The following is a 113,672-nucleotide window of genomic DNA, read 5'->3' as shown; positions in this document are numbered from 1 at the left end:
CACCATGTGCTTGCCGCCGTCGATGAAGTACGAGGCGCCGTTGACGAACCCCGCCTCGTGGCTGGTCAGGAAGGCGACGAGGGCGGCCACGTCCTCCGGCTGCCCGACGCGGCCGGCGGGGATGCCCGCGGACATGGCGGACTTGCGGTCCTCGGTGAGCGCCCCGCCCATGATGTCCGTGTCGATGGGGCCCGGGACGAGCGCGTTGCAGGTGATCCCGTGCGCCCCCAGCTCCCGGGCGCCGCCGCGGGTCAGACCGAGGACCGCGGCCTTCGCCGCGGCGTACCCGGTCTTCGAGAACGTCCCGCCGCCGTCGTAGGCGGTGATCGAGGACGTGTTGACGATCCGGCCGCCGTGGCCGCCCTCGACCATGCGCCGGGCCGCCGCCTGCATCATGAGCAGCGTGCCCGTGGCGTTGACGTCCATGACCCGGGTCCAGACGTCCCTCGTGAGCTCGAAGAAGGAGTGGGGGCTGGCGATGCCGGCGAGGTTCACCTCGGCGAGCACGGGCGGCAGGTGGGCGTCGATCTCCTCGAACGCGGCGTCCACGGAGGCGGGGTCGGCGACGTCGACCGGGATGCCGCGCACCGGGCTCTCCGTCCGTCCGGCGAGCTCGGCGGCGAAGGAGCGGACGCCGTCGGCGTCGACGTCCAGCACCGCCAGGGCCCACCTCTCCCGTGCCAGGCGGCGGGCGACGTGGCGGCCGATGCCGCGCTCGGCCCCGGCGCCGGTGACCACCGCCGTCCGGTGCGCGGGGAACTGTCCATCGGTCATGAGAACTCCTTCGGGGCGATCAAATGCGGGGCGATCAAATGCGGGGCGTGGTGCCGGTTGCCGGCTCACGCGGCCAGGGCGTAGACGACCCAGGCCAGGGCGAAGGCCATGAAGCCGATCGCGGTGCCGACCACCGACCAGGTCTTCAGCGTGGTCAGGGTGTCGAAGCCGCAGAACTTGCCGATGAGCCAGAAGCCCGAGTCGTTGACGTGCGAGAAGGTGATGGAGCCCGCCGCGATGCCGACGACGATGGCGGCCAGCCCGACGCCGGACAGGCCCAGCTCCGCGACGGCGGGCGCCATGATGGAGCCTGCCGTGGTCGCGGCCACGGTGGCCGAGCCCTGGGCCACGCGGAAGGCGATCGCCACGAGGAAGCCGGCCAGGATCACCGGGAGCCCCATCGCGTCCAGGCCGCCGGCGATGGTGCCGCCGATCCCGGTCTCGGTGAGCACCCGGCCGAAGGCGCCGCCGGCGCCCGTGATGAGGATGATCGAGCAGACCGGGGCGAGGGCGTGGTCGACCAGGTCCTCCAGGGCGCCGCCGATCGAGCCGCGGCCGCGCCGCGGCCGCAGGTACAGCAGGTACATCGCGAACAGCGTGGCGATCAGCAGCGCGATCGGGGTGTTGCCGATGAGCCGGGACAGGCGGAACAGGACGTTGTCCTCGCCCACGGACCCGCTGGCCTCCAGCGTGGTGAACAGCGTGTTGAAGAAGATCAGCACGAGCGGCAGCAGCAGGACGAAGATGATCGTCCAGAAGCCGGGCCGGGGCATGTCGTCCTCGAGCTCCACCTCGCCCAGGAGGTTCGGCACGGGCATGTCCGGGTAGCGCTTGGCGATGACCAGGCTGAGCCGGTAGCCGGCGAGGTACCACGTGGGCAGGCCGACCAGGAGCGAGACGAGCACGACCATCCCGACGTCGGCGCCCATCACCGTGGCGGCGGCGGTGGGGCCCGGGTGCGGCGGGGTGAGGGCGTGCATCATCAGGAAGGCGCCGATGGAGGGCAGCACGTAGAGCATGAAGGAACCGCCCAGACGCCGCGCCACCGTGTAGATGATCGGCAGCATCACGATGAAGCCGGCGTCGAGGAAGATCGGGAACGCGTAGAAGAGGGAGGCCACCGCCAGGGCGAGCGGGGCCCGCTTCTCCCCGAACCGCCGCAGCATCGCGTCGGCGAGCACCTGGGCGCCGCCCGAGACCTGGACCAGGCGGCCGAGCACCGCGCCGAAGCCCACGAGCAGGGCCACGTTGCCCACGGTGGTGCTGAACCCCGCGACCACCACGCCCACGACGTCGGCCACGCCGATGCCGGCGGCCAGCGCCGTGAGCAGGCTGATGATGATCAGGGAGAAGAACGCGTGGACGCGGAGCTTGATGATCAGGAAGAGCAGCGCGGCGATGGCCGCGACCGCGATGGCGAGCAGGGCCCACGTGGGCCTCTCCGCCAGGACGAGCGCGTCCGCCGTGGCGGCGGGAAGAAGGATGTGCATAGCTGAATCACCTTTGATCAGAACGCGGGCGGGCCACCCTGTGCTGTGGCGTGGACCACATTCGACGGGCCATTGGCCAATACCCTATAGGATATTGGTGGACTGTCCAGTGGGTGGGGCGTCGTCCGGAGCGGTCCGGCCGCCCTCCGCGCCCGCTACTGCGTGGGACAATGCCTGTTACGGCGGACGCGAGTGAGGAAATCGGCATGGACACGACTGTTCCGGGCGGGACGTGGGTGCAGCGCAGCATCCTCGCGGACCAGGTCTACAAGGAGATCCTCGCGCGCCTCATGGACGGTGACCTGAAGTCCGGGGACCCCATCAGCATCGACGGCACGGCGCGCGCGCTGGGCGTCTCGCCGACCCCGGTCCGGGAGGCCCTGGCGCGGCTGGAGTCCACGAACATGGTGGTCCGCGCCGCGCTGCGCGGCTACCGCGTGGCACCCCTGCTCACGCACGAGGAGCTGCTGGACCTCATGGACGCGCGCCTGCTCATCGAGCCGTACAACGCCGAACTGGCGTGCGGCCGCGCGGACGCAACCTTCCTGGAGTCCCTCGAGCGGTCCATCGACGACCTCCGCGAGGCGCCGAACGGGCCCCACTTCTCCGACTACCGCTCCTACTGGGAAGCGGACGAGCGCTTTCACCGGCTCATCGCGGAGCAGGCCGGCAACAAGTTCGTCCTCGGCGCCTACGAGTCCCTCGGCGGGCACGTGCACCGGTTCCGGCTCTTCAGCGGACTGGGGGTGCAGGACGCGCGGAGCGCCATCGAGGAGCACGCGCGGATCCTCCAGGCGCTGCGCCGCGGCGACCCCGCGGCCGCGCGGATCGCCATGGCCGGGCACATCTGCGGCGTGCGGGAGCGGGCCATCCACGAGCACGAGAGCGCCGGCCAGGACGCCCGGAGCGAGAGCGCCTGAGGCCCCTCCCGCACCCCTCGACACCTCCCGGTGTGGTTGACACCACACTCCGGTCCGTGGATCCTATAGGAAACACGGCGAAGACCTGATCCGGTTCCCGCGGTCGCTCGCGACCCGCGCTCCGATGCCGCCGTGTCCCACGGACAGAACATGTGCACATCAGAGGAGATGGGGATCATGGCTCAGCGCTCGGTAGCAGTAGTCGGTTCGGGATACATGGGCGGGGGCATCGCCCAGGTGCTCGCCCTCGGCGGCGCGCGGGTCGCGCTCGCCGACATCTCGCAGGAGATCGCCGAGAAGAACCTCGAGCGCCTGCTCGGGGAGGCGGAGCAGTTCGTCGCCGACGGGCTCTTCCCGGCGGACGCGGTCGAGCGCCTGCGGGAGAACCTGTGGGCCGCTCCCAGCATCGAGGAGGCCGTCGCGGACGCCTCCTACGTGGAGGAGGCCGTCCCGGAGAAGCTCGACATCAAGCACGGCACCCTGCGCCGGATCAGCGACGCCGCTCCGGCGGACGCCGTGATCGGCTCCAACACCTCCACCATCTCCATCGCCCAGCTCGCCGAGGTCGTCGAGAACCCGGGCCGTTTCCTCGGGGTGCACTTCTCCAACCCCGCGCCGTTCATCCCCGGCGTCGAGGTCATCCCGCACGCGACCACCACGCCCGAGACGGTCGCGGCGGCCCAGGAGATCGTCGAGCTGACCGGCAAGAAGTCCGCCGTGGTCAAGGACGTCACCGGTTTCGTGCTCAACCGCCTGCAGTACGCCCTCTTCCACGAGGCCGCCCAGCTGGTCGAGGAGGGCATCGCCACCGCCGAGGACGTCGACACGCTGGTGCGCACCACCTTCGGCTTCAGGCTGCCGTTCTTCGGCCCCTTCGCGATCGCGGACATGGCTGGACTGGACGTCTACTCCTTCTGCTACGCCTCCCTGCAGACCTCCTTCCCCGAGCGCTTCGCCACGCCCAAGGCGCTCCAGGACCTCGTCGACGCCGGGAAGCTCGGCACCAAGTCCGGCGCCGGCTTCCTGCAGATCCCCGCCGAGCGCTCGAACGACCTCGTCGCGTACCGCAACAAGGCGTACGTGGCCATGGGGCAGCTCCTGGACGACCTGGGCCCCAGCCCGGTCGACGAGGAGACCGCCCAGCAGGGCGGCGCGTCCGCCCCCGCCGGCTGAGCTGGCGCCACCGCACACCCCGCCGGCCGGAGCGGCGCTCGACGTCGATCGCCGCTCCGCCCGGCCACCCTTCCGAGACCACGAGGCTGGAACGATGACTTTTCTTGTGAACGATCCTGCGGAGTTCGCGTCCGACGCGCTGCGGGGCTATGTGGCCGCCCATCCCGAGCACGTGGTGGCCGCCCACGGCGGGGTGGTGCGCGCCTCCGAGACGCCGGCGGGTCAGCCGGCGCTGGTGATCGGCGGGGGGTCGGGGCACTACCCGGCGTTCGCCGGGTGGATCGGGCCGGGGATGGGCCACGGCGCCCCGTGCGGCAACATCTTCTCCTCGCCCTCGGCCTCCCAGGTGTACTCCGTGGCGCGCTCGGCGGAGAACGGCGGGGGCGTGGTCCTGGGCTTCGGCAACTACGCCGGGGACGTGCTGCACTTCGGGCAGGCCGCGGAGAAGCTGCGCGCCGAGGGCGTAGACGTGCGGATCATCCGGGTCTCCGACGACATCGCCTCGGGTCCGGCCGGGGCCCACCGTGAGCGCCGCGGCATCGCCGGGGACCTGCCGGTGTTCAAGATCGCCGGGGCGGCGATCGAGGCCGGGGCCGATCTGGACGAGGCCGAGCGGGTGGCGTGGAAGGCCAACGACGCGACCCGGTCCTTCGGGGTGGCCTTCGAGGGCTGCACCCTGCCCGGTGCCGGGGAGGCGCTGTTCCACGTGCCGGCCGGGGAGATGGCGATCGGGCTCGGGATCCACGGCGAGCCCGGCGTGCGCGAGGTGCCGATGGGCACCGCCGACGAGGTCGCCGACCTCCTGCTGGACGGTGTGCTGGAGGAGGAGCCCGAGCGGACCGAGGGCGGCTACCAGGGGCGGGTGGCGGTGCTCGTCAACGGTCTGGGCACGGTCAAGTACGAGGAGCTGTTCGTGGTCTACGCCCGGGTGGCCGCCCGGCTGGCCGAGAAGGGACTCACCGTGGTGGCCCCGGAGGTCGGGGAGCACGTCACCAGCCTGGACATGGCAGGGTGCTCGCTGACCGTGGTGTTCCTCGACGAGGAGCTCGAGCGCTACTGGCTGGCCCCGGCCGACACCCCGGCGTTCCGCCGGGGTGCCCCGGACACGGCCGGGCGGCCGGCGCGGACCGGGGTGCACACCCCCGGCGCGGAGGAGGTGCCCGAGGCCACCGCGGAGTCCCGGTCGGCGGCCGAGCGGGTCGTGGCGGCCCTGGCGGTGCTGGAGGCGACCGCGGCCGAGCACGAGGAGCACTTCGGCAAGCTGGACGCCATCGCCGGCGACGGCGACCACGGCCAGGGCATGGCCTACGGGACCCGGGGCGCGCTGGCGGCCGCCCGGGACGCGGCCGCGGCCGGTGCCGGGGCGCGGACCGTGCTGCTGCGCGCCGGGGACGCCTGGGCCGAGGAGGCCGGCGGCACCTCCGGTGCCCTGTGGGGCGCGGCGCTGACCGCGGCCGGCGGGGTCTTCGACGACGCCGCCGGGGCCGGGTCGGACGAGGCGGTGGCCGCCCTGGTGGCCGGGATCGACGCGGTCGTGCGGCTGGGCGGGGCCCAGCCGGGGGACAAGACCATGGTCGACGCCGCCCTGCCGTTCCGCGAGGCGCTGCTGGCCGAGTTCGAGACCTCCTCCGACCTGGCGGGCGCCACGAAGAAGGCCGCCGCCGTGGCGCGGGAGGCCGCCGAGGCCACCGCGGACATCACCGCCCGCCGCGGGCGCTCAAAGGTGCTGGGCGACAAGAGCCTGGGCACCCCGGACCCCGGGGCGCTGTCCTTCTCCGTGCTCATGGACGCCCTGGGCGATCTCTTCGCCCGGACCCCGGACGCCCGGTAGGAGGCGGTCGTGACGGTGTGGGTCGGCACGAGCTGGAAGATGAACAAGACCCTGGCCCAGGCCACGGACTGGGCCCGGGGCCTGGCCGAGGCCCTGGCCGGGCGGGACCTCGGGGACGTGCAGCCCTTCGTGATCCCCCCGGCCACGGCGATCGCCGCGGTGGCCCAGGTCCTGGCGGAGGAGCCCCGGGTGCTGGTCGGGGCGCAGAACGCGCACTGGGCCGAGGCCGGTGCCTGGACCGGGGAGGTCTCCGTGCCCCAGGTCGCCGACGCCGGGGCCCGGATCGTGGAGATCGGCCACTCCGAGCGCCGCGAGCACTTCGGCGAGACGGACGAGACCGTCCGCGCCAAGGTCGCCGCGACCCTGGGCCACGGGCTCGTCCCGCTGCTGTGCGTCGGGGAACCGGCGGAGGTGCAGGCCGCCGGCGGGTCCGGCGCGCACGTCCTCGGCCAGGTCGAGCGCGCCCTGGCCGGCCTCGAGGCCGAGCAGCTGTCCCGGGTGCTGATCGCCTACGAACCGATCTGGGCGATCGGCGAGCACGGCCGCCCGGCCACCGTCGCGGAGCTGGCCGAGCCCTTCGCCGCCCTGGGTGCGCACTGGGGGTCCCGGGTGCGCGGGCTGCTCTACGGCGGGTCGGTCAACCTGGACAACGCCGCGGACCTGCTCGGCATCGACCACGTGGACGGCCTGTTCGTCGGCCGCACGGCCTGGCGGCTGGAGGGCTACCTGCGCCTGCTCGAGATCGCGCGGAGCGCTGAGGCGGCCCGCGCGAGGACCACCAACGACGAGAACGACGACAAGGAAAAGGTGAAGTGATGAGCGAGAAGAAGCTGCGGATCGTGATCGGCGGCGACGACGCCGGGTTCGACTACAAGGAGGCCCTGCGCCGGGACCTCGAGGCCGACGACCGCGTGGAGAGCGTGGTCGACGTCGGCGTCTCGAAGACCGAGAACACGGACTACCCGCACGTGGCCGTCGAGGCCGCCCGGAAGGTCGCCTCCGGGGAGGCCGACCGGGCGCTGCTGATCTGCGGCACGGGCCTGGGCGTGGCGATCTCGGCGAACAAGGTCCCCGGGATCCGGGCGGTGACCGCCCACGACTCCTACTCGGTGGAGCGCTCGGTGCTCTCCAACAACGCCCAGGTGCTGTGCATGGGCCAGCGGGTCGTCGGCCTGGAGCTGGCCCGGCGCCTGGCCAAGGAGTGGCTGGGCTACACCTTCGACACCACCAGCGCCTCGGCGGCCAAGGTCGAGGCCATCACCGGCTACGAGAACGGCTGACCGCACCCCGGCACCAGCCCCGCCGGGCCCCGGCACGGGACACCGTGCCGGGGCCCGGCGCGTGTCCGTGCCGGGGCCCGGCGCGTGTCCGTGCCGGGGCCGCGACTACGTCCGCGCAGCACGCAGGTGCGCCAGGACGGCCGCCCCCACCTCCTCCGGCCGCTCCTCGGCGAGGAAGTGGCCCGCGTCCACGGCCCGCCCCGTGGCCCGCGGGAACTGCCGCCGCCACAGCGCGAGCGGGTCCTCCCGCGCGCCGACCCGCCCCCGGGCGCCCCACAGGACGAGGGCGGGCAGGTCCCGCTGCTCGTGCTCGTCCGCCTCGTCGATCTCCCGGTCCGGGCCGGCGGCCGCGCGGTAGTCGCGGCACCAGGCGTCGACCACGGCGGGATCCCGCGCCGCGTCCTCGTAGGCGGCGAGCGCCGCCGGGTCGAACGGGACCTGCGTGCCGCTGAGCCCCTGGAGCGTCCGGCGCACGAAGTACACGGGGTCGTGGCCGATCAGGGTCTGCGGCAGGCCCTCGCCCTGGGCGAGGAAGGCCCAGTGGTAGTACTGCAGGGCCATCCACGCGTCCATCGACCGCCACACCTCCAGGGTGGGCAGGATGTCCAGCAGGGCCACGGACGCCACCGCGCCGGGGGCGTCGAGCGCCATCCGGTGGGCGGTCCGGGCGCCGCGGTCGTGCCCGACGACGGAGAACCGCTCGTGGCCCAGCGCCCGCATGAGCTGCACCTGGTCGGCGGCCATCGCCCGGAAGGTGTGGTCCTCGCTGCTCGTGCGCGAGCCGCCGTAGCCGCGCAGGTCGGCGGCGACCACGGTGAACTCCTCGGCCAGCACGGGGGCGAGGTGGTGCCACATGGCGTGGGTCTGCGGGAAGCCGTGCAGCAGGAGCACGGGCGGGCCGTCGCCGCGCGTGCGGGCGTGGATCGTGCCGTCGGCCACGGGGACGTCGTGGGCGGTGAAGTCGGGGAACACGGTTCCTCCTGCAGGTCGGGGACGGGCCGCGCGGCGCGGGGCCGGGACTGTAATGCGGGCCCGGCGGCGTTGTACGTGATGGGCTGGACCGCACACGCTCCAGACAACACCAGCGAGGAACCGGGAGAAACCCCATGAACCACGCCCCGACGCAGTTCGTCGACCCCGCGGCCGGCACCGCTCACGGCACGAGCACGCGGGAGCTCGTGGAGACCGCCGAGCGGTACACCGCGCGCACGTACTCCCCGCTGGACGTGGTGGCGGCCCGGGCCCAGGGCACCACCGTCACGGACGTGGAGGGCCGGGAGTACCTCGACTTCCTCGCCGGCTACTCGGCGCTGAACTTCGGCCACGGCCACCCGGCGGTCCTCGAGGCGGCCCGGACCCAGCTGGAGCGCGTGACGCTGACCAGCCGGGCCGTCCACAACGACCAGCTCGGCCCCTTCGCCCGGGAGCTGTGCGAGCTGCTCGGCCAGGACATGATGCTGCCGATGAACACCGGCGCCGAGGCCGTGGAGTCGGCGATCAAGGTCGCCCGCAAGTGGGGCTACGAGCGCAAGGGGGTGGCCCCGGGCCGGGCGCAGATCGTGGTGGCGGCGGGGAACTTCCACGGCCGCACCACCACGGTCATCAGCTTCTCCGACGACGACGAGGCGCACCGCAACTACGGCCCCTACACGCCGGGCTTCGTGACCGTCCCGTTCGGGGACCTCGCCGCCCTCGAGGCGGCCGTCACCGAGGACACCGTCGCGGTGCTGCTGGAGCCCATCCAGGGCGAGGCCGGGGTGATCGTGCCGCCGCCGGGGTACCTGCAGGGCGTGCGGCGGTGCACGGCCGAGCGCGGCGTCCTGCTCGTCGCGGACGAGATCCAGTCCGGGCTGGGCCGCACCGGCCGGACGCTGGCGTGCGAGCACGAGGACGTGGAGGCGGACCTCTACCTGCTGGGCAAGGCCCTGGGCGGGGGAGTCCTGCCGGTGTCCGCGGTGGTGGGCCGGGCGGACGTGCTCTCGGTGCTGCGGCCCGGCCAGCACGGCAGCACGTTCGGCGGGAACCCGCTGGCCGGCGCCGTCGGCCGCGCCGTCGTCGCCCTCCTCGCCACCGGGGAGCCCCAGGAGCGGGCGCGGGTCATGGGGGAGAAGCTGCACGCCGGCCTGGCGGAGCTGGCGCCGCTGGGCCTGACCGAGGTGCGCGGGCGCGGGCTGTGGGCCGGGATCGACATCGATCCGCGGCTCGGCACCGGCCGGGAGTGCTGCGAGCGGCTGGTGGCCCACGGGATCCTCGCCAAGGACACCCACGGCTCCACCATCCGGCTGAGCCCGCCGCTGGTGATCACCGACCGGGAGCTGGAGCGGGGCCTGACCGCGCTCGCGGACGTGCTGCGGGAGATGGCCGGCCGCTGACCCGTCTCAGCCCGTCCCGGCGGACTCCGTCCCGGCGGGCGCCTCCCCGTGGGCCAGCGCCGACTCGATGCTGCCGGCGAGCTGCGCCGGCGAGGTCTTCGGGGCGAAGCGGCGGATCACCCGCCCGTCCCGGCCCACGAGGAACTTGGTGAAGTTCCACTTGATGGCGTCGCCCATGATCCCGCCCCGCTCCTCGCGCAGCCACGACCACAGGGGGTGGGCGCCGGGGCCGTTGACGTCGACCTTCTCGAACATCGGGAACGTCACGCCGTAGTTGCGGCTGCAGAAGTCGGCGATCTCCTCCTCGCTGCCCGGCTCCTGGTGCCCGAACTGGTTGCAGGGGAAGCCCAGGACCACGAGCCCGTCCTGCCGGAAGTCCCGCCACAGCTGCTCGAGGCCCTCGTACTGCGGCGTGAACCCGCACTCGCTCGCGGTGTTGACCACGAGCACCACCTTCCCGGCGTACTCGGACAGCGGCTGCTCGCGCCCGTCCAGGGTGGTGGCGGTGAAGTCGTGCAGCGTGGTCATGGGAGCCTCCGGAGCGGTCGGGGACGACGGTCTGCTCCCATTCTGCCGCCGACGCGCCGCCCGCGCCCGCGAGAGCGCCCGCGATCCCGCGGGTCAGTGCTGCGGCCCCTTCATCCGGGCCAGGAAGCGGAACCTGTCCCCGCGGAACACCGAGCGGGTCCACTCCACGGGGGAGTCGTCAGCCGTGAACCCGAGCCGGTGGATCAGCAGCAGGGGAGCCCCCATCTCGATGCCCAGGAGCCGGACGTCGTCCGGGCCGGCGAGCCGGGTCTCCACGGTGTCCTCGGCCGCCACGATGTCGATGCCGTAGTCCTGGCGCAGCGCGGTGTACAGGGAGCCGGTCCGGTCCAGGTGCGCCGCCAGGCCGGGCAGCGCTCCGGCGAGCAGGGCGACCTCGTGGGCCAGCGGCTCGCCGTTGATGAGGCGGATCCGCTCCACCCGCGCGAGCTCGGCGCCGACGGGCACGCGCAGCCGGGCCGCTGCGTCGTCGTCGGCGGCCGTGCGGCTCACGTCGAGGACCGTGGAGGAGCTCACGAGGCCCTGGGCGTCGGCGTCGTCGCTGAACGAGGTGAGCTGGCGGACGTAGGTGAACCGCGGCGGGGCCACGAAGGTCCCCCGGCCCTGGGCCCGGCCCAGCACCCCTTCCGCCACGAGCTCGCCGATGGCCTGGCGGACCGTGGTCCGGGAGGTGGCGTACTGCTCGGCGAGCGCCCGCTCCGTGGGGATGAGCGCGCCGGGGGTCGCGTCCCGCACGAGCGCCCGGAGCTGCTCCTTGAGCAGGTAGTACTTCGGGACGGCCCGCGGCTCCGCGCTCATGGGGCCAGCATATCGACCGCGCCGCCCGGTCCTGCGGGCACCGTTTCCCGAGGTGTGAGCATTGACACACAAATTGGTCTAGTCCAAGCTGGGGGAACGACAGCTGTGACGATCGCGAACACTGCGGCCGAGAGAAGGGGAACTGCTCATGAGTGCACGAACGAGGCGCCGGTCCCGGGCCGTGGTGCTGGGGACCGGCCTGTCGATGGCCGTGGTGCTGGCCGCCTGCGGCGGCGGTGGGGAGAGCGCGAGCGGCAGCGGGGAGGGCGACGGCGTGATCGAGGTCTGGGCCCACAGCGGCCAGGCGGCCGAGGCCGAGGCGCTCGAGGCCCTCGTCGCCGAGTACAACGACTCGCAGGAGGACGTCAGCGTCGAGCTGACCCTCATCCCCGAGCCGGACTACACCAGCACCGTCCAGGCGACCGCCGCGGAGGACCTGCCCGACGTGATGGAGATGGACGCCCCGACGATGGCGTCCTTCGTCTACGACCGCAAGCTCGTGCCCCTCGACGACGTGGTGTCGCAGGAGACCCTCGAGAACCGGATCGAGGGCGTGCGGGAGAGCGGCACGTACCAGGACCAGACCTACGCCGTCGGCATGTTCGACGTCGGGCTCGGGCTGTGGGGCAACCAGCAGCTCCTCGACGCCGCGGGCGTGGAGGCCCCGGCCACCGCCGACGAGGCGTGGACGGCGGAGGAGTTCGAGCAGAACCTGCAGAAGCTGGCGGAGGTCAGCCCGTCGGGCAACGCGATCGACCTGGGCGAGGCCAACGGCTTCGCCGCCGAGTGGGGAACCTTCACCACCTCCCCGGTCCTGTGGTCCAACGGCGGCACGCTGATCCGGGACGGCGCGGCGGAGGGTGTGCTCAACAGCGCCGAGAACGTGGAGGCCCTCGAGGAGTGGGCCTCGTGGAAGGAGCACACGGACCCGAACACCAGCGGCACCGCCTTCCCCGACGGGGACGTCGCCCTGACCTGGACGGGCAACTGGATGTACCCCACCTTCAGCGAAGCCCTCGGCGAGGACCTGGTCCTCATGCCCCTGCCCGACCTCGGCAACGGCACCAAGGCGGGCCACGGCTCCTGGCAGTGGGGCGTGACGCCGGCGGCCGGCGGCGACCAGGCCGCGGCCGGTGCCTTCCTCGACTTCCTGCACTCCGACGAGAGCATCGCCACGATGGTCGAGGCCAACGCGGCGGTGCCCGGCACCACGAGCGCCCTCGAGGGCAGCGAGCTCTACGGCGAGGGCGGGCCGCTGGAGCTGTTCGCGTCCAACCTGGCCTCGGCATGCAGCTCGGAGGAGGTCACCCCGGAGTGCATCGCGGTGGCGCGGCCCATCACCCCGGGCTACCCCACGGTCACGAGCTCCTACGGCAGCGCCCTCGCGGCGATCTGGGGCGGGGCGGACCCGCAGGAGGAGCTCGACAGCGCGGCGCGGGCCATCGACGCCGACTTCGAGGACAACAACGGCTACCAGGACGAGTGACCGCCGCGGCGGGGCCGCCCAGCGGCCCCGCCGCGCACCTGCGAGGAGTGCACCATGACCACCACACCGGGCCTCGCGGCCCCCGCGTCCGCCCCGGCTGACGTGCTAGAGGCTCCACCGCCCCGCAGGGGGCTCCGGCGGGACGGGCTCGCCGGGGTCCTCATGGCGGGTCCCGCCGTGCTGCTGCTCGTCCTGTTCGTCGCGGTCCCGTTCGTCGCGGCCATCGGCTTCTCCTTCCACAACGTCCGGCTCGGCGACCCGCGCGATCCCGCCTTCATGGGGCTGACCCAGTACGCCCGGATCTTCACCGACCCCGACGTGTCCAGCCGGTTCCTCAGCGCGCTGCTCCACAACCTGGTCTTCGCGGCCGTGGTGGTCCCGGTGCAGACCGCCCTCGCGCTCGCGCTGGCCCTGCTCGTGCAGAAGACCGTCCGGGGGGTCGGGATCTTCCGGTCCGTCTTCTTCCTCCCCGTCGTCTTCCCCATCGCCCTGGTGGCCCTCATCTGGCGGCTGATCCTCGCCCGCGGGGACGACGGCCTCCTCAACTCCCTGCTCGGGTTCTTCTCGGGCGGTGCCTTCGGGGCCCAGGACTGGCTGGGCTCCGAGCTCACGGCGCTGGCCTCGGTCATCGTCCTGTCGATCTGGCAGGGCGTCGGCTTCCAGATGGTGATCCTGCTGGCGGCCCTGCAGCAGGTGCCCGCCGACCTCTACGAGGCGGCCCGCCTGGACCGGGCCGGTGCGTGGCAGCGCTTCGTGCACGTCACCCTGCCCGGGATCAACACCACCCTCGTCTTCGTGGCGCTCTACACGATGATCCTGTCGCTGCGCGTGTTCGACCAGATCTACGTGCTGGCCCGCTCCGGCGGGGGGCTCAACGAGGACGCCACCCGCACCGTGATGTACGAGGCGGTGACGTCGGCGTTCGACGCGAACAACATCGGGCGCGCGAGCGCCATCTCCGTGGTGTTCTTCGTGATCGTGGTGGTCCTGTCCCTCGTCCAGCGCCGCGCCACCCGCGAACGGGAGGACTGACATGACGCAGACCGCCGCCCCCGCCGCCCGCCGCCGCAGGACGGACGTGCCCCGCTACGCGGTGCTCGTCGTCACGAGCCTCCTGTTCTTCGCCCCGGTCGCCTACATGGTGGCGGCCTCGCTGGCCCCCGCCTCCCGCACGCTCGCCGGCTTCGAGGTCTTCGACCCGCGCGAGTGGGGCCTGCACAACTACACCGGCGTGGCCTCGAGCCTGTCCTCGGACAGCACCGGCCACCTGTGGCGGTTCTTCTTCGTGTCCGTCACCGTCACGGTCTGCGTGGTGGGGCTCGGGCTGGTCGTGAACTCGATGGCGGCCTTCGCCCTGTCGCGGCTGACCTGGCGGGGCAGGAACCTGGTGCTCCTGGGCGTCCTGCTGCTGCTCATCGTCCCGTTCGAGGCCGTGGCCGTGCCCATGTTCTACCTCTACAACGACGCCCGGAACACCCTGTGGATCCAGATCGTCCCCTTCATCGGCAACGCCCTGTCGATCTTCCTCTTCTACTCGTTCTTCTCCGGCATCCCCCGCAGCATCGACGAGGCCGCGCGGATGGACGGCGCCGGGCCGCTACGGGTGTTCTGGCAGATCATCGCGCCCATGAGCAAACCCGCGTACGCGTCGGTGGCGGTGCTGACCTTCCTGACCCAGTGGGGGGCGTTCCTGTGGCCGGTGCTGATGATCTCCGAGCCGAACCTGCGCCCCCTGCCCCTCCAGATCAGCGTCTTCGCGGGCCAGCTCCCCCCGGCGTGGGGCGAGGTCATGGCCTTCGGGGTGCTCCTGGTGGTGCCCGTGATCGTCGTGTTCCTCGTCTTCCAGCGCTGGTTCATCGAAGGCGTGGCGAGCTCCGCCGTCAAGGGCTGAGCCGGACCGCCCCGGCACCGCCCACCTCCACCCGTCGTCCGGAAGGACCCCCATGCAAGTGCTCGTCCTGCCCACGGCCGGCGACGTCGACGCGCGCGCGGCGGACCTCGTCGCCGAGCAGGTCTCGCGCCGGCCGGACACCGTGCTGGGCGTGGCCACGGGCTCGTCCCCCCTGGGGGCCTACCGGGAGCTCGCCCGCCGCCAGGCCCACGGTCTGCTGGACCTCACGCGGCTCCGCTGCTTCGCCCTCGACGAGTACGTCGGGCTGCCCTCCGGGCACCCGGCCGGCTACGCCGCCGTCCTGGAGCGCGAGCTCGCCCGGCCCTTCGGCCTGCCCCCTTCCCGGGTGCAGGTCCCGGACGGCTCCCGGGGCGACCTCGGAGCGGCCTGCCGCGACTACGAGGAGGCCGTCGCCCGCGCCGGCGGCATCGACCTCCAGATCCTGGGCATCGGCGCCAACGGCCACATCGGCTTCAACGAACCGGGGTCCTCGCTGTCCTCCCGCACCCGGGTCAAGGCACTGTCCGCGCGGACCCGTGCCGACAACGCCCGGTTCTTCGAGGCCCCCGACCACGTCCCCACCCACTGCGTGACCCAGGGGCTGGGCACGATCCTCGACGCCCGCCGGGTGCTGCTCGTCGCCCAGGGCGAGCGCAAGGCCGCCGCGGTGGCCGCAGCCGTGGAGGGGCCCGTGTCCGCGATGTGCCCGGCGTCCGTCCTGCAGTTCCACCGGGCGGTCACGGTCGTGGTGGACGAGGCGGCGGCGAGCCGGCTCGTCCTGACCGACTACTACCGGTTCGTGGCCGAGGCCGAGCACCGGCTGCCCCGGGAGGAGGGATGACGTTCCGCCTCGCGGACCACTGGGTCTGGGACAGCTGGCTGGCCGACGACGGACAGGACTACCACCTGTTCTTCCTGCGGGCCAGCCGCGCCCTGCGGGACCCCGACCGGCGTCACCGCCGGGCCTCGATCGGGCACGCCGTCTCGTCCGACCTGGAGAACTGGACCCTCCTGCCGGACGCCCTCGTGGCCGGCGACGAACCGTCGTGGGACGACATGGCGACCTGGACGGGCAGCACCGTCCAGGGCCACGACGGCCGCTGGCACCTCTTCTACACCGGTGTCAGCCGCGCCGAGGACGGGCTGCGGCAGCGCATCGGATCGGCCGTCTCGGACGACCTGATCAGCTGGGAGCGCACCGGTGCGGGCCCGCTCGAGGCGGACCCCCGCTGGTACGAGAAGCTCGGGGAGGGCACGTGGCCGGACGAGGCGTGGCGGGACCCCTTCGTCTTCTACGACGACGACAGCCGGCAGTGGCAGATGCTCGTGACGGCACGGGCCGCCACGGGGGAGCCGGACGCCCGCGGCGTGGTCGGCCACGCCGTGAGCGACGACCTGGAGCACTGGATGGTCCGCCCCCCGCTGACCGCGCCCGCCGGCTTCGGGGAGATGGAGGTCGTCCAGTCCCAGGTCGTGGACGGGACCGCAGTGCTCATCTTCTCCTGCCTCCCGCGGCTGGCGCCCGGCATCCCGTTCGCGGAGACGAGCACCGGGACCTGGATCGCCCCCGGCGCCGGCCGGCTCGGGCCGTGGGAGCTCGAACGGAGCTCCAGCTTCTTCGTGCCCGGCGTCTACGCCGCCCAGCTGGTCCGCAGGCGCGACGGCCAGTGGGTCGTCTTCGGCTTCCAGAACGGGGTGGACGGCAGCTTCGTCGGCGAGATCGCGAGCCCGGTGCCCCTGGCGGACCTGCTGACGGAGGGGCGGCTCTTCCCCGTCCACGAACGACCACCCATCCCCACCCCCTGCACAAGGAGCACCTCATGATGAAGAAGCTGATGGCCGTGGGATCCGCGGCCGCCCTGCTCGTGACCGCCGGCGCGCTCGGCGCGTCCCCCGCCGCGGCGGCCCCGGGCCACGGCCCGGACCGCAGCACCGACCTCCGCGTCATGTCCTTCAACATCCACCACGGCGCGGACGGGGACGACGTGCTGGACCTCGAGCGCACCGCCGCCGTGATCGAGGCGTCGGGCGCGGAGGTGATCGGGCTGCAGGAGGTCGACGACGCCTGGTCCTCGCGCAGCGACTTCGAGGACCAGGCGGCCCGCCTCGCGGAGCTCCTGGACATGCACTACGTCTACGGCGCGAACCTGGACGCAGCGCCCGCCGAGGGGCGGACCGAGAACAGTCGGTACGGCAATGCGATCCTCAGCGAGCACCCGATCATCGACTCCGAGAACCATCTGCTGACCAGCATCGAGTACGCGGAGCAGCCCACCGAGCAGCGCGGTCTGCTGGAGGCGGTGATCAACGTGAAGGGTCACCACGTCGGGTTCTACAGCACCCACCTCGACCACCAGCGCGCCGAGCAGCGCGAGCTGCAGGCCCGGGAGATCCTGCAGATCACCGGCGAGAGCTCGCGTCCGGCGGTGGTCGTCGGGGACCTCAACGCCGAACCCGACGCCCCGGAGCTGCAGGGCCTGTTCGAGGTGTTCACGGACGTCTTCGCGGCCCTGGGCCAGGACGACGCCTACACCTTCGCTCCCGACGGCGCCCCGGGCGAGGACGCCGGCCTGCGGATCGACTACGTCCTCGTGTCCGAGGACGTGCGGCCGCGGGCCGCGCACGTGGTGCGCACCTCCGCGTCGGACCACCTGCCGATCGTCGCCGACCTCGCGATCCCGCGGTCCCCGAACGGGCTGGTCCGGTAGCCCCCCGCCGGTTCGACGTCCCGCACCACCGGAAGGAGGAGAGGCCCTTGGTCACCGAGGACTCCCCGCGCAGGACGGTCCTCTCGGGCCGCGTGCACACGGGGCGCACCGAGCACCCGGACGGTCTCGTGGTCGTCGAGGGCGATCGTATTCTCCACGCCGGCCCGCGGTCCGGCCACCCCGGCGGCGACCCGGGGGAGCACCACGTCCTGGGCCCCGGACAGATGGTGCTGCCGGGGCTCGTGGACGTGCACTGCCACGGTGGTTTCGGCGCGGACTTCTCCTCCTCGGAGGAGGAGGAGATCCGCGCCACCCTGGAGCACTTCCACCGCCAGGGCACCACGACGCTCGTGGCCAGCCTGGTCACGGCCTCGCGGGAGGACCTGCTGGGCGCCGTGCTGCTGCTGGCGGCGCTCACCGGGGAGGGGCTGATTGCCGGGATCCACCTCGAGGGCCCGTTCCTGTCCACGGCCCGGTGCGGGGCGCAGGACCCCGCGTGGATGCTGGAACCGGACCTCGGGCTGGCCGCCGACCTCGTCGCCGCCGCGGCGGGGACGCTCCGGACGATGACCTTCGCCCCGGAGCTGCCCGGTTCCCGGGACCTGGCCGAGCTGCTCGTCGCCCACGGCGTGGTCCCCTCCCTCGGGCACACCGACGCGGACACCGCGACCGTCGACGACGCGCTGCGCCACCTGCAGGGCCTGCTCCGCGACGCCCCCGGGGACGGCCCGCCCCGCTCGCCCACGGTGACGCACCTGTTCAACGCCATGCCCGCCATCCACCACCGGTCGCCCGGGCCGGTGCCGGCCTGCCTGCGCGCCGCGGCGCAGGGCCGGGCCGTCGTCGAGCTCATCGCGGACGGCACCCACCTGGATCCCGGCATCGTGCGGTGGGCGTTCGAGCTGGCCGGCGCGGACAGCATCGCGCTGGTCACCGACGGGATGGCCGCGACCGGGCTGACGGACGGCACCTACACGCTCGGTGCGGCGGAGGTGCGGGTGCAGGACGGGGTGGCCTCCCTGGTCTCTAACGGCTCGATCGCCGGAGGCACGGCCACGATGCTGGAGGTCCTGCGCCGGACGGTCGCGGCGGGTGTCCCCCTCGGGGACGCGCTGCGCTCGGCCACCGTGGTCCCGGCCCGCGTCCTGGGCCTGGCCGGGGAGGCCGGGAGCCTGACGGCGGGCGCGCTCGCGGACCTCCTGGTCGTGGGGGAGGACCTCCGGCTGGAGGCCGTCATGCGCCGGGGCGAGTGGATCTCCGGGGACCCACCCCGCTGAGTCGGCCCCGGCGGCGCCGAGGTCGCAGCCGACGGCCACGCAGCCGGGCGCGGTGGCCGTCGGCTGCGACCTCGCGGGGCAGGGGCGGGGCGCGGGCGCAGGTGGGTAACGATCCCCCGGGCGGCTCCTGTGGGCCCCGGGGGAGCGGCGTACCCTGGCCGTGTCGGAAGGAGCCCGTCATGACACAGCGCAACGAAGCGTGGCCCGCCGGAACCCCCTGCTGGGCCGATCTGACCGCGTCCGATCCGGTCCGCACGCAGGACTTCTACCGTGCGGTGCTCGGCTGGGAGTACGGCGAGCCGCGGCCGGAGCACGGCGGGTACCGCAACGCCCTGGTCGGCGGGAGGCCCGTGGCCGGGCTCTCCCCGGCGGCCCCGGACCTGACGGGCGTCCCGCACGTGTGGCAGGTCTACCTTGCCTCGGACCGGATCGACCTCTGCGCCGAGCGGGTCCTCGCCGCCGGCGGCACCCAGCTGATGGAGCCGGTGGAGGTGGGCGGGGCCGGCCGGATGGGCGTCTGGCAGGATCCCACCGGGGCGTCCTTCGGGATGTGGCAGGCCGGGGAGCACATCGGCTTCGCCGTGCTCGACGTGCCCGGCAGCGTCGCCTGGTGCGACCTCATGACCCCCGACCACCACACCGCCCGCGACTTCTACGCGCACGTCTTCGGCTACCACTACGAGGACATCGGCGAGGACGGCGTCGCCTACGCCACGTTCACGGTGCCGCACGGGGACCGCCCGGCCGGCGGCATCGGCGGGACCGACCCCGCGGCGGAGAACGCTCCCGCGGTCTGGTCGGTCTGCTTCCAGGTCGACGACGTCGACGCGGCCGTCCAGCGGGTGCGCGACGCCGGCGGAGCGGTCATGGAGGACCCCTTCGACTTCGCGTACGGGCGGCTGGCGGTCGTGGCCGGCCCGGACCGGGAGTCCTTCGCGATCATGACCCCGGGGGAGCCGATGTAGGTCGTCGGCGCGCCCCGCTCCGCCCCCTGCGGGACCGTGGCGGAGCGTGCGCGGGCGGTCCGTGATCCCGGTCACCCGGCGGTAGCATGGTGATCCAGCGGACATCCACCCACCTCCCCAGAGATCGGAGCGACATGAACTCGATCGTCCTCGCCGTGGTCGGTGTGGCCATGATGATCCTCGGGTACATCCTGTACTCGAAGTTCGTGGCCCGCCGGATCTACCAGCTCCAGGACTCCTTCGTCACCCCCGCCCACGAGCTCAGCGACGGCGTGGACTACGTCCCCACCAACAAGTACGTGCTGTGGGGCCACCACTTCACCTCCGTGGCCGGTGCGGCGCCCATCGTGGGCCCCGCCATCGCCGTCATCTGGGGCTGGGTGCCCGCCTTCCTCTGGGTGACCCTCGGCACCGTCTTCTTCGCCGGCGTGCACGACCTCGGCGCCCTGTGGGCGTCCAACCGGCACCGTGGCAAGTCCATCGGCTCGCTCTCCGGGCAGTACATCGGCCACCGCGGCCGCAACCTGTTCCTGGTCGTGATCTTCCTCGTGCTGCTCATGGTCAACGCCGCGTTCGCCGTGGTGATCTCCAACCTGCTGGTCGGCACCCCCACCTCGGTCATCCCCACGTGGGGCGCCATCGTGGTCGCGCTGCTCATCGGCCAGGCGGTCTACCGCTACAAGTGGAACCTCGCCGTCGTGTCCGTGGTCGGCGTCGTGGCGCTCTACGCCCTCATCCTGCTCGGCGACCGCTTCCCGGTGGTCCTGCCGGAGACGGTCCTGGGCCTGCCGGCCAACGCGTTCTGGATCGTGGTGCTCTTCGTCTACGCGGGCATCGCGTCCGTGCTGCCCGTGTGGATGCTGCTGCAGCCGCGCGACTACATCAACGGCCTCCAGCTGTTCATCGCCCTGGGCATCCTCTACGGCGCCGTCCTGATCTCCGCCCCGACCGTGGTGGCGCCCGCGTTCAACACCTCCGTGCCCGAGGGCACGCCGAGCATCGTGCCGCTGCTGTTCGTGACCATCGCCTGCGGCGCGATCTCCGGGTTCCACGGGATCGTGGCCTCGGGCACGTCCTCCAAGCAGCTGGACAAGGAGACGGACGCCCGCTTCGTCGGCTACTTCGGCGCCGTGGGCGAGGGCCTGCTGGCACTCGGCGCGATCATCGCGACCACCGCCGGGTTCCGCACCCTCGCCGACTGGGAGGCCGTGTACAGCGCGTTCGGCCAGGGCGGCGTGGCCGCGTTCGTCCAGGGCGGCGCCTCGGTCGTCAACTCCGGGCTGGGCATCCCGCCGTCGCTGAGCGCGACCATCCTCGCCACGATGGCCGTGCTCTTCGCGGCCACCACGATGGACACCGGCATCCGCCTGCAGCGCTTCGTGGTGCAGGAGGCCGGGCACATCATGGGCGTCAGCATCGGCAAGGTGGTCTCCACCCTCATCGTCCTCGCGGTGGCCATGGGGCTGACCTTCAGCGCCGGCGCGGACGGCTCCGGCGGCATGCTGATCTGGCCGCTGTTCGGCACCTCCAACCAGCTGCTGGCCGGTCTGACGCTGTCGATGATCGCGGTGATCCTGCTGCGCAAGGGCCGCCCGGTCCTGCCCGTGCTGGTGCCGCTGGTGTTCCTGCTGGTGATGTCCGTCTACGCGCTGATCGTGCAGCTGGGGCAGTTCTGGGCCGCCGAGAACTGGTTCCTGCTCGTGCTCGACGTAATCATCCTGATCGCGGCCCTGTGGGTCATCGTGGAGTCCGTGGCCGCCATGAACGCGGCCCGGAAGAGCCCGCCCGAGCTGGACGAGGAGACCGTCAGCACCTCGGCCGGGGAGAACCGCTCCCTGTGAGCCGGTGAGGGCCCTCGACCGGCTGCGCTCCGTGCAGGCCCGCCTCGGTGCGGGCCTGCACGAGTTCTACGTGGCGCCCTACCGTCGCACCTTCGCCCGCGCCCAGCGCGACGAGGAGGACCTGTTCATGATGCTGGTCCTCTCCGAGGCCCTGGGCGTGCCCAACCCCGTCAGCTACTACACCGTGGAGCTGCTGCCCGTGGTCTACGACCGGTTCCACGACTGGCACCGGCGGATGGGCATGGAGCGCTCGCCCCTGGAGCACATCTCATGCTGCTAGAGCTCGCCGCCGCCCGCCGGGTCCTGTTCGTGGGCGGCAAGGGCGGTGTCGGCAAGACCGCCGTCGCCTCCGCCACCGCCCTCGCCCAGGCCCGCGCCGGCCGCCGGGTGCTCGTCGTCTCGACCGACCCGGCCCACAACCTCGGGCACCTGTGGGAGCGCCCGGTGGGTGACCGGATCACCCCGCTGGCCCGCGATCTCGGCGGCGGCGCCCTCGACGGCATCGAGGTGGACCCGGTCGCCACGACCGACGCCCACCTCGCCGCCGTGGGCGCCACCATCCGCCGGCTGATGCCCGAGCACCTCGCCGCCGAGGTCGACAAGCACATGGAGCTCGCCCGGGACTCGCCCGGCACCCACGAATCGGCGGTGCTCGAGCGGATCGCGGAGCTCGTGGACACGGGCCTGGACGACTACGACCTCATCGTCTTCGACACCGCACCCTCCGGGCACACCGCCCGGCTCATGGCCCTGCCCGAGATCATGTCCGCCTGGACCGAGGGGCTGCTGCGGCGCCGCGGGAGGGCGGAGAAGTTCGGGGCCGCCCTGCGCGGCCTCGAGGACCGGGACGCCGCGAGCGAGAGCATCGTGGGCACCGGCCGGCCCCGGGACCCCCGCGAGGAGCGGGACCTCGAGATCCGGCGGATCCTGCTGCGCCGCCGCGAGCGCTTCGAGGCCCTGCGCGAGGTGCTGGTGGACGCCGAGCGCTGCAGCTTCGTCATCGTCCTCGCGGCCGAACGGCTGCCCGTCCTCGAGACCGTGGAGCTGCACGAGCAGCTGGTCCGCGCCGGCGTGCACGTGGGGGCCCTCGTGGTCAACAAGCGCTCCCCGGCGGACGCCGGGGACTTCCTCGCCGAGCGCCGCGCGCTGGAGGAGGTGCACGTCGCCACCCTGCGCGGCGCCCTCCCGGGCGTCCCGCTGCTGCAGGTCCCCCTGCTGCCGGGGGACGTCGTGGGCCAGGAGGCGCTCGAGCGGTTCGGGGACGCCCTCGCCCAGGCGGATCTCAGGGCCACGTGACACGCTGACGCGCATGACCTCCACCGCGGACCGTCCGGACACCGGGCGACGACGACGGGCCCCCGTCGACCTCGGCCCCTGGATCCTCGCGGGCGTCGCCGCGACCGCGCTCGCCGTGGGCCTGGCCGAGCTGCTCGCCTGGGTGACCGGGCCGGTCGGCGCGCCCCTCACGGCGGTGGGCGGGGTGATCGTGGACGCGGTCCCGGCGCCGGTCAAGGACGCGGCGATCGCCCTGTTCGGCACCGCGGACAAGCTCGTGCTGCTGCTCGTCATGGCCGCCGGGCTCGTGGCGGTCGGCACGGGCATCGGGGCGGCCCAGCGCGCCAACCCGCCGATGGGCACGGTGCTGCTCGGCGTGCTGGGGCTCCTCGGGCTGCTGGCGGTGCTGACGCGGGCGGGGCCGACCGTGGCGGACACGGTCCCCGTCGTCGTCGGCACGGGGGCAGGGGCGCTCTTCCTGACGGTGCTCACCCGCCGCACCGCTCCGTCCGCACAGCCCGGCGCCGCCCTCGACCGCCGCGGCTTCGTCCGGGTCTCCGCGGCCGCCGCCGTGCTGGGCGCCGCCGCCGGTGTCGCGGGACGCTGGGCGGCCGCGGCCGCGGCCCGGGTCCCCGCCGCCCGGGACCTGCTGCGGATCCCCGCCCCGGCCGTGCGGGACCCGGTCCCCGCCGGGGCCGACCTCGGCGTGGCGGACGTGGAGCCCTGGCTCACGCCCGCCGACGACTTCTACCGCATCGACACGGCCCTGTCCGTGCCGCGCATCGACGTGGACGCGTGGGAGCTGCGCATCCACGGCATGGTGGAGCGCGAGCTGACGCTGCGTTTCGACGACCTCACGGCCCGGCCGCTCCTCGAGCGGATCGTGACGCTGGCGTGCGTGTCCAACCCCGTGGGCGGCGACCTCGTGGGCAACGCGGTGTGGACCGGCGTGCCGATCCGGGACCTGCTCGCCGAGGCCGGGCCCTCCGCCGAGGCCGACATGGTGCTCTCGACCTCCGAGGACGGGTTCACGGCGAGCACCCCGCTCGAGGCCCTGACCGACCCCGGCCGGGACTCCCTGCTCGCGGTGACCATGAACGGGGAGCCGCTGCCGTTCGAGCACGGGTACCCCGTGCGGATGGTCGTGCCGGGGCTCTACGGCTACGTCTCGGCGACCAAGTGGGTCGTGGACCTCGAGGTCACCCGCTTCGACCGGGCGGAGGCGTACTGGACCTCGCGCGGCTGGACGGCCCGGGGACCGATCAAGATGTCCTCCCGCATCGAGGTGCCGGCCGAGGGCGGGCGCACGGAGGCCGGGCCCGCGGTCCTCGCCGGCACGGCCTGGGCCCAGCACACCGGGATCGCCGCCGTACAGGTCAGCGTGGACGAGGGGCCGTGGCAGGACGCCGAGCTGGGCTCCGTGGGCACGGACGACACCTGGCGGCAGTGGGTCCTGCGCGCCGATCTCCCGGACGGCCGGCACACCGCGCGGGTGCGGGCCGTGGACCGGGACGGGACCGTCCAGACCGCCGAGCAGGCCCCGCCCGCCCCGGACGGCGCCTCCGGGTGGCACGAGCGGACCTTCACGGTGGCCTGACCGGCCCGTCCTGCGCTCCCTCCGCGCCGACCGCCGGGTCAGGGGCGGTCGGAGGCCGGGGCCGGGCCGGTGGAGGAGCGGGCGACGAAGTGGGCCGGGAAGAGCTCGTTCGACGGTTCGCGGCTCCCTCCGGCGAGGTGCTCGAGGAGCCGCTCCACAGCGCGGGTGCCCTGCTGCCGGGCGTGCTGGTCCAGGGTCGTCAGGCCGAAGGCCTCCCCGATCGGGTGGGCGTCGACGCCGATGACGGACAGGTCCCCGGGCACGGTGAGTCCGAGGTCCCGCGCCGCCAGGATCGTCCCGGCCGCCATCTCGTCGGACGAGGCGAAGATGGCGGTCGGGCGGTCGGCGGGGTCCGCCAGGAGGTTCTTGGCCTGCTGGTACGCGTCGGTGAACGTGTAGTCCGCGATGAGCGACCACGCGGGTTCCACGGCCAGCCCGGCGTCCGCCATCGCCTGCTCCCAGCCGTCCCGGCGGTCGCTGGACATGGGGAAGTAGCGCCTGCCCTCCTCGGCCCCGCCGAGGTGCGCGATCCGCCGGTGGCCCAGCCCGATGAGGTGCTGCGTCGCGCGGCGCCCGACGTCGAGGTCGTCGATGCTGATGGTCGGCGCCCCCACCAGGGGCCCCCCGACCCCGACGAGGGGGATGCCGGCGGCGAACATCTGCTCCGTCTCCGCCGGGTCCAGGTGCAGGGACACCGCCACGGCCGCGTCCAGGCGCTTGCGCAGCAGGAAGTCGGTCAGCACGGTCTCCCGGTAGCGGTCCCCCTCGAAGTTGTAGAGGGTCAGGTCGTACCCGGCCTCCATGAGCGCGCCGGCCACTCCTTCGAGGACGGTGGAGAAGTACCACCGGTCGACGTGGGGGAGGACCACCCCGATGTTGCGGCTCCGGCCGCTCGCCAGGCTCGAGGCGTGGTAGGACACGACGAAGCCCAGCTCCTGCGCCGCCTCGCGGACCCGGGCCCGGGCGCGGGGCGAGACGTGCCCCTTGCCGCTGAGCGCGCGGGAGACGGTCGCGGTGGACACGCCCGCCCGCGCGGCGACGTCCTGGAGCCGGGGTGGGTTCATCGTCCGGTCGTGCCGGGGTCCTCCGTCTGCAGCCATGCGCACTCCTCCGGGTCCAGGATATGCGGCGCGGAGGCCGGGGACCCGCTGCGGAGCAGGACCGGCAGGTCCGGCAGCTCGACCGGGGCGGAGCCCGTGTTCAGCAGCACCAGGACGCCGTTGTTGACGAGCCCGAGACAGTCCGGGCCCGTGAGGTCCTCCGCCCACGCGAGCGAGCCCGAGCCGAGCCCGTGCTCGCGCCGCAGCGCCAGCGCGGAGCGGTAGAGGGACAGCGTGGACGCCGGGTCGTGGCGCTGCGCCTCGCGCGAGAGCTCCGCCCAGCCCTGGGGCTGCGGGAGCCAGGCCTCGCCCGTGGCGCTGTAGCCCAGGGACGCCCCGGTGCTGGTCCAGGGCAGCGGCACCCGGCAGCCGTCACGGCCGAGCCGGCTCCCGCCGGTCCGGTGGTAGGTCGGGTCCTGGCGGACGTCGTGGGGGAGGGTCGTGTGGTCCGGCAGGCCCAGCTCCTCCCCCTGGTACAGGTACACGCCGCCCGGCAGGCCGAGCATGAGCAGGGACGCGGCACGTGCCCGCCGCGTGCCCAGCACGTGGTCCGGCTGCTCGTCCTCGGGCCCGCGGCCGTCACCCGGGCGCGGGGAGTCCGCGGTCAGCGCCAGGCGGGTCGGGTGCCGCACGACGTCGTGGTTGGACAGCACCCAGGTGGTGGGGGCCCCGACCGCGTCGAACGCCTCGAGGGAGGAGGTGATGATCCGGCGCAGCTCCGCGGCGTCCCACGGCGCCGCCAGGTAGGAGAAGTTGAACGTCTGGTGCATCTGGTCGGGGCGCACCCAGTCGGCCAGGCGGTCCAGCGGGTCCACGCTCGCCTCGGCGCAGAGGATCCGCTCGCCGTCGTACTCCGCGAGCACCTCGCGCCAGCGCCGGTAGATGTCGTGGATCTGCGGCTGCCCGAACATCGGGGCGTCGGTGAACGGGTAGCCCGGGATGCTCCCCCCGTCGGCCCGCCCGTCCCAGTCCGGGAGGCCCTCCGCCTTGATGAGCGCGTGCGCCACGTCCACCCGGAAGCCGGCGACGCCGCGGTCGAGCCAGAAGCACAGCACCCGCTCGAACTCCTGGCGGACCAGCTCGTTGTCCCAGTTGAAGTCGGGCTGCGACGAGTCGAACAGGTGGAGGTACCACTGGCCGGGCTGCCCGTCGGACTCGGTCACCCGGGTCCAGGCCGGGCCCCCGAAGTGGGACTGCCAGTTGTTGGGGGGCAGCTGCCCGGACGCGCCGCGGCCGTCCCGGAAGACGAACAGGTCGCGCTCCGGGGCGTCGGGACCCGCCGCGAGGGCCTGCCGGAACAGGACGTGCTCCTGCGAGCAGTGGTTGGGCACGAGGTCGATGATCACCCGGATCGACAGGGCGTCCGCGGCCGAGACCAGTGCGTCGAAGTCCGCGAGGGTGCCGAAGGAGGGGTCGACGTCGCAGTAGTCGCTCACGTCGTAGCCGCCGTCGAGCTGCGGGGAGGGATAGAAGGGGGAGAGCCAGATCGCGTCGATGTCCAGCTCCGCCAGCTGTCCCAGCTCGGCGGTGATGCCGGCGAGGTCGCCGACACCGTCCCCGTCGAGGTCCCGGAACGAGCGGGGATACACCTGGTAGATCACCGAGGAGCGCCACCACTTCGGCTCCTGGTCGCGGTCGTGGACGGGTGTGAGGCGCAGGGACTGCAGCGCACCGTAGGTCGTGGACATGCGGTCCATCGTAGAGCGGATCCCCACAGACTGGAAGCGCTATCACATCGAGTGCATTGGCAAGGCGGGTGCTGTATCGGGTGTGGACAGCCGTGGTGGTAACGCTTACAGTAGTGAGCCAACTCACCTCCCGGGTGAAGCCCCCGGCGGCAGCAGCCCCACCGACCCGCACCACCCCCGCAGACCGACGGCCGTCGCGACCGCGCGACCACGGAAGACATCGAGGAACCCCACCATGAAACACCTCCACCGGGCGGCCTGCGCCGTCGGTGCCGTGCTCCTGCTCGCGGGGTGCTCGTCGGCGCCCACGGCCGGGGTCGCCGGCCTGGCCGGCGGGCCGGGCAGCATCAAGATCCAGGCGGGGTCCGACGAGATCCCCGCCCTCCAGCAGATCGCCGAGGAATTCACCGCCGACACCGGGGTGGAGGTGGAGTTCGTCCAGCGGGAGATCAACGCGCAGGCGATCTCCAACTTCATCTCCCAGTCGCCCACGGGGCAGGCCCCCGACATCATCGTCTCGCCGCACGACAACCTCGGGCAGCTGGCGTCCAACGGCGTCGTCGTCCCCGTGGAGATGGGGGACCGGGCGGAGGACTTCACCGAGAACGCCCGGGAGGCCGTGGTCTACGACGGGGTGAGCTACGGGGTGCCGTACGCGATCGAGAACGTGGCGATGCTGCGCAACAACGAGCTCGCTGCCCAGGACCCCGCCACGTTCGACGAGCTGCGGGCGATCGGTCACCGGCTCATGGAGGAGCGGGGCATCGAGTACCCCTTCACGGTGAGCCAGTCGCCCGAGGCCGGCGACCCGTACCATCTCTACGCCCTGCAGACCTCGTTCGGGGCCGAGGTGTTCGAGCGCACCGCGGAGGGGGAGTACACCGGCAACCTCACCATGGGGGGCGAGGACGGCAACGAGTTCGCCCGCTACCTGCAGGAGCTCGGAGCCTCCGGGGACCTGCGCACCTCCATGACCCCGGACATCGCCAAGGAGTCCTTCCTCAACGGCGAGTCCGCCTTCCACCTGGGCGGCCCGTGGGAGCTGACCGATGTCGAGGCCGCCGGGATGGACGTGAGCGTCCTGCCCGTGCCCCCGGCCGGGGACGAGGAGGCCCGCCCGTTCGTGGGCGTCCAGGCGTTCTTCGTCAACGCCAACGCGCAGAACCCGATGGCGGCCCAGGACTTCGCCGCCAACTACCTCACCCGCCCCGAGGCGCAGACGGCCATGTACGAGAGCACGGGCCGGCCCCCCGCCAGCCAGGTGGCCGTCGACCGCATGCAGGGCGACCCGCTGCGCTCCGCCTACGCGGAGATCGCCGAGACGGGTCTGCCCATGCCGGCCATCCCCGAGATGGGCGCGGTGTGGAGCTTCTGGGGCACGACGCAGAACGCCGTCGTGGACGGCCGCGGGGACCCCGTGGAGCTGTGGAACCGCATGATCGACAATATCGAAGGACAGATCTGATGAGCACGCGCACCCCCATCCGGGGCGGGACCGCCGCCCCCGGAGCGACCGGCGGGGGCGCCGGCCTCGGCGCCCCCCTCGAGCTCCAGCACGCCCATTCCCGCGGATTCGGCGTGGGCTTCGTGGTCAAACTGGTCCTGATGGCGCTGATCAACGCGTTCGGCCTCTTCGGCATCCTGGCGGCCTGGGCCGCCGGCAGCTGGGGCATCCTGGCCTTCCTCGTCGTCGCCCTGATCGCAGCCGATCTCGTGTACTTCCTGCCGACCAGGAAGCTGCTGCCCGCGAAGTACCTGTTCCCCGGGCTGATCTTCCTGCTGGTGTTCCAGATCTTCGTGCTGATCTACACCGCCGCCACGGCGTTCACGAACTACGGCGACGGCCACAACGCCACGAAGGACGCGGCGATCACGCAGCTCACCACCACGTACGAGCAGAGGATCGAGGGCTCCGGGGCCTACCCGGTCACGGTGCTCGAGGGCGCCGACGGCCTGGCCCTGGCCACGGTGCGCGACGGCCAGGTGCTCGTGGGCACCACCGGCGAGCCGCTCGCGCCGCTCGAGGGGGCGACCGCCGCCGACGGGCGCGTCGCTGAGGCGCCCGGCTACGAGATCCTCGACTACGGGGGCGTCGTGGCGGCCGCCGGCGAGCTGGCGGACCTGCGGGTGCCCGTGGGCGAGCAGGAGGCCGAGGGCGTGCTGCGCACCGACGACGGCCGGACGGCCTACGCCTACGAGCCCACGCTCGTGCACGACGAGGCGGCCGACGCCATGGTCGCCGACGACGGCACCGTGTACGCGAACAACGGCGAGGGCGCGTTCGTCAGCGCCGACGGCGAGGCCCTGCGACCGGGCTGGCGGGTCTTCGTGGGCCTGGACAACTTCGGGGCGATCTTCGACCCGGAGGTCCTGGGCGGCCCGTTCGTCTCCGTGACCCTGTGGACCTTCGCCTTCGCGATCCTCTCGGTGGCGCTGACCTTCTTCCTGGGGCTGCTCCTGGCGATCCTGTTCAACGACGAGAAGCTGAGGTTCCGCAACGTCTACCGGGCCGTCATCTTCCTGCCGTACGCCTTCCCCGCCTTCCTGTCCATCCTGATCTGGGCCGGTCTGCTCAACGCGGACTTCGGCTTCGTCAACCAGGTCCTGCTGGGCGGCGCCGGGGTGCCCTGGCTCGAGAACCCCTGGCTGGCCAAGCTCTCGCTGCTGCTGGTCAACCTCTGGCTGGGCTTCCCGTACATGTTCCTCGTGACCACCGGCGCCCTGCAGGCCATCCCGGGAGAGCTCTACGAGTCGGCCGAGATGGACGGTGCGGGGCCGGTGCGCCAGTTCGGGGCGATCACCCTGCCCATGCTCATGGTGGCCGTGGGCCCGCTGCTCATCGCGTCCTTCGCCATGAACTTCAACAACTTCAACGTGATCTACCTGCTCACCGGCGGCGGTCCCCAGGACCTGGAGTCCACCACCGGGGTGGGCGCCACGGACATCCTCATCTCGTTCGTCTACAAGATCGCGTTCGCCGGCGGCACCAACGACTACGGTCTGGCCTCCGCCCTGTCCATCCTCATCTTCATCATGGTGGCCGTCATCTCCGCGCTGACGTTCCGCCGCAGCAAGGCTCTCGAGGAGATCAGCTGACATGTCCACTCCCACCGCACCCACCCCGGGCGACCGCCCCGGCCCCGACGGCACGGACCGCGCCCCCTGGGCCGCCGCCGCGGCCGCGCCGTCCGCCGGAACCCCGACCACCCTCCAGCCGACGGACACGCTGCGGCCTCCCGGCGCCGCACCCGGGGCTCCCCGGCCCCGCCGGCGCCGCCGCTCCGCCCGCGGCGGGTGGAAGCACCTCGCCGCGATCGCCGCGTGCGTCTTCGCCCTCTTCCCGCTGGTCTACGCCTTCTCGGCCTCGCTGTCCGCCTCGGGCTCCCTGCTCGGGTCCAACCAGCTGTTCTCGGACGTCACCGGCGCCAACTACACCAACCTGCTCAACGACCCGCAGAACCCCTACCTGACCTGGTTCGGGAACTCGCTGTTCGTCTCGGTCACCACGGCCGTGGGCACCGTGCTCATGGGTGCGGCCGCCGCCTACGCGTTCTCCCGGTTCCGCTTCCGCTCCCGCAAGGGCGGGCTGCTGGCACTGCTGGTCATCCAGATGTTCCCGCAGCTGCTGGCGTTCGTGGCGATCTTCCTGCTGCTGTTCGCGATCTCCGGGGTCTACCCGTTCATGGGCCTGAACTCCCGGCTGGGACTGGTGGCCGTCTACCTGGGCGGGGCGCTGGGCGCCAACACGTTCCTGATGTACGGCTTCTTCAACACCATCCCCAAGGACCTCGACGAGGCCGCGGAGATCGACGGCGCCTCGCACGCCCAGATCTACTGGACGATGATCCTGCCGCTGGTGACCCCCATCCTCGTGGTGGTCGGGATGCTGTCCTTCATCGCGTCCTTCTCGGACTTCCTGCTGGCCCAGATCGTGCTCCAGGACCCGGACAAGTACACGCTGGCCGTGGGGCTGTACCAGTTCGTCTCCGTGCAGTTCGGGGAGAACTGGGGCGTCTTCACCGCCGGGGCGATCCTGGCGGCGATCCCGGTGGTCGCGCTGTTCCTGTTCCTCCAGCGCTACATCGTCTCCGGGCTCACCGGCGGCGCCGTGAAGGGCTGACCACCCGCCCGCCACCTGCGCCGCACCCACCGGTCCGGCCCGGGGGACGGGCCCTGTCATGATGGGGCGGGACGGGCGACGGACAGAACGGGAGGTAGCACGCGGTGACGCTGGTGGACAACGTGGTGTACGTGGAGGGCCGGCGCACGTCGACCCCGGAGGACCTCGACGAGACCTACGCGGCGCTGCGCGGGCGCGGCGGGATGGCCTGGATCGGTCTCTACCGCCCCGAGCCGGCCGAGGTGCAGTCCGTGGCCGCGGAGTTCCGGCTGCACGACCTCGCGGTGGAGGACGCCCTGAAGGGCCACCAGCGCGCCAAGCTGGAGCGCTTCGGGGACACCCTCTTCGTGGTGCTGCGCCCGGCCCGCTACCTGGACGACGTGGAGAAGGTCGAGTTCGGGGAGCTGCACGTGTTCGTGGGCCGCGACTTCGTGGTCACGGTCCGCCACGCCGAGTCCCCCGACCTGGCGGCGGTCCGGCGCCGGCTGGAGGCCGCGCCGGAGCTGCTGGGCACAGGCCCGCAGGCGGTGCTGTACGGGATCCTGGACGAAGTGGTCGACGGCTACGCCCCCGTGGTCGCGGGACTCGAGAACGACATCGACGAGATCGAGGACGAGATCTTCGGCGCAGACCGGGACGTCTCCCGCCGCGTCTACGAGCTCTCCCGGGAGGTCATCGAGTTCCAGCGCGCCGTCCACCCGCTGGTGGCCATGCTGGAGGCCCTGCAGCACGGGGCGGAGAAGTACGGGCTCGACCTCGAGCTGCAGCAGCGGCTGCGGGACGTGCAGGACCACGCCATCCGGGTGGCCGAGCGCGCGGACGCGTTCCGGGTGCTCCTGCAGAACGCCCTCACGGTGCACGCGACCCTGGTGGGCCAGCGGCAGAACGACGAGATGCAGCGGCTCACCGAGTCGGCCCTGGCGCAGAGCGAGGAGGTCAAGCGGATCTCCTCCTGGGCCGCGATCCTCTTCGCCCCGACCCTGGTGGGCACGGTGTACGGGATGAACTTCGAGCACATGCCCGAGCTCGCGTGGACGCTGGGCTACCCGCTCGCGCTGCTGGCCATGCTGGGCATGGGGGTGGCCCTCTACGGGGTGTTCAAGTGGAAGCGGTGGCTCTGAGCGTCACCGGGCGACCTCCGCGGCGACCCTCCCGGCGACCTTCCCGGCGACCTTCCCGGTGGGCCCCTCAGATGCTGTTGCGCATCGCCCGGATCCCCACGGTCAGCCCCAGCGCGGCCAGCACGACCGCCGCGAGGGCCCCGGCGGCCACGGCCGGATCACCGAACTGGCCGTTGAACAGGGCCCGCTCGGCGTCGACCATGTAGGTGAGCGGGTTGAACCGCGAGAGCACCTGCATCCACCCCGGACCGGCCTCGAGCGGCAGGAGCATCCCGGAGAGCAGCATGAGCGGGAACAGCAGCCCCTGCTGCACGGTCCAGAACATCCAGTCCCGGTTCCGGGAGACGATGGCGAGGGCGTAGCTCAGCGCCCCGAGCCCCACCCCGAAGACCGCGAGGATCGCCAGGCCCACCACCATGCCGGGCAGGGACGGGCGGAAGCCGAAGAACGCGGCCACCCCGGAGAGCACCAGGGCCTGCAGGACCAGCGGCACCATCTCCTTGCACGCGCGCCCCACCATGAGCGCGGAGCGGGTCACCGGCGCCACGAGCATCCGCTCGTGCGCCCCGGACTGGATCTCGAACAGCAGGTTCGAGCCGGTCATCGCGGTGCCGAACAGCGCGATCATCACCACGATGCCCGGCACGAACCACTGGAACGCCTGGTCGAGGGGCCGCCCGGTCATCCCGCCCAGGAGCGGGCCGAAGAAGGCCAGGAACATCAGCGGCTGCATGAGCGAGAACACCAGGCTGAAGGGATCCCGGACCACGGGCCGGAGCTCGCGGACGAAGACGCTGACGGAGTCGTGGACGATCCCTGCCGGGCGGGCCCGGTCGGTGCCGCCGGGGGACTCGCGGGTGGTCGGAACGGCGGTCATCGGGGTGCTCCCACGCTCGTGGCCTCGGCGGCCGGGTCGGTCTCGGACGCGTCGGCCCGCTCCTCGCGCAGGCTCCGGCCGGTGAGCCGGAGGAAGACGTCGTCGAGGGTCGGGCGGGTCAGCTCGGCGGTCCGCACGGCGTGGCCGGCCCGGTCGAGCTCGCGCAGCAGGGCGGGCAGCACGCGCTCGCCGTGCTCGACCGCGACGACCACGCGGGTGCCCTCCCCGGCGGGGACCGCCTCCGGCTCGGCGCCGCCGGCCCCCGCCGCGGCGGCCGCGCGCCGGACGGCCGCCGCGGCGGCGGGCGGGTCGGCGTCCAGGGTGAGGGCGATCCGGTCGCCGGCCAGGTCCGTCTTGAGCCGGGACGCGGTGTCGTCGGCGATGATCCGTCCCCGGTCCACGACCATGACCCGCTCGGCGAACTGGTCGGCCTCGTCGAGGTAGTGGGTGGTGAGGAACAGCGTGGTCCCGTAGCGGCGGCGCAGCTCGAGGATGTGCTCCCACAGGTGCGCACGGGACTGGGGGTCCAGCCCGGTCGTGGGCTCGTCGAGGAAGAGCAGCTGGGGGCCGGGGATCAGTCCCAGGGCGATGTCCACGCGGCGGCGCTGGCCGCCGGAGAGCTTCATCGTGGGCCGGCGGACGAGGTCGCCGAGGCCGAGGGCCTCCACGAGCTCGTCCACGCGGCGCCGCGTCTCCGCCCGGCTCAGCCCGTACAGGGCGCCCTGGCTGAGCAGCTCGTCGCGGACCCGCTGGTACTGTCCGGCCCCGTTCTTCTGCCCGATGTAGCCGATGCGGGCGCGCACCTCGGCCGGCTGCCGGGCGACGTCGAACCCGCACACGGTGGCGGTGCCGCCGGTGGGCCGCAGCAGCGTGGTGAGCATGCGCAGCGAGGTCGACTTGCCCGCGCCGTTGGGCCCGAGGAACGCGGTCAGCGTGCCGGGCGCCACGTCCATGGTCAGGTCGGCCACCGCTTCGACGGTCCGGCCGCCGGGCCCGCGGAAGCTCTTGCTCAGCCCGCGGGCGCTGATGATGGGTGGGGTGCTCATGGGTCCACGGTAGAGCGCATTCAGGCCACCAGCTGTCCGCAGGGGGGCATAGATTGCGGGTCATGTCCGATCCGACGTCGCGGGTGCTCCGGCTGCTGTCCCTGCTGCAGACCCACCGCTACTGGTCCGGGCCCGAGCTCGCCGAGCGGCTGACGGTCTCCGAGCGGACGCTGCGCCGGGACATCGACCGGCTGCGCGAGCTCGGCTACGAGGTCACGGCCCGCCCCGGCACGGCGGGCGGGTACCAGCTCGCCGGCGGCACCAGCATCCCGCCGCTGCTGCTCGACGACGACGAGGCCGTGGCCATCGCCGTGGGGCTGCGCACCGCCGCGGTGCACGGCGTCGGCGACGGCGAGCAGACGTCGCTGAGCGCCTTGGCCAAGGTCCAGCAGGTGCTGCCGCGGCACCTGCGCCGCCGGGTCGCCGCGCTGCAGGCGCACACCGTCCCGGTGGCCCGCACGGACGCGCACGTGGCCACCGAGGTCCTCGCCCAGCTCGCCCTGGCCTGCCGCGACCACGAGCGGGTGCGCTTCCGCTACGTCGATCGGCAGGGCCGGGAGAGCGCCCGGCTGGTCGAGCCGCACTCCCTGGTCCCGCGGGACCGGTGGTGGTACCTCGTGGCCTGGGACGCCGACCGCGCCGACTGGCGCACGTTCCGCATCGACCGGCTGCGGAGGCTGGCGGGCACCGCCGTGCGCGTCGCGCCGCGGGAGCTGCCCGCCGCGGACGCCGCCGAGTTCGTCCTGGCCGCCCACGGCGCGGACGCCGCGCGGCACGAGCTGACGGTGCGGATGACCGTGGGCCTGGACCGGGTCCGGGAGCACTTCGGGCCGTGGGCGGCCACGGCGGTGCAGGGTCCCGGGGACACCGTCGACTGGACCGTCACCGGCGGCTCCGTCCCGGAGCTGCTGATGGCGCTGCCCTGGATCCCGGCGGACGTGCCGTGGCGGCTGCTGTGCTCGGACGAGGTGGCCGAGGCCGTGCGCGGGTTCCGGGACCGCCTCGGCGACGCCCTGGACGGCCCGTCGCCCCCTGACTCCAGCGGGCCGGGGGCGGAGGCGGGGGAACCCAGCCCTTAGAGTCGTGGACGTGACCGTCCAGACCACCGCCCTCGACCCCGCGCGGGTCCGGCGCGCCCGGATCGCGGTGTCCGCGTTCTTCCTCACCAACGGCGCCCTCTACGCCAACCTGCTGCCGCGCCTGCCGGAGGTCAAGGACGCGTTCGGGCTCTCCAACACCCTCTACGGCCTGCTGGTCGTGGCGTTCCCGCTCGGGGCGATCCTCGTGGGCGCCCTCCCCGCTCGGGCGATCCGCCGCTTCGGCTCCGGCCGGGTGGCGGCCCTGGGCACCGTCCTGCTCTCCGTGTGCCTCGCGGCCGCCGGGGCCGGGGCGGGCCTGGGCGCCGGCACGGGGCTGGGCGCGGGGGTGTTCCTCGCGGCGATGTTCCTGGGCGGCGCCCTGGACGCCCACGTGGACACCGCCCAGAACGCCCAGGGGATGGAGGTCCAGCGCGCCCGCGGCCGCTCGATCATCAACTCCCTGCACGCCCTGTGGAGCCTGGGCGCCGTGGTCGGCGGGCTCATGGGCACCGCGGCGCTCGCCCTCGGCGTGCCCCTGGGGTGGCACCTGCCGGCGAGCGGGCTCGTGTGGAGCGCGGTCGCCCTCGTGGCGCTGCGCGCCGCGCTGAGCCCGGCCGAGGGGCAGGAGCTGCGCACGGTCAGCTCGGACGACCCGCCGCCGGAGGATCCGCTTCCGGACGGCACGACGACGACGGGCCTGGGCACCACCGGCTCCCGGCCGGACCCCGGCTCCGGGCCCGCCGGGACGGGGCGGCGGTCGGCGGGGCGCATCGTCGTCGTCAGCCTCCTGCCCGTGGCCGTGATCGCGATGGCCGGGGTGATGGTCGAGGACGCCGGGCAGAACTGGTCGGCCGTGTACCTGAACGCCGAGCTGGGCGCCCCACTGGCCACCGCGGGGCTCGGGCTCGTGGCGCTCATGGCGGCGCAGTTCGTGGGCCGGATGCTCGGCGACCCCATGACCGACCGCTGGGGCCGGGCCGCGGTGGTCCGCGCCGGGGCCGCCCTGAGCGCGACCGGGATGCTGCTCGTGGTCCTCGCCCCGGCGCCGGGCCCGGCCGTCGCGGGCTTCGCGCTGGCCGGCTTCGGCTGCGCCACGCTCGTGCCCGCGGCCTTCCACGCCGCCGACGACATCCCCGGGCTGCGGACCGGGACGGGCCTGGCCCTGGTCAGCTGGCTGATGCGGATCAGCTTCCTCGGCCTGTCCCCGGCCGTCGGGGTGCTCTCCGACGCCGTGGGGCTGCGGGCGGCGCTGCTCGTGGTCCCGGTCTTCGCGCTCGTCGCGGCCCTGATGGCCGGCGTCCTGCGGGAGCGCCGGACCCCCTGACCTGGGGCCCCACGCCCACCTTGCCCTGAGCGTCGAGTCCCCCGTGTGGGGGGCGGGTGCCCCCCCCCGCCGGGGGGGGGGGGGGCCCCGCCGGGGGCGGGGGGGGGGGGGGGGGGGGGGGGGGGGGGCGGGGGCGGGGCGCAGCCGGACACCGGCGCGCACGAGCTCGCGGACGCCTTCGAGGAGGAGCCCGGGGACGGGCGACCACACGGGGGACTCGACGGGGTCGGCGGGTAGGGAGCAGGGCAGGGCAGGGAAGTGTGTCAGCCGTTCCACTGGGTCAGCTGCGCGAAGACCAGGAACAGCGCGCTCAGCACCACCCAGATGCCGAACAGCGGGAGGAAGAACCGGACCCACTTCTCCCACCGCACGCCGCCGATCGCGAGGGCGGCCATGAAGTACCCGGAGGTGGGGTAGAGGATGTTGGACGGGCCGTCGCCCAGCTGGTAGGCGAGCACGGACGTCTGGCGGGTGACACCGACCAGGTCGGCCAGCGGCGCCATGATCGGCATGGTCACCACGGCCTGGCCGCTGCCCGAGGGGACCACGAAGTTGAAGAGGGTCTGCACCGCGAACATGCCCAGCGCCGCGAGCGCGGCGGGCAGCGCGTCCACGGCGTTGCCGAGGGCGTGGACGACGGTGTCCAGGATGTTGCCGTCCTCCAGCACCACGGCGACGGAGCGGGCGACGCCCACGATGATCGCGCCCTCGAGCACGTCCCGCATGCCCTCGGTGAAGGCGGCGCAGACCTCGTTGACGGACAGGCCCGCCACGAGCCCGACGACGACCGACAGGACGATGAACATCCCGGCCATCTCGAGGAAGAACCAGCCCTGGGTGAGCACGCCCCACACCAGCACGCCGACGATCGGCGCGGCGGTGAGCAGCGCGGCGCCCTGGCGCCGGGCGAGGACGAGGGGCTCGCCGGAGTGCCCGTCGGCGTAGAGGCGGCGCTTCTCCGCCTCGGCCGGCTCGTCGTGCAGCAGGCCCCGCTCCGGGGAGCGGCTGATCCTCCGGGCGTAGCGCATGACGTACACGGAGCCGGTGACGACCAGGGCCAGGAGCGCGAGGAGACGGAGACCGAGTCCGGAGAAGGGCTCCAGACCCGCGATCTGCTGGCCCAGCCCCGTGTTGATGGGGTTGAGGACGCCCGCCGTGAAGCCGGCGGTGGTGCCCACGAGGGCGACGGCGACGGCGGTCAGGGAGTCGTAGCCGAGGGCGATCATGACCGGCAGGATCACCGGGATGTAGACGAGGGCGAGCTCCTGGGTGCCGATCAGCGAGGCGATCACGGCGAAGGCGGTGATGAGCACGGGGATCAGCAGCGTCCGCCGGGACGCGAAGCGCCGGCTGGTGCGGTCGAGGGCGGCCTCGATGATGCCCGTGCGCCGGAGCACCATGAACGTCCCGCCGATGACGAACGTGAAGAACACGACCTCCGAGGCGTCGACGAGCCCCCGCGGGATCGCGGTGACGAAGTCGACGAGGGAGGTCGGCGAGGACTCGACGGCGCCGTAGCTGGACGGGTCGATCATCTCGCGGTCGTCCGGTCCGAGGACGCGTTCGTACCGGCTGGCCGGCACGAGGTAGGTGGCCAGGGCGGCGAGTCCGGACAGGACGAAGAGCACCACGTACACGTGGGGCATCCGGAACCGCGGGCGGTCGCCGGCCGGTCGCCGGTCGAGCGGGGTGGCTGTGGTGGCCATGGGAGTTCCTTCGGTGGCGCGGGAGGAGGGCGACAGCCACGGTATGGAACCCGCGTTTCATCGACGCCGCCACAAGATGTCGCAATCGTTTAATGCAATTCGGTTTGTGCTGGAACGATCGTTTCATCCGGGCGGGGCCCCCCGGTGGTTGCCCACCCGGGCTATCCTGGGGCGACCATGTTCCACCACTTCTTCCTCTGACGGGTTCCGGATCCCGCCGCGCGTCCGCCGCGGCGTTCCGTCGTCCTGCCCACCCGTCCCCTCGTCAGGAGCCCCGGCCGTCCGGCCGCGCGCGGCTCCGCACCCCGGAGGAAGCATGTCCGCCGTTCCCATCCACCGTCCCGCCGTGCCCGCGGGCGAGCACGCCCAGCTGACCGCCACCGGGATCCGCGTGGTCCGCGGGTCCCGCACCGTCCTGGACGGGCTCGACCTCACGATCACCCCCGCCACCCGCCTCGGCGTGGTGGGGGAGAACGGCCGCGGCAAGACCTCGTTGCTGGAGGTGCTCTCGGGCGCCCTCCTCCCGGACGCCGGCACCGTCCGCCGCACCGGCACGCTCGCCGTGGTCGACCAGGAGCTGCCCGTGCCGCCCGAGGGCACCGTGGGGGACCTCCTGGACCTCGAGCTCACCGCCGAGCACACCGCGGTGGCGCAGGTCGAGGCCGCAGCCCGCGCCCTCGCCGCGGACCGGCCGGGCGCCCCGGAGCAGTACGCACAGGCGCTGGCGGTCGCCCAGGCCCTCGACGCCTGGGACGCCGACCGGCGGGTGGACCTCGCCCTGCAGGCCCTGCACGCCGTGACCGACCGCTCCCGGGTGCTCGGCACCCTCTCGGTGGGCCAGCGCTACCGGGTGCGCCTGGCCTGCCTGCTCGGCACCGTCCACGACCTCCTGCTGCTGGACGAGCCCACCAACCACCTCGACGCCGCGGGGCTGGCCCACCTGGGGGCGGCGCTGCGCGAGTTCCGCGGCGGCGTGGTCCTGGTCAGCCACGACCGGCGGCTGCTGGGCCAGGTCGTGGACACCGTCCTGGACCTGGACCCCAGCCGGGACGGCCGCCCGCGGTGGTACGGGGGCGGGGTGGCGGGCTGGCGCGCCGGCCGGACCGCCGAGCGCTCGCGGTGGATCCACGACCACCGGGAGCAGCAGGCCGAGCACGCCCGGCTGGCCGGGAACCTCCAGCGCGCCCGCTCCCGCCTGGTCGACGGATGGCGCCCGGACAAGGGCACCGGCAAGCACACCCGCGCCACCCGCGCCCCGGGGCTCGTCCGCTCGGTGCACCGCCGGCAGGAGGACCTCGAGCGGCACCGCGTGGACGTCCCCGAGCCCCCGCTGGAGCTGTCGGTGCCGGAGCTGCCGGCGCTGCCCGGTGTCGAGCTGGTGCGCGCCGAGGGCGTCGCGGTCACGGGCCGGCTGCTCCGGCCCGTCGACGTGCTGCTGGAGTCCGGGGACCGGCTGGTCGTCGCAGGCCCCAACGGGGCGGGCAAGTCCACCCTGCTGCAGGTGCTCGCCGGTGCGCTGGCTCCCGACGTGGGGCGGCGCACCGCAGCCCCCGGGGCGCGGATCGGCCACCTGCTGCAGGACGGGGTCCGGCACGGGGCGCGCTCGGCCCAGGAGGTCTACGAGCAGGAGCTCGTCCGGCTCGTGCTCGCGGACCGGCTGGCCGAGCACGAGGTGGCCCCCCTGGAGTCCCTGGGACTGCTGGCGGCGCGGGACCGCGGACGCCCCGTGGCGGAGCTGTCGGCCGGGCAGCGGCGGCGCCTCGAGCTGGCCGTGGTGCTGGCGTCCCGGCCGCACGTGCTGCTGCTGGACGAACCGACCAACCACCTCTCGATCGCCCTCGTGGACGAGCTCACCGAGGCCCTCGCCGCCACGGCCGCGGCCGTGGTGCTGACCACCCACGACCGGCAGCTCCTGCGGGACACGAAGGGCTGGCCGCGGCTGACGCTCTGACGGCCCCGCCGTGGGCGGGGGCAGGACGGGCCGGCCCCGGACCGCGGAGCAGAGGGTCGGTCGGACGTCGTCACAGAGAGGCGCGGAGGCGTCACACCTCTTGCTCCCGCATACCCCCTGGGGTATGTTGTGATCGGCGTCACCGCAGACCGTCGAGCCGAGCGACCCCGCCGGGCCGCTCCTCCCAGGATGGAGAACGGATCATGCACCAGAGACTGATCGTCCCGGCCGCCGCGGTGCTCCTCGTGACGGCCGTCAGCGCCTGCGGTCCGCAGGCTTCCCCGCCGACCGGGGACGGCACCGTCCCGACGTCGAGCCCGTCGAGCCCGTCGAGCTCGGCGACGACGAGCCCCGCGTCGCCGGGCCCGACCACGACGGGCCTGACCACGACGGGCCCGACGACGCAGCCCGGAACGGCGCCCGCCCCGGGCGCTGCCGGGGCGGTCCCCTCGGTGTCGATTCCTCCGGCCGCGGCCGACCCCATGGCCGCGGCCGCGTGGGAGGCCCTGATGTCCCCCGAGGGCGAGTACGCCGCCTCGGCGCAGTACCGGGCGGTCGTGGACGAGTTCGGACCCGTCGAGCCGTACGCGAGCATCCAGGCCGCCGAGGAGCAGCACGTCGACGCCCTGACCCGCCAGCTGGAGCGGCTCGGTGTCACGGTCCCGCCGAACCCCTACACCGGGCGGATTTCCGCGCCCACCGACCTCGAGGCCGCCGCCACCGCCTGGGCGGCCTGGGAGACCGACAACATCGCGCTCTACGACCGGCTGCTGGAGGAGGTCCGCGGGGACGAACCCCTGACCCGCGTCTTCACCAACCTGCGCAGCGCCTCCCAGGAGATCCACCTGCCGACGTTCGAGGCCGCGGCGGCCAACGGGGGCCGGCTCACCCCGGAGCAGATGCGGGACCTGGGCCACGGCTGACCCGTCGCTCCTCCTGCAGGAGGAGTGCGCCGCGGCCGCCCGCGGGCCGTCCGCCGCCTCCCGCGCGGATCGGCTCCGGGCGGACTCGTCATGTCCGGTCGGGACTGACCTCCCCCGGAGACCGTGCCCGCCCCTAGACTGCCGAGCAGGGGGCGCGTGAGCCGCGTCACCGCACCGGGAGTGCCGAGGAGGACACCATGAGGATCCGCGCCGCCGTCGTCGAGGGGATCGGGGCCCCGTTCGAGCTGGAGGACGTCGAGCTCGCCGAGCCCGGCCGCGGGGAGGTGCTGGTCCGGATCGTCGCGACCGGGGTCTGCCACACCGACGCCATCACCCGTGCGGGTGACATGCCGCTGCCGCTGCCGGGGATCCTGGGCCACGAGGGCGCGGGGATCGTGGAACGGGTCGGCGAGGGCGTCGGCGCCGTCGTGCCCGGCGACCGGGTCGTCATCGGGTGGCCCTCGTGCGGAGCGTGCCGCAACTGCCTGGACGGGCAGCCCCGCTACTGCGCCCGGACCGGGGAGGCTCTCGTCTCGGGCCGCCGCTTCCGGGGCGAGGACGCAGGGACCTCGGCCTACACGCGGGCGGACGGCTCGGAGGTCTCCGGGCACTTCTTCGGCCAGTCGTCCTTCGCCACCCACTCGATCGTCCTCGCCGACGCCCTCGTGAAGGCGCCCGACGACGTGCCGCTCGAGCTGCTCGGACCCCTGGCCTGCGGGCTGGGCACGGGCGCCGGCGCGGTGCTCAACGAGGCCCGCCCGGAGCCGGGCTCGTCCCTGGTGGTCTTCGGCGTCGGGGCCGTGGGGCTGGCCGCGATCATGGCCGCCCGCTGCACCGCCGCCACCACGGTCGTCGCCGTGGACCTGCACGACTCCCGGCTCGAGCTGGCCACCCGCTACGGGGCCACCCACGTCATCAACTCCCGGGACACGGACGTGGTCGCGGAGGTCGCCCGGATCACGGGCGGCTCCGCCGACTACGCGTTCGAGTGCACCGGGGTGGTCCCCGTCGTGGAGCAGGCCGCGGACTGCGTGGGCATGCTGGGCACGCTCGTGCTCATCGGCGGCGCGCCCGCCCAGGCGCGCTTCAGCCTCGACCACATGCACGCGCTGTGGGGCAAGCGGATCGTCGGGGTCCTGGGCGGCGGCAGCCGCAGCGGAAAGTTCATCCCCGCCCTGATCGACCTCCACCGGCAGGGGCGGTTCCCCTTCGACGAGCTGGTGCGCTTCTACGAGCTCGACGAGATCGAGCAGGCCCTCGCCGACAGCGGGTCCGGCGACGTGGTCAAGCCCGTCATCCGCATGCCCCGGTGAGACGGCGCCCCCACCGCCGCGGCGGCTCCGGCGGGCACGGGCACCCGGTTCAGTCGATCCGCAGCTCGTGGACGCCGCGCTCGAGGCCGCGCTCCACCGCGGCGATGACGTCGTCCACGTTGTGCCCCGGCGGCAGCCGGGGCGGCAGGCCGGTGAGCGCCCGGTCCACGAGCCCGGTGTCCATGTGCGGCAGCCGGGCGTCCATCACCGCGATCCGACGACGGCGCAGCTCCCGCCGCAGCGACCCCAGCCACGAGGCCATGGCCGCCTTGCTGGCGGCGTAGCCGGCCATCCCGGCCAGCGGCAGCTCCGCGACCACCCCGGTGAGGACCGCGACCGCGCCGCCGTCCGCGACGTGGGGCAGGGCCGCCCGGATGACGGCCATGGGGCCGAGGGCGTTGACCTCGAACAGCTCCTCCACGACGGCCTCGTCCTCGTCGGCCGCCGGGCCGAACGCGGCGACCCCGGTGGCGATCACCACGGCGTCGAGCCCGCCGAGCTCCTCGGCCGCACGGCGCACCACCTCCGCCGCCTCGTCGTGGTCCACGAGGTCGAGGGCGTGGGCCGCGCGCAGGCCGAGGCCGCGCCGCAGCTCCTCCGCCGCAGAGGCGGAGCGGCCCGTCACCACGATGTCGGTGGTGCGCTCGCTCAGCCGTTCGCACAGCCGCCGCCCGAGGACGCCGGTCGCCCCCACCACCAGGATCCTCGCGCCGTTCAGGTCCATGGCCCCACTCCTGTCCCCGGTGCGACCCCGGAGCGGGCCGTGCCCCGAGCGTACCCACGCTCTCCGACAGCGCCCAGGAATTTGCGATCCCACAACGATCGCCGGGCGCCCGCCGCCCGCCGTTGCCGACCGCGAACCGGGCGGCGTAGCCTGCAGTCCTCGGAGCCGGGCCGGGCGCACGCCCGGGGCGCTGGTGCTCCGCGATCGGGGGGCCGTCCACATGTCACCGACCACGTCACGATCGACCCGGGCGCTGGGCGCGGCCGCCGCGGCCCTGCTCCTCCTGGCCTCCTGCGGCACCCCGTCCGGAGGGGACTCCTCCGCCGAGGGCACGAGCCCGGCCGCGTCGCCGGCCGCCACGGCGGCGGAGTCCCCGACGGCCACGGAACCAGCCACAGAACCAGCCACGGAGAGCCCGTCGCCGACCGCCGAGAACCCGACGGCCGGTCCGACGGAGGCCCCGACCAGCACGCCCACCGCGAGCCCGACGGCGAGTCCGACTGGGGCTCCCGCGGAGCTCGTGACCTACTCCGGCACGGCCGCGGACGCCGCCTTCGCCTTCGAGCTGCCCGCGACGTGGAGCGTGGACGGGGACTTCTCGGACGTCGGCGGCACGGTGACGGTGCTCGGGCCGGACGGTGCTCCCGTCGGCCACCTGTCGGTCCTCATCGCCTGGGGCGCCGAGTGCGGCCCCGACTGCTCGATGCCGCCGGTGGCCCACCTCGGGGACGTCCCGGGGAGCGTGCCGCTGTCCAGCAGCGGGGAGTTCGTGGTGCGCTCCGTGGCCATGGACCTGACGTCCTCGCCGGAGCTGCGCAACGCGTACGGCTGGCCGGACGCCGTGCGGCTCGTGACCTCGCTGACCGATGCGGACGCCCCTCCGCCCACCACGATGCTGCCGCACGTCCTGTACGGCCTGGGGCTGGTCGAGACCGGGGTGGTCGCGCCCAACGGCATCACCTACCGGACGGTGATCTTCAGCTCGGTCCACGACTTCCCCACGCTCGAGGCCGCCCGGGAGTACGCCGGATCGGAGCAGCACCGGCAGGTCGAGGCGATGATCGCCTCCTTCCGCGCCTGAGTGCTCGAGAGGCCGTCCCGGGCGCCGTGGACCACGTCGTGCCAGGGGCGAGGCGGCGCGGATGCTGCTACGCGGAGTCGTCGAGGGGGGCGTACCCCATGCGCCGGCTGACCCGCAGGCCGGCCTCCTTGAGGTCCTCGACCAGGTCGGCCATGTGCTGCTCCGTGAACCGGAACGCCGGTCCCGAGACGCTGATCGAGGCGATGACCGTGCCGAGATGGTCCCGCACGGGCACGGCGACGGAGTTCAGCCCGATCTCGAACTCCTCGCACACGGTGGCGTAGCCCCGGGCGACCACGTCGATCAGCTGTCGCTCCAGCTGCTCCCTCGACGTGATCGTGCGCGCGGTGAGGGCCGGCATGCCCTGGTCGCGGAGGACGTGGGCCCTCTCGTCGGACGGCAGCCCCGACAGCAGCACCTTCCCGCTGGCGGTGGCGTGCAGGGGGGTCAGGCTCCCGATCCAGTCGTGGGTCGCGACCGAGGAGGGGCCCATCTCCTGGTCCACGTTGACGGCGTGGCCCTCCCGCAGGACCGCCAGGTTGACCGTCTCGGAGTGGGTCCGGGCCAGGCCGCGGACCTCGTCGCGCGCCTCGGCCACCACGCTCAGCCGGCCGGGGATCGCGTGCGCCAGCCGAAGGATGCCGAACCCGAGCTGATACGGGCTGCCGTCGCTCGGGTGGTGCACCAGGCCCCGGGACTCCAGGGCGCCGAGCAGCCTCGACGCGGTGGACTTGTGCACGCCCAGCTCCGCGGCCACCTCGGTCACCGTGGAACCACCGGTCCGGGCGAGGACCTCGAGCACGGTGATGGCCCGGTCCACCGACTGCACACCCCCCGGGGTGACCCCGTCCGTGCCGGGCTGCTCCTTGGCGGCGTCGGGGGCGGTCGGGGGTCTGGGGCCGGGGGAGGACATGACTCCATGGTAGTCAATCGTCATTGTCGCGCTCCGTCCGCTCCGCCCGCTCCACCCCGGCTCGCCGGGGTGGAGCGGGCGGGGCGCGCGGTAACGTGCCGTGCGGGCCGGGCGCGTCCCGGACCGTCCCGCGGTGTCATGGGCGGGCCGCCTTCTTCTTCCGGACCTGGCCGTTCTCCTGGCCCTTCACCCGGGCGTAGATCGGCTGACCGGCGGCCGTGGCGTCCACGGCCTGGATCTGGCCCGTGGGCGGATCCGTGCTCTCCTGGGTGACCAGGGTGAACTTCTGGTGCCCGTACTCGTCCACGGCGGTGCGGATGGCGCGGCGCACCACGGAGTCGGACAGCCGCTGGCGCAGCCACATCGGGTCCGCGCGCAGGTCGCGGGTCAGGGCGATGCACAGGACGCACATCACGAGGACGAACGGCAGCGCGGCAACGATGGTGAGCCGCTGCAGACCCCCCAGCGCCTCCGCGGGGGTGTCACCGCCGGCCAGGAGCATGACGGCCGCGACCCCGCCCATCAGCACGCCCCAGAAGATCACGACGGGCTTCGACGGCTCGAGACTGCCCCGGGAGCTGAGGGAGCCCATCACGATGGACGCCGAGTCGGCACCGGTGACGAAGAAGATGGCGGTGAGCACCATGGCCAGCACCGCCAGGCCGATGGTCAGCGCCTGCGGCGTGCCGAGGCTGTTGAACATGTCGTAGATCGCGCCGTCGAAGGAGATGGTGGGGACGCCGTCGACGACCGTGGCGATCCCGTCGCCGGGGTCGGGGGTCGCGTTCGCCGTCCGCTGGATGTGGATGGCGCTGCCGCCGAAGACGGCGAACCACAGCAGGGACACCAGGGAGGGCACCAGCAGCACGCCGGTGACGAACTGGCGGATGGTGCGACCGCGGCTGATGCGAGCGATGAACATGCCCACGAACGGCGTCCAGGAGATCCACCAGGCCCAGTAGAAGATCGTCCAGCTGGACAGCCACGCGCGCATGTCCTCGCCGCCGGAGGCCTCGGTGCGGGCGGCCATCTCCGGCAGCTGCTGGAGGTAGGAGCCGATCGCGTTGGGGATGAGGTTGAGGATGAACAGGGTGGGCCCCACGACGAAGACGATGAGGGCCATGACCACCGCGAGCACCATGTTGGTGTTGGCCAGGAACTGGATGCCGCGCTCGATGCCCGACACCGCCGAGGCCACGAAGCAGAACGTGAGCACCGCGATGATCAGCACGAGCATCGGGGTGGCCACCTCGCCCACCACGCCGTTGAACTGCAGGCCGCTGCCGATCTGGAGGGCGCCCAGCCCGAGCGAGGCCGCGGAGCCGAAGAGCGTGGCGAAGATGGCCAGGATGTTGATGATCTTGCCGCCGGCGCCGTCGACCGCCCGCCGCCCGAAGAGGGACACGAACGCCTCGGAGAGCAGGTTCTTGCGGCCCAGCCGGAAGGTGCCGTAGGCGATGGCGATGCCGAGCACCGCGTACATGGCCCAGGGGTGCAGCGTCCAGTGGAACAGCGACGTGGCCATGGCCGTCTCGACGGCTTCGGCCGTGCCGGCGTCGACCGTGGCCGGCGGCGGGGAGATGTAGTAGTAGAGGGGCTCGGCGACGCCGTAGAACATCAGGCCGATGCCCATGCCGCAGGCGAACATCATGGAGATCCACGAGACGGTCCTGAACTCGGGCCGTTCGCCGTCCTTGCCCAGCGGGATGTTGCCGAACCGGCCCAGGGCCAGCCACAGGACGTAGGCGACGAACAGGGAGGACAGCAGCACGAAGATCCACCCGGTGTTCTCCAGGACCCACCCGAGCGCCGCGGTCGAGACGGTGGACAGGTTCTCCGTGCCGACGAAGCCCCAGACCACGAAGGCGACGACCAGGGCGCCGGTCACACCGAAGATCACCTTGTCCAGGCCCCGGGGCTCTCCCTGGAGCGCGCTGCGCCGTTCCTGGACCCCCTCCCTGAGCTCGCCGAGGATCTGGGTCTCCTCGGCCTCCGCCTCGTGGAGGTGCGTCGTGTCGTCGACGGGACAGGCCGGCGGGGCCTCCGCGTCCGACGACGGAACCAGTGGTGGATTCTCAGTGCTCATCGTGATCCCCTCCCGGGAACAGGTGCTGCGGCCCGGTCCCGGAGGACCGGGGTGGCGCCGTCCCGACGACGTCGCCGACCTTGTCGGTGATCCAGTCGTGGAAGGCGCCGATGTGGTGCTCGGAGGGGACGAGGACCCCGCCCTTGGCGTAGATCTTGGAGTTCATGGCGGGCTGGCAGCGTTCGCAGGCGTCGAAGTCCTGCTGGTTGACGCGGTGGAAGAGCTCCACGGAGGTGGAGACGTCCTTGCCGGAGTCCACGACCGAGGGGAGGTAGAGCCAGTCGCACTCCACGACGGTGTGGTCCGGAGCCAGCGGGAACATGCGGTGGATGATGACGTGGTCGGGGACGAGGTTGACGAACACGGTGGGCTTGACGGTGATGGCGTAGTAGCGGCGGTCGTGGTCGTCGTCGACGCCGGGGAGCTTGTCGAGGCCCTCGGAGCCGTCGATGGTGAAGCCGCGCACGTCGTCGCCGAACTCGGCGCCGTGGCCGACGAAGTACTGGGCGGCGAGGCCGTCGGCGAACTCGGGCAGCACCTCCGTGAGCTCGGGGTGGATGGTGGCGCAGTGGTAGCACTCCATGAAGTTCTCGATGATGAGCTTCCAGTTGGCCTTCACGTCGTAGGTGATCCGCCGGCCCAGGGAGAGGTTGGCGATGTCGTAGCCCTCGATGGCCTGGGTGTCCCCGAGGCGCTCCTGGATGTCGCCCATGACGTCCTCCTCGAAGGACGGAGGGTTCTCGGCCAGGCAGACCCAGACGTAGCCGAGGTACTCGCGGACCGGGATGGTGACCAGGCCGTACTCCTGGCGGTCGATGTCGGGCATCTTGGTGAGGTTGGGGGCGGCGATGAGCTTGCCGTCGAAGTCGTAGGTCCAGGCGTGGTACGGGCACTGGAAGGAGCGCGCGGCTTCGCCGGCGTCCTCCATGCACAGCTTCACGCCGCGGTGGCGGCAGATGTTGTAGAACGCCCGGATGCCGTGCTTCCGGTTGCGGGTGATGATGATGGACTCCCGCCCGACCTGGACGGTGCGGAAGGCTCCGGGCTTGTCCAGGTCGGCGGCGCGCACGGCGCAGAACCACATCTGCTCGAAGATGCGCTCCTGCTCGGCGCGGAAGACTGCCTCGTCCACGTAGGTGGAGCCGGGCAGGGTGGAGATCAGGGACTCCGAGACAACGTTGATCGACAACACGAACTCCTGGGTTCGGACAGTGCGCAGAGCGCGGGGTGGGAGAGGGAGGAGGAGTGGCAGGGCTGCGTGGGCGGTCAGGCCGCGAGCGACTGGACCGCGGCGACGGCGAGCTTCTCGAGGGTCTTGCGCCAGCGGCAGAAGAGCCTCGTCTGGTTCCAGGCGAGCACGGCGACCGGCTCGTCCCCGGCGTAGTAGACGGCGAGCAGGGAGTCCTGGTCCGGGCCGCCGTGCTCGTAGGCCACGCGGTCGGCGCGGGAGGCGTCGCCGGCGAACTGCAGGCGGGTGCCGTACTGGTCGGACCAGAAGTAGGGGGGCTTGACGGCGGGCAGCCCGGCCGGGTCGGCGCCCAGCAGGGCGCCCACGGCCACCGCCGGGCGCTCGGCGGCCCCGGTCCAGTGCTCCACCCGGTGGTGGCGGCCGGTGCCCGGCTCCCACCACGCGGCGCAGTCGCCCACGGCGACGACTCCGGGGATGCTGGTGGCCCCGACGGCGTCGCACAGCACGCCGTTGCCCAGCTCGATCCCGGAGCCCTCCAGCCAGGCGGTGTTCGGCGCCGCGCCGATGCCCACGACCACCACGTCGGCGGGCAGCACCCGGCCGCCGGCCAGGCGCACCGCGCTGACCGACCCGCCGGTGAACTCGAACTCCTCGATGTCGACGCCGCAGATCAGCTCCACGCCGGCGCGTTCGTGCAGCCCGGCGACCACCCCGCCCAGCTCGGTGCCCAGCGGGCCGCACAGGGGGGTGGGGGACTTCTCCAGCACCGTGACGTCCAGACCGAGGGCGTGGGCGGTGGAGGCGACCTCCGCGCCGATGAAGCCGGCGCCCACGACCACGAGCCGCCGCCCGGCAGCCAGCAGCCCGCGGAGCCTCTGCGCGTCGGCGACGGTGCGCAGGCTCACCACGTTCGCGCTCCCGGCGAGCTGCGGCAGCGACCGGGGCGAGGCCCCGGTGGCGATCACCAGGCCGTCGGCGCGCACCGACCGCCCGTCCTCCAGGTGCACCAGGCGGGTGGTCGCGTCGAAGGACACCGCCCGGGTCCCGAGGATCCACTCGGCCTCCAGGGCCTCGTCGTCGGTCTCCAGGGCCAGGTCCTCGAGCTCGATCCGGCCGGCGAGGAAGTCCTTGGACAGCGGTGGGCGGTCGTAGGGGCGCTGGGGATCATCACCGATGATCACCAGTCGTCCGGCGAACCCGAGGTTCCGGGCGGCCCGGGCGGCGGACAGGCCCGCCAGCGACGCTCCGACAATGACGAGGGACTCCATGAGGGACCCCTTTCAGATCTTCGTCCTGAATGACCCGGAGCAAGGGCGGGGAGGTCCGAGGTCCGGACGTCCTGTGCGCTTCGTGCAACACGGCTCACAATGTGAGAATCAGCGTGAACCTCGTCACCGGCCCCGTCAAGGGGTCCGGCGAATTCGACCCGGGGAATTTACATTGCGTCCCCGTGCGGCCCCGCGCGGGTTCCGGGTGGGCCCCGGCTCTTGACAGGGTTCGGTGGAAGTCCTCACGATGTTGCACATTGCAACACTTGTTGCTCATCGTGAGGCAGTGCGGTCGAGGTGGCAACGCTCGGCACAGCAGGCCCGAGCCACCTCAGGAAAGGATCCGCTCCGATGCACCAGGCCTGCCCCCTCAAGGACCTCGCCCCCGGTGACGCCCTGCGCCTCGACACCGTCCCGCCCATCGCCGTCTTCCACACGGAGGAGGGCGAGCTGTTCGCCATCGACGACACCTGCACCCACCAGGACGCCTCGCTCGCCGACGGCTGGGTGGAGGGGTGCGAGGTGGAGTGCCCGCTGCACGCGTCCAAGTTCGACCTGCGCACCGGCGCGGTGGACGCCCCTCCGGCCAAGCTGCCGGTGCGGGCCCACGAGGTGAGCGTCGTGGACGGCATCATCATGGTCGAGGAGTCGTCCGAGGCACCGAACCTGCCGCCCGGTCTCACCGTCAACGGCCACGAGTCCCGGCCGAGCTGAACCCGGCCGAGCCCCCGCACGACATCCGCAGGTCAGGAGAACCGCCCCATGAGCACCACCCCTCGCGTCGTCATCATCGGCGCCGGCATCGTCGGCACGAACCTCGCCGACGAGCTCGTCCAGCGCGGCTGGACGGACGTCACCGTCCTCGAGCAGGGTCCGCTGCCCCTTCCCGGGGGCTCGACGTCGCACGCGCCCGGACTCGTCTACCAGACGAACCCGTCACGGACGATGACCCACTTCGCGCGGTACACCGTCGAGAAGCTCGTCTCCCTGGGCTGCTTCAACCAGGTCGGCGGTCTCGAGGTGGCCACCACGCCGGCGCGGCTGGAGGAGCTCAAGCGCAAGGTGGGCTACGCGGCCTCCTGGGGGATCGAGGGCCGGCTGCTCACCCCCGAGGAGGTGCTCGCGCAGCATCCCCTGGTCAATCCCGAGATGGTGCTGGGCGGCTACCACGTGCCGACGGACGGGCTCGCCCTGGCGGCCAAGGCGGTGCAGGTGCTCATCGAGCGCACCACGCGCGCCGGCGTGACCTACTGCGCCGAGACGATCGTCACCGGCATCGAGCGCTCGAACGGCCGCGTGACCGGCGTGACCACGTCCGACGGAACCGTGCCGGCGGACATCGTCGTCTCCTGCGCCGGATTCTGGGGACCCGCGATCGGCGAGATGGCCGGCATGCCGTGCCCCCTCCAGCCGCTGGCCCACCAGTACGTCTTCACCTCCGCGGTCCCGGAGCTGGTCGGCAAGCACGACGCCCCGAACGGCGCGACCCTGCCGATCCTCCGGCACCAGGACGCGGACCTCTACTACCGGGAGTGGGGGGACCGGATCGGCATCGGCTCCTACGCCCACCGCCCGATCCCGGTGGACCTCGCCGACCTGCCGCACTACGCGCCCCGCGACATCGCCCACGACCGGATGCCCTCCCGCCTGGACTTCACGCCCGAGGACTTCACCGAGCAGTGGGCCGAGAGCCGGCGCTTCCTGCCGAGCCTGCGCGGCAGCGAGGTGGCCGAGGGCTTCAACGGCATCTTCTCCTTCACCCCGGACGGGGGCCCGCTCATCGGTGAGTCCCCGGACCTCGCCGGGTTCTGGGTGGCGGAGGCCGTGTGGGTCACGCACTCCTCGGGTGTGGCCAAGGCCATGGCCGAACTGCTGGTGGACGGCGCTCCGGAGACGGACCTGCACGGCTGCGAGGCCACCCGGTTCGACGACGTGCAGCTCTCCCCGGAGTACGTCGAGGAGACGGGCAAGCAGAACTTCGTGGAGATCTACGACGTCCTCCACCCCCTCCAGCCCCGGGAGTCGCCGCGCAACCTGCGGGTCAGCCCCTTCTATCCCCGGGAGCTGGAGCTCGGCGCGTTCTTCCTGGAGAGCCACGGGTGGGAGCGCCCGCACTGGTACGAGTCCAACGCCGCGCTCCTGGAGCAGCTGCCCGAGGAGTGGCGCGAGCCGGAGCGCGAGCCGTGGGCGGCCCGGTTCCACTCGCCGATCGCGGCGGTCGAGGCCTGGAAGACCCGCACCGCCGTGGCGATGTACGACATGACCCCGCTCAAGCGCGTGACCGTCGAAGGTCCCGGGGCCGCCGCTCTGCTGCAGCGGCTCACCACCGGCAACGTCCTGCGCAAGCCGGGCGCCGTGACGTACTGCCTCCTGCTGGACGAGAAGGCCGGGATCCGCAGCGACATCACCGTGGCCCGGCTCGGCGAGAACCTGTTCCAGGCCGGCATCAACAGCAGCGTGGACGTGGCGTACCTGTCCGCCGAGGCCACCCGGCAGAGCGCCGCGGACCCCACGGCCTGGGCCCTGGCCCGGGACACCACCGCCGAGACCTGCTGCATCGGGCTGTGGGGGCCGAAGGCCCGGGAGGTCATGGCGAAGGTCTCCCGCGACGACCTGTCCAACGACGGCCTGAAGTACTTCCGCACCAAGCAGATCCGGGTGGGCGGCCTGCGGGTCACCGCGATGCGCCTCTCCTACGTGGGCGAGCTCGGTTGGGAGCTGTACACCACCGCGGACCAGGGACTGCGGCTGTGGGACCTGCTGCACGAGGCGGGCCAGGAGTTCGGCATCGTCCCCGCGGGGCGCGCCGCCTTCAACAGCCTGCGCGTGGAGAAGGGCTACCGGTCCTGGGGCACCGACATGACCACGGAGCACACCGCCCTGGAGGCGGGACTGGACTTCGCCGTCAAGAAGGACAAGGGCGAGTTCGTGGGGTCGGCGGCCGTGGCCTCCGACGGCCAGGTGCGGCGCCGGCTGCGCTGCCTGACGGTCGACGACGGCCGCTCCGTGGTGATGGGCAAGGAGCCCGTGTACGTGGACGGCGCCGCCGCCGGCTACGTCACCAGCGCCGTCTTCGGCCACACCGTGGGCCGCCCGGTCGCCTATGCCTGGCTCCCGCCGGAGCTCTCCGAGGGGGACGGCGTCGAGATCGAGTACCTCGGCGAGCGCGTCCCCGCCACGGTCAGCGCCGAGCCGCTCGTGGACCCCGGCATGGAGCGCATCCGCGGCTGAGGCCCCTGCCGTCGCGGCCGGGGCGTGCGCCGCTCCGGCCGCGGCTCTTCGTCCCGACCTCGGGACTTCCCAGTACGACTTCTGCGATCGAGCACCGTTACCGGTGCCGACGACGACGAAAGGCAGTTCCAGCATGCACAAGGTCAAGGGCGTGGTGTCCAAGGGCAAGAACCAGCCGGTCAGTGTGGAGACCATCCTGGTGCCGGACCCCGGACCGGGAGAGGTACTGGTGGACGTGCTCACCTGCGGGGTGTGCCAGACCGACCACCACTACGTCCAGGGCGGGGTGGGCGACGACTACCCGTTCCTGCTGGGCCACGAGTCCTCGGGCGTGGTGTCGGCGATCGGGGAGGGGGTGACGGAGGTCGCCGTGGGCGACCACGTGATCCTGAACTGGCGAGCGGTGTGCGGCGAGTGCCGGGCCTGCCGCAGGGGCGAGCCCTGGTACTGCTTCGCCACCCACAACGCCACCCAGAGGATGACGCTCGAGGACGGCACCCCGCTGACCCCGGCCCTGGGCATCGGGTCGTTCGCCGAGAAGACCCTCGTCGCCGCCGGGCAGTGCACGAGGATCGAGGCCGACCTCGAACCGCACCAGTACGCGGCCGTCGGGCTGCTCGGGTGCGGCGTGATGGCCGGCATCGGCGCGGTGCTCAACACCGGCGCCGTGAAGCGCGGGGAGTCCGTGGCCGTGATCGGCTGCGGTGGGGTCGGGGCGGCCGCGGTCGCCGGTGCCGCCCTGGCCGGGGCCACCACGATCGTGGCCGTGGACCTCGACGACGAGAAGCTGGCCACCGCGGAGCATTTCGGCGCCACCCACGTGGTCAACTCGAAGGAGCAGGACCCCGTGGCGGCGATCCGGGCGCTCACGGGCGGCAACGGCGCCGACCTGGTGATCGACGCCGTGGGCATCGCCCCCACCTTCAAGCAGGCGTTCGAGGCCCGTGACCTGGCCGGCCGGATGGTGCTGGTCGGGGTGCCCGCCCCCGGCACCACGTGGGAGATCCCGCTGGACGAGGTCTTCGGCCGCGGCGGGTCCATCAAGTCCGCCTGGTACGGCGACACCCTCCCCTCCAGGGACTTCCCGATGCTGGTGGACCAGTACCGGCTCGGCCGGCTGGACCTCGACGGGTTCGTCACCGAGCGCATCGGCCTGGACGACGTCGAGGAGGCCTTCGCGAAGATGAAGGCCGGCACCGTCCTGCGCTCCGTCGTGGAGCTGGACCGCTCGGCGACCGGCGCGGAGGAGCGTGGCCTGGAGACCGGCGTGACCGCCCCGGCCGGAGCGGCCCGATGACCGCGCGGCAGGATGTGGGGCAGCGCACGGACGCCACGGGCCGGGTCCGGGTGGAGCACCTGGTGACCTCGGGGACGTTCTCCCTGGACGGGGGCACCTGGGAGGTCGAGAACAACGTGTGGATCGTGGGCGACGACGAGCAGTGCGTGGTCATCGACCCGGCCCACGCCCCGCAGCAGGTCGTGAACGCCGTCGGCGGCCGGGCAGTGGTGGCCATCCTGCTCACCCACGGCCACGACGACCACATCCGCGCCGTCGTCGAGGTCGCCGAGCAGCTGCGGGCACCGGTGCACCTGCACCCGGACGACACGATGCTCTGGGAGCAGGTCCACCCCGCCCGCCGCTTCGACCGCATCATCCGCGACGGTGACGTCTACTCGGTGGGCGGGGTGCGCCTCACCGCGCTGCACACCCCGGGCCACTCGCCGGGCTCGGTGTGCTTCTGGGCGCCGGACCTGGGCGAGGGCGGAGTGCTGTTCTCCGGGGACACCCTCTTCCAGGGCGGTCCCGGCGCCACCGGCCGCTCGTACTCGGACTTCCCCACGATCGTCGACTCCATCCGGGACCGGCTGCTCACGCTGCCGGGGACCACGGAGGTGCTCACCGGCCACGGGGACACCACCACGATCGGCGCGGAGGCCCCCCACCTGCAGGAGTGGATCGACCGCGGCCACTGAGCCGGCAGGAGGCCGGCCCGGGTGACGTTCCGGAGCACGCACGACGTCCCGGAGCACCCACGACGGAGCGCCGCCCCCGGGATCCCCGGGGGCGGCGCTCCGTCGTGCGTGCTCAGCGCAGGACGACCGTGCGGTTGCCGTGCAGGATGACCCGGCCCTCGCAGTGCCACTTCACGGCGTTGGACAGGGCCTTGCACTCGGTGTCCCGCCCCGCGGCCACGAGGTCCTCCGGGCCGTAGGTGTGGTCCACGTCCACGAGCTGCTGCGCGATGATCGGGCCCTCGTCCAGCTCGGCGTTGACGTAGTGCGCCGTGGCGCCCACGGTCTTCACCCCGCGCTCGTAGGCCTGGTGGTACGGCTTGGCGCCCTTGAAGGACGGCAGGAACGAGTGGTGGATGTTGATCACCCGTCCCTCCATCCGGGTGGCCAGCGAGTCGCTGAGCACCTGCATGTAGCGGGCCAGGACCACGAGGTCCACCTCGAAGCGGTCCACGAGCTCCAGCAGCCGGGCCTCGGCCTCGGGCTTGGTGTCCCGGGTGACGGGCACGTGGAAGAACGGGATGCCGTGCCACTCGACGAGGCGCTGGTGGTCGCGGTGGTTGGAGACCACCGCGACGATGTCCACGGGCAGGTCCCCGGTCCGGGCGCGGAAGAGCAGGTCGTTGAGGCAGTGGCCGAACTTGGAGACCATCACCAGCACCCGCCGCTTCGCCCCGTGCTCGCTGAGCTCCCAGCGCATGTCGAACCGCTCGGCCACCGGGGCCAGGTCCGCCCGGAGGGCCTCGGGGTCGAGGCCGTCCTCCGTGGCGGAGGCGACGTGCACGCGCATGAAGAAGTGGCCCAGCCGCCGGTCGTCGAACTGGGTGAGCTCCACGATGTTGCACCCGTGCTCCAGGAGCACCCCGCTGACGGCGTGCACGATCCCCGGTCTCTCCGGGCAGTCGAGGGTCAGCACCAGCTCCGTCGTGGGTGGAGCGGTGGTGACGGCCTGCGGCTGCAGGCGCTGCTCAGCATTCGATGACGTTGACGGCCAGTCCACCACGGGAGGTCTCCTTGTACTTGATCTTCATGTCGTTGCCGGTCTCGCGCATGGTCTTGATGACCTGGTCGAGCGAGACCGTGTGCTCGCCGTCGCCCTGGAGGGCCAGGCGTGCGGCGTTGATGGCCTTGACGGAGGCGATCGCGTTGCGCTCGATGCACGGGATCTGCACGAGCCCGCCCACGGGGTCGCAGGTCAGCCCGAGGTTGTGCTCCATGCCGACCTCGGCGGCGTTCTCGACCTGCTCCGGCGTGCCGCCGAGGACCGCGCACAGGCCCGCGGCGGCCATGGAGCAGGCCGAGCCCACCTCGCCCTGGCAGCCCATCTCCGCGCCGGAGATGGAGGCGTTCTCCTTGATCAGGATGCCGACGGCCGCCGCCGTCAGCAGGAACTCCACCACGCCGTCCTCGTCCGCCCCGGCGACGAACCGGTCGTAGTAGTGCAGCACGGCGGGGATGATGCCCGCCGCCCCGTTGGTCGGGGCGGTGACGATCCGCCCGCCGGAGGCGTTCTCCTCGTTGACCGCCAGGGCGTAGAGGTTGATCCACTCCATGGCCTGCAGCGGATCGGACGCCGGCCGGACGGCGCACGCGTCGGCGGCCGCCTCGGCCTCGCGCAGCCGCGCCCGCAGGCCCGGCGCCCGGCGGCGGACCTTCAGCCCGCCGGGCAGCCGGGCCTCCGTGCGCGTGCACCCGTTCTCCACGCACTCCTGCATGACGGCCCAGAGGCGCAGCAGGCTCGAGCGGAGCTGCTCCTCGCTGCGCCAGGACAGCTCGTTGGCGAGCATGATCCCGGCGATCGAGGTCCCCTCCCGCCGGCAGTGCTCCAGGAGCTGCCGGCCGGTGGTGAACGGGTACGGCACCTCCGTGGTGTCCTGGACGATGCGGTCCTCCCCGGACACGTCCCCGTCCACCACGAACCCGCCGCCCACCGAGTAGTAGGTCCGCTCCCGCACCGGCTCGCCGTCCGCCCCGAAGGCTGCGAACGTCATGCCGTTGGGGTGCGCGGGCAGCGACCTGCGCCGGTGCATGACGACGTCCTCGGCGCGGTCGAAGGGGATCGGCCGGACCCCCGCCAGGCACAGCTGCCCGCGCTCCGTGCTCGTCCGCACCCGGTCGTCCGCCGTGTCGGTGTCCACGGTCTCCGGGTCCTCGCCCTGTAGCCCCAGGATCACGGCCTTGTCCGAGCCGTGCCCGTGACCGGTGGCGCCGAGCGAGCCGAACAGCTCGGCCCGGACCCTGGCGACTCCCTCGAGGAGACCGGCCCCGGCCAGCCCGTCCGCGAACAGCCGGGCGGCCCGCATGGGGCCCACCGTGTGGGACGAGGAGGGGCCGATGCCGACGGAGAACAGGTCCAGGGCGGACAGCGCCATCAGGGCACCTCGGGAGAGGCGAACTCCGTCATGCCGTCCAGCAGCCACCGGGCGGTGTACTCGGCGAAGGAGGCCCGCGGCATGATCCGCCACGTCAGCTCCTCCGTGCGCCACAGCAGCACCTGCACCGGGCCCAGGGTCGTGGCCACGGCGGTGCCGACCGCGAAGGCCCGCGGGTGCAGGTCCAGGTGGCAGCTCTTCTCGAGCACCGCGCGGGCCGAGGGCCCGGACAGCTCGAGGGTGGTGCGGTTGGCGGACAGGTCCACGGCCTGCCCGGGCTCGGTGCCGAGGGCCCCGGCCAGCCCGGCGGCGGTGCCGGCGTCGTCGGTGCCCGCCGCTCGGAGGTCGCTCCCCGCAGGGCCGATCTCCGCGGGCCCCACGCCCTCGGGGCCGACGAGCAGGAACTCGTCGGGCCCGATCCACAGGATCGCCGTGGCCCCGGCGGTGCCGGTGACCCGGCCGTGGCCGGTCGGCAGGGGCATCCCGGCCGCGGCGGCGACCGCCTCGGCGGCCGGAGTGCCGGGCGCCACCCGGATCCCGACCATGGTCAGGAACGGGATCTCGCGCAGGGCCACGCCCCGCTCGCCCGTCACGGTCTGCTCGTGCATCTGCTGCGCGAGGTGGGCGAGGGGACTGCGGCGCAGGGCGGTGGTGTCGGTCAGGAGCTGCTCAGCCATCACGGCGGTTCCCTTCGGGGTCGTAGAGCACGGGTTCTGCGATGACGACGTCCACGAGCCGCCCGTCGAGCGGGGCCTGGAGCGTCTCACCGATGCGGTTGCGGCCGTTCTCCACCAGGGCGAGCCCGAAGGTCCGGTCCAGGGCGGCGCTGCGGTAGCTGGAGGTGACGTGGCCGACCATGGGCACGGGGGCAACCTCCGGGGTGATGGGCGTGCCGTGGTCCACCAGCTGGGCGCCCTCCGGCAGCCGGAACGTCCGGTCCACCGGCAGGACCGCGACCAGCTGCTTGCGGTCCGGGCTGGTGGCGGACGGGCGGTCGTAGGAGCGCCTGCCGATGAAGTCCTTGGTCTTGGACACCACCCACTCCATCCCCAGGTCCTGCGGGGTGACCGTGCCGTCGGTGTCCTGGCCCACGATGGGGAAGGCCTTCTCCGCGCGCAGCACGTGCATGGTCTCGGTGCCGTAGGGGGTGATGCCGTACTCGGCGCCGGCCTCCGCGACGGACTCCCAGACCGACAGGCCGTACCAGGAGGAGACGTTGATCTCGAAGGCCAGCTCCCCGGAGAAGGAGATCCGGCAGATCCGTGCGGGCACCCCGGAGGCCAGGACGGTCTCGCGGAAGGCCATGAACGGGAACGCCTCGTTGGACAGGTCCAGCTCGGGGGCGAGCTTCTCGACGACGGCCCGGGACTTCGGGCCCACGACGGCGACGGTGGTGTACTGCTCCGTGACCGAGGTGAAGGTGACGTCGAGCTCCGGCCACTCGGTCTGGGACCACTCCTCGAGCCAGTCCAGGACCTTGGCCGCGCCACCGGTGGTGGTGGTCATGAAGTACCGGTCCTCGTCCAGGCGCAGGGTCACGCCGTCGTCGAAGACCATCCCGTCGGGGGTGCACATGACCCCGTACCGGCCCATGCCGGGCTTGAGCTTCTTGAAGGCGTTGGTGTAGACGCGGTTGAGGAACTCCCCGGCGTCCTTGCCCCGGATCTCGATCTTGCCCAGGGTGGTGGCGTCCATGAACCCCACGGACCCGCGCACGGCCGCGCACTCGCGCAGCACCGCCGTGTCCATGTCCTCCCCGGCCTGCGGGTAGTACCAGGGCCGCTTCCACTGCCCGACGTCCTCGAACAGGGCCCCGTGGGCCACGTGCCAGGGGTGGACCGAGGTCAGCCGCGCCGGGTCGAACAGGTGGCCGAGCCGTCGTCCGGCCAGGGCCGTGAAGGCCACCGGGGTGTAGGGGGCGCGGTAGGTGGTGGTGCCGATCCCGCCGACGTCGGTGCTGTTCAGCGCCGCGGCGATGACGCCGATGGCGTTGACCCCGGAGGTCTTGCCCTGGTCGTTGGCGGTCGAGATGGAGGTGTAGCGCTTGACGTGCTCCACGGACCGCATGCCGGCGCCGGTGGAGCGCAGCACGTCCGCGACCGTCTGGTCGCGCTGGAAGTCGACGAAGTGGCGGCTCCAGCCGGCGGACGCGCCCTCGGGCCCGGGCACCAGCCACAGCGGGCGGACGGGCGAGGACTCGACGCTCTCCGCGTGCGGGGTCTCGGGCTGGGTCTCGAAGCCGGCCCGGCCGGCGGCCTCGGCCCCGGCGAGGGCCCCCTCGGTGAGGCACCACGCCAGGTCGGTGGTGCCGTTGACCGAGCCCGCGGTGTGCTGGTCCCGCACGGGGGCGCCCGGCACGAACGCCGCGAGGCGCTCGTCCCAGGTCAGCTTGCCCTGCCGCTGGCTGTGCAGGTGGACCACCGGGGTCCACCCGCCCGAGACGGCGAGCAGATCCGTGTCCACGGTGGTGGTGGGGCCGGTCAGCGCGCCGGAGCCGTCGATCCCGCCGATCGTCACGGCGCTGATCCGCCCGTGCTCGCCGTCGCCGGCGGTGTCCACCACGGCGCTGCCGGTGATCAGGCGAACCCCGGTGGCGGCGGCGATGTCGGCGGCCCGGCCGTGGAGCTCCGGACGGGAGTCGACCACGGCCGCGACACGGACCCCGGCGGCGGCGAGGTCGGCCACGAGGTCGTAGGCGGAGTCGTTCGTGGTGGCCACGACCACCGACGTGCCGGCGGCGACGGCGTAGCGGTTGAGGTAGGTGCGCACCGATCCGGCGAGCATGATGCCGGGGCGGTCGTTGTTGGCGAAGACGACCGGCCGCTCGTGCGCGCCGGTGGCGAGCACGATCTGCTGCGCCCGCACGTGCCAGATCCGCTCCCGCGACACGCCGGGACCCGGGGCCTCGGCGAGGTGGCCGGTGCGCCGCTGGACGGCGACGACGTAGTTGGCGTCGTAGTTGCCGAACGCCGTGGTGCGGTGCAGGACAGTGACCTCGGGCCCGGCCTCCAGGGCGGTGAGGGTGCGGGCGACCCAGTCGCGGGCGGGCAGGCCGTCGACGACGTCGTCGCGGCCCGACAGCAGGGAGCCTCCGGCCTCCGGCTGCTCGTCCATGAGGATGACCCGGGCCCCTGACTTCGCGGCCTCCCGGGCCGCGGCCAGCCCGGCGGGGCCGGCGCCGACGACGAGGACGTCGGTGTGCACGTGCTTGTGGTCGTAGACGGCCTCGTCCTTGCGGGGGTCGAGCTGTCCGAGACCGCGCAGGTAGGACGCCTGCAGACCGTCGGTCAGCTCGACCGTGGTGGCCGGGAGCATGGACTCGTCGACGTCGGCCTCCGTGCGCGCGGCGACCTTGACCAGCGCGTTGGGCTCCTCCACCCCGGCGGACACGATCCCGCGCGGACGGCCCAGGTACATCGAGTCGCCGCAGTGGATGCGCCCGGCGGCGAGCAGGGCCGAGGCCAGGGTGTCGCCGGCGTACCCGGTGTGCTCCTGCCCGTCGACGGTGAAGCGCACCGGCGTGGTGCGGTCGATGCTGCCGGGCGCACTCTGCTGCGCCGGCAGGCGGTGGGTCTGCGCGCTCACTTGACGCCTCCGATCTCGGGCTTGGGCTCGTCGATCCTGTAGACGGCCTTGATGTCGTAGGTCACGGTGTCGCGGACGACGTTGAACCAGCGGCGGCAGCCGACGGCGTGGGCCCACCGTTCCGCGATCAGACCCTTGGGGTTGTTGCGGTAGAAGAGGTACTCCGCCCACTCCTTGTCGGAGAGCCGGCTGGGGTCCTCGGGGTAGGGCACGTGCGCCTCCCCGCCGTACTGGTACTCGGTCTCGTCGCGCGGCCCGCAGTTGGGGCACTCGATCAGCAGCATGGTGTTCCGGCCTCCTAGTGGGCCACGGCGGCGGCGCCGTGCTCGTCGATGAGGACCCCGGTCTCGAACCGCTCCAGGGCGAAGGGCTCGTTGAGGGGGTGGGGCTCGTCGTGGGCGATGGTGTGGGCGAAGGAGTAGCCGGCGCCGGGGGTTCCCTTGAACCCGCCGGTCCCCCAGCCGCAGTTGACGTACATCTGGTCCACGGGCGTCTTGGAGACGATCGGGGAGGCGTCCAGGGTGACGTCGACGATGCCGCCCCACGTGCGCAGGACGTGGGCGCGGGCGAAGATCGGGAAGAGCTCCACCGCTGCCGCCATCTGCTCCTCGATGACGTGGAAGGCGCCGCGCTGGCCGTAGCCGTTGTAGGCGTCCACGCCGGCGCCCATGACCAGCTCGCCCTTGTGGGCCTGGGAGACGTAGACGTGCACGTGGTTGGACATCACCACGGTCGGGTGCACGGGCTCGTGCAGCTCCGAGACCAGGGCCTGCAGCGGGTGGGACTGGATCGGCAGCCGGAACCCGGCGAGCTCCGCCAGGACCGAGGAGTGCCCGGCCCCGCAGAGCCCGACCTTGCCGGCGTTGATCCGCCCGCGGGACGTCTCCACGGCCACCACCCGGTCGCCGTCCTTGACGAAGCCGGTGACCTCGCAGTTCTGGATGATGTCCACGCCCATCTCGTCGCACTTGCGGGCGAAGGCCCAGGCCACGTGGTCGTGCTTGGCGATGCCCGCGCGCGGCTGGTAGGTCGCCCCCATCACCGGGTAGCGGATGTCGTCCCCGATGTTGATGATCGGGCACAGCTCCTTGACCTGCTCCGGGCTGATCCACTCCGCGTCGATGCCGTTGAGCTTGTTCGCGTTGACCCGGCGCATCGACTCGCGGACGTCCCCCAGGGTGTGCGCCAGGTTCATCACGCCGCGCTGGGAGAACAGGAAGTCGTACTCCAGCTCCTCGGGCAGGATCTCCCAGAGCTTCAGGGAGTGCTCGTACATCGCCGCGGACTCGTCCCACAGGTAGTTGGAGCGGATGATCGTGGTGTTGCGGGCCATGTTCCCGCCGGCCAGCCAGCCCCGCTCCAGCACGGCGATGTTGGTCATGCCGTGGTTCTTGGCCAGGTAGTAGGCGGTCGCCAGCCCGTGTCCGCCGCCGCCGACGATCACGGCGTCGTAGGAGGACTTCGGGTCCGGGTTGCGCCACAGGAAGTCCGGGTGCTCCGGCAGCAGGTCGGCCATCAGAAGGCTCCGTTCAGGGCGGGGGCGGACAGGTTCGGGTAGAGCGGGAACCGCTCGGCCAGGGCGGTCACGCGATCGCGCAGCTGCTCGACGAGCTCGTCGGTCAGCTCCTGGATCAGCGCCTGGGCGATGATGTCGGCCACCTCCGTGAACTCCTCGGCCCCGAAGCCGCGGGTGGCCAGGGCCGGGGTGCCGATCCGCAGACCGGAGGAGACCATCGGCGGGCGGGGGTCGAAGGGCACGGCGTTGCGGTTGACCGTGATCCCGATGCGGTGCAGCCGGTCCTCGCCCTGCTGTCCGTCGAGCTCGGAGTTCCGCAGGTCCACCAGCACCAGGTGCACGTCGGTGCCGCCGCTGACCAGGTTGATCCCGGTGGCCATGACGTCCGGGGACAGCAGCCGGGTGGCCAGGATCTTCGCGCCCTCCAGGGTGCGCACCTGGCGGTCGGTGAACTCCTCGGCCGCGGCGTGCTTGAAGGCCACGGCCTTGGCGGCGATCACGTGCTCCAAGGGGCCGCCCTGCTGACCGGGGAAGACCGCGGAGTTGATCTTCTTCGCGTGCTCCTGCTTGCACAGGATCACCCCGCCGCGCGGGCCGCCGAGCGTCTTGTGCGTCGTGGAGGTCACCACGTCGGCGTGGGGCACCGGGTTGGGGTGCAGCCCGGCGGCGACGAGCCCGGCGAAGTGCGCCATGTCGACCATCAGGTACGCCCCGACCTCGTCGGCGATCGCGCGGAACGCGGCGAAGTCCAGCTGCCTCGTGTAGGCGGACCAGCCGGCGATGATGAGCTGCGGGCGGTGCTCGCGGGCGAGCCGGGCGACCTCGTCCATGTCGACCCGGTGGTCGTCCTCGGAGACCCCGTAGGCGGCGACCTGGTAGAGCTTGCCGGAGAAGTTGAGCTTCATCCCGTGCGTCAGGTGCCCGCCGTGGGCGAGGTCCAGACCCAGGATGGTGTCGCCGGGCTGGAGCAGCGCGGACATGGCCGCGGCGTTGGCCTGCGCCCCGGAGTGCGGCTGGACGTTGGCGTGCTCGGCGCCGAACAGGGCCTTGAGGCGGTCGATCGCCAGCTGCTCGATCACGTCCACGTGCTCGCAGCCGCCGTAGTAGCGCCGGCCGGGGTAGCCCTCGGCGTACTTGTTCGTGAGCACCGAGCCCTGGGCCTCCATGACCGCCGCGGGCGCGAAGTTCTCGGAGGCGATCATCTCCAGCGTGGACTGCTGGCGCCGCAGCTCGGCGTCGACGGCCGCGGCGACCTCGGGGTCGCTCTCGGCCAGCGGCTGGTACAGGGAGTGGTCCTCGTGCACGGTCATGTGCCCTCCTGGGAAGTCTTCTGTGTGCAACTGATATATCAGTTGTTCAGGCCTAGTATGTGACGAGGGGCACGGCGGGTCAAGCATGACGTCCCGTCCCGTCGTCATCCGGCGCTCGGGCCCCGTCACACACGCCGCAGGAAGGGCCCGCATGCTGCAGCACACCGACGAGACCGCGGCGGGCGGCCGGTCCCTGGCCGACCAGGCCTTCCTCCGGCTGCAGGACCGGTTGATCCTGCTCGACATCCCGCCCGGCAGCCCGCTCAACGAGGCCCGCCTGAGCGAGGACCTGGGCGTGGGGCGCACTCCGCTGCGCGAGGCGCTCAAACGGCTGGAGTCCGAGCACCTCGTGGTGACCTATCCGCGCCGGGGGACGTTCGCGACCACGGTGGACATCACGGCCCTGTCCGAGATCTCCCAGGTGCGCGAGGTGCTGGAGCCGCTGGCGGCCCGTCTGGCCGCCGCGCGGCGCGGGGGTGCCGCCCGCGAACGGCTGGAGCGGCTGCGGGAGCAGCTCGAGGAGCCGGCCGCCGAGGACCGCGAGGACACCCTGCGCTGGGACGTGGCCATCCACCGGGCCGTGTACGCCGCCGCCGGCAACGCGCACCTGGAGACGACCCTGACGCGCTACGGCAACCTCGCCACCCGCATCTGGTGCGTGGCCGCCGACCGGATCCCGCAGCTGCAGGAGCACATCTCCGTGCACGCGGCCCTGCTCACCGCGGTGCTGGAGGGCAGGGGCGACGAGGCCGCCACGATCATGCTCGAGCACATCCGCGACTTCGAGGAGCAGGTGCGGCGGGTCCTCTGAGCGGCCAATTGTTGCGCTGATCACAACTTCGATGCGTCGCCGCCGCACCACGGGCGGCTGAATGTCTCCCTGTGTGACCGGGTTTAACCTCGCAGTAACACGAATTAACGCCACGGCCATTGACGGTGAGCTGGATCACTCCCTACATTGAGGCAACGCTGTTGCATTGAAAGCAACGCACTTGCGCCAAGAGGCACTCCTCTTCCCCGGCTCCCAGGCCGTTCGGCACGGATCCGTTCCGTGCCACCAGGAGCACCCACGAAAGGACGACCATGACCACCTCGCCCATCACCGCCCCCGCTGCCTCCGTCGCCGAGCTCGAGCGTCTGAAGACCCTGCACAACGGGCAGAAGGAGCAGCTGACCTTCTCCGACGCCGAGTTCGAGCGCCGTCTCACCGGCCTGCGGGCGATCATGGCGGAGCAGCAGCTCGACGCCGTCATCCTCACCAGCTACCACGGCATCAAGTACTACTCGGACTTCCTCTACACCACGTTCGGGCGCAACTACGCCCTGGTCGTCACCGCCGACGACTCCGTGACGGTCACCGCCAACATCGACGCCGGCATGCCGTGGCGCACCAGCTACGGCGACAACATCGTCTACACCGACTGGCGGCGCGACAACTTCTACTACGGCCTCCAGGAGGCCCTGCGCCGGCGCGGTGTGCAGGCCCGGCGGATCGGCGTCGAGGACGACGCCCTGCCGCTGCTGACCCGCCGGCGCATCCAGGCCGCGTTCGAGGGCGCGGAGCTCACCGACGTCTCCCAGGACGCCATGCGCCAGCGCATGATCAAGTCCGCCGAGGAGATCGAGGTCATCAAGCACGGCGCCCGCATCGGCGACCTCGGCGGCGAGGCCATCCGCGCGGCGATCCGCGAGGGCATCACCGAGTACGAGGTCGCACTGGCCGGCACCGAGGCGATGGTCCACGAGATCGCCCGCACCTTCCCGCACCGGGAGGTCCGCGACACGTGGGTGTGGTTCCAGTCCGGGATCAACACCGACGGCGCCCACAACTGGGCCACCACCCGGAAGCTGCAGCGCGGAGACATCCTGTCCCTGAACTGCTTCCCGATGACGTCGGGCTACTACACCGCCCTGGAGCGCACCCTGTTCCTCGGCGAGCCGGACGCCCGCTCGCGCGAGCTGTGGGAGATCAACGTCCAGGTGCACGAGCGCGGCCTCGAGCTGATCAAGCCGGGCGCGGTGTGCAAGGACATCGCCGCGGAGCTCAACGAGATCTTCATCTCCCACGGCCTGCTCGCCAACCGCACCTTCGGCTACGGCCACTCCTTCGGCGTGCTCAGCCACTACTACGGCCGCGAGGCCGGCCTGGAGCTGCGCGAGGACATCGACACCGTGCTGGAGCCGGGCATGGTCGTGTCCATGGAGCCGATGATCACGGTCCCGGAAGGCGAGCCGGGCGCCGGGGGCTACCGCGAGCACGACATCCTCGTCGTCGGCGAGGACGGCGCGGAGAACATCACCAAGTTCCCGTACGGCCCCGAGCACAACATCATCTCCGCCTAGGCACGGAACGACGACGGCGGCGGCGCCCCGGTGCGCCGCCGCCGTCCTCCCCGGCAGCTCCTCTGCCGCAGCCGCACCCCGCGGCACCGCCACATCCACTGCACGGAAGGACCACGGTGGTCACCACCCGTTCGCTCGAAGACCTCGACGCCCACAGCTACCAGGAGTACGTGGCCACCGGTCAGGGGCTGGTGCTCATCCCCACCGGGGCCACGGAGCAGCACGGGCCGCACATGCCGCTGGGCGTGGACGCCATGCTCTCCCGCGCCGTCTCCCTGGCTGCGGCGGAGGACCTCGACGCCCTCGTGGCGCCGGCCTTCTGCTACGGCTACAAGTCCCAGCCCCGCTCCGGGGGCGGCAACCACCGCGCCGGCACCACCAGTCTCTCGGCCCAGGCCCTCATCACGCAGACGAAGGACGTGGTCCTGGAGTTCTTCCGCCACGGCGTCCGCCGGATCGCGGTGGTCAACGGCCACTTCGAGAACTACCAGTTCCTCTACGAAGGACTCGACCTCGCGGTGCGCGAGGCCCGGGCCGGCGGCCTCGACGACAGCCGGGCCCTGCTGCTCTCGTACTGGGACTTCGTCGACGAGCAGACCCTGGCGGCCGTCTTCCCCGACGGCTTCCTCGGCTGGGACATCGAGCACGGAGGCGTCCTCGAGACCTCGCTGATGCTCCACCTGCACCCCGAGAAGGTCGACATGTCCCGGGCCCCCGACCATCCCCCCGCTGACCTGGCCCCCTACGACGTTTTCCCCGAGGACCCCGCTCGCACCCCGAGCTCCGGGTGCCTCTCCTCTCCAGCAGGCGCGACCGCCCAGCGCGGCGAACTGCTGCTCTCCACCGTCCGCACCGGCATCGTCCGGGCGGTCACCAGCGAGTTCGGGAAGTGAGAAACACATGAAGAAGTCACACGCCTCCGCGGCGGCCGCCACCGAGGCCGTGACCGTGCCGCGGTTCCGGGGGCGGCACCTGCCCGCCCTGGACCGGCTCGTCATCACGGTCCTCCCGCCCCTGCTCATCATCGCTGTGCTGGTGGTGGTGACCATGGACCCGGGCGGCGCCGCCGAGGCCATCTCCACGGCGCGCACCTTCGTGACCGGGAACTTCACGTGGCTGTTCATCCTGTACTCGCTCGTGGCGGTCGCCGTGTGCGTGTGGCTGGTCGTCAGCCGCGTCGGCTCGATCCGCCTCGGCGGCCCGGACGCCCGCCCGGAGCACGGCAAGTTCGCCTGGTACTCGATGCTCTTCGCCTGCGGACAGGGCATCGGCCTCATCTTCTGGTCGGTCGCCGAGCCCATCCTGCTCCGGGACGAGAACCCCGTCGTGCCCGCGGGACAGGACGGCGCGGCCGAGGGCGCCATGGTGTGGTCCTACTTCCACTGGGGCCTGACGGCCTGGGCCATGTACTGCGTGGTGGCCGTCTGCCTCGCCTACTCCCACCACAACCTCGGCAAGACCCTCACCTTCCGCGAGGCCACGGTCGACATCCTGCCGAAGTGGTCGCAGCGCGGGGCCGGCGTGGTCGTGGAGCTGCTGGCCATCATCGCCACCGTCCTGGGCCTGGCCACGTCCTTCGGCTTCGCCGCCATGCAGTTCAGCTCGGGACTCGCGTCCTTCACGGGGCTCTCGCCGAGCTCGGGCGTCTGGCTGCTGGTCATCCTGGGCCTGGGCGGGCTCACCGCCGTCTCCGCGTTCTTCGGCATCAACAAGGGCATGAAGCGGATCAGCGAGCTCAACTCGGTGCTGAGCATCGTGCTGCTCGTGGCCGTGTTCGTCTTCGGCCCCACGATCTTCCTCATCTCCAACATCACGCAGACCTTCGGCTCCTTCTTCACCAACTTCCTCCCGATGAGCTTCTGGACCGACGCGGGGACCGCGGGTCAGGACATCGCCACCTGGCAGGACAGCTGGAACGGCTGGTGGACCGTGTTCATCTGGTGCTGGGTCATCGCCTTCAGCCCGTTCGTCGCCGGCTTCATCGCCCGCATCTCCCGGGGGCGCACCATCCGTGAGTTCGTCATCGGTGTAACGGTGGTCCCCTCCCTGATCGTGATGGCGTGGATCGGCGTGATCGGCTCGGCGGCGCTGCACTACGACGACCGCAGCGACCGCGGCATCTCCGCGGCGGTCGCGGCGGACACGTCCAGCGGACTGTTCGTCATGCTGGAGTCCGTGCCCGTCGTCGGCTCGCTGCTGCTCGTGGTCGCCACCGTGCTCGTCGCCACCTACTACGTCACCTCCCTGGACTCCGGCGCCCACGCCCTGGCCGAGTTCGTCTCCGCGCCGCGGAGGGCCGGGCCCCTCTTCCGCGTGGTGCTCGTGGCCAGCATCGCCGCCGTGGCGGTCACGCTGCTCACGCTCGGCGGCACCGCGGTGGTGGACACGGTGCAGACCGGCACCATCATCGGGGCCTTCCCGTTCTCCTTCGTCATCCTGTTGATGATCGCGAACCTGGTCCGGCGGCTGCTCACCCGCACCCCGGAGACCGAGCGCCTGGAGCGCGAGGTCAACGACCCCTCGCCGGACGCGCCCGGCGGCGGGGACGCCACGGTGGTGGAGCGGGCGGTCCCGCAGCCCCCGGCCCGGCCGGCCGCGGTGCCCGCCGGACGGGAGCCGGTCCCGGACGCGCTCGCGCGGCCGTGATCCCCGCCCGCGGGACGGTGGCCCTGACCGCGGTCGCGGCGTGCCCACCGTCCCGCGGTGCGAGCGCCGGCGCACGGCCTTCGGGCGGCGGGGCCGCGACACACGGCCCCGCCGCCGGGACGGCCGTGCACGGCGGACCCGCCCCCGTGCAGGAGAATGGAGAGTCCTATGACTGAATCACCGGCCAGCGCCTCCTCGAGCGAAGCCCGCGCGGCGTCCGTCGTCTCCCACGCCCTGCGGGTGCTGCGGTGCTTCTCCGCGGCCGAGCCCACGCTCGGGGTGACCGAGATCGCGGCGCGCGTGGGCCTGCACAAGAGCACCGTCTCCCGGCTCCTGACCACCCTGGAGCGGGAGGACGTGGTGGAGCGGGACCCGCAGACGCGGCGCTACCGCCTGGGGCTCGGCCTGATCTCCGTGGCCGGCCCGCTGCTCGCGGAACTGGACGAGCGGCGGGTGGCGTACCCCGTGCTGCTCGAGCTGACCGAGCAGACCCAGGAGACCAGCGCGCTGCTGGTCTGGAACGGCGACCAGGCCGTGTGCGTGGAGCAGATCCCCAGCCCGCGGCAGATCAAGCACACCACCCCGCTGGGCACCCGGTACGACACGGCCCTGAGCGCCTCGGTGCAGATCTTCCTCGCCGAGCAGCCGCCGGAGCGGGTCCGGGCGCTGCTGCTGTCCGGGATCGTCGAGCTGCCCGATCCCACCGAGGCGGGCATCGAGCTCTACCTGGAGTCCCTGCGGCAGGTCGCCGAGGACGGGGTGGCCCTCAACTACGGCAAGACCTCCGTGGAGGAGGTCGGGGTCGCCGCCGCCGTCCGCGACCACCGGGACCAGCTGGTGGCGGCCGTCATGGTCGCCGCGCCCCGCTACCGGGTCACGCCGGAACAGGCCGAGCTGCTCGCGGCCGCCACCGTGGCGGCGGCCCGGGAGGTGTCCCAGCGGCTCGGCGCGGCACCGGCGGCCCGCCGGGCCGGGCGGGCGTCCCTGGAGGTGCGCTGACCGGGGCGCTCCTCACGCCTCGTCGGCCACGGCCCGCCCGATGGTCTCCCGCAGGATCTCGCTGGTGCCCCCGAAGATCGTCAGCAGCCGGGACGCGAGATAGGCCTGCGCCACCGGGTAGTCGAGGATGTACCCGTAGCCGCCGTGCAGCTGGAGGCACCGGTCGGTGACGGAGCGCGCCCGCTCGCCGGCCCAGTACTTGGCCTTGGACGCCCCCACCACGTCGAGGGCCCCCGCGTTGAACGCGTGCACCGCCCGCTGCACGTAGGCCTCGACGACCTCCACCTCGACCGTCAGCTCCGCGAGCTCGAACCGGGTGTGCTGGAAGTCCAGCACCCGGGAGCCGAAGGCCGTGCGCTCGCCGGTGTACCGGAGGGTGTCCGCCAGGGTCGAGCGGGCGACGGCGCTCGCGGCCACGGCGACCGCCAGCCGCCCCTGCGGCAGCACCTGCTGGATCTGCCGCAGCCCGCCGCCCTCGGCGCCGACGAGGTTCGCCGCCGGGACCCGGACGTCCTCGAAGAACAGCTCGGCGGTGTCCGAGGCCCTGACCCCCATCTTGTCGAGCTGTTTGCCCGTCCCGTAGCCGGGGGAGTCCGCCTTGTGCACCAGGAACAGGCTGAGGGCGTCCTCCCCGGCGCGCCCGGTCTCCCCGTCCGTGCGCGCCAGGACGAGGGCGGCGTCCCCGCTGATCCCGTTGCCGATGAACGTCTTCTGACCGGTGAGCACCCACTCCTCGCCGTCGCGCACGGCCCGGGTGCGCACCCCGCGCAGGTCGGAGCCCGCGCCCGGCTCGGTCCAGGCCACGGAGGTGACGAGCTCCCCCGTGAGCATGCGCGGCAGCCACCGCCGCTTCTGCTCGTCGGTGCCGTGGGCGAGCAGGTGGGGCAGCACCCAGTCGTCGTGCAGGTGCAGGGCCAGGGCCACGCCGAGGGCGCCCTGCCGGACCAGCTCCTCGTCGAGCACGGCGCGGAACCGGTAGTCCGTCAGGCCCATGCCGCCGAACTCCTCGGGCACGGCGAGGCCGAGCAGGCCGGCCCCGCCGGCGGCCGTCCACAGGCTGCGGGGCATCATGTGCTGGGCGTCCCACGCGGCGTAGTGCGGGGCCACCTCGCGGGTCGTGAACTCGCGGGCCACCTCGCGGAACTCCTCGTGCTCCTCCTCGTAGAACGCCGGGGTCTCGGTCACGGGGTGCCTCCTGTGCTGGTGGGGGTCGGGGCGAACGCGGTGCGCAGCGCGGCCCAGGTCATCTCCTCGAGGGCGGCCCGGGCCGCGTCGAGCCGCCCCGCGTCCTGCGGGGCGCGCAGCCGGTGGGCCGTCCGCAGGGAGTGGGGGGTCGAGTTGATGAGCCCGAAGGCGGCCTGGGCGCGCAGGGTGAGCTCCGCGACGTCGCGCGCCGGGGCCAGCTCCTGCAGGGCGTCCACCCACAGCGTCACGTAGCCGCGCTGCAGGACGCGGACCGCGCGGCGGTCCTCCTCGGTCAGGTTCGGCAGCTCCCGGTCCTGCACCACGATCACGGCGGGACGGTGCAGCGCGAACTCCACCTGGAAGGAGATCAGCGCCCGCAGCCGCCGGGCCGGATCGGGGGAGCGGGCCACCACCTCGCGGCCCCGGTCGAGCAGGTCGTGGCTGACCTCGAGCAGGATCGCGCCCAGGACCGCCTGCTTGCTCGGGAAGTGCCGGTAGACCGCGGGCCCGCTGACCCCCGCGGCGGCGCCGATGTCGTCGATCGAGACGCCGGCGAAGCCGCGCTCGGCGAAGAGCGTGGCGGAGGCGGCCAGGAGGTCCTGGCGCCGCCGGGCCTTGGCCTGCCCGCGCACGGTGGTGGACGGGCCGGGGCCGCGCTGGGTCTGGGTCACGGGTCCTGCTCTCGGGGTCGGATTCCTGGACATTCTAGTGAGCCACCACTAACCTGAACCCCAAGTTAGTCGTGATTAACCGAAATGGCATCCCCGGACGGCCGGCCCGGAGCGGAGGGAACCCATGCGCGTGCTGAGCACCCAGGTCGATCCGGGCGGCGCGGAGTTCGCCGCCAACGCGGCCGCCCAGCAGGGGCTCGCCGAGGAGCTGACCCGGCGCCTGGAGCGGGCGGCGCAGGGCGGGCCCGAGGCCTCCCGGCGGCGGCACGTGGCGCGCGGCAAGCTGCTGCCGCGCGAGCGGGTGGATCACCTGCTGGACGAGGGCAGCCCGCTCCTGGAGCTCGGCGCCCTGGCCGCGGAGGGGATGTACGACGACGAGTGCCCGGGGGCCGGCCTGATCGTCGGGATCGGCCTGGTCCACGGCCGGCAGGTGATGGTCGTGTGCAACGACGCCACGGTCAAGGGCGGCACCTACTACCCCGTGACGGTCAAGAAGCACCTGCGCGCCCAGGAGATCGCCCTGGAGAACCGGCTGCCCTGCGTCTACCTCGTCGACTCGGGCGGGGCGTACCTGCCGCTGCAGGACGAGGTCTTCCCGGACCGGGAGCACTTCGGGCGGATCTTCTTCAACCAGGCCCACCTCTCGGCGGCGGGCATCGCGCAGATCGCGGCCGTGCTCGGCTCCTGCACCGCTGGCGGGGCCTACGTCCCGGCGATGAGCGACGAGACCGTCATCGTGCGCGGGCAGGGCACGATCTTCCTGGGCGGCCCGCCGCTGGTGAAGGCCGCCACCGGCGAGGAGGTCACCGCCGAGGAGCTCGGCGGCGGAGAGCTGCACGCCCGGACGTCCGGGGTGGTCGACCACCTCGCCGAGAACGACGCCCACGCCCTGCAGATCGTCCGGGACATCGTGGCGACCCTGCCGCCGCCGGGCCCGCGGGCCTGGCCGGTGAGGGAGCCCGCGCCCCCGGCCGTGGCCGAGGACGAGCTCCCCGGGGCGGTGCCGGTCGACCCCAACTCCGGCTACGACGTGCACGAGGTCATCGCCCGGCTCGTGGACGGCAGCCGCTTCGCCGAGTTCAAGGCCGAGTACGGCACCACGCTGGTCACCGGCTTCGCCCACGTCCACGGCCACCCGGTGGGCATCGTGGCCAACAACGGGGTGCTCTTCGCGGAGTCGGCGCTGAAGGGCGCCCACTTCGTCGAGCTGTGCGACCAGCGCGGGATCCCCCTGCTGTTCCTGCAGAACATCACCGGCTTCATGGTGGGCCGCGACTACGAGGCCGGCGGCATCGCCAAGCACGGCGCCAAGATGGTCACGGCCGTGGCCACCACCCGGGTGCCCAAGCTCACCGTGGTGATCGGCGGCTCCTTCGGGGCCGGCAACTACTCCATGTGCGGGCGGGCCTACTCCCCGCGCTTCCTGTTCCTCTGGCCCCAGGCGCGGATCTCGGTGATGGGCGGGGCCCAGGCCGCCTCGGTGCTGGCCACCGTGAAGGCCGACCAGCTGGCCGCCCGCGGGCAGGAGTGGGACCCGGCCGAGCGCGAGGCGTTCATGGCGCCCGTCCGGGCCCGGTACGAGGCCCAGGGCAGCCCCTGGTACTCCACCGCCCGGCTCTGGGACGACGGCGTGATCGCCCCCACCGACACCCGGGAGGTGCTCGGGCTGGCCCTCGAGGTCTGCTCCCGGACCCCGCTGCCCGAGCCGGCCTTCGGCCTCTTCAGGATGTGATCCCCGTGACCGCCGGCACGCCGCCGCGCCGCTTCGACGTCGTCCTCGTGGCCAACCGCGGGGAGATCGCCCGCCGGGTCCTGCGCACGCTCCGGGCGCTGGGGATCCGCTCGGTCGCGGTCTACAGCGAGGCCGACCGGGACGCGGTGCACGTGCGGGAGGCCGACACAGCCGTGTGCGTGGGCCCGGCGGCCCCGGCCGAGAGCTATCTGCGCATCGACGCCGTGATCGGGGCGGCGCGGGCCACCGGCGCGCAGGCGATCCACCCCGGCTACGGGTTCCTGTCCGAGAACGCCGCCTTCGCCCGGGCGTGCGCGGACGCGGGGATCGTGTTCATCGGCCCCGGCGTGGAGGCCCTCGAGACGATGGGCGACAAGATCCGCGCCAAGCGGCACGTGTCCGCCGCCGGGGTGCCCACGGTCCCCGGGGTCTCCGAGCCCGGTCTCGACGACGACGCCCTGGCGGCCGCGGCCGCCGGGATGACGTACCCGATCCTGATCAAGCCCTCTGCCGGGGGCGGCGGCAAGGGCATGCACGTGGTGGCGGCCCCGGGCGAGCTGCCGGAGGCCCTGGCCACGGCCCGCCGGGTGGCCGCGGCGGCCTTCGGCGACGACACCCTGCTCCTCGAGCAGCTCGTCGAGTCCCCCCGGCACATCGAGGTGCAGGTCCTCGCCGACGCCCACGGGGCCGTGGTCCACCTCGGGGAGCGGGAGTGCTCCCTGCAGCGGCGGCACCAGAAGGTCATCGAGGAGGCGCCCTCGCCGCTGCTGGACCCCGCCACCCGGGAGCGGATCGGGCAGGCCGCCTGCCGGGTGGCCCGCTCCGTGGGCTACACCGGTGCGGGCACCGTGGAGTTCCTGGTGCCCGCCGCGCAGCCCGGCACCTTCTACTTCATGGAGATGAACACCCGCCTGCAGGTGGAGCACCCCGTCACCGAGCTGGTCACCGGCACGGACCTCGTGGCGCAGCAGATCCGCGTCGCCGCGGGGGAACCGCTGGACCTGGTGCAGGAGGACGTGGTGCTCACCGGCCACGCGGTCGAGGCCCGGCTCTACGCCGAGGACCCCGCCCGCGGCTTCCTGCCCACCGCCGGCACCGTGCTGGCCCTGGAGGAGGCCTCCGGCCCGGGGATCCGCGTGGACTCCGCGCTGGCACCGGGGCTGACCGTGGTCTCGGACTACGACCCGCTGCTCGCCAAGGTCGTCGCCTGGGGCGCCGACCGGGCCCAGGCCCTCGACCGGCTCGACCTGGCCCTGGCGGACACCGTGGTGCTCGGGGTGGGCACCAACACCGAGTACCTGCGCGCCCTGCTGGCCGATCCCGGGGTGCGCGCCGGGGTCATGGACACGACCCTCATCGAGCGGTGCCTGCCGGAGCTGGAGTTCACGGCACCCGACGAGAGCCACTTCGCCGCCGCGGCCGCCCACCTCGCCCGGCACCGGCCCGCCGACCCGCGCCCCGCCGGGGACACGGGCCCCTGGTCCCGCCCGGACGGCTGGCGGGCCGCCGGCCGCGTCCGGCCCACGGTGGTGCTGGCCCACGGGCTCGAGGAGCCCCGGCGGACCGCCGTGGACCCCGCCGTGCGCCTGAGCCCGCTGCCGGGCCGCCCGGCCGCGCACCTGCTCGAGATCGGCGGGGCGTCGCGGGTGGTCCACGTGGCCGCGGGCGCGGACAGCATCTGGGTGGGGGAGGGCGGCTGCGCCTACGAGCTCCGGGTCCTGACCCGCGAGGCCCGGCTCGAGCGGTCGCTGGCCGCCCTCGAGCGCACGGCCGGGCCCGCCGCCCCGGAGCTGCACTCGCCCATGCCCGGCACCGTGGTCACCGTCCCGGCGGCCACCGGGGACCGGGTCGCCGAGGGGCAGACCGTGGTGGTGGTCGAGGCCATGAAGATGGAGCACCGCCTGACCGCCCCCACCGCCGGCACCGTCGAGCTCTCCGTGCGGGCCGGCGACCGCGTGGCGCTGCACCAGCTGCTCGCCCGCGTGGTCCCCGACGTCGTCCCCGAGGGCGTGCCCGCACCGGTCCCCGGGGACGCCCGCGACGACGTGCCGGACGGCGCTCCCGCCGGGACTCCCGGCGGCGCCCCGGAGGACCCCGGCACCCGCCCGCAGACCGACCCCCGTCCGACCGACCAGGAGCGCACCCCATGAACTTCGAGCTCGACGAGGAGTACCAGGACCTCTCCGACACCGTCCGCGACTTCGCCGACGAGGTGATCGCCCCGGTCTCCGCGCGGTACGACGCCGCGCACGAGTTCCCCTACGACATCGTGGCGCAGATGGGGGAGATGGGCCTGTTCGGCCTGCCCTTCCCCGAGGAGTACGGGGGGATGGGCGGGGACTACTTCGCCCTGTGCCTGGCGCTGGAGCAGATCGCCCGCGTCGACCAGTCCGTGGCCATCACCCTCGAGGCCGGGGTGTCGCTGGGCGCCATGCCCATCCACCGCTTCGGCACCGAGGAGCAGAAGCAGCGGTGGCTCCCGGACCTCGCCGCGGGCCGGGCGCTCGCCGGGTTCGGGCTCACCGAGCCGGAGGCCGGCTCGGACGCCGGCGGGACCCGCACCACCGCGAAGCGGGAGGACGGGCAGTGGGTGATCGACGGCGCCAAGGAGTTCATCACCAACTCCGGCACGGCGATCACCCGCCTGGTGAACGTCACCGCGGTCACCGGCACCACGGAGCTGCCGGACGGTCGGGTGCGCAAGGAGATCTCCACGATCATCGTCCCCACGGACACCCCCGGCTTCCGCGCCGAGCAGGCCTACGACAAGGTCGGCTGGAACGCCTCGGACACCCACCCGCTGTCCCTCCAGGACGTCCGCGTCCCCGAGGAGAACCTGCTGGGGGAGGAGGGCCGCGGCTACGCCAACTTCCTGTCCATCCTCGACGAGGGCCGAATCGCCATCGCGGCCCTGGCCACGGGCGCGGCCCAGGGCTGCGTCGAGGAGTCCGTGCGCTACGCGCGGGAGCGGCAGTCCTTCGGACGGCCCATCGGGGACAACCAGGCCGTCTCCTTCAAGATCGCCCGGATGCAGGCCCGCGCCCACACCGCCCGGCTGGCCTACTACGACGCCGCGTCCCGGATGCTCGCCGGGCGGCCGTTCAAGACGCAGGCCGCGATCGCCAAGCTCGTGGCCGGGGAGGCCGCGATGGACAACGCCCGGGACGCCACCCAGGTCTTCGGCGGCTACGGGTTCATCAACGAGTTCCGGGTGGCCCGCCACTACCGGGACGCCAAGATCCTCGAGGTCGGCGAGGGCACCACCGAGGTGCAGCTCATGCTCATCGCCCGCGAGCTCGGACTCTGAGGGGGCCGCCGTGACCGAGGAGCGCCGGGTGGTCCGCCAGCGCGGGCTGTGGTTCGAGGAGTTCGAGGTCGGCACCGTCTACGAGCACGCCCCGGGCCGGACCGTGACCGAGACGGACAACGTGCTGTTCACGACCCTCACCATGAACACCCAGTCCCTGCACCTGGACGCCGCGTGGTCCGGGCGCCAGCCCTTCGGCCGGCGGCTCGTGAACTCCATGTTCACCCTCTCGACCATCGTGGGGGCGTCCGTGGCCCAGCTGACCCAGGGCACCATCGTGGCGAACCTGGGCTTCGAGGAGGTCGCCTTCCCTCACCCGCTCTTCCACGGGGACACCCTGTACTCGTCCTCCGAGGTCCTCGGCGCCCGCCCCTCGGCCTCCCGGCCCGGGCAGGGCATCGTCCGTGTGAAGCACGTGGGCCGCAACCAGGAGCGCGTCGTGGTGGCCGAGTGCACCCGCTCGGTGCTCGTGTGGTCCCGCGACGCCGCCCCGCAGTGACAGCGCACCGTGACGCCCCACCGCGACACCCCGCCGCGACCCCCGGCCAAGGAGCCCCGATGACCGACCCGTTCACCCTCGGACCCGCCCTGCTCTTCTGCCCGGCCGACCGCCCCGAGCGCTACGCCAAGGCGGCCGAGCGCGCCGACGCCGTGATCCTGGACCTCGAGGACGCCGTGGCGCCCTCCGCCAAGCCCGCCGCCCGGGACGCCCTCGTGGCCACGCCCCTGGACCCCGCCCGCACGATCGTGCGGATCAACGCCGAGGACACCGAGGACTTCGCCCACGACCTCGTCGCCCTGCGGCACACCGGGTACACCACCGTGATGCTGCCCAAGACCGCCTCCGCGGAGCGGCTCGCCGTCGCCGCCGAGCTGGGCCTGCACCGCGTCGTCGCGCTGTGCGAGACCGCGGAGGGCGTGGTCAACGCGGCCGAGATCGCCCGGTCCCCCAACGTGGTCGCGCTGATGTGGGGCGCCGAGGACCTTGTGGCCTCGCTCGGCGGCAGCTCGTCCCGGCGCCGGGACGGCACCTACCGGGACGTGGCCCGCCACGCCCGCTCCGCCGTCCTGCTCGCGGCCGGCGCCGCCGGCCGGCCCGCGATCGACGCGGTGCACGTCGACCTCGCCGACCACGACGGGCTGCGCGAGGAGGCCCTCGACGCGGTGGCCTCCGGCTTCGCGGCCACCGCCTGCCTCCACCCCGGGCAGGTCGGGACCGTCCGCGCCGCCTACCGGCCCGGCCCCGAGGAGGTCGCCGCGGCCCGCGAGCTGCTCGCCGCCGCCCGCCGCACCCCCGGCGTCTTCGCGTTCCGCGGGCGGATGGTCGACGCACCCCTGATCCGCCACGCCGAGCGCCTCGTGCGCCGCGCGGACGCCTGAGACCCCGTCCGTCCGCGCGGACCGCCCGTCACCACCCCGTCACCGCCCCGTCCCGTCCATCCCCGTCCCGCCCGGAGGAGACCATGAGCCAGCCCCTGACGATCGTCGTCCCCGTCAAGCACGTCCCCGACGCCGCGGGGGACCGCGTCCTCGCCGGGAGCCCGCCCCTGCTCGAGCGCGCGTCCGGGATCCTCTCCGAGCTCGACGAGTACGCCCTCGAGGCCGCCGCGCAGATCGTCGAGACGCACGGGGGCGCGGCGGCCGGGCACCGCGTGCTCGCCCTCACCCTGGGACCCGCGGGTGCGACGGGCGCGCTCAAGCGCGCCCTCCAGCTGGGCGCCGACGCCGGGTTCCACGTGCTCGACGACGCCCTCGCCGGCTCCGACGCCTGGGTCACCGCCCGGGTGCTCGCCGCGGCGGTGCAGCGGATCGCCGCGGCGGAGGACCGGGCCGTGGACCTCGTGCTCACCGGCATGGCGTCCACCGACGGCGAGACGTCCCTGGTCCCCGGTCAGCTCGCCGAGCGGCTCGGCCTCGCCCACGTCGGCTTCGCGAGCTCCCTGGCGCTGGCCGAGGACGGCGCCTCGCTCACGGCCGTCCGGCACACCGAGACCGAGGCCCTCCGGGTCGCCGCGGAGCTGCCGGCGCTCGTGGCCGTGACGGACCAGGTCAACACCCCGCGCTACCCCAACTTCAAGGCGATCATGGCGGCCAAGAAGAAGCCCGTGCAGACGTGGTCCGTCGCCGACCTCGGCCTGGACGCCGGGGACGTGGGCCTTGCCGGCTCGCTCACCGAGGTGCTCGACGCCGTGCCGCGCCCGCCCCGGACCGCCGGGGAGGTCGTGGCCGACGACGGCGAGGGCGGCATCCGCCTCGCCGAGTTCCTCGTGGCCCGGAAGCTCGTCTGAGCACCCGGCCGCATCCCGCCGGACCCCCATCGCACGCGCCCGCCCGCCGGGCAGGAGGAGGACGACCATGACCACGACCGTCGCACTGGTGGTGCTGGCCACCACGGACCGGCTGCGCCGCGCCGACCGGGAGCTGCTCGTGCTCGCCGGCACGCTGGGCGAGACGCACGTCGTCGTGCCGGACGCGCCCGGCGACGCCCTGCTCGGCGAGCTCGCCGCCCACGGGGTGGGCACCGTGCACGCCCCGGAGGGCGGGCCCGGCGACCGGCTCACCACGCCGGCGGTCGCGCTCGCGGAGGCCGCCGCCCGGGAGACCGGCGCCACGGCGCTGCTGCTCGCCGCCACCCCCGAGGCCAAGGACGTCGCCGCGCGCCTGGGCGTGCGGCTCGGGGCCGGGGTGGTCACCGACGTGGTCGCCCTCGACGCCGACCTCGTCGCCACCAAGTCCGTCCTCGCCGGCGTGTGGACCACCCGGTGCCGGGCCACGAGCCCGGTGCTGATCGCGACCGTCCGCCCCAACTCGGTCGAGCTCCCCGCCGACCCCGCGGCCCACGCCGCCGCGGGCGCCCCCGGCGCGGGGCCGGCCGGGGCGCAGCGCCCGCGGGTGCGCACGCACGCGCTCGAGGACACCGTGCCCGCGGCCCGGGTGGTGGGCCGGTCCGCGCTGCCGGCCTCCGGGCGCCCGGCGCTGGGCGAGGCGCGCGTGGTCGTGGCCGGCGGCCGCGGCACGGGCGGGGACTTCGGGCCGCTCGAGGCGCTCGCCGACGTCCTCGGCGGCGCGATCGGGGCCTCCCGCGCGGCGGTGGACGCCGGGTGGATCGGCCCCGAGGCGCAGGTGGGCCAGACCGGGCGCACCGTCTCCCCGCAGCTCTACGTCTCCTGCGGGATCTCCGGGGCCGTCCAGCAGCGCGCCGGGATGCAGACGGCGGGCACGATCGTGGCCGTGAACAAGGACGAGCAGGCGCCGGTCTTCGAGATCGCCGACCTCGGCATCGTGGGCGACCTGCAGAAGGTGCTGCCCCAGGCGGTCGAGCACCTCAGGGCGCTGCGCGGATAGGAGCCGGGCGGCGGAGCGGCCGGCAGGGCCGTCCCGGGCCGAGGGCTCAGCGCGCCACGGTCCGGTGGCCGGCGTCCAGCCGCCGGGTCCAGCCGCGGGCGTCGAGGTGCTCGAGCAGCGGGATCGCGACGCGCCGGGAGGTGCCGAGCGCCTGGCGGGCCTGGCTCGTGGTGAAGGGCTGCGGCAGCCGGGCGAGCTCGCGCATCGCCAGGGCGGGGGCGGTGGGGAGCAGCACGACGCCGTCCCCCAGCCGGAGCAGCCGGCCGGTGCGCTCGGCCGCGGCGAGCTCGCGGGCGCCGAGCCGCAGCGCCGTCAGCTCGTCGGCCTCCGGGCTCCGGAAGGGCTCGGCCCCGAGCCGCCGCTCCAGCTCGAGCACGGCGGTCTCGTGGGCGCCGAGGCCGCCGCGGTGGTGCGGGGACCGGACGTGCCCGCCGTCCTGCTCCAGGCCGGCGCCGCGGACCACGGGGTCGACCAGCGCGGCGTCGGGCAGCGCGAGCAGGTCGCGGGCGGCGCCCCGCGAGAGACCCGCGGCCAGGGGATCCCGGGCGTGCAGCTCCTCCACGGCGGTGCGCAGCCGCTGCGTCCAGGACTCGAGCACGGGGGCGTGCACCCACCAGCCGCCGAGTGCGCGCACGTCGCCGGGCGGGGCGGCGTCCGCGGTGGTCACCAGCCCGAGGCGGTGCAGGTGCTGCGCCGGCACCGCGCCGCGGCGGGACACCTCCGCGCTGACATCCCCGCGCAGGTCCGTGCCGGCGAGCCGGACGGCGCGGCGCGCCCGGTCGCCGCGCCGCCGCAGCGCGGGCGGGTCGGCGTCGAGGACCTGGGCGCCGCCGAGCACCGAGCGGCTGCCGGGGTCGCGGAGCACCAGGCGGTCCCCGAGGACCAGGGGCAGGGGCCGGTCCAGGACCAGCCGGGCGTGGTCGTCGTCGAACGGGCTCAGCCGGGCGGGCACGGCCGCGGTGCCGGCGTGGACCACGAGGTGCTCGGCCGTGTCCGTGAGGGCGGGGCCGGTGGCCCGGCGGACGTCGAGGACGTCGGTGAGCGGCCACGTGCCGGGGGTGACCAGGGCGTCGCCGCGGTGCACGTCGGAGGCGGAGACCCCCCGCAGGTTGAGCGCCACGCGGGTGCACGGCTCCAGCGCGGTGTGGGCCACGTTCCGGCTGTGCATGCCCCGGACCACGACCGGCACGGCCCCGCCGTGCCCGAGCAGGTGCAGCCGGTCGCCCTGCCGGAGCGATCCCGCGGCCAGCGTGCCGGTCACCACCGTCCCGGAGCCGGTGATCGTGAAGGACCGGTCCACCCACAGCCTCAGCCGCCCCTGGGCGGGGGCGGGCGCCCGCGCCAGGACGTCGTCGAGGACGGCACGCAGCTCGTCGAGGCCCGTGCCCTCGAGGGCCGAGACGGTGACCACGGGAGCGTCGTGCAGACCGGTCCCGGCCAGCTCCGCGCGCACCTGGGCCAGCACCTCGCCGGTGCGCCCGGGGGCCCGGTCGGCGCGGGTGAGCACCACCACGCCGTGCTCGATGCCGAGGGCCGCGACGGCGTCGCGGTGGTCGCCGGACTGGGCCTGCCAGCCCTCGTCGACGGCGACCACGAAGCAGACCACGGGAGCCGGGCCGAGACCGGCGAGCATGTTGCCGAGGAAGCGCTCGTGGCCCGGGACGTCCACGAAGGCCACGTCGCGCCCGGACGGCAGCGCGGTCCAGGCGTAGCCCAGGTCGATGGTCAGCCCGCGGCGACGCTCCTCCTCCCAGCGGTCGGGCTCCATCCCGGTGAGGGCCCGCACCAGGGTGCTCTTGCCGTGGTCGACGTGCCCGGCCGTGGCGACGACGTGCACGCTCACCGGGTCCCTCCCGGGCCGCCGTCCGCCCCGGCCAGGGCGGTCAGGGCCGCCTGCACCGCCGCGCGCAGGCGCTCGTCCTCGGACTCGGGCACGCAGCGCAGATCGACCAGGCACGCGCGGTCGTGGACCCGGGGGAGCACGGCCGGGCGGCCGGTGCGCAGCAGCGGGGCCGCCGCCTCGGGCAGCCGCACCGCCCACCCCGGCAGGGGCACGCCGGGCGCGCCGCCGCCGCCGACACGGCCGTCGTGGGCGACCACGGGTGCGCCGACGGCCGCGCCGAGCCGTTCGGCCCGGTCGCGGAGCCGGTCCGGGTCCGCGTGCAGCGCGGTCGTGACCGGGGCGGGCCCCCCGGTGAGCGTGGCCTCCAGGGCCGCGAGCGCGAGCTTGTCGGCGCGGACCGCCCGGGCGAGGGGGTGGGCGGCCAGCCGGGCGACGGCGTCCGAGCCGCCGAGCAGCAGCCCGGCCTGCGGGCCGCCGAGCAGCTTGTCGCCGCTCGCGATGACGAGGTCGGCACCGCCCTCGAGGGCCGAGGCGGCGTCGGGCTCGGACGGCAGCTGCGGGTCCGGGACGAGGAGCCCGCTGCCGAGGTCCGCCACGAGGGGCAGGCCGTGGGCCCGGGCCAGCGGCCGCAGCTCGTCGACCTCGACGGCCGAGGTGAACCCCTCCAGCCGGAAGTTGCTCGGGTGCACCTTGAGCAGGCAGCCGGTCTCCGGGCCGATCGCCTCGGCGTAGTCGCGCAGGTGGGTCCGGTTGGTCGTGCCCACCTCGCGCAGCCGGGCGCCGGTCGACTCGATCAGCTCCGGCAGCCGGAAGCCGGCCCCGATCTCGACGAGCTCGCCGCGGCTGATCACCACCTCGCGGCCGGCGGCCAGGGCCGTGGTGGCCAGCACGAGGGCGGCCGCGCCGTTGTTGACGACCAGGGCGTCCTCGGCGGGTGGGCAGGCGGCGAGCAGGGCCGCCCGGGCGGCGGCGCCGCGGCGGGAGCGGGTGCCGCTCACCAGGTCGAGCTCCACGTCGACGTACCCGCCGGCCGTCACCAGCGCGTCGAGCGCCGCCGCGGACAGCGGGGCGCGGCCGAGGTTGGTGTGCACCACCACGCCGGTGGCGTTGAGCACCGGCGTCAGGCTCGAGGCGGAGCGGGCCCCGAGCGCGGCGAGCACCGCCGGCTCGACCTCGCCGGGGGCGATCTCGCCGCGCCGCGCCCGGTCCTGGGTCTCGCGCACCAGCGCGCGGACGACGTCCTCGCTCAGCCGCTCGAGCGCCCGGCGGACGGGCGGCAGGGCCAGGAGCTGGTCGGTGCGCGGGATCAGGCGGCGCGGGTCGTCCAGGGCCACAGTCCCTCCTCGTCGGGCGGCACGCGGTGCGGGTGGTCGGTGCGCGGGTGAGCGGCGCAGGGGGTTGGCGGAGGCGGACGGGAATCGAACCCGCCAGGCCGAGGTGCTCGGCCTCACCGGTTTTGAAGACCGGGGGGCCCACCAGGACCCGGACGCCTCCGTCACCCAACCTAGCACCGCCGTCACCAGTAGGCTGACGACATGGATCAGACCCGGACGCCGACCCCGCCCCTGCCAGCGCCCGGGACGGTCCGCCTGACCGGCTTCGCCCACGGCGGCGGATGCGCGTGCAAGATCCCGCCCGGCGAGCTCGAGGACGCGGTCCGGGGCCTCACCGGCCAGGCGGGGGACGGCGTGCTGGTCGGTCTCGACGACGGCGACGACGCCGCGGCCGTCCTGGTGCGCGAGGACCTCGCGGTGCTGTCCACCGCCGACTTCTTCACCCCGGTGGTCGACGACGCCTACGACTGGGGCCGGATCGCCGCCGCGAACGCGCTCTCGGACGTCTATGCCATGGGCGGGCGCCCGGTCATGGCCATCAACCTCGTGGGCTGGCCCCGCGACGTGCTGCCCATGGAGCTGATGACCGAGGTGCTCCGCGGCGGCCTGGCGGTCGCCTCCGAGGCGGGGTGCCCGGTGATCGGGGGGCACTCCATCGACGACCCGGAGCCGAAGTACGGCATGGCCGTGACCGGTGTGGCCCACCCGGACCGGCTGCTTCGCAACGACGCCGCCGCACCGGGGCTGCCCCTGACCCTCACCAAGCCCATCGGCGTGGGACTGCTCAACAACCGGCACAAGGCGACCGGCGAGGTCTTCGCCGAGGCGCTCGCCACGATGACCCGGCTCAACCGGGACGCGGCCGAGGCGGCGCTGGCGGCCGGGGCCCGGGCGGCCACGGACGTCACCGGCTTCGGCCTGCTCGGGCACCTGCACAAGATGTGCCGTGCCTCCGGGGTGGGCGCGGTGCTCGACCGGAGCGCCGTGCCCCTCGTGGAGGGTGCGGCCGAGGCGCTGCGGGACGGCTACGTCTCCGGCGGGACCCGCCGCAACCTGGACTGGGTGCGCCCGCACCTGCGGGCGGGGACCGGTGTCACCGAGGACGACCTGCTCCTGCTGGCCGACGCGCAGACCTCGGGCGGCCTGCTCGTGGTCGGCGAGGTGCCGGGCTACCCCGTGGTGGGCCACACCGTGGCCGGGTCCGGACTCCACGTGCGCTGAGCCCCGCCGGGTCACGGCGCCGGGCGCTCAGCCGACGGTCGTGATCGAGTCGTCGGTGATCCCTGCGGCGCGCCGGGCGGCCAGCCGGGCCTTCTGCGGCTCGATCGTGTAGCGGGGGTCCACGGCCGAGTGCAGACCGGCCTCCATCACGCCGAACCGGGTGAGCGCCGAGGACGCCAGCAGCGCCAGCCCCGAGACCGCGGCGACGGCCCGGTGCCGCCCGCCCAGCAGCGTGCCGAGACCGCCGGCGACCGCCAGCCGCTCGCTCCACGCCAGCATGGTCCCGGCCTGGCCGTGGTGCAGCGGCTCGGCCGCCACCGGGTCCATCCGGCGCTCCATCAGCTTCGTGGCGATCAGCTCCCCCGCCACGCCCAGCACGGCCAGCCGCCGGGCGGGCCCGGCCTCGCCGACCGAGGTGGTGACCATCGCCAGACCGCCCGAGGCGAGGCTCGCCGAGCTCACGAAGACGAACGCCAGGTCCTCGCGGGCGGCGTTCCACGTGGGCGTCGCCGTGTCGGAGAGCAGCGCCGCGGTGTACGCGGCGAGCGGGCCGGCGAAGATCGCGGCCTCGACGCCGGCCGGTCCCTCCACGGCGCGCAGCACCGGGCGCAGCGGGCCCAGCGGCAGGCGGGAGCCGGTCATCCGGTCCACCTCGGACGCGACCGCGGTCCCCATGCCGGCCCCGAACGCGCTGAGGATCCACGTGCCCATGCTCATCGGCGAGGTCGGCTTGAACGTGCGCAGCATGTGCAGGAAGCGCTCCGGGCGGCCGAGGTCGGCGACCAGCGCCGCGCCGCCGAGGCCGAGCGCGGTCACCGAGCCCAGCCGGGCGTTGCGGCGCAGCTCGGTCCGGCCGGTGAGCTGACCGCCGAGCGCGAGCAGCGCGGAGCCGCCGGCCACGCCGCCGAGGAACAGGTACGCGGCGACCTCGTGGCCCCAGGGCGCCGGCTTGACCACCGGGCGGCCGTAGTAGGAGCCGAAGTCCGGCTCCGGGACCATCGGCATCTCCCGGGAGCCGTCGCCGCCGCCCTGCCCGGCGCCCCGGCGGCGCGGGCCGTCCCGCCGCCGGCGGCGCGGCGGCTCGGGCGGACGGTAGCCGTCGAACTCGGACAGGCTCACGAGCGGCCCCCCGCGAAGGCCAGGGCGGCGGCGGCGAGCATGCCCGCCGCGGCCAGCCCGGCCCGCTGGTACATCCGGGGCAGGTCCGCGGTCGGCACCCGCGGGTCGGGCGGGAGCCCGTAGACCTCCGGCTCGTCGAGCAGCAGGAACACCGAGCCGGTGCCGCCGACGCCGTCCAGCTCGTTGGCGCCGTAGAGCCGCGCCTCGGTGCGCCCCTGGGCGTGCAGCTCGGCGACCCGGTGCCGGGCCTGGTCGACCATGTCGTCGTGCTCGCCGTACTTGATGGACGTCGTGGGGCACGTCTGCGCGCACGCGGGCGTCTGGTCGTCCACCATGCGGTCGTAGCACAGGGTGCACTTCTGGGCGACGCCCACGTTCTTCACCTCGGGCTTGCCGGGCTTGCCGGGCTGCCCGTCCCGCTCCGTGCGCGGGGCGGCCGTGCCGTCGGTGCGCCGCTCGATCACGCCGAACGGGCAGCCGGCCACGCAGGTGCCGCACCCGTTGCAGACGTCGTCCTGGACCACCACGGTGCCGTGCTCGGTGCGGAACAGCGCCCCGGTGGGGCACACGTCGAGGCACCCGGCGTGCGTGCAGTGCTTGCAGACGTCCGAGGACATCAGCCAGCGGAACTCCGGGGTGTCCGGCGGGGTGATGTCCCCGGCGGCCGGCTGCGGGCGCGCCTCGGGCGGGCCGACCCGTGGCATGCCCAGGCTCACGAGCTTGCGCCCGGACTCGCGGGCCTCCTCGATGCGCTCGCTGTCCTGTTCGACGAACGCCACGTGCCGCCACGTGCTGGCGCCCAGGGCGCCGGTGTTGTCGTAGGAGGACTCGAGCAGCTCGAGGTCCCCGTCCTGGGGGTTCTGGTTCCACTCCTTGCAGGCCACCTCGCAGGCCTTGCACCCGATGCAGATCGAGGTGTCCGTGAAGAAGCCCTTCCGCGCGTGCGCGTGCTCCCAGTGCGCGTCGGCCGTGGGATCGGTCGGTCCGGCCAGCTGGCCCATCAGTGCTCCCTCATCGGGTCGGTGGTCGGGTCGGTGCCCGGACCGGTGCTCCGGTCGGTGCCGGGGACGTCGATCCGGGTGTTGCCGGTCTCCACGGTGGCGCCCGCGCGCTGCTGGTACTCCAGGATCAGGTCGAGCAGCTCGGGGCCCCGCGGCCGGCGGCCCGGGCGGATGTGGCACGAGCCCACCTTGGAGTCCTGGATCTGCACGTTGGGCTCCAGGGTCAGGCCCAGCAGGTCGTTGGCGGAGTCGCCGCTGACCACGGCGTCGTCGCCCACGCCCCAGTGGTACGGGAGCCCGATCTGGTGCACGGTGTGCCCGCGCACCACGAGCGGGGTCATCCGCTCCGTGACGAGCACCCGCACCTCGATCGCCGCGCGGGGCGAGACGATCGTGGCCCAGCCGTACGGCTCGAGCCCGCACTCGGCGGCGAGCTCGGGGGAGACCTCGCAGAACATCTCCGGCTGCAGCTCCGAGAGGTACGGCAGCCACCGGCTCATGCCCCCGGCGGTGTGGTGCTCGGTGAGCCGGTACGTGGTGAACACGTAGGGGTACACATCGGCCCCCGGCTCACCGGCGCTCGGCGCGGTGAGGTTGTCCTGGCGGGCGAACAGCACCCGCGAGGGGTTGCGCTGCTGGGCGTACAGGGCGTTGGCGACCGGCGACTCCTGCGGCTCGTAGTGCGTGGGCAGCGGCCCGTCCAGCACACCCTTGGGCGCGTACAGCCAGCCCTTGCCGTCGGCCTGCATGATGAACGGGTCGTCCCCGGCGAGCGCGGCCGCGCCCCCGGCGTCGGGGTCGGGACGGGTGCCCGGGGCGAGGTGGAGCGGGAAGTCGGGCACGTCGTCCCCGACCCACTCGTCCTGCTCCTCGTCCCACCACACGAGCTTCTTGCGCTCGCTCCAGGGCCTGCCCTCCGGGTCGGCCGAGGCGCGGTTGTAGAGCAGCCGGCGGTTGGCCGGCCACGCCCAGCCCCACTCCAGCGCGGCGGGGCCCTGCTCCTGGCCCGGCCGGCGCAGGGCGGCGCGGTTGACGCCGTCGGCGTACACGCCGGTGTAGATCCAGCAGCCGCCGGAGGTCGAGCCGTCCGCCCGCATCTCGGTGTAGGAGGACAGCGGCTTCCCGGCGTCCGGGCCGGTGAGGTGCCGGCCGTTGATCTCGGCGAGCACCGCCTCGGGGTCCGGCTCGCCGTGCTCGTCGACGGGGTAGTCCCAGGTGAGGTCGAGCAGCGGGCGGTCGCGCTCGTCGTCGGAGTCGGCCAGCCGCTCCCGGATCCGCCGGCCCAGCTCGAAGAAGAACTGCAGCTCGCTCTGGCACTCGCCCGGCGGGGCCACGGCCTGGTGGCGCCACTGCAGCAGCCGCTGGGTCTGGGTGAAGGTGCCCGACTTCTCCACGTGCGTGGCCGCGGGCAGGAAGAACACCTCGGTCTCGATGTCCTCGGTGCGCAGCTCGCCCGAGGCGATCTCCGGGCCGTCCTTCCACCACGTCGCCGACTCGATGAGGTTGAGGTCCCGCACCACCAGCCACTTGAGGTGGGACATGGCCATCCGCTGCATCCGGCCGTTGGAGGAGCCGACCGCGGGGTTCTGGCCGAGCAGGAAGTAGCCCTCCACCTCGTCGTCGAGCATCCTCGTCAGCGTCTGGAACGTGCCGTGCGCCCCGGTGAGGCGCGGGAGGTAGTCGTAGGCCCAGTCGTTGTCCGCGGTGGCGGCGTCCCCCCACCAGGCCTTGAGCAGACTCGTCGTGTAGGCGTCGGCCTCGGCCCAGTAGCCCTTCTGCTTCTTCGACGCGATCGCGGCCAGGTAGTCCTCGAACGTGTCGTGGGTGCCGGCCACCGGCATGGGCAGGTAGCCGGGCAGCAGGTTGAACAGCGTGGGGATGTCGGTCGAGCCCTGGATGCTGGCGTGCCCGCGCAGGGCCATGATCCCGCCGCCGGGACGGCCCATGTTGCCCAGCAGCAGCTGCAGGATGGACGCGGTGCGGATGTACTGCGCGCCCAGGCTGTGCTGGGTCCAGCCCACGGCGTAGGCGAAGCACGTGGTCCGCTCCCGCCCGGAGTTCTCCGTGATGGAGCGGGCCAGGTACGCGAAGTCCTCGGGGGAGACGCCGCACACCTCCTGCACCATCTCGGGGGTGTAGCGCGCGTAGTGCCGCTTGAGGATCTGGAACACCGTCCGGGGGTCCTGCAGGGTCTCGTCGCGCTGCATGCGGGCGTGCTCCATCGGGGCGCCGCCGCTGCCGAGCTGCTGGCCGGCGGCCTCCTCCACGGCCTCGGCGCCGGCCTCGGCCCCGTCGTCGGGATCGCCCGCGGGCGCGTCCACCTTGCCGTCGTGGTCCCCGGCGCCGTCCTTCTTCTCGGCGTAGGCCCAGGTGGACATGTCGTACTGGCCGGTCTCCGGGTCGAACCCGGAGAACAGCCCGTCGAGGTCCTCGGCGTCGCGGTAGTCCTCGTTCACCAGCGTGGCGGCGTTGGTGTAGGCGCGCACGTACTCCTCGAACCACAGGTCGTGGGTGAGCACGTGGTTGACCAGGGCGCCGAGCAGGACGATGTCCGAGCCGGCCCGGATCGGGACGTGCTTGTCAGCGACCGCCGAGGTGCGGGTGAAGCGCGGGTCGACGTGGATGACCCGGGCGCCGCGGGCCTTGGCCTCCGTCACCCACTGGTAGCCCACAGGGTGGCACTCGGCCATGTTGGAGCCCTGGATGACGATGCAGTCGGCGTTGGCCATGTCCTGCAGGGACTGCGTGGCACCGCCACGTCCGAACGAGGCTCCCAGACCGGGAACCGTGGCGGAGTGTCAAATACGGGCCTGGTTCTCGATCTGGATCGCTCCCGCGGCGGTGAAGAGCTTCTTGATGAGGTAGTTCTCCTCGTTGTCCAGCGTGGCGCCGCCCAGGGCGGCGAAGCCCATGGTGCGGCGCAGCGGACGGCCCTGCTCGTCGGCGTCCTGCCAGCCGTTGCGGCGGGCCTCGAGGACGCGGTCGGCCACCATCTCGAGGGCGGTGCCGAGGTCCAGCCGCTGCCACTCGGTGGCCCGGGGCGCACGGTAGAGCACCTCGGTCTGCCGGCCGGGGGCGTTGACCAGCTGCTCGCTGGCCGCGCCCTTGGGGCACAGGCGGCCGCGGGAGATCGGCGAGTCCGGGTCGCCCTCGATCTGGACGACCTTCTCGTCCTTGACGTACACCCGCTGGCCGCAGCCGACCGCGCAGTACGGGCAGACGCTCTGCACGACCCGGTCCGCGGTGGTCGTGCGCGGGCTCGTCGTCCGGGTGCGCTCCGAGGTCACCGCCGGTCCGCGACCGAGCAGGTCGCCCGAACGGATCTGCCGGAGGACCGGCCACTCCAGGGGACTGAATCGTGACATGTCAGGAGCATAGCCCGCCGGTGTGTCAGGAGCCACACCGGCGGGCGGCGCGGACGCAGGCGCCGCCGGCGCGGGACCCGCTAGGCCCGCGGGGACTCCGCCGTCCGGGCGGGGGCGCCCAGGACCAGGCGGCGGGTGCCCCGGACGGCGGCCGCGATCACCCGCTCGAGCGGTCCCTGACCGAACGTCGCCTGCCAGAGCACGGCGAAGCCGGCGGCCACGGCCACGTGCACGGCGAACCAGAGCACGCGGTCCTCGTAGTGGAGCGTCGTGGCCAGGGCGAGCAGGTGGGCCGAGTACAGGGTCAGGGTGCGGGCCCCCATGGCGCCCAGGGTGGTCCACAGCCGGTTCGGGCGCGCGACGAGCAGGAAGAGCCCCAGCACGGCCAGGCCGGTGCCCAGGTCCATGAGCAGCGTCACCGGGGTGTTGCTGTGCGGTCCGGGGGTGAGCAGCCACCACCACGTGGAGGTGGGCAGATCCGGGCTCGGGCCCCAGACGAGGATCTCGTCGACCTGGTCCTCGCTCAGCCACGGGGTGTGCCGCAGCAGCTGGTCGTAGCCGCCGGCCTGCAGGACCAGCACCCAGTAGACGAACCAGGCCCCGAGCGCCAGGACCACGCCGGCCACGGCGATCCGGACCCGCACCACGACCTCGTGCAGGTCGGTCCCGCCGAGGAGCAGACCGGCGCAGAGGTACGTCAGGTAGGGCACGGCCGGGTAGGTCCCGGTCAGCAGCACCTGGGCCAGGGTGGCGCCCGGGTCCGCGAGCGCGCTGCCGAGGGTGGGGTTGACGGCTCCGGCCTGGGGCAGGGCGGGGCCGAGGACGTGCACGAGCACGGGGCCCAGCACCGCGGCGAGCGCCGCGACGGCGGCCAGCGTGCGGCGCCGCAGGCCGAGCAGCGGGACGGCGAGCAGGAAGAACGCGCCGTAGTAGACGAGGATGCCCAGCGCGGGCGCCGGGGACGGCATGACCTGGTTGATCGCCAGCCCGGCGGCGGCGATGAGCAGGGCCCGCACCACCAGGCCGGCGCGGGTGGCCGTCAGCGCGCGGCCCCGGTGCGGGGTGCGCCCGCCCGAGGAGAACGCCAGGCTCAGCCCGGCCAGCAGGGCGAACAGCGCCGCGGCGCGCCCGCCGAACAGGCTCCACTGGAGGGTGGGCTCGAAGGTCCCGGGGTCGTGGGCGGGCAGGATGTGGACCGCGATCATGCCGATCAGCGCCAGGCCGCGGGCGGCGTCCACGGCGATGAGGCGGGGTCTGCGGGCGGGGGCCGCAACGGTCGTGCGGATGGTGCCGGTCGTGGGGGCTTCGGACGTTCGGCTCATGGGATCTCCGGGGGGCGGGGGCGCGCAGGGGATCGTGACCGCTGCCGGCGGGGACCGGTGCGGCCCGTGCGCGGGGGGTGCGCAGGGGTGCGCGCGGACGGGGCGGCTCGCGGGGATCCGGGCGGCCGGCCGGTGGCACGTCCGGCCGGCCCGGGGGAGGGGCCGGTGCGGACGTCGGTGCGCCCGGGCGGGGGCCCGGTGCGGCGACGGTCCCGAATCCCCCTCGGGCCGCCTCCGACCCTAGGAGCCGGATCATCTCCTGTCCACTTGACGCGTTTGCATTGTCGCAGGTCACAAGGCGTTTGTGACGTGTTCACCGGCGCCCCTCTGGAAGTCCGCCGGGGTCGCTGGTTCCATGGGAGCAGGCCTCTCCGGCCTGCGCCGGGCGCCGGACGGGGGGCGCGGTCGCAGGTCCTGAGGAAGGTTCGATGATGAGCAGTGCACTGTCCCCCCGGCCGGCGTTCCGGTCGGTCGACCCCGTCCACGTCCCGCTGCTCCCGGAGCACCCCGACGACGCCGCCCCCGGCCGCCAGGACGACGGCCTCGGTCTGCACCCCGCCGGGCTCCTCCAGCGGGTCTTCACCGCGGCGGGAGAGGTGGAGGCCGCGGAGTGGGCGCTCGACCACGCCCTCGACGCCGTGGCCTCCGGCGAGGAGGTGGGCATCGGTCTCGACGTCGCCCCCCTCGACGGCGCCCTCGAGTCGGCGCGCTGGGCACTGGACCGGGCGGTGGCCGCTCTGCACGCCGAGATCCGCTGGGCGGCGCGGCACGGCGTCCCGCTCTGCCTCCTCGCCGAGGCCTCCGCGACGGAGCTGGACGAGGTGCGCTCCGTGCTGCGCTCCGCCGCTCTCGGGGCGGGGACAGGGGGACTGGCCGTCGCCGGCTGAGCCGACCTCCGCCCCGCGGGGGCTCGGAGCCCGGCGTTGTTGTTACGAATGGGTAACTGATACCGGCGGTTCCTGTTTCTCCTGGCGTGTCTGCTGTCGTCCCCCGAACGGACCACATAGATTTCTTCTGGGTGCGGCGGACGGTGATCTCCGTCACGTCGGGCCCGGAGCCCCGTGCTCCACGACGCGAGCCCCGTGCTCGCCCCGGCGTGGCCCCGTCCCCCTCGGACTGCGAACCCAGCACTCCTGGCGGGCCCGTATCGACCCATGGAGGAAACGATGAGAACGAAGCGGATCGCGGGCACGTCAGTGGCGCTCTCCGGAGCCCTGCTGCTCACCGCGTGCGGCGGGGGAGACGGCGGGGGCACCTCCGCCGAGGGCGGCGGCGACGGCACCTTCAGCGTGTACATCGGCGAGCCCGAGAACCCGCTGCTGCCGGGCAACACCGGCGAGACGGAGGGCGGCCAGGTCGTCGACGCGCTCTGGACCGGCCTGGTCGAGTACGACCGGGAGTCCAACGAGGCCGTCTACACCGGCGTCGCGGAGTCGATCGAGTCCGAGGACCAGACGACGTGGACGGTCAGCCTCAAGGACGGCTGGACCTTCCACGACGGGTCCCCGGTGACCGCCCAGAGCTACGTGGACTCGTGGAACTACGTGGCCAACAGCGAGAACGCGCAGGGCAACTCCTACTTCTTCTCCAACGTCGAGGGCTACGACGCCCTCCAGGGCGAGGAGGGCGCGAGCCCCACCGCCACCGAGATGTCCGGCCTGCGCGTCGTCGACGAGCAGACCTTCGAGGTCACCCTCAGCGAGCCCTACGCGCAGTGGCCGACCACCGTCGGCTACACCGCGTTCTTCCCGATGCCGGAGGCGTTCTTCGAGGACCCCGAGGGCTTCGGCGAGCAGCCGATCGGCAACGGCCCGTTCAAGGCGGACGAGGCCTTCCAGGAGGGCCAGGGCATCACGCTCACCCGCTACGACGAGTTCGGCGGCGACGAGCCGGCCAAGGCCGCCGCCGTGGAGTTCCGCGTCTACACCGAGATCAACACCGCCTACAACGACCTCCAGGCCGGCTCGCTCGACGTGGTCGACCAGATCCCGCCGGACGCCATCGCCTCCGCCGAGGACCAGTTCGGCGAGCGGTTCAAGACCACCCCGCGCGGCGACATCACCGCGCTCGGCTTCCCGACCTACGACGAGCGCTTCGCCGACCCGGAGGTCCGCCGCGCCTTCTCCATGGCCATCGACCGGCAGGCGATCACCGACGCGATCTTCCAGGGCTCCCGCACCCCGGCCGCGTCCTTCGTCTCGCCCGTGATCGACGGCCACCGCGAGGACGCCTGCGACGCGTGCGAGCTGAACGTCGAGGAGGCCAACCGGATGCTCGACGAGGCGGGCTTCGACAAGTCCGAGCCCGTGGACCTGTGGTTCAACGCCGGCGCCGGCCACGAGGAGTGGATGCAGGCCGTCGGCAACCAGCTCCGCGAGAACCTGGGCGTCGAGTACCAGCTGCGCGGCGACCTCCAGTTCGCGGAGTACCTGCCCAAGCAGGACGAGAAGGGCATGACCGGCCCGTTCCGCTCCGGCTGGATCATGGACTACCCGGTCATGGAGAACATGCTCGGCCCGACGTACTCCACGGCGGCCCTGCCGCCGGCCGGGTCGAACGTGACGTTCTACTCGAACGAGGAGTTCGACGCCAAGCTGCAGGAGGGCAACGCCGCCGACTCGATCGACGCGGCGATCCAGGCCTACCAGGAGGCCGAGGACCTGCTCGTGGCCGACATGCCGGCCACGCCGCTGTTCTTCGGGCTCGTGCAGTACGCCCACTCGGAGAACGTGGACGAGGTCTACGTCAACAGCTTCGGCCGCGTCGAGGTCGAGGACGTCGTCGTCACCTCGGAGTGATCCGACCCTGACCCGGGGCGCCCCGCACGGGGCGCCCCGGGCCCACCTGTCCGCGCAACACCTCCGCACACACAAGGAGACCCATGGGGCGGTACGTCCTCCGCCGTCTGCTGCTGACCGTCCCGGTGCTGCTGGGCGCGTCCCTGCTCATCTTCTCGATGGTCTACGCGCTGCCCGGCGATCCCATCCGGGCGCTGGCCGGCGACCGGCCGCTGTCCGAGGCCGTGCAGGCGCAGCTGCGCACCGAGTACAACCTCGACGACCCGCTGCTGATCCAGTACGCCAAGTACCTGGGCGGCCTGGTGCAGGGCGACTTCGGCACCGACTTCTCGGGCCGTCCCGTCCTCGACACCATCGTGGACCGGCTGCCGGTGACGGCCCGGCTGGCCCTCGTGGCCGTGGCCTTCGAGATCCTCATCGGCATCCTCGCCGGCGTCCTGGCGGGCCTGCGGCGCGGGTCCTTCTTCGACAACCTCGTGCTGGTCTCCACCACGGTGGTCGTGTCCATCCCCGTCTTCGTCCTCGGCTTCCTCGCCCAGTACGTCTTCGGCGTGCGGCTCGGCTGGTTCCCCATCGCCGGCATCTCGGACGGCTGGTACAGCTACGTCCTGCCCGGCTTCGTGCTCGCGGCGCTCTCGCTCGCCTACGTGGCCCGGCTGACCCGCACGAGCCTCGCGGAGAACCTGCAGAGCGACTACGTGCGCACGGCACGCGCCAAGGGCCTCAGCGAGGTGTCGGTGGTCGGCAAGCACACCCTGCGCAACAGCCTCATCCCGGTGGTCACCTTCATCGGCGCCGACCTCGGCGCCCTCATGGGCGGGGCCATCGTCACCGAGTCGGTGTTCAACATCCCCGGTCTCGGCCGGGCGGTCTACGACGCGGTGCTGCGGCAGGAGGGCGCCGTCGTCGTCGGGATCGTCACCCTGTTCGTCTTCTTCTACATCTTCTTCAACCTGGTGGTCGATGTCCTCTACGCCGCCCTCGACCCGAGGATCCGCTATGAATGAGCCGCGTCCGGAGAGCGTCCGCGAGGAGCGGGACGCCCACCACGAGACCTTCTCCGACCGCGTGGACGACCGCGCCGACGAGATCGCCTCGGCGGCGGCCGCGGGGGACATCGAGCAGGTCAGCCTGTGGCGGGACGCCTGGAAGGGCCTGCTCCGCAACCCCTTCTTCCTGGTGGGGGCCCTGCTCTTCGTCGTGTTCGCGGTGATGGCCCTCGCCCCGCAGGTGTTCACCTCGGTGGACCCGCGGGCCTGCAGCCTCGGCCGCTCGGGGGAGGGCCCGCAGCCCGGGGCGCCGTTCGGCTACGACGTCCAGGGCTGCGACTACTACTCGAACGTGGTGCACGGCGCGCGCATCTCGCTGGCCATCGGCTTCCTCGCCGTCCTGGGCACCCTGGCCATCGGCGTGGTGGTGGGCGCGCTCGCCGGCTACTACGGCGGCTGGCTCGACTCGCTGCTCGCCCGGATCACCGACATCTTCTACGGCCTGCCGCTCATCCTGGGCGCCATCATCCTGCTCTCCGTGCTGCCCGAGCGCGGGGTGCTCGAGGTCTCCCTCGCGCTGATCGCGTTCGGCTGGATGACGGCCATGCGCCTGGTCCGCTCCAACGTGATCGGGGTCAAGGAGGCCGACTACGTCCAGGCGGCCCGGGCGCTGGGCGCGCGGACCGGCCGGATCCTCACCAAGCACATCCTGCCCAACGCCGTGGCGCCCGTCCTGGTCTACTCCACCATCGCGGTCGGCACGATCATCGCCTCCGAGGCGACGCTCACCTTCCTGGGCGTGGGCCTGCAGCTGCCCGAGATCTCCTGGGGCCTGCAGATCAACGCGGCGCAGAACAGGCTGCGCGACGCCCCGCACCTGATCCTCTTCCCGTCGCTGTTCCTGTCCCTGACCGTGCTCTCGTTCATCCTCATGGGCGACGCGCTGCGCGACGCCCTCGACCCGAAGTTGCGCCGATGACACCCTCCTCCGTCCCCGCTCCCACCCCCGCCCCCGTGCCCGCGCCGCCGGGCGGCGCGGCGGGCCCCGTGCTCGAGGTCGACGACCTCGCGGTGGAGTTCCGCTCCCGCCGGCGCACCGTCCGGGCCGTCAACGGGATCAGCTACACCGTCCGGGCCGGCGAGACCCTCGCGATCGTCGGGGAGTCCGGCTCCGGCAAGAGCGTCAGCGCCCAGGCCGTCATGGGCATCCTCGACATCCCGCCCGCCCGCATCACGCACGGCGAGATCCGCTTCCACGGCGAGGACCTGCTGGGCATGAGCCGCCGGGACCAGCGGGCGGTGCGGGGGCCGGGCATCGCCATGGTCTTCCAGGACGCCCTCTCCGCGCTGAACCCGGTCTTCTCCGTGGGCCACCAGATCGGCGAGCTGTTCCGCGCCCACCGGGGCGCCTCCCGGCAGGAGGCGAAGGCCCGGGCGATCGAGCTCATGGAGCGCGTGGGGATCCCCGCGGCCCGGGAACGCGTGGGCGACTTCCCGCACCAGTTCTCCGGCGGCATGCGCCAGCGCGTGATGATCGCGATGGCCATCGCGCTGGACCCGGACATCCTGATCGCCGACGAGCCGACCACCGCGCTCGACGTCACCGTCCAGGCCCAGATCATGGACCTGCTCACCGAGCTCCGCACGCAGACCGGGATGGGCGTCATCCTCATCACCCACGACCTGGGGGTGGTCAACGAGGTCGCCGACCGGGTCGCGGTGATGTACGCGGGTAGCATCGTGGAGAACGGCACGGTCGACGAGGTGCTCTCGGCGCCCCTGCACCCCTACACCCGGGGGCTGATGTCCTCGATGCCCAGCCTCGAGTCCCAGGGCGAGCGGCTCCTGCCCATCGCCGGGACCCCGCCGGACCTCTCCGCCGTCCCCGCCGGCTGCGCGTTCCACCCGCGCTGCCCCATGGCCCGGTTCGGGCGGACGGCGGCGCCGGGCAAGGACTGCGCCGCGGACGTCCCGGTGCTGCGCGAGGTCGTGCCGGGCCGGACGGCCGCGTGCCACTACAGCGAGGAGCTCGAGCATGAGTGACACCCTGCCGACGACGACGGCGGACGCGCCCCTCCTGGAGCTGCGCGGGCTCACCAAGCACTTCCCCCTCACCCAGGGGGTGCTGCTGCGGCGGACCGTGGGCCAGGTCCAGGCGGTGGACGGCGTGAGCATGACCCTCGGCCCGGGGGAGACACTGGGGCTCGTGGGCGAGTCCGGCTCCGGCAAGTCCACCGTGGCGAAGCTCATCATGGCGCTGCAGCAGCCCACCGCGGGCCAGGTCCTGTACAAGGGCCGGGACGTGGCCGCGATGTCCTCGCGGCAGCTGCGGGAGTACCGCCGCAACGTGCAGATCATCTTCCAGGACCCCTACTCGTCCCTCAACCCGCGGATGACGGTGGGGGACATCGTGGCCGAGGCCTGGGACGTGCACCCCAACGCCGTGGCGCGGCAGGACCGCGCGGCCACGGTCCGGGAGCTGCTGGAGCGGGTGGGGCTGCGGCCCGACTACGCCAACAGATACCCGCACCAGTTCTCCGGGGGCCAGCGGCAGCGCATCGGGATCGCACGGGCCCTGGCCCTGCGCCCCGAGGTGATCATCTGCGACGAGCCGGTCTCGGCCCTGGACGTCTCCGTCCAGGCACAGGTCATCAATCTGCTGCAGGACCTGCAGGACGAGTTCGGCCTGTCCTTCCTCTTCATCGCCCACGACCTCTCGGTGGTGCGCCACCTCAGCGACCGGGTCGCGGTGATGTACCTCGGCAAGGTGGTGGAGACGGGCGACCGGGACGCGATCTACCACCGGGCCGCCCACCCGTACACGCAGGCCCTGCTCTCCGCGGTGCCGGTCCACGAGCCCGCCCTGCGCGGGGGGCGCGAGCGGATCATGCTCAGCGGCGACCTGCCCAGTCCCGCGAACCCGCCCTCCGGGTGCCGGTTCCGCACGCGGTGCTGGAAGGCGCAGGACGTGTGCGCCGAGCAGGAGCCGGAGCTCGTCGACCGCGGCCAGGGCCACCCGGCGGCCTGCCACTTCGCCGAGAGCCGGGACCTCGTGCCCGGCTCGGCGTAGCCGCCGGCCCCGGCGGCCGGCCCGCGCCGCCGGCCGGGCTCAGCGGGCCCCGGACCCTCCGGGGCCCCCGTCGGGGCCGGGGCCGCCGGGCGCTGCGCGGTCCCCGCCGGCGGGCAGGGCGGCCGAGTCCGGGAACGCCGCGCGGGCCCACAGCCGCATCACGGCGTAGCTGCGCCAGGGGCTCCAGGCGGACGCGGTCGCCGCTGCGGCGGCCGCCCCGGCCGCCCCGAGCGCGCGCCGCAGGACCAGGTCCTGGGGCAGGAAGACGTCGGGGTCGCCCAGGACGCGCAGCGAGATCGACCCGGCCGTCCACGGGCCGATGCCGGGCAGGGCCAGCAGGCGCTCGCGCAGCACGGCTGCGTCCTCCCCGGCCGGCACGCCGGCACGTCCCGGCGGGGCGTCGAGGACGAGTCCGTCGCGGACCGCCACGGCGAGCGCGTGCACGGTCGCGGCCCGGCGGGTGGTGACGCCCACGTCCCGCTGCAGCCGGGCCGGGTCCGTCCCGGCGATCCGGCGGGCCGTCGGGAAGGCGGTGGCGCCGCCGGTCACGGGGATGCCGTGGTGGCGGACCAGGCGCCCGGCGAAGGTGCGGGCCGCGGCGAGGGAGACCTGCTGCCCCAGTACGGTCAGGACTGCCGTCTCGAAGCCGTCCGGTGCACCGGGCAGCCGGATCAGGGGCCAGGCGCGCACGTCCGCGGCGAGCACGGGGTCGGCCGCCAGGGCGCGGTCCGCCGCGGGGGACTCCGTGCCCTCGCCGAGCCAGCGGCGCACCCGCTCCAGCACGGGCTCCAGGGTCTCCGCCGCCCCGGGCCCCACGCGCACCGGCAGACCGGCCGGAGTGAGGCCCCTCCAGTCGACCGTCACCGTGCGGACGGCTCCGTCCACCACGACGGGGCGCCGGTGGGCGCCGCCCGCGAGGTCGTCGCACCCGGGCACGGCCTGGGAGGCCAGGAAGTCCCGGAGGAACCCGGGGGACGCCGGCGCCGGGAGCAGGACGTCCACGGCACCCGCGGACCCGTCGTCGTGCATGCGCTGCTCCCGGTCGTCGAGGGGCGGGGATCCGGACCCAGCCTGTCCCGGGGGCCGCTGCGTGTCCAGGCGGAGAAGCGGCGGAGGCCCTGTTCAGATTGTTCAACAATCACTACACTGGCACGAGAGTGACCGCGGCCACGTCCAGGGTGGCCGGCGCCGTGCCCCGGCGCAGGTCGCCCCCGTCCCGAGGAGGCCGCATGTCCAGCTCCGCCCCCGTCCCGCCCGTCCCGGAGGGCCGCGGCGCCGTCAGCAGCCCCGCGGCGATGCGGGCCGTGAACCGCTCCGCCCTGCTCGGCGCCCTCTTCCTGATGGCCACCAGCGCCATCGGCCCCGGGTTCATCACCCAGACCGCGAACTTCACCGTGCAGCTGGGCGCCGCCTTCGCGTTCGCCATCGTCATCTCCATCGTCGTCGACATCGCGGTGCAGCTGAACGTGTGGCGGATCATCGGCGTCTCCGGGCTCAAGGCGCACGAGCTCGGCAACCGCGTGCTGCCGGGCCTCGGCTGGTTCATCGCCGCGCTCGTGGCCACCGGCGGGCTCGTCTTCAACATCGGCAACACCGCCGGCGGCGGGCTCGGCCTCGACGCGCTGCTCGGCCTCGACCCCACCTGGGGAGGCATCATCACGGCGCTGATCGCGGTGGGCGTGTTCGTCAGCAAGCGCGCGGGCGTGGCCCTGGACCGGATCGTGGTGGTCCTCGGCGTGCTCATGATCCTCGTGACGAGCTACGTCGCGTTCGTCTCGCGGCCCCCGGTGGGGGAGGCGCTGCGCAACGTGGTGCTGCCCGAGAACGTGGACTTCCTGATCATCACGACCCTCATCGGCGGGACCGTGGGCGGGTACATCACCTACGCGGGCGCCCACCGCATCGTCGACGCCGGGATCACCGGCGTGGAGAGCGTCAAGCAGATCTCCCGCAGCTCCGTGGTGAGCATCGTGCTCACCGGGGTCATGCGCTTCCTGCTGTTCCTGGCGATCCTCGGGGTGGTCGCCGGCGGCGCCCAGCTCACGGGCGAGAACCTCGCCGCCCAGGCGTTCCGCTCCGCCGCCGGGGAGGTCGGCCTGCGCCTGTTCGGGGTCATCCTGTGGGCCGCGTCCATCTCCTCGGTCATCGGCGCCGCCTACACCTCGGTGTCCTTCCTCACCACCTCCCGGACGAAGCCGCGCACCCGGAACCTGATGACCATCGCCTTCATCCTGGTCTCCGCCACCGTGTTCGCCCTGCTCGGCCAGGCGCCGTCCACGCTGCTCATCGTGGCGGGCGCCGTCAACGGGCTCATCCTGCCGCTGGGCTTCGCGGTGCTGCTGTGGGTGGCCTGGCGCCGGCGGGACCTGCTGGGCGGCTACGAGTACCCCAAGTGGCTCGCGCTGATCGGCACCGTGGTGTGGCTGCTCACCATCTTCCTGGGCTACCAGTCCCTCAGCGGCATCGCCGCGCTGTGGGCGTGATCGCCGTGGGACCGGACAGCACGCAGGCCCGGCGGGACCGGGCCGCCCTGGCCCCGGGCGCCGCCCGGGCGATGTTCCGCAGCGGCCTGGTCACGCCCACGTCGGGCTGGTGCGACGGCTTCGCGCAGGCCAACCTGATCGTCGTCCCCGCGGACTGGGCCTTCGACGTCCTGCTCTTCGCCCAGCGCAACCCCAAGCCGTGCCCGGTGCTCGGCGTGCTCGAGGCCGGCGAGGTGACCGGGCCGCTGCTGGGCGGCGGCGACGTCCGCACCGACGTCCCCCTCTACACCGTCTACCGGGACGGAGAGGCGGCGGGCACCCGCACCGACCTGCTCGACGTGTGGCGCGAGGACCTCGTGACCTTCGCCCTCGGCTGCAGCTTCACCTTCGAGGCGGCCCTGCAGGAGGCCGGGATCCCGATCGCCCACATCGACCAGGGCGTCAACGTCCCGATGTACCGCACGAACGTCCCGTGCGCGCCCGCCGGGCGGCTGTCCGGCCCGCTGGTCGTGTCCATGCGGGCGATCCCCGCCTCCCGGGTGGCCGACGCGGTGCGCATCACCTCCCGCTATCCCGCCGTGCACGGCGCCCCGGTGCACGTCGGCGCCTCGCAGGAGCTGGGCATCCGGGACCTCGGGGCCCCCGACTACGGGGACGCGGTGCAGATCCCGGACGGCCACGTCCCCGTGTTCTGGGCCTGCGGGGTGACGCCCCAGGCGGCGGTGCTCGAGTCCGGGGTGCCGTTCGCCCTCGGCCACGCCCCGGGCCACATGCTGGTCACCGACCTGCCCGACTGGCAGTACCAGGTCCCCTGAGCGCGGCCGGCGCGGGGCCCTCCAGGACGTCCAGCAGCTGCTGCCGGGAGGCCTCCAGGTAGTCGTGCATCTGCACGGCGGCCTCCTCGCGCCGGCCCTGCTCGAAGAGCTCGAGGATCCGGGCGTTGCGCTCGATCCAGGGCGCGTGGAAGGACGGGTCCTGGCGCATGGAGTAGAACACCAGTCGCATCTCCGCGAGGGTCCGGGACATCAGCTCATCCTGGCGCGGCGAGCCGGCCAGCTCCACCACGCCGCGGTGGAACTGCTGGTTCGCGTCGGCCATGCCGGTGACGTCCCGGCGGTCGCGGGCGGCGCGGCCGTCCTCGACGGCGGCGTGCAGGCCCGGCTGCGGGACCGGGTCCGACCAGCGCAGCGCCGAGGTCTCCAGCGCGAGCCGCACCCGGTGGATCTCCCGCACGTCGTCCGCGCCGGGCCGGGCCACCGAGACGCCGCGGTTGGGCACCCGCACCAGCAGGTTCTCCCCGACCAGGATCGTGAACGCCTCGCGCAGGGTGTTGCGGGAGACCCGCAGCGCCTCGCTGACCCGGGCCTCCGAGAGCCGGGTCCCGGGCGGCAGCCGGCCGGCCACGACGCCCTGGCGCAGCACGTCCACCGCCCACGGGATGGCCTCGCCCTGCGGGGCGGGCCCGGCCTGGGCGACGGCCGTCGTCAGGAACTCGTTCTGCACGGTGTTCATCGATCCCCATCCTGACATCCCGGGGGCGCCCGGCCGTGCGGCGGCACCCTGGTGGCGGACCAGGCCGTCCTCTACGCTGTCAGGACGTCCGACCCACTCCCTGGAGGCTTCGATGCAGAAGACCGGTGCAGCACTCGCCACGGCGGCCGTCCTGACGGTGACCGCGTGCGGGGGAGGGGAGTCCGGCGGCGGAGCGGCCGGGGACGGCGAGCTGACCAGGGTCGGCGTGGGCGTCATCGCGAGCACCGACGTGGCACCCCTCTACCTGGGGATCGAGCAGGGCTTCTTCGAGGAGGAGGGCCTGGAGCTCGACATCACCCAGGCCCAGGGCGGTGCGGCCATCGTCCCGTCCGTGGTCAGCGGGGAGATGGACTTCGGCTTCAGCAACGTGACGTCGCTGATCGTCGCCCGGTCCCAGGGGTTGCCGCTGCAGATCATCGCCAACGCCAACAACTCCACCGGGGTCCAGGGCGAGGACTTCGCCGACGTCCTGGTGCGCGAGGACAGCGACATCCAGGATGCCGCGGACCTGCAGGGCAGGACCGTCGGGGTGAACACCCTGAACAACATCAGCGACACCACCATCCGCGCGGCCATCGAGGCGCAGGGCGGGGACCCCGGGGACGTCGAGTTCGTCGAGGTCCCGCTCCCCGACATGCCGGCGGCCCTGGAGCGGGGCGAGGTGGACGCGATCGGCTCGATCGAGCCGTTCCGGACCATCGCCATGCAGGACGGGGCGCGCTCGGCGGTCTCCAACTACGCGTTCCCGATCGAGGACCTGACGGTGGCCGTGTACTTCACCACCGAGGACGTGCTGGCCCAGGAGCCCGAGACCGTCGAGGCGTTCCGGGCCGCCATCGAGAAGTCGCTGCAGTTCGCGCAGGACAACCCCGACGAGGTCCGGGCCGTGCTGCCCAGCTACACGCAGCTCGACGAGGAGCTGATCGACCAGCTCGTCCTGCCCGCCTACCCCACCGAGGTGAACCGGCAGTCCGTGCAGGAGCTCGCGGACCTCGCCGTCCAGCACGGACTCATCGAGGAGGCCCCGCCCCTCGAGGAGCTGCTCCCCGAGTGAGCCCCCCGGGGAGGTCCGGGCACCCCGGGGACGGAGCCCGGTCAGGAGAGGCGGGCCAGCACCTGGTCGGCGGTCACCGCGTCCCCCGGTCCCACCGCGAGCTCCCGGACCGTGCCGGCCCGCGGCGCGGACACCCGGGTCTCGGTCTTCATGGCCTCCAGTACGGCGACGTCCTGGCCCGCCTCGACGTCGTCCTGCTCGGCCACCAGCCACGAGACGAGCGTGCCCGCGAAGGGCGCGGTGACGGCGCCGTCGTCGGCGGGCTGCGCCCCCGCGGGGGCGGCCTCCGACGCCGCGGGGGCGGAGCCCAGGGCCGCGGCGAGGGCGTCGGGGATCCCGATGCTCACGCGCCGCCCGTCCACGTCCACCGTGAAGCGGGTGCGGCCCGGCTCGTCCGCGCGGGCGTACTCGGCGTCCGGGGCGAGCCGGCCGGCGAACTCGTCCTCGATCCACGTGGTCCACACCCCGAGCCCCTCGCCCCCGGCGAAGGCGGGGGCGTCCAGCACGGCGCGGTGGAACGGGACCGTGGTGGCCACGCCGTGCACCCGCAGCTCGCGCAGGGCGGTGCGGGCCCGCACGAGCGCCTGCTCGCGGGTGGGCGCGCTGATCACGAGCTTGAGCAGCAGCGAGTCGAAGGTCGTGGCCACCCGGGTGCCGCGGTGCACCCCGGAGTCCACGCGCACACCCGGGCCGGTCGGGGTGTCGACGGCCTCGACCGTGCCCCCGGAGGGCAGGAAGCCGCGGCCGGGGTCCTCGGCGTTGATCCGGAACTCGAACGCGTGCCCGCGCGGGACCGGGGTCTCGAGCACGGGCAGCGGGTCCCCGGCGGCCACGGTCAGCTGGGCGCGGACCAGGTCCACGCCGTAGACCTCCTCGGTGATCGGGTGCTCCACCTGCAGCCGGGTGTTGACCTCCAGGAAGGAGATCAGCCCGTCCGGGGCCACGAGGAACTCGGCGGTGCCCACCCCCACGTACCCGGCCTCCCGGAAGATGCCCTCGGCGGCGGCGGCGATCCGCTCGCGCTGGTCGTCCGAGAGGAACGGCGCGGGGGCCTCCTCGACGAGCTTCTGGTGGCGGCGCTGCAGGGAGCAGTCCCGGGTCCCGAGCACGACGACGTGGCCGTGGGAGTCGGCCACGACCTGCGCCTCCACGTGCCGCGGGCGGTCCAGGAAGCGCTCCACGAAGCACTCGCCGCGGCCGAACGCGCTCTGCGCCTCGCGGGCGGCCGAGCGGAAGGCGTCCTCGACCTCGTCGAGCTCCCGGACCACGCGCATGCCGCGGCCCCCGCCGCCGTGGGCGGCCTTCACGATCACCGGCAGGCCGTGCTCCTGCGCGAAGGCCCGGGCGTCCTCCGGCGACTCGACCGGGCCGTCGCTGCCCGGCACGAGCGGGGCGCCCGCGCGCCGGGCGATCTCGCGGGCGGCGACCTTGTCCCCCAGCAGCACGATCGTCTCGGGGGAGGGGCCGATCCAGGTGAGGCCGGCCTCGATCACCGCCCGGGCGAACCCGGCGTTCTCGGAGAGGAACCCGTAGCCCGGGTGCACGGCGTCGGCGCCGCACCGGCGCGCGATCGCGAGCACCTCGTCCCCGTCCAGGTAGGTCTCGGCGGCCGAGGTGCCCTCCAGGGCGTACGCCTCGTCGGCCAGGAGGACGTGCGGGGCGTCGGCGTCGGGGTCGGCGTAGACGGCCACGGACTCGAGGCCGGCCTCGGCGCAGGCGTGGACGACGCGGACGGCGATCTCCCCGCGGTTGGCGATCAGGATCTTGCGCACGGTGCTACTCCCGGGAGGTGTCGGTGGACATGTCGGTGGACGTGCTGGTGGCGGTGCTGTCGGGTTCGGCCTGCGCGGTGGCGGGCTCGGGGTCCTCCGCGGGCGGCGGGCCGAGATCGGGCGCCGGCAGCCGGGTGAAGCGCAGGCGGCCGCCGGGGCGCAGCTGGGCGAGCACGGCGAGGTCCTCCGGGTGCACCACCCCGATGACGGGGTAGCCGCCGGTGGTGGGCGCGTCCTGCAGCAGGACGACCGGCAGGCCCGCGGGCGGGACCTGGACGCAGCCGGGCACGGTCCCCTCGCTGGGCAGCTCGTCCGTGCGCACCCGCTCCAGCGGCTCGCCGGAGAGCCGGGCGCCCACGCGGTCGGAGGACGCGGTCAGCTCCCACTCCTGCGCGAAGAAGGAGGTCACGGCGGCGGGGGTGAACCAGTCGTCGCGGGGGCCCGGGACCACGCGGACCGTGGGCACCGCGGCCGGGGCGGGCGCCGGCTCGGGGGGCCGGACGGCGGTGCCCGGGTGGGGTCCGACCGGCAGGGCGTCGCCGGCGGCCAGGGGGGCCGGGCCCAGCCCCGCGAGCGTGTCCGCGGAGCGGCTGCCCAGCACCGGCGGGACCGTGATCCCGCCGCGGACGCCCACGTAGACCCGCGCCCCGGCCGTCACGGTGCCGACGGCCAGCCGTTCGCCGTCGCGCAGGGCGAAGGGGGTGCCGGGCGGGGGCCGCCACGGGGCCGGGCCCGTGACCGTCAGCGCCGCCCGCGCGCCGGTGACCGCCAGGACGTGCTCCCCGTGGGCGGTCAGCTCGAGCCCGCCGAGCAGGTGCTCCAGCACCGCCGCCCCCGGGCCGTTGCCCACGAGCCGGTTGGCCGATCCGGCGGCGGCGGCGTCGAGCGCGCCCGAGGGGGACACGCCCAGCGCGGCGGAGCCCGCCCGGCCGCCGTCCTGGACGAGGGTCTGCAGCCCGGGGGCGCCGACCGTCAGGTGGGGCCCCCGCACCGGGGCGGTCCGGGCTGCGGTCGCGGCGACCTCCACGAGCTCGCGCACGGGCCGGTAGCGCACCCGGTCCCCGGGGCGCAGCAGGGCGGGGTCCTCGCGGTCGAGGTCGAACATCCGGGCCGCGGAGCGGCCGATGAGCTGCCAGCCGCCGGGGGAGCTGCGGGGATAGACGGCGGAGAACCGGCCGGCCAGGGCCACCGAGCCGGCGGGGACGGCGGTGCGCGGCGTGCCCCGGCGCGGGACGTCGGGACCGTCCTCGCCCACGCAGTAGAAGAAGCCGGGCGCGAAGCCGGCGAAGGCGGCCGTCCACGCCTGCCCGGTGTGGAACCGGACCACCCCGTCCGCGCCGAGGCCCGTGAGCTCGCCGACCGCCGCCAGGTCCTCGCCGTCGTAGACGACGTCGATGGTCACGGTGCGGGCCCCGCCGGCCCCGGCGCTCCCGCGGGGGACGGCGCGGGCGGCGCGGACGACTCCCCGCAGCGCATCGGTGGTGCTCGCGCGCACCACCACGGTCTCCGCGCCGGCCACGCAGTCCACGAGCCCGGGCAGGTCCGCGGCGGCGAGCCGGGCGTGCACCGCCACGGCGTCGTGCAGGTCGGCGCACTCGACCAGCGCCGCCCGCGGGCCGAGCGGCCGGACCCGGCGGGGCCCCGCGGGGGCCGGCCCGCTCACAGGAAGCTCCCGACCCGCAGGCCGGCCTCCTCGAGGGCGCGGCGCACGCGCTCGGCGATGGCCAGCGCCCCGGGGGTGTCCCCGTGCACGCAGATGCTCTGGGCGTCCACCGCCACGAGGGAGCCGTCGACGGCCTCGACCACGCCCTCGACGGCCATCCGCACCACGCGGGCGGCGATCTCGTCGGCGTCGTGCAGGACGGCGCCGGCCTCGGTGCGGGGCACGAGCGTGGCCTGCGGCGTGTAGCCGCGGTCGGCGAAGGCCTCGCGGACCGTGCGCAGCCCGGCCGCCCGCGCCTGGCGCTCGATCTCGGAGCCGGGCAGCACCAGCAGGGGCAGGGCGTCGTCGACGTCGCGCACGGCGTCCACCACCGCTCCTGCGTGCTCCTCGTGGTGGACGATCGCGTTGTACAGGGCGCCGTGCGGCTTGACGTAGCTCACCCCGGTGCCCGAGGCGCGGGCCAGGGCCTGGAGGGCGCCGATCTGGTACACCAGCTGGTCGGTCAGCTCCGCCCGGGGCACGGCGATGAAGCGGCGGCCGAAGCCCTTGAGGTCGTCGTAGGAGACCTGCGCGCCCACGGCCACGCCCTGCTCGGCGGCCACGGTGCAGGTCCGTCGGGCGACCGTCGGGTCCCCAGCGTGGAAGCCGCAGGCCACGTTGGCGCTGGTGACCACGTGCAGGACGGCCTCGTCGCCGGCCATGGCCCAGGCGCTGAGCGACTCGCCGCAGTCCGCGTTGAGGTCGATGTCGGAGGGGGGCATGCTGTGCTCCTTGTCACGTCGGTCCCTCCAGCATGCCCTGTCCCCCAGGATTGTTCAACAATATTTGCCGACGGGATCGGAATCCGCGCGGACCGGTGGACGCCGGGGCCCGGCCGCCGTAGGTTGGCCCGCACGAGGGCGCAGCGGTGCCGCGGGCAGTGCGGTGGGACCGCGCCGCCCGTCCACCTCCACCGATGGGACAGCACATGAGCGACAGGACCTCCCGCGCCGCGGACGACTCCCCGGGGCGCTCCGGCTCCGTCCTGGCCCACCTGAGCGAGTCGACCGTGCTCCTGGACGTCCACGGGGCGGACCGGGACGGCGTGATCCGGCAGCTCGCCGAGCTCGGCGCGCACACCGGGCGGGCGTACGACGCCGACAGCACCGTCGCGGCGGCCCTGGCCCGGGAGGAGGAGGGGTCCACCGGGGTGGGCAACGGCGTGGCCCTGCCGCACGCCAAGTCCGCCGGTGCCGAGCGGCCGATGATCGCGTTCGCCCGCAGCCGGGACGGCGTGGAGTGGAACGCGCTGGACGGCGAACCGGTCCACCTGGTCTTCCTGATCTCCCTCCCGGAGGAGCGCTCCGGGGAGGAGCACCTGGAGCTGCTGGCCGAGCTCTCCGAGGCCCTGGCCGGGGAGTCCTGCCGGCGGGCCCTCCTCGACGCCGGGAGCGCGTCCGAGGTGCTGGCCGCGCTGGAGGAGGCGCTGGGCTGACCGGTCCGGCCGGGCAGGTGCGGGGCCCGGACCGCGGCGCCGAGGTCGAGCGCCCGCGGGCTCAGACCGACCGGGGCGGCCGGGGTGCGGACGGTGGTCTCCCGCCCGTCGGGCGGCGCCCCGCCGGACCGCGGGCCGGTCTCACCGCTGGGGGTGGGCGCCGGCCGGGGGCCGGGACCAGCCGGCGGTCCGGTCGCCCAGCGTGCGGTAGGCCTCCAGGACCCCGGGCGTCGGCTCCGCCTCGTACTGCCGGGCGCCGGCGAGCGCCCAGGCCGGGGGCTCGTCCTCGCCCGAGAGGGCCCAGGCGGCCTGCCGGGCGGCACCGAGGGCCACGTACTCCGCCGGGGCGGGGACGAGCACGGGACGGCCGAGCACGGCCGGGGCGAGCCGGCGCACCGCCTCGGACTGCGCGCCGCCGCCGATCAGGAGGATCCGCTCCGCAGCGGTGCCGGTGGCCCGCTCGAGCGCGGCCACGCCGTCGGCGAGGGAGCAGAGCAGGCCCTCCACGCAGGCCCGGGCGATGTCCTCCCGGCCGGTGCGCGAGGACATCCCGTGCAGGGTGGCGCGGGCCTCGGGCCGGTCGGGCGTGCGCTCCCCGTCGAGGTAGGGGAGCAGGGTGACGCCGCCCGCCCCGGGACGGCCCGCGAGGGCGAGCTCGGCGAGGCCCGCGTGGTCGACGCCCAGCACCCGGGCCCCGAACTCCAGGATCCGGGCGGCGTTGAGGGTCGTGGCCATGGGCAGGTAGCGGCCGGTGGCGTCGGCGAAGCCGGTCACCAGCCCGCTGGGGTCCGCGGTGCGGGTCTCCGAGACCATGGCCGCGACCCCGGAGGTGCCGATCGACAGGGACACGTCGCCGGGGCCGAGCGTGACGCCCAGCGCGGCGGCCATGTTGTCGCCCGTGCCGGCCGCGAGCACCGCCCCCGCGGCCGTGCGGCCCATGACCGCGTTCGGGGCGGCGGCCACCTGCGGGAGCTCGAGGTCGTGGCCGAGCGCCTGCTCCACGAGGGCGTGGTCCCAGGCGCCGGTGCGCGTGGAGAAGTAGCCGGTCCCGGAGGCGTCGCCGCGGTCGGTGAAGAAGGACGACCGGCCGGCGTCGAGGTGGTGGGACAGGTAGTCGTGGGGCAGCAGCACCCGGTGGGTGCGGGCGGCGTGCTCCGGCTCGTGCTCCGCCATCCAGCGCAGCTTGGTGGACGTCATGGACGCGACCAGCACACTGCCGAGCTCCTCGGCGCAGGCGGCCGCACCGCCCATCTCCTCGACGAGCCCGCGGGCCTGCGGCGCCGAGCGGGTGTCGTTCCACAGCAGGGCGTCGCGCACCACGGCGTCGTGCTCGTCGAGGGCGACCATCCCGTGCTGCTGGCCCCCGACGGAGACCGCGGCGGCCTCCGCGAGGAAGGGCCCGGCGGCGTCGTCGAGCGCGGCGAGCCAGGCCCGGGGGTCCACCTCGGTCCCGTCCGGGTGGGGGGCGCGGCGCTGCGCGAGGACCTCGCCGGTGCCGGCGTCGACGAGGAGCGCCTTGGTGGACTGGGTGGAGGAGTCGATGCCCAGGACGGTGGTGCGTGCCATGAAGAACCTCGGTGCGGGGTCGGGACGGAGCGGCGAGGGCGCCGCGGGACGGGACGCGCAGTGCCCGGCCCGGCGCAGGGGGGATGTGCGCCGGACCGGGCCGGGACGGGGCCGGCACCCCGGAGGGGGTGGGTGCCGGCCCCGGGCGTCTCAGCCCCGGGCGCCCATGAGGTGCTCGACGGCGAGCTGGTGCAGGCGCACGAAGCCGTAGTTGCGCTCCGACGGGCCCGTCAGGTCGAGGTCCTCGTAGGCGCTGCGGTCGGCGAGGAACGCCTCGAGGTCCTCGCCCTCGGCGAGGGTCGGCTCGCCGAGCTCGAGGATGCCGGACTGCTCCATGGCCTCCTGGACGTCGGGGTCCTGGCGGAAGGCCACCGCCCGCTCCTTCAGCAGCAGGTACATCCGCATGTTCGCCGCGGCCGAGTCCCAGACGCCGTCGAGGTGCTCGGTGCGGGAGGGCTTGTAGTCGAAGTGCCGGGCCCCCTGGTAGGCGCCCGGCAGGGACGGGAACCCGTTCTCCAGCAGGTCCACCGTGAAGAAGGCGCTGATCAGGTTGCCGTGGCCGAACACCAGGTCCTGGTCGTACATCGGGCCGTTCTGCCCGTTGAGGTCGATGTGGAACAGCTTCTCGCACCACAGCGCCTCGGCGAGGCCGTGCGTGTAGTTCAGCGTGGCCATCTGCTCGTGCCCGGTCTCCGGGTTCACGCCCACGACGTCCCCGTTCTCGAGTCGGTCGATGAACGCGAGGGCGTGCCCGATGGTCGGCAGGAAGATGTTGCCGCGGGGCTCGTTGGGCTTCGGCTCGAGGCCGATGCGCATGTCGTAGCCCTGGGACTTGATGTACCCGGCCACGGTGTCGATGCCCTCGGCGTAGCGGTCCAGGGCGGCGTAGAGGTCCTTGGAGGAGTCGTACTCGGTGCCCTCGCGCCCGCCCCACATCACGAAGGTCGTGGCGCCGAGCTCGGCGGCGAGGTCCACGTTGCGGAGCACCTTGCGCAGGCCGTAGCGCCGGACCCGCCGGTCGTTGGACGTGAACGCGCCGTCCTTGAAGATCGGCTCCGCGAAGGTGTCCGTGGTGACCATCTCGCAGACCATGCCGGTCTCGTCCATGGTCTGCTTCAGCTGCCCGATCAGCTTCTCGCGCTGGGCCTCGGTGGCGTCGAAGGGGATCAGGTCGTTGTCGTGGAAGGTGAAGCCCCAGGCGCCGAGCTCCTTGAGCTTGCGCGCGGACTCGAGGGGGTCGAGCTCGGGCCGGGAGGCGGTGCCGAACTGGTCGCGGGCGGCCCAGCCCACGGTCCACAGGCCGAAGGAGAACTTGTCCGCGGGGGACGGGGTGAGTGACGGGGCGAGGGAGGTCGCGGGGGAGGAGGTGGGCATCGGAGGTCCTTTCCCAGTTGGTTAGTTTCCGTTACTTACTATAGGAGCTGGGATACCGTGGGGGAAGACCGCCGGCGGATTTTCTGCCGTCCGGTCGGCCGGGATCCGCGCCGGACCCGGTCCTCTCGGCACCAGAGGAGAGTCGTCCGTGCAGTCGAGCCACCTGCGGGAGCACAACCTCTCCACCGTGCTGCGCGCCGTCGCCGGGGCGGACGCGCCGGTCTCGCGCGCCGCGCTCGCCAAGCTCACCGGGCTCACGAAGCCCACCGTGTCCAAACTGGTGCAGGAGCTGCTCGAGGCGGGTCTGCTCGTCGAGGGCCGGCAGACGGCCGCGCGGGTGTCCGGGCGGCCGACGATCCCCCTGACCGTGGCCCGGGGGACCGTGCTGGGCGTGGGCCTGGAGATCGCCGCCGACCACCTCGCGTGCCTCGTCACGGATCTCGGCGGCCGCGTCCTGCACGAGGAGTCCCGTTTCGGGGCCTTCGCCGGGGCGTCCGTGGACGAGGTCGCCTCCGTGCTGGCCGGTCTGCTGGACACCGCCCTGGCGCCCCGCCGGGACGTGCCCGTGGCCGGGATCTGCGTCTCGGTCCCCGGCCGGCTCTCCACGGACCGCGCCACCGTGCTCTCCGCCCCCAACCTCGCCTGGCAGGACGTCCCGCTGGTCGAGCGGCTCCGGGAGCACCCGGCGTTCCGGGGCCCGGGGCTCACCGCCGGCAACGACAGCATGCTCGCCGCGCGCACCGAGGTCCTGCGCCGGCCGGGCGCGTCCTTCCTCTTCCTGCACGGCCAGACCGGCATCGGCGGCGCCGTGGTCCTGGAGGGGCGCATCCTCCGCGGTGAGCACGGCTGGGCGGGGGAACTGGGCCACGTCACGATCACCCCCGGCGGGGAGCTGTGCCGGTGCGGGCGGCGCGGCTGCCTCGAGGCCTACGCCAGCTACCACGCGCTGCGGGGCCGGACCGGCCTGCCGGAGGACGTCCGGATCGAGGACCTCGTGGCGGCCACGGCGGAGCGGCTGCAGAGCCGGGAGGCGGTCATGGAGATGATCGGGCGGCCCCTCGGCGTGGTGCTCGCGAACTCGATGAACGTCCTGGACCTGTCGACGGTCGTGCTCTCCGGGTACTTCGCCCCGATCGCCCCGGAGCTGGAGCCCGTGCTGCGCGAGGTCCTGGAGGCGCACGCGCTCACGGCGGAGGTGGGGCCCGTCGAGATCCAGCGCTCCGCCGCGGAGGCCCATCCCGCCCTGACCGGCGCGGCCGCCACGGCCCTCGAGGCCATTTACGACTCGCCGGCCCGCTGGATCGACCGGCGCTGACTCGCCCCCGTCCGGGGACGACGACGGGGCCCGCTCGCACGAGCGGGCCCCGTCGCGCTCCGGCCGGGTCCGGGCGATCGGCTCAGCGGAACGCGGGGTGGTGCTCCCACTTCGCGTCGCCGCCGGGCTGCGAGCGGACCAGGGCCTCCTGGAGGGCGTCGTAGGCCGGCTTGCGCTCGTAGTCGCCCTCCATGGTCAGGGCGTCCCCGTAGCCGGGGAAGGTGTTCGGCACCCAGGAGTGCTCGTCGAGCACGCCCCACACGGTGAAGGAGTTGCAGTCCTCCACGGCCAGGCACGCCTCGAGGGCCGTGCGGTACCAGTCGGCCTGCTTCCGGCGCAGCTCGTCGGTCATCCGGTCGTCGCCGTCGACCGGTCCGCGGACGTCGATCTCGGTGACGGCCGTCTCCAGCCCCAGGTCGTCGAAGCGCTGGAGGTTCTGCTGCATGCGCCCGTCGAAGCCGTACTGGAGGCCGAGGTGGGTCTGCATCCCGAAGCCGTGGACCGGCACGCCCTGCGCGAGCAGGTCCTGGATCAGCGCGTAGTAGGCGTCGGACTTCGCGTTGATGCCCTCCACGTTGTAGTCGTTGAAGAACAGCTGGGCGTTCGGGTCGGCCTCGTGGGCCCAGCGGAAGATGTCGGCGATGATCTCCGGGCCCAGCTCCCGCAGCCAGATGTTCTCCTGCAGGCGCAGGTTCCCGCTGTCGTCGAAGATCTCGTTGGCGACCTCCCACTGCTGGATGCGGCCCTCGTAGTGGCCGACCACCGTGTGGATGTGCTCCTTGAGGATGGCGCGCAGCTCGTCGGGGGTGTAGTCGCCTTCCTCGAGCCAGTCGGGGTTCTGGCTGTGCCAGAACAGGGTGTGGCCGCGCACGACCTGCCCGTTGGCCTCGGCGAAGTCGACGATGTCGTCCGCGGGGCCGAACTCGTAGACCCCCTCCTCGGGGTGGATGAACTCCCACTTCATCTGGTTCTCGGGGGTCAGGGAGCTGAACTCCCGCGCCAGGACGGAGCGGTACTCGGGGTCGGAGGGGAAGGGCTCCGGGTAGTCGGCGCTGGTGTGGTGGCCTCCGCCGGCCACGGCGCTGCCGATGCGGAAGTCCTTCGGGGTGTTCCAGCGCAGGGTGTCCTGCTTCGCCTGGCCGGGGGGCCGGGTCTCCGGGGCGGCGCTCGCGGCCTGGGGGACCGCGGTGAGGCACAGGGCGGCGACGGCGGTGGCCGCTCCGGCGCGGAGGAGGGGGGCTCGTCTGCTCATGTCGGGGCTTCCTTCATCGGGGGGTGGGGGATTCGCGGGGACGGGTGGGACGGGGCGGGGGGGGGGGGGGGGGGGCCCCCCCCCCCGGGGGGGGGGGGGGGGGGCGCGGGGGGGGGGGGGGGGGGGGGGGGGGGCC

General features: G+C 73.6%; 94 protein-coding genes and 1 tRNA gene (1 of these 95 running past the window's edge). 56 read left to right on the top strand and 39 right to left on the bottom strand.

What is annotated here, in order from left to right; translation table 11 throughout:
- Nucleotides 1-774: the 5' portion of an SDR family NAD(P)-dependent oxidoreductase gene (locus ACP7CD_RS09445; RefSeq protein WP_426120060.1), read on the bottom strand. It extends 3 nt beyond the left edge of the window; the window shows 774 of its 777 coding nt (coding positions 1-774); its start codon is at nt 772-774; its stop codon lies beyond the left edge, outside the window.
- Between the two features lie 65 nt (nt 775-839).
- On the bottom strand, nt 840-2,264 hold the full coding sequence (locus tag ACP7CD_RS09440) for a GntP family permease (RefSeq protein WP_017833598.1): 1,425 nt from the start codon (nt 2,262-2,264) through the stop codon (nt 840-842).
- A gap of 206 nt (nt 2,265-2,470) precedes the next feature.
- Here ACP7CD_RS09440 and ACP7CD_RS09435 point away from each other — a divergent pair, with 206 nt between their 5' ends.
- From ACP7CD_RS09435 to ACP7CD_RS09415, 5 genes are all read left to right on the top strand, one after another.
- Nucleotides 2,471-3,184: a GntR family transcriptional regulator gene (locus ACP7CD_RS09435; protein ID WP_017833597.1), complete on the top strand. Its 714-nt coding sequence runs from the start codon at nt 2,471-2,473 to the stop codon at nt 3,182-3,184.
- A 177-nt stretch (nt 3,185-3,361) separates the two neighbouring features.
- On the top strand, nt 3,362-4,357 hold the full coding sequence (locus ACP7CD_RS09430; RefSeq protein ID WP_115163651.1) for a 3-hydroxyacyl-CoA dehydrogenase family protein: 996 nt from the start codon (nt 3,362-3,364) through the stop codon (nt 4,355-4,357).
- Between the two features lie 94 nt (nt 4,358-4,451).
- Nucleotides 4,452-6,188 (top strand): dihydroxyacetone kinase family protein, encoded by a 1,737-nt coding sequence (locus ACP7CD_RS09425; protein ID WP_426120059.1) that lies wholly within the window; start codon nt 4,452-4,454, stop codon nt 6,186-6,188.
- A gap of 9 nt (nt 6,189-6,197) precedes the next feature.
- A complete protein-coding gene (locus tag ACP7CD_RS09420) occupies nt 6,198-7,004 on the top strand; it encodes a triose-phosphate isomerase (RefSeq protein ID WP_426120058.1) in 807 nt (268 codons plus the stop codon).
- Nucleotides 7,004-7,468 carry a ribose-5-phosphate isomerase gene (locus ACP7CD_RS09415; RefSeq protein WP_017833593.1) on the top strand — a complete coding sequence of 155 codons (465 nt, stop codon included), beginning with the start codon at nt 7,004-7,006 and terminating at the stop codon, nt 7,466-7,468. Before ACP7CD_RS09420 ends, ACP7CD_RS09415 begins: the two co-directional genes overlap by 1 nt.
- A gap of 105 nt (nt 7,469-7,573) precedes the next feature.
- Here ACP7CD_RS09415 and ACP7CD_RS09410 read toward each other — a convergent pair whose 3' ends face one another.
- Nucleotides 7,574-8,440: an alpha/beta fold hydrolase gene (locus ACP7CD_RS09410; protein ID WP_426120057.1), complete on the bottom strand. Its 867-nt coding sequence runs from the start codon at nt 8,438-8,440 to the stop codon at nt 7,574-7,576.
- 134 nt (nt 8,441-8,574) lie between these two features.
- Between ACP7CD_RS09410 and rocD the strand changes: the two genes are divergently transcribed.
- Nucleotides 8,575-9,840, top strand: coding sequence for an ornithine--oxo-acid transaminase (gene rocD, locus ACP7CD_RS09405; RefSeq protein ID WP_172604314.1), 1,266 nt, complete (start codon nt 8,575-8,577; stop codon nt 9,838-9,840).
- 6 nt (nt 9,841-9,846) lie between these two features.
- Here rocD and ACP7CD_RS09400 read toward each other — a convergent pair whose 3' ends face one another.
- Nucleotides 9,847-10,368, bottom strand: coding sequence for a glutathione peroxidase (locus ACP7CD_RS09400; protein WP_095650202.1), 522 nt, complete (start codon nt 10,366-10,368; stop codon nt 9,847-9,849).
- A gap of 93 nt (nt 10,369-10,461) precedes the next feature.
- On the bottom strand, nt 10,462-11,184 hold the full coding sequence (locus ACP7CD_RS09395) for a GntR family transcriptional regulator (RefSeq protein ID WP_035923531.1): 723 nt from the start codon (nt 11,182-11,184) through the stop codon (nt 10,462-10,464).
- Between the two features lie 148 nt (nt 11,185-11,332).
- Here ACP7CD_RS09395 and ACP7CD_RS09390 point away from each other — a divergent pair, with 148 nt between their 5' ends.
- From ACP7CD_RS09390 to ACP7CD_RS09335, 12 genes are all read left to right on the top strand, one after another.
- Nucleotides 11,333-12,670 (top strand): ABC transporter substrate-binding protein, encoded by a 1,338-nt coding sequence (locus ACP7CD_RS09390; RefSeq protein WP_035923529.1) that lies wholly within the window; start codon nt 11,333-11,335, stop codon nt 12,668-12,670.
- 54 nt (nt 12,671-12,724) lie between these two features.
- Nucleotides 12,725-13,702: a carbohydrate ABC transporter permease gene (locus ACP7CD_RS09385; RefSeq protein ID WP_426120056.1), complete on the top strand. Its 978-nt coding sequence runs from the start codon at nt 12,725-12,727 to the stop codon at nt 13,700-13,702.
- Between the two features lies 1 nt (nt 13,703).
- Entirely contained in the window at nt 13,704-14,561 is an 858-nt protein-coding gene (locus ACP7CD_RS09380) for a carbohydrate ABC transporter permease (protein ID WP_109221448.1), read from the top strand.
- A 52-nt stretch (nt 14,562-14,613) separates the two neighbouring features.
- Nucleotides 14,614-15,402 (top strand): glucosamine-6-phosphate deaminase, encoded by a 789-nt coding sequence (nagB, locus tag ACP7CD_RS09375; protein WP_031283062.1) that lies wholly within the window; start codon nt 14,614-14,616, stop codon nt 15,400-15,402.
- A complete protein-coding gene (locus ACP7CD_RS09370) occupies nt 15,399-16,385 on the top strand; it encodes a family 43 glycosylhydrolase (RefSeq protein ID WP_426120055.1) in 987 nt (328 codons plus the stop codon). The genes nagB and ACP7CD_RS09370 overlap by 4 nt, the downstream gene beginning before the upstream one ends.
- The gene (locus ACP7CD_RS09365; protein WP_426120054.1) at nt 16,382-17,269 is read left to right on the top strand and encodes an endonuclease/exonuclease/phosphatase family protein; all 888 of its coding nucleotides are present in this window, start codon (nt 16,382-16,384) and stop codon (nt 17,267-17,269) included. The genes ACP7CD_RS09370 and ACP7CD_RS09365 overlap by 4 nt, the downstream gene beginning before the upstream one ends.
- A gap of 47 nt (nt 17,270-17,316) precedes the next feature.
- Nucleotides 17,317-18,546, top strand: coding sequence for an N-acetylglucosamine-6-phosphate deacetylase (gene nagA / locus ACP7CD_RS09360; protein ID WP_426120053.1), 1,230 nt, complete (start codon nt 17,317-17,319; stop codon nt 18,544-18,546).
- A gap of 179 nt (nt 18,547-18,725) precedes the next feature.
- Nucleotides 18,726-19,511: a VOC family protein gene (locus tag ACP7CD_RS09355; protein WP_017833571.1), complete on the top strand. Its 786-nt coding sequence runs from the start codon at nt 18,726-18,728 to the stop codon at nt 19,509-19,511.
- A 134-nt stretch (nt 19,512-19,645) separates the two neighbouring features.
- A complete protein-coding gene (locus tag ACP7CD_RS09350; RefSeq protein ID WP_017833570.1) occupies nt 19,646-21,352 on the top strand; it encodes a carbon starvation CstA family protein in 1,707 nt (568 codons plus the stop codon).
- A 4-nt stretch (nt 21,353-21,356) separates the two neighbouring features.
- Nucleotides 21,357-21,632: a cory-CC-star protein gene (locus tag ACP7CD_RS09345; protein ID WP_017833569.1), complete on the top strand. Its 276-nt coding sequence runs from the start codon at nt 21,357-21,359 to the stop codon at nt 21,630-21,632.
- Nucleotides 21,623-22,648, top strand: a complete 1,026-nt coding sequence (locus ACP7CD_RS09340) for an ArsA family ATPase (RefSeq protein WP_426120052.1) — start codon at nt 21,623-21,625, stop codon at nt 22,646-22,648. Before ACP7CD_RS09345 ends, ACP7CD_RS09340 begins: the two co-directional genes overlap by 10 nt.
- 13 nt (nt 22,649-22,661) lie before the next feature.
- Entirely contained in the window at nt 22,662-24,224 is a 1,563-nt protein-coding gene (locus ACP7CD_RS09335) for a molybdopterin-dependent oxidoreductase (protein ID WP_426120051.1), read from the top strand.
- A 38-nt stretch (nt 24,225-24,262) separates the two neighbouring features.
- On the opposite strand, the gene ACP7CD_RS09330 is transcribed toward ACP7CD_RS09335, so the two are convergent.
- Entirely contained in the window at nt 24,263-25,324 is a 1,062-nt protein-coding gene (locus tag ACP7CD_RS09330) for a LacI family DNA-binding transcriptional regulator (protein ID WP_251355582.1), read from the bottom strand.
- On the bottom strand, nt 25,285-27,012 hold the full coding sequence (locus ACP7CD_RS09325; RefSeq protein ID WP_017833565.1) for a glycoside hydrolase family 13 protein: 1,728 nt from the start codon (nt 27,010-27,012) through the stop codon (nt 25,285-25,287). The genes ACP7CD_RS09330 and ACP7CD_RS09325 overlap by 40 nt, the downstream gene beginning before the upstream one ends.
- A 235-nt stretch (nt 27,013-27,247) precedes the next feature.
- On the opposite strand from ACP7CD_RS09325, the gene ACP7CD_RS09320 reads away from it, so the two are divergent.
- The 4 genes from ACP7CD_RS09320 to ACP7CD_RS09305 all read left to right on the top strand — a co-directional run bounded on the left by ACP7CD_RS09320 (nt 27,248) and on the right by ACP7CD_RS09305 (nt 32,253).
- Nucleotides 27,248-28,477 (top strand): sugar ABC transporter substrate-binding protein, encoded by a 1,230-nt coding sequence (locus ACP7CD_RS09320; protein WP_017833564.1) that lies wholly within the window; start codon nt 27,248-27,250, stop codon nt 28,475-28,477.
- The gene (locus tag ACP7CD_RS09315; protein ID WP_017833563.1) at nt 28,477-30,108 is read left to right on the top strand and encodes an ABC transporter permease subunit; all 1,632 of its coding nucleotides are present in this window, start codon (nt 28,477-28,479) and stop codon (nt 30,106-30,108) included. The genes ACP7CD_RS09320 and ACP7CD_RS09315 overlap by 1 nt, the downstream gene beginning before the upstream one ends.
- 1 nt (nt 30,109) lies before the next feature.
- Nucleotides 30,110-31,132, top strand: a complete 1,023-nt coding sequence (locus ACP7CD_RS09310) for a sugar ABC transporter permease (protein ID WP_017833562.1) — start codon at nt 30,110-30,112, stop codon at nt 31,130-31,132.
- A gap of 104 nt (nt 31,133-31,236) precedes the next feature.
- Nucleotides 31,237-32,253, top strand: a complete 1,017-nt coding sequence (locus ACP7CD_RS09305; protein WP_017833561.1) for a magnesium and cobalt transport protein CorA — start codon at nt 31,237-31,239, stop codon at nt 32,251-32,253.
- A gap of 67 nt (nt 32,254-32,320) precedes the next feature.
- On the opposite strand, the gene ACP7CD_RS09300 is transcribed toward ACP7CD_RS09305, so the two are convergent.
- Both ACP7CD_RS09300 and ACP7CD_RS09295 read right to left on the bottom strand, forming a co-directional pair.
- On the bottom strand, nt 32,321-33,130 hold the full coding sequence (locus tag ACP7CD_RS09300; protein WP_017833560.1) for an ABC transporter permease: 810 nt from the start codon (nt 33,128-33,130) through the stop codon (nt 32,321-32,323).
- Nucleotides 33,127-34,176 (bottom strand): ABC transporter ATP-binding protein, encoded by a 1,050-nt coding sequence (locus tag ACP7CD_RS09295; protein ID WP_197722653.1) that lies wholly within the window; start codon nt 34,174-34,176, stop codon nt 33,127-33,129. Before ACP7CD_RS09295 ends, ACP7CD_RS09300 begins: the two co-directional genes overlap by 4 nt.
- A gap of 62 nt (nt 34,177-34,238) precedes the next feature.
- Here ACP7CD_RS09295 and ACP7CD_RS09290 point away from each other — a divergent pair, with 62 nt between their 5' ends.
- Together ACP7CD_RS09290 and ACP7CD_RS09285 are read left to right on the top strand one after the other, a co-directional pair.
- Nucleotides 34,239-35,255 carry a helix-turn-helix transcriptional regulator gene (locus ACP7CD_RS09290; protein WP_017833558.1) on the top strand — a complete coding sequence of 339 codons (1,017 nt, stop codon included), beginning with the start codon at nt 34,239-34,241 and terminating at the stop codon, nt 35,253-35,255.
- Nucleotides 35,256-35,265: 10 nt separating this feature from the next.
- Entirely contained in the window at nt 35,266-36,579 is a 1,314-nt protein-coding gene (locus ACP7CD_RS09285) for an MFS transporter (RefSeq protein ID WP_051063779.1), read from the top strand.
- A gap of 263 nt (nt 36,580-36,842) precedes the next feature.
- On the opposite strand, the gene ACP7CD_RS09280 is transcribed toward ACP7CD_RS09285, so the two are convergent.
- A complete protein-coding gene (locus ACP7CD_RS09280; RefSeq protein ID WP_217987521.1) occupies nt 36,843-38,285 on the bottom strand; it encodes a YfcC family protein in 1,443 nt (480 codons plus the stop codon).
- Nucleotides 38,286-38,601: 316 nt separating this feature from the next.
- Between ACP7CD_RS09280 and ACP7CD_RS09275 the strand changes: the two genes are divergently transcribed.
- From ACP7CD_RS09275 to ACP7CD_RS09265, 3 genes are all read left to right on the top strand, one after another.
- Nucleotides 38,602-40,236, top strand: coding sequence for an ATP-binding cassette domain-containing protein (locus tag ACP7CD_RS09275; RefSeq protein WP_426120050.1), 1,635 nt, complete (start codon nt 38,602-38,604; stop codon nt 40,234-40,236).
- 203 nt (nt 40,237-40,439) lie between these two features.
- Entirely contained in the window at nt 40,440-41,159 is a 720-nt protein-coding gene (locus ACP7CD_RS09270) for a hypothetical protein (protein WP_167508925.1), read from the top strand.
- A gap of 197 nt (nt 41,160-41,356) precedes the next feature.
- Nucleotides 41,357-42,472 (top strand): NAD(P)-dependent alcohol dehydrogenase, encoded by a 1,116-nt coding sequence (locus tag ACP7CD_RS09265; RefSeq protein ID WP_017833554.1) that lies wholly within the window; start codon nt 41,357-41,359, stop codon nt 42,470-42,472.
- A 49-nt stretch (nt 42,473-42,521) separates the two neighbouring features.
- Here ACP7CD_RS09265 and ACP7CD_RS09260 read toward each other — a convergent pair whose 3' ends face one another.
- Entirely contained in the window at nt 42,522-43,196 is a 675-nt protein-coding gene (locus ACP7CD_RS09260; RefSeq protein WP_035923498.1) for an SDR family NAD(P)-dependent oxidoreductase, read from the bottom strand.
- A 220-nt stretch (nt 43,197-43,416) separates the two neighbouring features.
- Between ACP7CD_RS09260 and ACP7CD_RS09255 the strand changes: the two genes are divergently transcribed.
- Nucleotides 43,417-44,277, top strand: a complete 861-nt coding sequence (locus tag ACP7CD_RS09255; protein WP_141246772.1) for a hypothetical protein — start codon at nt 43,417-43,419, stop codon at nt 44,275-44,277.
- A gap of 67 nt (nt 44,278-44,344) precedes the next feature.
- On the opposite strand, the gene ACP7CD_RS09250 is transcribed toward ACP7CD_RS09255, so the two are convergent.
- From ACP7CD_RS09250 to ACP7CD_RS09235, 4 genes are all read right to left on the bottom strand, one after another.
- Nucleotides 44,345-45,190 (bottom strand): IclR family transcriptional regulator, encoded by an 846-nt coding sequence (locus tag ACP7CD_RS09250; protein WP_017833551.1) that lies wholly within the window; start codon nt 45,188-45,190, stop codon nt 44,345-44,347.
- A 136-nt stretch (nt 45,191-45,326) separates the two neighbouring features.
- Nucleotides 45,327-47,276, bottom strand: a complete 1,950-nt coding sequence (locus tag ACP7CD_RS09245; protein ID WP_017833550.1) for a BCCT family transporter — start codon at nt 47,274-47,276, stop codon at nt 45,327-45,329.
- Nucleotides 47,266-48,465, bottom strand: coding sequence for an aromatic ring-hydroxylating oxygenase subunit alpha (locus tag ACP7CD_RS09240; protein ID WP_017833549.1), 1,200 nt, complete (start codon nt 48,463-48,465; stop codon nt 47,266-47,268). Before ACP7CD_RS09240 ends, ACP7CD_RS09245 begins: the two co-directional genes overlap by 11 nt.
- Before the next feature lie 77 nt (nt 48,466-48,542).
- Nucleotides 48,543-49,733 (bottom strand): NAD(P)/FAD-dependent oxidoreductase, encoded by a 1,191-nt coding sequence (locus tag ACP7CD_RS09235; protein ID WP_095650218.1) that lies wholly within the window; start codon nt 49,731-49,733, stop codon nt 48,543-48,545.
- A 351-nt stretch (nt 49,734-50,084) separates the two neighbouring features.
- On the opposite strand from ACP7CD_RS09235, the gene ACP7CD_RS09230 reads away from it, so the two are divergent.
- From ACP7CD_RS09230 to ACP7CD_RS09215, 4 genes are all read left to right on the top strand, one after another.
- The gene (locus ACP7CD_RS09230; RefSeq protein WP_035923488.1) at nt 50,085-50,447 is read left to right on the top strand and encodes a bifunctional 3-phenylpropionate/cinnamic acid dioxygenase ferredoxin subunit; all 363 of its coding nucleotides are present in this window, start codon (nt 50,085-50,087) and stop codon (nt 50,445-50,447) included.
- 48 nt (nt 50,448-50,495) lie between these two features.
- Nucleotides 50,496-52,964 (top strand): GcvT family protein, encoded by a 2,469-nt coding sequence (locus ACP7CD_RS09225; RefSeq protein WP_426120049.1) that lies wholly within the window; start codon nt 50,496-50,498, stop codon nt 52,962-52,964.
- A gap of 133 nt (nt 52,965-53,097) precedes the next feature.
- Nucleotides 53,098-54,261: an S-(hydroxymethyl)mycothiol dehydrogenase gene (locus tag ACP7CD_RS09220; protein ID WP_035923485.1), complete on the top strand. Its 1,164-nt coding sequence runs from the start codon at nt 53,098-53,100 to the stop codon at nt 54,259-54,261.
- Nucleotides 54,258-54,938 carry an MBL fold metallo-hydrolase gene (locus ACP7CD_RS09215; RefSeq protein WP_109243192.1) on the top strand — a complete coding sequence of 227 codons (681 nt, stop codon included), beginning with the start codon at nt 54,258-54,260 and terminating at the stop codon, nt 54,936-54,938. The genes ACP7CD_RS09220 and ACP7CD_RS09215 overlap by 4 nt, the downstream gene beginning before the upstream one ends.
- Before the next feature lie 112 nt (nt 54,939-55,050).
- Here the strand turns inward: ACP7CD_RS09215 and purU are convergent, their stop codons facing one another.
- Genes purU through glyA form a run of 7 tightly spaced genes read right to left on the bottom strand, consistent with a single transcriptional unit; the run spans nt 55,051 to nt 63,760 of the window.
- Entirely contained in the window at nt 55,051-55,938 is an 888-nt protein-coding gene (purU, locus tag ACP7CD_RS09210) for a formyltetrahydrofolate deformylase (protein ID WP_031283052.1), read from the bottom strand.
- Nucleotides 55,939-55,945: 7 nt separating this feature from the next.
- Complete coding sequence (locus tag ACP7CD_RS09205; RefSeq protein WP_035923483.1) at nt 55,946-57,349, bottom strand: L-serine ammonia-lyase; 1,404 nt, start codon at nt 57,347-57,349, stop codon at nt 55,946-55,948.
- On the bottom strand, nt 57,349-58,026 hold the full coding sequence (locus tag ACP7CD_RS09200) for a sarcosine oxidase subunit gamma (RefSeq protein WP_017833541.1): 678 nt from the start codon (nt 58,024-58,026) through the stop codon (nt 57,349-57,351). Before ACP7CD_RS09200 ends, ACP7CD_RS09205 begins: the two co-directional genes overlap by 1 nt.
- Nucleotides 58,019-60,934 carry a sarcosine oxidase subunit alpha family protein gene (locus ACP7CD_RS09195; RefSeq protein ID WP_426120048.1) on the bottom strand — a complete coding sequence of 972 codons (2,916 nt, stop codon included), beginning with the start codon at nt 60,932-60,934 and terminating at the stop codon, nt 58,019-58,021. Before ACP7CD_RS09195 ends, ACP7CD_RS09200 begins: the two co-directional genes overlap by 8 nt.
- Entirely contained in the window at nt 60,931-61,218 is a 288-nt protein-coding gene (locus ACP7CD_RS09190; protein ID WP_017833539.1) for a sarcosine oxidase subunit delta, read from the bottom strand. Before ACP7CD_RS09190 ends, ACP7CD_RS09195 begins: the two co-directional genes overlap by 4 nt.
- A gap of 14 nt (nt 61,219-61,232) precedes the next feature.
- On the bottom strand, nt 61,233-62,450 hold the full coding sequence (locus ACP7CD_RS09185) for a sarcosine oxidase subunit beta family protein (protein ID WP_109221426.1): 1,218 nt from the start codon (nt 62,448-62,450) through the stop codon (nt 61,233-61,235).
- Nucleotides 62,450-63,760 (bottom strand): serine hydroxymethyltransferase, encoded by a 1,311-nt coding sequence (glyA, locus tag ACP7CD_RS09180; RefSeq protein WP_109243190.1) that lies wholly within the window; start codon nt 63,758-63,760, stop codon nt 62,450-62,452. Before glyA ends, ACP7CD_RS09185 begins: the two co-directional genes overlap by 1 nt.
- 151 nt (nt 63,761-63,911) lie before the next feature.
- Between glyA and ACP7CD_RS09175 the strand changes: the two genes are divergently transcribed.
- The 5 genes from ACP7CD_RS09175 to ACP7CD_RS09155 all read left to right on the top strand — a co-directional run bounded on the left by ACP7CD_RS09175 (nt 63,912) and on the right by ACP7CD_RS09155 (nt 69,748).
- On the top strand, nt 63,912-64,571 hold the full coding sequence (locus ACP7CD_RS09175) for a GntR family transcriptional regulator (protein WP_109268379.1): 660 nt from the start codon (nt 63,912-63,914) through the stop codon (nt 64,569-64,571).
- Nucleotides 64,572-64,843: 272 nt separating this feature from the next.
- Nucleotides 64,844-66,103 carry a M24 family metallopeptidase gene (locus ACP7CD_RS09170; protein ID WP_109221423.1) on the top strand — a complete coding sequence of 420 codons (1,260 nt, stop codon included), beginning with the start codon at nt 64,844-64,846 and terminating at the stop codon, nt 66,101-66,103.
- A gap of 116 nt (nt 66,104-66,219) precedes the next feature.
- Nucleotides 66,220-66,996 carry a creatininase gene (locus ACP7CD_RS09165; protein WP_109221422.1) on the top strand — a complete coding sequence of 259 codons (777 nt, stop codon included), beginning with the start codon at nt 66,220-66,222 and terminating at the stop codon, nt 66,994-66,996.
- 7 nt (nt 66,997-67,003) lie between these two features.
- Nucleotides 67,004-68,749 (top strand): BCCT family transporter, encoded by a 1,746-nt coding sequence (locus ACP7CD_RS09160; protein WP_419968741.1) that lies wholly within the window; start codon nt 67,004-67,006, stop codon nt 68,747-68,749.
- 168 nt (nt 68,750-68,917) lie between these two features.
- Nucleotides 68,918-69,748 carry an IclR family transcriptional regulator gene (locus tag ACP7CD_RS09155; RefSeq protein WP_081994055.1) on the top strand — a complete coding sequence of 277 codons (831 nt, stop codon included), beginning with the start codon at nt 68,918-68,920 and terminating at the stop codon, nt 69,746-69,748.
- A 12-nt stretch (nt 69,749-69,760) separates the two neighbouring features.
- Here ACP7CD_RS09155 and ACP7CD_RS09150 read toward each other — a convergent pair whose 3' ends face one another.
- Together ACP7CD_RS09150 and ACP7CD_RS09145 are read right to left on the bottom strand one after the other, a co-directional pair.
- Nucleotides 69,761-70,933 carry an acyl-CoA dehydrogenase family protein gene (locus tag ACP7CD_RS09150; protein WP_426120047.1) on the bottom strand — a complete coding sequence of 391 codons (1,173 nt, stop codon included), beginning with the start codon at nt 70,931-70,933 and terminating at the stop codon, nt 69,761-69,763.
- On the bottom strand, nt 70,930-71,604 hold the full coding sequence (locus tag ACP7CD_RS09145) for a TetR/AcrR family transcriptional regulator (RefSeq protein WP_251355590.1): 675 nt from the start codon (nt 71,602-71,604) through the stop codon (nt 70,930-70,932). Before ACP7CD_RS09145 ends, ACP7CD_RS09150 begins: the two co-directional genes overlap by 4 nt.
- 124 nt (nt 71,605-71,728) lie before the next feature.
- On the opposite strand from ACP7CD_RS09145, the gene ACP7CD_RS09140 reads away from it, so the two are divergent.
- The 7 genes from ACP7CD_RS09140 to ACP7CD_RS09110 all read left to right on the top strand — a co-directional run bounded on the left by ACP7CD_RS09140 (nt 71,729) and on the right by ACP7CD_RS09110 (nt 79,988).
- Nucleotides 71,729-73,336 (top strand): carboxyl transferase domain-containing protein, encoded by a 1,608-nt coding sequence (locus tag ACP7CD_RS09140; RefSeq protein ID WP_426120046.1) that lies wholly within the window; start codon nt 71,729-71,731, stop codon nt 73,334-73,336.
- Complete coding sequence (locus ACP7CD_RS09135) at nt 73,333-75,486, top strand: biotin carboxylase N-terminal domain-containing protein (protein WP_426120045.1); 2,154 nt, start codon at nt 73,333-73,335, stop codon at nt 75,484-75,486. Before ACP7CD_RS09140 ends, ACP7CD_RS09135 begins: the two co-directional genes overlap by 4 nt.
- Nucleotides 75,483-76,643 carry an acyl-CoA dehydrogenase family protein gene (locus ACP7CD_RS09130; RefSeq protein ID WP_035923460.1) on the top strand — a complete coding sequence of 387 codons (1,161 nt, stop codon included), beginning with the start codon at nt 75,483-75,485 and terminating at the stop codon, nt 76,641-76,643. The genes ACP7CD_RS09135 and ACP7CD_RS09130 overlap by 4 nt, the downstream gene beginning before the upstream one ends.
- Before the next feature lie 10 nt (nt 76,644-76,653).
- On the top strand, nt 76,654-77,142 hold the full coding sequence (locus ACP7CD_RS09125; RefSeq protein WP_426120044.1) for a MaoC family dehydratase: 489 nt from the start codon (nt 76,654-76,656) through the stop codon (nt 77,140-77,142).
- A gap of 59 nt (nt 77,143-77,201) precedes the next feature.
- Nucleotides 77,202-78,023, top strand: coding sequence for an HpcH/HpaI aldolase/citrate lyase family protein (locus ACP7CD_RS09120; RefSeq protein ID WP_426120043.1), 822 nt, complete (start codon nt 77,202-77,204; stop codon nt 78,021-78,023).
- Between the two features lie 83 nt (nt 78,024-78,106).
- A complete protein-coding gene (locus ACP7CD_RS09115; protein WP_426120042.1) occupies nt 78,107-78,931 on the top strand; it encodes an electron transfer flavoprotein subunit beta/FixA family protein in 825 nt (274 codons plus the stop codon).
- A 67-nt stretch (nt 78,932-78,998) separates the two neighbouring features.
- Nucleotides 78,999-79,988, top strand: a complete 990-nt coding sequence (locus ACP7CD_RS09110) for an electron transfer flavoprotein subunit alpha/FixB family protein (RefSeq protein WP_426120041.1) — start codon at nt 78,999-79,001, stop codon at nt 79,986-79,988.
- Nucleotides 79,989-80,034: 46 nt separating this feature from the next.
- Here ACP7CD_RS09110 and selB read toward each other — a convergent pair whose 3' ends face one another.
- From selB to ACP7CD_RS09095, 3 genes are all read right to left on the bottom strand, one after another.
- Nucleotides 80,035-81,825, bottom strand: a complete 1,791-nt coding sequence (gene selB / locus ACP7CD_RS09105; protein ID WP_426120179.1) for a selenocysteine-specific translation elongation factor — start codon at nt 81,823-81,825, stop codon at nt 80,035-80,037.
- A 2-nt stretch (nt 81,826-81,827) separates the two neighbouring features.
- The gene (selA, locus tag ACP7CD_RS09100; RefSeq protein ID WP_426120040.1) at nt 81,828-83,165 is read right to left on the bottom strand and encodes an L-seryl-tRNA(Sec) selenium transferase; all 1,338 of its coding nucleotides are present in this window, start codon (nt 83,163-83,165) and stop codon (nt 81,828-81,830) included.
- Between the two features lie 65 nt (nt 83,166-83,230).
- Nucleotides 83,231-83,325, bottom strand: a tRNA-Sec gene (locus ACP7CD_RS09095).
- Between the two features lie 41 nt (nt 83,326-83,366).
- Between ACP7CD_RS09095 and selD the strand changes: the two genes are divergently transcribed.
- The gene (selD, locus tag ACP7CD_RS09090) at nt 83,367-84,386 is read left to right on the top strand and encodes a selenide, water dikinase SelD (protein WP_336650354.1); all 1,020 of its coding nucleotides are present in this window, start codon (nt 83,367-83,369) and stop codon (nt 84,384-84,386) included.
- 27 nt (nt 84,387-84,413) lie between these two features.
- Here selD and nrfD read toward each other — a convergent pair whose 3' ends face one another.
- The 4 genes from nrfD to ACP7CD_RS09070 form a co-directional block, all read right to left on the bottom strand.
- On the bottom strand, nt 84,414-85,505 hold the full coding sequence (gene nrfD, locus ACP7CD_RS09085; protein WP_426120039.1) for an NrfD/PsrC family molybdoenzyme membrane anchor subunit: 1,092 nt from the start codon (nt 85,503-85,505) through the stop codon (nt 84,414-84,416).
- Nucleotides 85,502-86,506, bottom strand: a complete 1,005-nt coding sequence (locus tag ACP7CD_RS09080) for a 4Fe-4S dicluster domain-containing protein (RefSeq protein WP_426120038.1) — start codon at nt 86,504-86,506, stop codon at nt 85,502-85,504. The genes nrfD and ACP7CD_RS09080 overlap by 4 nt, the downstream gene beginning before the upstream one ends.
- Entirely contained in the window at nt 86,506-89,871 is a 3,366-nt protein-coding gene (fdh, locus tag ACP7CD_RS09075) for a formate dehydrogenase (RefSeq protein ID WP_426120037.1), read from the bottom strand. The genes ACP7CD_RS09080 and fdh overlap by 1 nt, the downstream gene beginning before the upstream one ends.
- Before the next feature lie 80 nt (nt 89,872-89,951).
- Nucleotides 89,952-91,193, bottom strand: coding sequence for a heparan-alpha-glucosaminide N-acetyltransferase domain-containing protein (locus tag ACP7CD_RS09070; protein WP_426120036.1), 1,242 nt, complete (start codon nt 91,191-91,193; stop codon nt 89,952-89,954).
- Between the two features lie 431 nt (nt 91,194-91,624).
- Between ACP7CD_RS09070 and ACP7CD_RS09065 the strand changes: the two genes are divergently transcribed.
- From ACP7CD_RS09065 to ACP7CD_RS09040, 6 genes are all read left to right on the top strand, one after another.
- The gene (locus ACP7CD_RS09065; RefSeq protein WP_426120035.1) at nt 91,625-92,080 is read left to right on the top strand and encodes a hypothetical protein; all 456 of its coding nucleotides are present in this window, start codon (nt 91,625-91,627) and stop codon (nt 92,078-92,080) included.
- Between the two features lie 279 nt (nt 92,081-92,359).
- Entirely contained in the window at nt 92,360-93,991 is a 1,632-nt protein-coding gene (locus tag ACP7CD_RS09060) for a peptide ABC transporter substrate-binding protein (RefSeq protein WP_426120034.1), read from the top strand.
- Nucleotides 93,992-94,074: 83 nt separating this feature from the next.
- Nucleotides 94,075-94,998 (top strand): ABC transporter permease, encoded by a 924-nt coding sequence (locus ACP7CD_RS09055; protein WP_017833150.1) that lies wholly within the window; start codon nt 94,075-94,077, stop codon nt 94,996-94,998.
- Nucleotides 94,991-95,959, top strand: a complete 969-nt coding sequence (locus ACP7CD_RS09050; RefSeq protein ID WP_109221407.1) for an ABC transporter permease — start codon at nt 94,991-94,993, stop codon at nt 95,957-95,959. Before ACP7CD_RS09055 ends, ACP7CD_RS09050 begins: the two co-directional genes overlap by 8 nt.
- Nucleotides 95,956-97,023 (top strand): ABC transporter ATP-binding protein, encoded by a 1,068-nt coding sequence (locus tag ACP7CD_RS09045; RefSeq protein ID WP_031282879.1) that lies wholly within the window; start codon nt 95,956-95,958, stop codon nt 97,021-97,023. Before ACP7CD_RS09050 ends, ACP7CD_RS09045 begins: the two co-directional genes overlap by 4 nt.
- Complete coding sequence (locus ACP7CD_RS09040; RefSeq protein ID WP_017833153.1) at nt 97,016-98,050, top strand: ABC transporter ATP-binding protein; 1,035 nt, start codon at nt 97,016-97,018, stop codon at nt 98,048-98,050. Before ACP7CD_RS09045 ends, ACP7CD_RS09040 begins: the two co-directional genes overlap by 8 nt.
- Nucleotides 98,051-98,089: 39 nt before the next feature.
- Here ACP7CD_RS09040 and ACP7CD_RS09035 read toward each other — a convergent pair whose 3' ends face one another.
- Entirely contained in the window at nt 98,090-99,079 is a 990-nt protein-coding gene (locus ACP7CD_RS09035; protein ID WP_368826390.1) for a DNA-3-methyladenine glycosylase, read from the bottom strand.
- A gap of 200 nt (nt 99,080-99,279) precedes the next feature.
- On the opposite strand from ACP7CD_RS09035, the gene ACP7CD_RS09030 reads away from it, so the two are divergent.
- Nucleotides 99,280-100,533 carry an NRAMP family divalent metal transporter gene (locus ACP7CD_RS09030; protein WP_373994745.1) on the top strand — a complete coding sequence of 418 codons (1,254 nt, stop codon included), beginning with the start codon at nt 99,280-99,282 and terminating at the stop codon, nt 100,531-100,533.
- 71 nt (nt 100,534-100,604) lie between these two features.
- Nucleotides 100,605-101,348 (top strand): putative hydro-lyase, encoded by a 744-nt coding sequence (locus tag ACP7CD_RS09025; RefSeq protein ID WP_426120178.1) that lies wholly within the window; start codon nt 100,605-100,607, stop codon nt 101,346-101,348.
- Here ACP7CD_RS09025 and ACP7CD_RS09020 read toward each other — a convergent pair.
- Complete coding sequence (locus ACP7CD_RS09020; protein WP_217905330.1) at nt 101,311-102,045, bottom strand: GntR family transcriptional regulator; 735 nt, start codon at nt 102,043-102,045, stop codon at nt 101,311-101,313. The genes ACP7CD_RS09025 and ACP7CD_RS09020 overlap by 38 nt on opposite strands.
- Nucleotides 102,046-102,157: 112 nt before the next feature.
- Here ACP7CD_RS09020 and ACP7CD_RS09015 point away from each other — a divergent pair, with 112 nt between their 5' ends.
- Complete coding sequence (locus ACP7CD_RS09015) at nt 102,158-103,120, top strand: ABC transporter substrate-binding protein (RefSeq protein ID WP_017833158.1); 963 nt, start codon at nt 102,158-102,160, stop codon at nt 103,118-103,120.
- A gap of 41 nt (nt 103,121-103,161) precedes the next feature.
- Here the strand turns inward: ACP7CD_RS09015 and ACP7CD_RS09010 are convergent, their stop codons facing one another.
- Genes ACP7CD_RS09010 through ACP7CD_RS09000 form a run of 3 tightly spaced genes read right to left on the bottom strand, consistent with a single transcriptional unit; the run spans nt 103,162 to nt 107,316 of the window.
- The gene (locus ACP7CD_RS09010) at nt 103,162-104,892 is read right to left on the bottom strand and encodes an acetyl/propionyl/methylcrotonyl-CoA carboxylase subunit alpha (RefSeq protein WP_336650361.1); all 1,731 of its coding nucleotides are present in this window, start codon (nt 104,890-104,892) and stop codon (nt 103,162-103,164) included.
- A 4-nt stretch (nt 104,893-104,896) separates the two neighbouring features.
- Nucleotides 104,897-106,555, bottom strand: coding sequence for a 5-oxoprolinase/urea amidolyase family protein (locus tag ACP7CD_RS09005; RefSeq protein WP_426120033.1), 1,659 nt, complete (start codon nt 106,553-106,555; stop codon nt 104,897-104,899).
- Nucleotides 106,552-107,316: a LamB/YcsF family protein gene (locus ACP7CD_RS09000; protein ID WP_035923428.1), complete on the bottom strand. Its 765-nt coding sequence runs from the start codon at nt 107,314-107,316 to the stop codon at nt 106,552-106,554. Before ACP7CD_RS09000 ends, ACP7CD_RS09005 begins: the two co-directional genes overlap by 4 nt.
- A gap of 206 nt (nt 107,317-107,522) precedes the next feature.
- Here ACP7CD_RS09000 and ACP7CD_RS08995 point away from each other — a divergent pair, with 206 nt between their 5' ends.
- Nucleotides 107,523-108,029, top strand: a complete 507-nt coding sequence (locus ACP7CD_RS08995; RefSeq protein ID WP_081994040.1) for a PTS sugar transporter subunit IIA — start codon at nt 107,523-107,525, stop codon at nt 108,027-108,029.
- Nucleotides 108,030-108,170: 141 nt separating this feature from the next.
- Here the strand turns inward: ACP7CD_RS08995 and xylB are convergent, their stop codons facing one another.
- Together xylB and xylA are read right to left on the bottom strand one after the other, a co-directional pair.
- Nucleotides 108,171-109,595: a xylulokinase gene (xylB, locus tag ACP7CD_RS08990; RefSeq protein WP_336650364.1), complete on the bottom strand. Its 1,425-nt coding sequence runs from the start codon at nt 109,593-109,595 to the stop codon at nt 108,171-108,173.
- 150 nt (nt 109,596-109,745) lie between these two features.
- Nucleotides 109,746-110,969 carry a xylose isomerase gene (xylA, locus tag ACP7CD_RS08985; RefSeq protein WP_426120032.1) on the bottom strand — a complete coding sequence of 408 codons (1,224 nt, stop codon included), beginning with the start codon at nt 110,967-110,969 and terminating at the stop codon, nt 109,746-109,748.
- A gap of 148 nt (nt 110,970-111,117) precedes the next feature.
- On the opposite strand from xylA, the gene ACP7CD_RS08980 reads away from it, so the two are divergent.
- Nucleotides 111,118-112,284: an ROK family transcriptional regulator gene (locus ACP7CD_RS08980; protein ID WP_115163433.1), complete on the top strand. Its 1,167-nt coding sequence runs from the start codon at nt 111,118-111,120 to the stop codon at nt 112,282-112,284.
- Nucleotides 112,285-112,366: 82 nt separating this feature from the next.
- Here the strand turns inward: ACP7CD_RS08980 and ACP7CD_RS08975 are convergent, their stop codons facing one another.
- The gene (locus tag ACP7CD_RS08975; protein WP_017833166.1) at nt 112,367-113,536 is read right to left on the bottom strand and encodes an endo-1,4-beta-xylanase; all 1,170 of its coding nucleotides are present in this window, start codon (nt 113,534-113,536) and stop codon (nt 112,367-112,369) included.
- Nucleotides 113,537-113,672 lie beyond the last annotated feature (136 nt).

Source organism: Kocuria sp. LHG3120, assembly GCF_049897445.1.
Classification (GTDB): Bacteria; Actinomycetota; Actinomycetes; order Actinomycetales; family Micrococcaceae; genus Kocuria; species Kocuria rosea.
This window is presented reverse-complemented; position numbering and strand designations above follow the sequence as displayed.

Coding starts and splice junctions, on each gene's coding strand:
- ACP7CD_RS09440 (WP_017833598.1), bottom strand. CDS start 2,264: ATGCACATCCTTCTTCCCGCCGCCACGGCGGACGCGCTCGTCCTGGCG.
- ACP7CD_RS09435 (WP_017833597.1), top strand. CDS start 2,471: ATGGACACGACTGTTCCGGGCGGGACGTGGGTGCAGCGCAGCATCCTC.
- ACP7CD_RS09430 (WP_115163651.1), top strand. CDS start 3,362: ATGGCTCAGCGCTCGGTAGCAGTAGTCGGTTCGGGATACATGGGCGGG.
- ACP7CD_RS09425 (WP_426120059.1), top strand. CDS start 4,452: ATGACTTTTCTTGTGAACGATCCTGCGGAGTTCGCGTCCGACGCGCTG.
- ACP7CD_RS09415 (WP_017833593.1), top strand. CDS start 7,004: ATGAGCGAGAAGAAGCTGCGGATCGTGATCGGCGGCGACGACGCCGGG.
- rocD (WP_172604314.1), top strand. CDS start 8,575: ATGAACCACGCCCCGACGCAGTTCGTCGACCCCGCGGCCGGCACCGCT.
- ACP7CD_RS09400 (WP_095650202.1), bottom strand. CDS start 10,368: ATGACCACGCTGCACGACTTCACCGCCACCACCCTGGACGGGCGCGAG.
- ACP7CD_RS09395 (WP_035923531.1), bottom strand. CDS start 11,184: ATGAGCGCGGAGCCGCGGGCCGTCCCGAAGTACTACCTGCTCAAGGAG.
- ACP7CD_RS09390 (WP_035923529.1), top strand. CDS start 11,333: ATGAGTGCACGAACGAGGCGCCGGTCCCGGGCCGTGGTGCTGGGGACC.
- ACP7CD_RS09385 (WP_426120056.1), top strand. CDS start 12,725: ATGACCACCACACCGGGCCTCGCGGCCCCCGCGTCCGCCCCGGCTGAC.
- ACP7CD_RS09380 (WP_109221448.1), top strand. CDS start 13,704: ATGACGCAGACCGCCGCCCCCGCCGCCCGCCGCCGCAGGACGGACGTG.
- nagB (WP_031283062.1), top strand. CDS start 14,614: ATGCAAGTGCTCGTCCTGCCCACGGCCGGCGACGTCGACGCGCGCGCG.
- ACP7CD_RS09370 (WP_426120055.1), top strand. CDS start 15,399: ATGACGTTCCGCCTCGCGGACCACTGGGTCTGGGACAGCTGGCTGGCC.
- ACP7CD_RS09365 (WP_426120054.1), top strand. CDS start 16,382: ATGATGAAGAAGCTGATGGCCGTGGGATCCGCGGCCGCCCTGCTCGTG.
- ACP7CD_RS09355 (WP_017833571.1), top strand. CDS start 18,726: ATGACACAGCGCAACGAAGCGTGGCCCGCCGGAACCCCCTGCTGGGCC.
- ACP7CD_RS09350 (WP_017833570.1), top strand. CDS start 19,646: ATGAACTCGATCGTCCTCGCCGTGGTCGGTGTGGCCATGATGATCCTC.
- ACP7CD_RS09340 (WP_426120052.1), top strand. CDS start 21,623: ATGCTGCTAGAGCTCGCCGCCGCCCGCCGGGTCCTGTTCGTGGGCGGC.
- ACP7CD_RS09335 (WP_426120051.1), top strand. CDS start 22,662: ATGACCTCCACCGCGGACCGTCCGGACACCGGGCGACGACGACGGGCC.
- ACP7CD_RS09330 (WP_251355582.1), bottom strand. CDS start 25,324: ATGGCTGCAGACGGAGGACCCCGGCACGACCGGACGATGAACCCACCC.
- ACP7CD_RS09325 (WP_017833565.1), bottom strand. CDS start 27,012: ATGTCCACGACCTACGGTGCGCTGCAGTCCCTGCGCCTCACACCCGTC.
- ACP7CD_RS09320 (WP_017833564.1), top strand. CDS start 27,248: ATGAAACACCTCCACCGGGCGGCCTGCGCCGTCGGTGCCGTGCTCCTG.
- ACP7CD_RS09315 (WP_017833563.1), top strand. CDS start 28,477: ATGAGCACGCGCACCCCCATCCGGGGCGGGACCGCCGCCCCCGGAGCG.
- ACP7CD_RS09310 (WP_017833562.1), top strand. CDS start 30,110: ATGTCCACTCCCACCGCACCCACCCCGGGCGACCGCCCCGGCCCCGAC.
- ACP7CD_RS09300 (WP_017833560.1), bottom strand. CDS start 33,130: ATGACCGCCGTTCCGACCACCCGCGAGTCCCCCGGCGGCACCGACCGG.
- ACP7CD_RS09295 (WP_197722653.1), bottom strand. CDS start 34,176: ATGAGCACCCCACCCATCATCAGCGCCCGCGGGCTGAGCAAGAGCTTC.
- ACP7CD_RS09290 (WP_017833558.1), top strand. CDS start 34,239: ATGTCCGATCCGACGTCGCGGGTGCTCCGGCTGCTGTCCCTGCTGCAG.
- ACP7CD_RS09280 (WP_217987521.1), bottom strand. CDS start 38,285: ATGGCCACCACAGCCACCCCGCTCGACCGGCGACCGGCCGGCGACCGC.
- ACP7CD_RS09275 (WP_426120050.1), top strand. CDS start 38,602: ATGTCCGCCGTTCCCATCCACCGTCCCGCCGTGCCCGCGGGCGAGCAC.
- ACP7CD_RS09270 (WP_167508925.1), top strand. CDS start 40,440: ATGCACCAGAGACTGATCGTCCCGGCCGCCGCGGTGCTCCTCGTGACG.
- ACP7CD_RS09265 (WP_017833554.1), top strand. CDS start 41,357: ATGAGGATCCGCGCCGCCGTCGTCGAGGGGATCGGGGCCCCGTTCGAG.
- ACP7CD_RS09260 (WP_035923498.1), bottom strand. CDS start 43,196: ATGGACCTGAACGGCGCGAGGATCCTGGTGGTGGGGGCGACCGGCGTC.
- ACP7CD_RS09255 (WP_141246772.1), top strand. CDS start 43,417: ATGTCACCGACCACGTCACGATCGACCCGGGCGCTGGGCGCGGCCGCC.
- ACP7CD_RS09250 (WP_017833551.1), bottom strand. CDS start 45,190: ATGTCCTCCCCCGGCCCCAGACCCCCGACCGCCCCCGACGCCGCCAAG.
- ACP7CD_RS09245 (WP_017833550.1), bottom strand. CDS start 47,276: ATGAGCACTGAGAATCCACCACTGGTTCCGTCGTCGGACGCGGAGGCC.
- ACP7CD_RS09235 (WP_095650218.1), bottom strand. CDS start 49,733: ATGGAGTCCCTCGTCATTGTCGGAGCGTCGCTGGCGGGCCTGTCCGCC.
- ACP7CD_RS09230 (WP_035923488.1), top strand. CDS start 50,085: ATGCACCAGGCCTGCCCCCTCAAGGACCTCGCCCCCGGTGACGCCCTG.
- ACP7CD_RS09225 (WP_426120049.1), top strand. CDS start 50,496: ATGAGCACCACCCCTCGCGTCGTCATCATCGGCGCCGGCATCGTCGGC.
- ACP7CD_RS09220 (WP_035923485.1), top strand. CDS start 53,098: ATGCACAAGGTCAAGGGCGTGGTGTCCAAGGGCAAGAACCAGCCGGTC.
- ACP7CD_RS09215 (WP_109243192.1), top strand. CDS start 54,258: ATGACCGCGCGGCAGGATGTGGGGCAGCGCACGGACGCCACGGGCCGG.
- ACP7CD_RS09205 (WP_035923483.1), bottom strand. CDS start 57,349: ATGGCGCTGTCCGCCCTGGACCTGTTCTCCGTCGGCATCGGCCCCTCC.
- ACP7CD_RS09200 (WP_017833541.1), bottom strand. CDS start 58,026: ATGGCTGAGCAGCTCCTGACCGACACCACCGCCCTGCGCCGCAGTCCC.
- ACP7CD_RS09190 (WP_017833539.1), bottom strand. CDS start 61,218: ATGCTGCTGATCGAGTGCCCCAACTGCGGGCCGCGCGACGAGACCGAG.
- ACP7CD_RS09185 (WP_109221426.1), bottom strand. CDS start 62,450: ATGGCCGACCTGCTGCCGGAGCACCCGGACTTCCTGTGGCGCAACCCG.
- glyA (WP_109243190.1), bottom strand. CDS start 63,760: ATGACCGTGCACGAGGACCACTCCCTGTACCAGCCGCTGGCCGAGAGC.
- ACP7CD_RS09175 (WP_109268379.1), top strand. CDS start 63,912: ATGCTGCAGCACACCGACGAGACCGCGGCGGGCGGCCGGTCCCTGGCC.
- ACP7CD_RS09170 (WP_109221423.1), top strand. CDS start 64,844: ATGACCACCTCGCCCATCACCGCCCCCGCTGCCTCCGTCGCCGAGCTC.
- ACP7CD_RS09160 (WP_419968741.1), top strand. CDS start 67,004: ATGAAGAAGTCACACGCCTCCGCGGCGGCCGCCACCGAGGCCGTGACC.
- ACP7CD_RS09155 (WP_081994055.1), top strand. CDS start 68,918: ATGACTGAATCACCGGCCAGCGCCTCCTCGAGCGAAGCCCGCGCGGCG.
- ACP7CD_RS09140 (WP_426120046.1), top strand. CDS start 71,729: ATGCGCGTGCTGAGCACCCAGGTCGATCCGGGCGGCGCGGAGTTCGCC.
- ACP7CD_RS09130 (WP_035923460.1), top strand. CDS start 75,483: ATGAACTTCGAGCTCGACGAGGAGTACCAGGACCTCTCCGACACCGTC.
- ACP7CD_RS09120 (WP_426120043.1), top strand. CDS start 77,202: ATGACCGACCCGTTCACCCTCGGACCCGCCCTGCTCTTCTGCCCGGCC.
- ACP7CD_RS09115 (WP_426120042.1), top strand. CDS start 78,107: ATGAGCCAGCCCCTGACGATCGTCGTCCCCGTCAAGCACGTCCCCGAC.
- ACP7CD_RS09110 (WP_426120041.1), top strand. CDS start 78,999: ATGACCACGACCGTCGCACTGGTGGTGCTGGCCACCACGGACCGGCTG.
- selD (WP_336650354.1), top strand. CDS start 83,367: ATGGATCAGACCCGGACGCCGACCCCGCCCCTGCCAGCGCCCGGGACG.
- ACP7CD_RS09080 (WP_426120038.1), bottom strand. CDS start 86,506: ATGGGCCAGCTGGCCGGACCGACCGATCCCACGGCCGACGCGCACTGG.
- ACP7CD_RS09070 (WP_426120036.1), bottom strand. CDS start 91,193: ATGAGCCGAACGTCCGAAGCCCCCACGACCGGCACCATCCGCACGACC.
- ACP7CD_RS09065 (WP_426120035.1), top strand. CDS start 91,625: ATGAGCAGTGCACTGTCCCCCCGGCCGGCGTTCCGGTCGGTCGACCCC.
- ACP7CD_RS09060 (WP_426120034.1), top strand. CDS start 92,360: ATGAGAACGAAGCGGATCGCGGGCACGTCAGTGGCGCTCTCCGGAGCC.
- ACP7CD_RS09055 (WP_017833150.1), top strand. CDS start 94,075: ATGGGGCGGTACGTCCTCCGCCGTCTGCTGCTGACCGTCCCGGTGCTG.
- ACP7CD_RS09050 (WP_109221407.1), top strand. CDS start 94,991: ATGAATGAGCCGCGTCCGGAGAGCGTCCGCGAGGAGCGGGACGCCCAC.
- ACP7CD_RS09045 (WP_031282879.1), top strand. CDS start 95,956: ATGACACCCTCCTCCGTCCCCGCTCCCACCCCCGCCCCCGTGCCCGCG.
- ACP7CD_RS09040 (WP_017833153.1), top strand. CDS start 97,016: ATGAGTGACACCCTGCCGACGACGACGGCGGACGCGCCCCTCCTGGAG.
- ACP7CD_RS09035 (WP_368826390.1), bottom strand. CDS start 99,079: ATGCACGACGACGGGTCCGCGGGTGCCGTGGACGTCCTGCTCCCGGCG.
- ACP7CD_RS09030 (WP_373994745.1), top strand. CDS start 99,280: ATGTCCAGCTCCGCCCCCGTCCCGCCCGTCCCGGAGGGCCGCGGCGCC.
- ACP7CD_RS09025 (WP_426120178.1), top strand. CDS start 100,605: ATGTTCCGCAGCGGCCTGGTCACGCCCACGTCGGGCTGGTGCGACGGC.
- ACP7CD_RS09020 (WP_217905330.1), bottom strand. CDS start 102,045: ATGAACACCGTGCAGAACGAGTTCCTGACGACGGCCGTCGCCCAGGCC.
- ACP7CD_RS09015 (WP_017833158.1), top strand. CDS start 102,158: ATGCAGAAGACCGGTGCAGCACTCGCCACGGCGGCCGTCCTGACGGTG.
- ACP7CD_RS09000 (WP_035923428.1), bottom strand. CDS start 107,316: ATGCCCCCCTCCGACATCGACCTCAACGCGGACTGCGGCGAGTCGCTC.
- ACP7CD_RS08995 (WP_081994040.1), top strand. CDS start 107,523: ATGAGCGACAGGACCTCCCGCGCCGCGGACGACTCCCCGGGGCGCTCC.
- xylB (WP_336650364.1), bottom strand. CDS start 109,595: ATGGCACGCACCACCGTCCTGGGCATCGACTCCTCCACCCAGTCCACC.
- xylA (WP_426120032.1), bottom strand. CDS start 110,969: ATGCCCACCTCCTCCCCCGCGACCTCCCTCGCCCCGTCACTCACCCCG.
- ACP7CD_RS08975 (WP_017833166.1), bottom strand. CDS start 113,536: ATGAGCAGACGAGCCCCCCTCCTCCGCGCCGGAGCGGCCACCGCCGTC.